The sequence below is a fragment of the Buttiauxella sp. WJP83 genome (assembly GCF_027594725.1).
In the GTDB taxonomy this organism is placed as follows: Bacteria; Pseudomonadota; Gammaproteobacteria; order Enterobacterales; family Enterobacteriaceae; genus Buttiauxella; species Buttiauxella selenatireducens.
Map to the genome: position 1 here is coordinate 2,821,407 of NZ_CP110080.1, position 113,232 is coordinate 2,934,638.

The 113,232-nt window shown below is 50.2% G+C and carries 126 protein-coding genes (2 of these 126 running past the window's edge); 35 read left to right on the top strand and 91 right to left on the bottom strand.

Going from position 1 to position 113,232, the window contains the following annotated elements:
* The 6 genes in view from OH773_RS13080 to OH773_RS13105 are tightly spaced (each overlapping or abutting the next) and all read right to left on the bottom strand, a layout consistent with a single transcriptional unit that may run on beyond the window.
* Positions 1–244 carry the start of a YmfQ family protein gene (locus OH773_RS13080; RefSeq protein WP_270139265.1) on the bottom strand. It extends 338 nt beyond the left edge of the window, so only the first 244 of its 582 coding nucleotides appear in the window; its start codon is at positions 242–244; its stop codon lies off the left edge, out of view.
* Positions 235–1,293 (bottom strand): baseplate J/gp47 family protein, encoded by a 1,059-nt coding sequence (locus tag OH773_RS13085; RefSeq protein WP_270139266.1) that lies wholly within the window; start codon positions 1,291–1,293, stop codon positions 235–237. Before OH773_RS13085 ends, OH773_RS13080 begins: the two co-directional genes overlap by 10 nt.
* Positions 1,280–1,705, bottom strand: a complete 426-nt coding sequence (locus tag OH773_RS13090) for a phage GP46 family protein (RefSeq protein ID WP_270139267.1) — start codon at positions 1,703–1,705, stop codon at positions 1,280–1,282. Before OH773_RS13090 ends, OH773_RS13085 begins: the two co-directional genes overlap by 14 nt.
* Positions 1,705–2,253 (bottom strand): phage baseplate assembly protein V, encoded by a 549-nt coding sequence (locus OH773_RS13095; RefSeq protein ID WP_270139268.1) that lies wholly within the window; start codon positions 2,251–2,253, stop codon positions 1,705–1,707. Before OH773_RS13095 ends, OH773_RS13090 begins: the two co-directional genes overlap by 1 nt.
* Positions 2,253–3,329, bottom strand: coding sequence for a phage baseplate assembly protein (locus OH773_RS13100; RefSeq protein ID WP_270139269.1), 1,077 nt, complete (start codon positions 3,327–3,329; stop codon positions 2,253–2,255). Before OH773_RS13100 ends, OH773_RS13095 begins: the two co-directional genes overlap by 1 nt.
* A complete protein-coding gene (locus OH773_RS13105; RefSeq protein ID WP_270139270.1) occupies positions 3,326–4,636 on the bottom strand; it encodes a DNA circularization protein in 1,311 nt (436 codons plus the stop codon). The genes OH773_RS13100 and OH773_RS13105 overlap by 4 nt, the downstream gene beginning before the upstream one ends.
* Positions 4,637–4,768: 132 nt before the next feature.
* Here OH773_RS13105 and OH773_RS13110 point away from each other — a divergent pair, with 132 nt between their 5' ends.
* On the top strand, positions 4,769–5,221 hold the full coding sequence (locus OH773_RS13110) for an OB-fold protein (protein WP_270139271.1): 453 nt from the start codon (positions 4,769–4,771) through the stop codon (positions 5,219–5,221).
* Between the two features lie 31 nt (positions 5,222–5,252).
* On the opposite strand, the gene OH773_RS13115 is transcribed toward OH773_RS13110, so the two are convergent.
* The 35 genes from OH773_RS13115 to OH773_RS13285 all read right to left on the bottom strand — a co-directional run bounded on the left by OH773_RS13115 (position 5,253) and on the right by OH773_RS13285 (position 29,982).
* Complete coding sequence (locus OH773_RS13115) at positions 5,253–7,028, bottom strand: phage tail tape measure protein (protein WP_270139272.1); 1,776 nt, start codon at positions 7,026–7,028, stop codon at positions 5,253–5,255.
* 141 nt (positions 7,029–7,169) lie between these two features.
* Positions 7,170–7,439, bottom strand: a complete 270-nt coding sequence (locus OH773_RS13120; RefSeq protein WP_270139273.1) for a phage tail assembly protein — start codon at positions 7,437–7,439, stop codon at positions 7,170–7,172.
* Positions 7,439–7,795 (bottom strand): phage tail tube protein, encoded by a 357-nt coding sequence (locus tag OH773_RS13125; RefSeq protein WP_270139274.1) that lies wholly within the window; start codon positions 7,793–7,795, stop codon positions 7,439–7,441. Before OH773_RS13125 ends, OH773_RS13120 begins: the two co-directional genes overlap by 1 nt.
* A complete protein-coding gene (locus tag OH773_RS13130; protein WP_270139275.1) occupies positions 7,795–9,291 on the bottom strand; it encodes a phage tail sheath subtilisin-like domain-containing protein in 1,497 nt (498 codons plus the stop codon). The genes OH773_RS13125 and OH773_RS13130 overlap by 1 nt, the downstream gene beginning before the upstream one ends.
* Positions 9,281–9,445, bottom strand: coding sequence for a DUF2635 domain-containing protein (locus tag OH773_RS13135; protein ID WP_270139276.1), 165 nt, complete (start codon positions 9,443–9,445; stop codon positions 9,281–9,283). Before OH773_RS13135 ends, OH773_RS13130 begins: the two co-directional genes overlap by 11 nt.
* An 8-nt stretch (positions 9,446–9,453) precedes the next feature.
* Positions 9,454–10,014, bottom strand: coding sequence for a phage tail terminator protein (locus tag OH773_RS13140; RefSeq protein WP_270139277.1), 561 nt, complete (start codon positions 10,012–10,014; stop codon positions 9,454–9,456).
* Positions 10,011–10,517 carry a hypothetical protein gene (locus OH773_RS13145; RefSeq protein ID WP_270139278.1) on the bottom strand — a complete coding sequence of 169 codons (507 nt, stop codon included), beginning with the start codon at positions 10,515–10,517 and terminating at the stop codon, positions 10,011–10,013. Before OH773_RS13145 ends, OH773_RS13140 begins: the two co-directional genes overlap by 4 nt.
* Positions 10,492–10,905 carry a phage head closure protein gene (locus OH773_RS13150; RefSeq protein ID WP_270139279.1) on the bottom strand — a complete coding sequence of 138 codons (414 nt, stop codon included), beginning with the start codon at positions 10,903–10,905 and terminating at the stop codon, positions 10,492–10,494. The genes OH773_RS13145 and OH773_RS13150 overlap by 26 nt, the downstream gene beginning before the upstream one ends.
* Positions 10,902–11,225, bottom strand: coding sequence for a head-tail connector protein (locus OH773_RS13155; RefSeq protein ID WP_270139280.1), 324 nt, complete (start codon positions 11,223–11,225; stop codon positions 10,902–10,904). The genes OH773_RS13150 and OH773_RS13155 overlap by 4 nt, the downstream gene beginning before the upstream one ends.
* Positions 11,226–11,258: 33 nt before the next feature.
* The gene (locus tag OH773_RS13160) at positions 11,259–11,570 is read right to left on the bottom strand and encodes a hypothetical protein (RefSeq protein WP_270146040.1); all 312 of its coding nucleotides are present in this window, start codon (positions 11,568–11,570) and stop codon (positions 11,259–11,261) included.
* Between the two features lie 46 nt (positions 11,571–11,616).
* Complete coding sequence (locus OH773_RS13165; protein WP_270139281.1) at positions 11,617–12,828, bottom strand: phage major capsid protein; 1,212 nt, start codon at positions 12,826–12,828, stop codon at positions 11,617–11,619.
* Between the two features lie 17 nt (positions 12,829–12,845).
* The gene (locus OH773_RS13170; protein ID WP_270139282.1) at positions 12,846–13,496 is read right to left on the bottom strand and encodes an HK97 family phage prohead protease; all 651 of its coding nucleotides are present in this window, start codon (positions 13,494–13,496) and stop codon (positions 12,846–12,848) included.
* Entirely contained in the window at positions 13,486–14,712 is a 1,227-nt protein-coding gene (locus OH773_RS13175) for a phage portal protein (RefSeq protein WP_270145862.1), read from the bottom strand. Before OH773_RS13175 ends, OH773_RS13170 begins: the two co-directional genes overlap by 11 nt.
* On the bottom strand, positions 14,712–14,894 hold the full coding sequence (locus OH773_RS13180) for a hypothetical protein (RefSeq protein ID WP_270139283.1): 183 nt from the start codon (positions 14,892–14,894) through the stop codon (positions 14,712–14,714). The genes OH773_RS13175 and OH773_RS13180 overlap by 1 nt, the downstream gene beginning before the upstream one ends.
* A gap of 11 nt (positions 14,895–14,905) precedes the next feature.
* Positions 14,906–16,636, bottom strand: a complete 1,731-nt coding sequence (locus OH773_RS13185) for a terminase large subunit (RefSeq protein ID WP_270139284.1) — start codon at positions 16,634–16,636, stop codon at positions 14,906–14,908.
* Positions 16,633–17,103, bottom strand: a complete 471-nt coding sequence (locus OH773_RS13190; protein WP_270139285.1) for a phage terminase small subunit P27 family — start codon at positions 17,101–17,103, stop codon at positions 16,633–16,635. The genes OH773_RS13185 and OH773_RS13190 overlap by 4 nt, the downstream gene beginning before the upstream one ends.
* Positions 17,104–17,231: 128 nt before the next feature.
* Positions 17,232–17,582, bottom strand: coding sequence for an HNH endonuclease (locus OH773_RS13195; protein WP_270139286.1), 351 nt, complete (start codon positions 17,580–17,582; stop codon positions 17,232–17,234).
* A gap of 69 nt (positions 17,583–17,651) precedes the next feature.
* Complete coding sequence (locus OH773_RS13200; protein ID WP_270139287.1) at positions 17,652–18,131, bottom strand: hypothetical protein; 480 nt, start codon at positions 18,129–18,131, stop codon at positions 17,652–17,654.
* A 120-nt stretch (positions 18,132–18,251) separates the two neighbouring features.
* The gene (locus OH773_RS13205) at positions 18,252–18,992 is read right to left on the bottom strand and encodes a PP2C family protein-serine/threonine phosphatase (protein WP_270139288.1); all 741 of its coding nucleotides are present in this window, start codon (positions 18,990–18,992) and stop codon (positions 18,252–18,254) included.
* Complete coding sequence (locus OH773_RS13210) at positions 18,989–19,756, bottom strand: protein kinase domain-containing protein (RefSeq protein WP_270139289.1); 768 nt, start codon at positions 19,754–19,756, stop codon at positions 18,989–18,991. The genes OH773_RS13205 and OH773_RS13210 overlap by 4 nt, the downstream gene beginning before the upstream one ends.
* Before the next feature lie 112 nt (positions 19,757–19,868).
* Positions 19,869–20,336 carry a lysis protein gene (locus OH773_RS13215; protein ID WP_270139290.1) on the bottom strand — a complete coding sequence of 156 codons (468 nt, stop codon included), beginning with the start codon at positions 20,334–20,336 and terminating at the stop codon, positions 19,869–19,871.
* A complete protein-coding gene (locus OH773_RS13220) occupies positions 20,333–20,947 on the bottom strand; it encodes a glycoside hydrolase family 19 protein (protein WP_270139291.1) in 615 nt (204 codons plus the stop codon). The genes OH773_RS13215 and OH773_RS13220 overlap by 4 nt, the downstream gene beginning before the upstream one ends.
* A 2-nt stretch (positions 20,948–20,949) precedes the next feature.
* The gene (locus OH773_RS13225; RefSeq protein ID WP_270139292.1) at positions 20,950–21,225 is read right to left on the bottom strand and encodes a phage holin family protein; all 276 of its coding nucleotides are present in this window, start codon (positions 21,223–21,225) and stop codon (positions 20,950–20,952) included.
* Positions 21,222–21,617 carry a putative holin gene (locus OH773_RS13230; protein ID WP_270139293.1) on the bottom strand — a complete coding sequence of 132 codons (396 nt, stop codon included), beginning with the start codon at positions 21,615–21,617 and terminating at the stop codon, positions 21,222–21,224. The genes OH773_RS13225 and OH773_RS13230 overlap by 4 nt, the downstream gene beginning before the upstream one ends.
* Positions 21,618–21,696: 79 nt before the next feature.
* Positions 21,697–22,587, bottom strand: coding sequence for an SDH family Clp fold serine proteinase (locus OH773_RS13235; protein ID WP_270139294.1), 891 nt, complete (start codon positions 22,585–22,587; stop codon positions 21,697–21,699).
* Positions 22,588–23,352: 765 nt separating this feature from the next.
* Positions 23,353–24,042: a bacteriophage antitermination protein Q gene (locus tag OH773_RS13240; protein WP_270139295.1), complete on the bottom strand. Its 690-nt coding sequence runs from the start codon at positions 24,040–24,042 to the stop codon at positions 23,353–23,355.
* 12 nt (positions 24,043–24,054) lie between these two features.
* Positions 24,055–25,044: a DUF968 domain-containing protein gene (locus OH773_RS13245; RefSeq protein WP_270139296.1), complete on the bottom strand. Its 990-nt coding sequence runs from the start codon at positions 25,042–25,044 to the stop codon at positions 24,055–24,057.
* A complete protein-coding gene (locus OH773_RS13250; protein ID WP_442865610.1) occupies positions 25,041–25,766 on the bottom strand; it encodes a phage antirepressor KilAC domain-containing protein in 726 nt (241 codons plus the stop codon). The genes OH773_RS13245 and OH773_RS13250 overlap by 4 nt, the downstream gene beginning before the upstream one ends.
* Positions 25,767–25,780: 14 nt before the next feature.
* Positions 25,781–26,182 carry a RusA family crossover junction endodeoxyribonuclease gene (locus OH773_RS13255; protein WP_270139297.1) on the bottom strand — a complete coding sequence of 134 codons (402 nt, stop codon included), beginning with the start codon at positions 26,180–26,182 and terminating at the stop codon, positions 25,781–25,783.
* Positions 26,179–26,520, bottom strand: coding sequence for a LexA family transcriptional regulator (locus tag OH773_RS13260; protein ID WP_270139298.1), 342 nt, complete (start codon positions 26,518–26,520; stop codon positions 26,179–26,181). The genes OH773_RS13255 and OH773_RS13260 overlap by 4 nt, the downstream gene beginning before the upstream one ends.
* Complete coding sequence (locus OH773_RS13265) at positions 26,517–27,734, bottom strand: phage N-6-adenine-methyltransferase (protein ID WP_270139299.1); 1,218 nt, start codon at positions 27,732–27,734, stop codon at positions 26,517–26,519. Before OH773_RS13265 ends, OH773_RS13260 begins: the two co-directional genes overlap by 4 nt.
* Complete coding sequence (locus tag OH773_RS13270; protein ID WP_270139300.1) at positions 27,731–28,840, bottom strand: hypothetical protein; 1,110 nt, start codon at positions 28,838–28,840, stop codon at positions 27,731–27,733. Before OH773_RS13270 ends, OH773_RS13265 begins: the two co-directional genes overlap by 4 nt.
* Positions 28,837–29,004, bottom strand: a complete 168-nt coding sequence (locus OH773_RS13275; protein WP_270139301.1) for a DUF4222 domain-containing protein — start codon at positions 29,002–29,004, stop codon at positions 28,837–28,839. The genes OH773_RS13270 and OH773_RS13275 overlap by 4 nt, the downstream gene beginning before the upstream one ends.
* Before the next feature lie 179 nt (positions 29,005–29,183).
* On the bottom strand, positions 29,184–29,732 hold the full coding sequence (locus tag OH773_RS13280; protein ID WP_270139302.1) for a YmfL family putative regulatory protein: 549 nt from the start codon (positions 29,730–29,732) through the stop codon (positions 29,184–29,186).
* A gap of 19 nt (positions 29,733–29,751) precedes the next feature.
* Positions 29,752–29,982: a Cro/CI family transcriptional regulator gene (locus tag OH773_RS13285; RefSeq protein ID WP_270139303.1), complete on the bottom strand. Its 231-nt coding sequence runs from the start codon at positions 29,980–29,982 to the stop codon at positions 29,752–29,754.
* 103 nt (positions 29,983–30,085) lie between these two features.
* Between OH773_RS13285 and OH773_RS13290 the strand changes: the two genes are divergently transcribed.
* The 7 genes from OH773_RS13290 to OH773_RS13320 all read left to right on the top strand — a co-directional run bounded on the left by OH773_RS13290 (position 30,086) and on the right by OH773_RS13320 (position 35,002).
* On the top strand, positions 30,086–30,799 hold the full coding sequence (locus tag OH773_RS13290; protein WP_270139304.1) for a LexA family protein: 714 nt from the start codon (positions 30,086–30,088) through the stop codon (positions 30,797–30,799).
* A 384-nt stretch (positions 30,800–31,183) separates the two neighbouring features.
* The gene (locus OH773_RS13295) at positions 31,184–31,552 is read left to right on the top strand and encodes a hypothetical protein (protein WP_270139305.1); all 369 of its coding nucleotides are present in this window, start codon (positions 31,184–31,186) and stop codon (positions 31,550–31,552) included.
* A 47-nt stretch (positions 31,553–31,599) separates the two neighbouring features.
* Positions 31,600–32,424 (top strand): YfdQ family protein, encoded by an 825-nt coding sequence (locus tag OH773_RS13300; RefSeq protein WP_270139306.1) that lies wholly within the window; start codon positions 31,600–31,602, stop codon positions 32,422–32,424.
* Between the two features lie 134 nt (positions 32,425–32,558).
* Positions 32,559–33,095 carry an HD family hydrolase gene (locus OH773_RS13305; protein WP_270139307.1) on the top strand — a complete coding sequence of 179 codons (537 nt, stop codon included), beginning with the start codon at positions 32,559–32,561 and terminating at the stop codon, positions 33,093–33,095.
* On the top strand, positions 33,083–33,460 hold the full coding sequence (locus OH773_RS13310; protein ID WP_270139308.1) for a hypothetical protein: 378 nt from the start codon (positions 33,083–33,085) through the stop codon (positions 33,458–33,460). Before OH773_RS13305 ends, OH773_RS13310 begins: the two co-directional genes overlap by 13 nt.
* A gap of 191 nt (positions 33,461–33,651) precedes the next feature.
* Positions 33,652–33,894: an excisionase gene (locus tag OH773_RS13315; protein WP_270139309.1), complete on the top strand. Its 243-nt coding sequence runs from the start codon at positions 33,652–33,654 to the stop codon at positions 33,892–33,894.
* Positions 33,878–35,002 (top strand): site-specific integrase, encoded by a 1,125-nt coding sequence (locus OH773_RS13320; protein ID WP_270139310.1) that lies wholly within the window; start codon positions 33,878–33,880, stop codon positions 35,000–35,002. Before OH773_RS13315 ends, OH773_RS13320 begins: the two co-directional genes overlap by 17 nt.
* A gap of 121 nt (positions 35,003–35,123) precedes the next feature.
* On the opposite strand, the gene icd is transcribed toward OH773_RS13320, so the two are convergent.
* Positions 35,124–36,374 carry an NADP-dependent isocitrate dehydrogenase gene (gene icd / locus OH773_RS13325; RefSeq protein WP_270139311.1) on the bottom strand — a complete coding sequence of 417 codons (1,251 nt, stop codon included), beginning with the start codon at positions 36,372–36,374 and terminating at the stop codon, positions 35,124–35,126.
* 133 nt (positions 36,375–36,507) lie between these two features.
* Here icd and rluE point away from each other — a divergent pair, with 133 nt between their 5' ends.
* Complete coding sequence (gene rluE, locus OH773_RS13330) at positions 36,508–37,140, top strand: 23S rRNA pseudouridine(2457) synthase RluE (protein WP_270139312.1); 633 nt, start codon at positions 36,508–36,510, stop codon at positions 37,138–37,140.
* On the opposite strand, the gene OH773_RS13335 is transcribed toward rluE, so the two are convergent.
* A complete protein-coding gene (locus tag OH773_RS13335; protein WP_270139313.1) occupies positions 37,135–37,632 on the bottom strand; it encodes a methylglyoxal synthase in 498 nt (165 codons plus the stop codon). The two genes, rluE and OH773_RS13335, sit on opposite strands and share 6 nt — an antisense overlap.
* Positions 37,633–37,745: 113 nt before the next feature.
* Between OH773_RS13335 and OH773_RS13340 the strand changes: the two genes are divergently transcribed.
* From OH773_RS13340 to OH773_RS13380, 9 genes are all read left to right on the top strand, one after another.
* Positions 37,746–38,195, top strand: coding sequence for an NUDIX hydrolase (locus OH773_RS13340; RefSeq protein WP_270139314.1), 450 nt, complete (start codon positions 37,746–37,748; stop codon positions 38,193–38,195).
* A gap of 66 nt (positions 38,196–38,261) precedes the next feature.
* On the top strand, positions 38,262–39,371 hold the full coding sequence (gene mnmA / locus OH773_RS13345) for a tRNA 2-thiouridine(34) synthase MnmA (protein WP_270139315.1): 1,110 nt from the start codon (positions 38,262–38,264) through the stop codon (positions 39,369–39,371).
* 24 nt (positions 39,372–39,395) lie between these two features.
* Positions 39,396–40,025, top strand: coding sequence for a high frequency lysogenization protein HflD (hflD, locus tag OH773_RS13350; RefSeq protein ID WP_270139316.1), 630 nt, complete (start codon positions 39,396–39,398; stop codon positions 40,023–40,025).
* 20 nt (positions 40,026–40,045) lie between these two features.
* Positions 40,046–41,416, top strand: coding sequence for an adenylosuccinate lyase (gene purB, locus OH773_RS13355; RefSeq protein ID WP_270139317.1), 1,371 nt, complete (start codon positions 40,046–40,048; stop codon positions 41,414–41,416).
* Positions 41,417–41,544: 128 nt separating this feature from the next.
* The gene (phoP, locus tag OH773_RS13360; RefSeq protein WP_270139318.1) at positions 41,545–42,216 is read left to right on the top strand and encodes a two-component system response regulator PhoP; all 672 of its coding nucleotides are present in this window, start codon (positions 41,545–41,547) and stop codon (positions 42,214–42,216) included.
* A complete protein-coding gene (gene phoQ / locus OH773_RS13365; protein WP_270145867.1) occupies positions 42,216–43,679 on the top strand; it encodes a two-component system sensor histidine kinase PhoQ in 1,464 nt (487 codons plus the stop codon). The genes phoP and phoQ overlap by 1 nt, the downstream gene beginning before the upstream one ends.
* A 59-nt stretch (positions 43,680–43,738) precedes the next feature.
* Positions 43,739–44,860, top strand: coding sequence for a ribosomal protein uL16 3-hydroxylase (locus tag OH773_RS13370; protein ID WP_270139320.1), 1,122 nt, complete (start codon positions 43,739–43,741; stop codon positions 44,858–44,860).
* A gap of 280 nt (positions 44,861–45,140) precedes the next feature.
* Complete coding sequence (locus OH773_RS13375) at positions 45,141–47,120, top strand: alkyl/aryl-sulfatase (RefSeq protein ID WP_270139321.1); 1,980 nt, start codon at positions 45,141–45,143, stop codon at positions 47,118–47,120.
* A 359-nt stretch (positions 47,121–47,479) separates the two neighbouring features.
* Positions 47,480–47,953, top strand: coding sequence for a hypothetical protein (locus OH773_RS13380; protein ID WP_270139322.1), 474 nt, complete (start codon positions 47,480–47,482; stop codon positions 47,951–47,953).
* A gap of 134 nt (positions 47,954–48,087) precedes the next feature.
* On the opposite strand, the gene OH773_RS13385 is transcribed toward OH773_RS13380, so the two are convergent.
* Together OH773_RS13385 and pepT are read right to left on the bottom strand one after the other, a co-directional pair.
* Positions 48,088–48,606, bottom strand: a complete 519-nt coding sequence (locus tag OH773_RS13385; RefSeq protein ID WP_270139323.1) for a MerR family transcriptional regulator — start codon at positions 48,604–48,606, stop codon at positions 48,088–48,090.
* A 249-nt stretch (positions 48,607–48,855) separates the two neighbouring features.
* Positions 48,856–50,082, bottom strand: a complete 1,227-nt coding sequence (pepT, locus tag OH773_RS13390) for a peptidase T (RefSeq protein WP_270139324.1) — start codon at positions 50,080–50,082, stop codon at positions 48,856–48,858.
* A gap of 289 nt (positions 50,083–50,371) precedes the next feature.
* Between pepT and potA the strand changes: the two genes are divergently transcribed.
* The 4 genes from potA to potD are packed head-to-tail and all read left to right on the top strand — an operon-like array spanning position 50,372 to position 54,193.
* On the top strand, positions 50,372–51,508 hold the full coding sequence (potA, locus tag OH773_RS13395; RefSeq protein ID WP_270139325.1) for a spermidine/putrescine ABC transporter ATP-binding protein PotA: 1,137 nt from the start codon (positions 50,372–50,374) through the stop codon (positions 51,506–51,508).
* Positions 51,492–52,349 carry a spermidine/putrescine ABC transporter permease PotB gene (potB, locus tag OH773_RS13400; protein ID WP_183271875.1) on the top strand — a complete coding sequence of 286 codons (858 nt, stop codon included), beginning with the start codon at positions 51,492–51,494 and terminating at the stop codon, positions 52,347–52,349. Before potA ends, potB begins: the two co-directional genes overlap by 17 nt.
* The gene (gene potC / locus OH773_RS13405) at positions 52,346–53,122 is read left to right on the top strand and encodes a spermidine/putrescine ABC transporter permease PotC (protein WP_270139326.1); all 777 of its coding nucleotides are present in this window, start codon (positions 52,346–52,348) and stop codon (positions 53,120–53,122) included. Before potB ends, potC begins: the two co-directional genes overlap by 4 nt.
* Before the next feature lie 24 nt (positions 53,123–53,146).
* The gene (gene potD / locus OH773_RS13410) at positions 53,147–54,193 is read left to right on the top strand and encodes a spermidine/putrescine ABC transporter substrate-binding protein PotD (RefSeq protein WP_270139327.1); all 1,047 of its coding nucleotides are present in this window, start codon (positions 53,147–53,149) and stop codon (positions 54,191–54,193) included.
* 108 nt (positions 54,194–54,301) lie between these two features.
* On the opposite strand, the gene cobB is transcribed toward potD, so the two are convergent.
* The 5 genes from cobB to lolC all read right to left on the bottom strand — a co-directional run bounded on the left by cobB (position 54,302) and on the right by lolC (position 59,251).
* Positions 54,302–55,123, bottom strand: a complete 822-nt coding sequence (cobB, locus tag OH773_RS13415) for a Sir2 family NAD+-dependent deacetylase (RefSeq protein ID WP_183271878.1) — start codon at positions 55,121–55,123, stop codon at positions 54,302–54,304.
* A gap of 3 nt (positions 55,124–55,126) precedes the next feature.
* Positions 55,127–56,038: an N-acetylglucosamine kinase gene (gene nagK, locus OH773_RS13420; protein ID WP_270139328.1), complete on the bottom strand. Its 912-nt coding sequence runs from the start codon at positions 56,036–56,038 to the stop codon at positions 55,127–55,129.
* A 72-nt stretch (positions 56,039–56,110) separates the two neighbouring features.
* Positions 56,111–57,355, bottom strand: coding sequence for a lipoprotein-releasing ABC transporter permease subunit LolE (gene lolE / locus OH773_RS13425; RefSeq protein WP_270139329.1), 1,245 nt, complete (start codon positions 57,353–57,355; stop codon positions 56,111–56,113).
* Positions 57,355–58,059, bottom strand: coding sequence for a lipoprotein-releasing ABC transporter ATP-binding protein LolD (gene lolD, locus OH773_RS13430; protein WP_270139330.1), 705 nt, complete (start codon positions 58,057–58,059; stop codon positions 57,355–57,357). Before lolD ends, lolE begins: the two co-directional genes overlap by 1 nt.
* Positions 58,052–59,251, bottom strand: a complete 1,200-nt coding sequence (lolC, locus tag OH773_RS13435) for a lipoprotein-releasing ABC transporter permease subunit LolC (protein WP_270139331.1) — start codon at positions 59,249–59,251, stop codon at positions 58,052–58,054. Before lolC ends, lolD begins: the two co-directional genes overlap by 8 nt.
* 299 nt (positions 59,252–59,550) lie before the next feature.
* On the opposite strand from lolC, the gene OH773_RS13440 reads away from it, so the two are divergent.
* The 3 genes from OH773_RS13440 to ldtC all read left to right on the top strand — a co-directional run bounded on the left by OH773_RS13440 (position 59,551) and on the right by ldtC (position 65,357).
* On the top strand, positions 59,551–60,624 hold the full coding sequence (locus tag OH773_RS13440) for an acyltransferase family protein (RefSeq protein WP_270139332.1): 1,074 nt from the start codon (positions 59,551–59,553) through the stop codon (positions 60,622–60,624).
* A gap of 151 nt (positions 60,625–60,775) precedes the next feature.
* A complete protein-coding gene (gene mfd, locus OH773_RS13445) occupies positions 60,776–64,222 on the top strand; it encodes a transcription-repair coupling factor (RefSeq protein ID WP_270139333.1) in 3,447 nt (1,148 codons plus the stop codon).
* A 214-nt stretch (positions 64,223–64,436) separates the two neighbouring features.
* Positions 64,437–65,357, top strand: coding sequence for a L,D-transpeptidase LdtC (ldtC, locus tag OH773_RS13450; protein ID WP_270145869.1), 921 nt, complete (start codon positions 64,437–64,439; stop codon positions 65,355–65,357).
* Positions 65,358–65,450: 93 nt separating this feature from the next.
* Here ldtC and bhsA read toward each other — a convergent pair whose 3' ends face one another.
* Positions 65,451–65,708: a multiple stress resistance protein BhsA gene (bhsA, locus tag OH773_RS13455; RefSeq protein ID WP_270139334.1), complete on the bottom strand. Its 258-nt coding sequence runs from the start codon at positions 65,706–65,708 to the stop codon at positions 65,451–65,453.
* A 248-nt stretch (positions 65,709–65,956) separates the two neighbouring features.
* On the opposite strand from bhsA, the gene OH773_RS13460 reads away from it, so the two are divergent.
* Positions 65,957–66,589 carry a TetR/AcrR family transcriptional regulator gene (locus OH773_RS13460; protein WP_183271886.1) on the top strand — a complete coding sequence of 211 codons (633 nt, stop codon included), beginning with the start codon at positions 65,957–65,959 and terminating at the stop codon, positions 66,587–66,589.
* Positions 66,590–66,641: 52 nt separating this feature from the next.
* Here OH773_RS13460 and OH773_RS13465 read toward each other — a convergent pair whose 3' ends face one another.
* Positions 66,642–67,535 carry a siderophore-interacting protein gene (locus OH773_RS13465; RefSeq protein ID WP_270139335.1) on the bottom strand — a complete coding sequence of 298 codons (894 nt, stop codon included), beginning with the start codon at positions 67,533–67,535 and terminating at the stop codon, positions 66,642–66,644.
* 194 nt (positions 67,536–67,729) lie between these two features.
* Here OH773_RS13465 and iutA point away from each other — a divergent pair, with 194 nt between their 5' ends.
* Both iutA and OH773_RS13475 read left to right on the top strand, forming a co-directional pair.
* Complete coding sequence (gene iutA, locus OH773_RS13470) at positions 67,730–69,919, top strand: ferric aerobactin receptor IutA (protein WP_270145871.1); 2,190 nt, start codon at positions 67,730–67,732, stop codon at positions 69,917–69,919.
* Between the two features lie 129 nt (positions 69,920–70,048).
* Entirely contained in the window at positions 70,049–71,077 is a 1,029-nt protein-coding gene (locus tag OH773_RS13475; RefSeq protein WP_270139336.1) for a Gfo/Idh/MocA family oxidoreductase, read from the top strand.
* A gap of 44 nt (positions 71,078–71,121) precedes the next feature.
* On the opposite strand, the gene OH773_RS13480 is transcribed toward OH773_RS13475, so the two are convergent.
* From OH773_RS13480 to yceD, 22 genes are all read right to left on the bottom strand, one after another.
* Complete coding sequence (locus OH773_RS13480; RefSeq protein WP_270139337.1) at positions 71,122–71,658, bottom strand: glycine zipper 2TM domain-containing protein; 537 nt, start codon at positions 71,656–71,658, stop codon at positions 71,122–71,124.
* A 216-nt stretch (positions 71,659–71,874) separates the two neighbouring features.
* On the bottom strand, positions 71,875–73,179 hold the full coding sequence (locus OH773_RS13485; protein ID WP_270139338.1) for an NAD(P)/FAD-dependent oxidoreductase: 1,305 nt from the start codon (positions 73,177–73,179) through the stop codon (positions 71,875–71,877).
* A 223-nt stretch (positions 73,180–73,402) separates the two neighbouring features.
* A complete protein-coding gene (gene ycfP / locus OH773_RS13490; protein ID WP_270139339.1) occupies positions 73,403–73,945 on the bottom strand; it encodes an alpha/beta hydrolase YcfP in 543 nt (180 codons plus the stop codon).
* A 42-nt stretch (positions 73,946–73,987) separates the two neighbouring features.
* On the bottom strand, positions 73,988–75,013 hold the full coding sequence (gene nagZ, locus OH773_RS13495; RefSeq protein WP_270139340.1) for a beta-N-acetylhexosaminidase: 1,026 nt from the start codon (positions 75,011–75,013) through the stop codon (positions 73,988–73,990).
* Between the two features lie 15 nt (positions 75,014–75,028).
* Positions 75,029–75,859 (bottom strand): thiamine kinase, encoded by an 831-nt coding sequence (gene thiK, locus OH773_RS13500; RefSeq protein ID WP_270139341.1) that lies wholly within the window; start codon positions 75,857–75,859, stop codon positions 75,029–75,031.
* On the bottom strand, positions 75,837–76,433 hold the full coding sequence (lpoB, locus tag OH773_RS13505; protein WP_255459290.1) for a penicillin-binding protein activator LpoB: 597 nt from the start codon (positions 76,431–76,433) through the stop codon (positions 75,837–75,839). The genes thiK and lpoB overlap by 23 nt, the downstream gene beginning before the upstream one ends.
* Before the next feature lie 55 nt (positions 76,434–76,488).
* A complete protein-coding gene (locus tag OH773_RS13510; protein ID WP_270139342.1) occupies positions 76,489–76,863 on the bottom strand; it encodes a YcfL family protein in 375 nt (124 codons plus the stop codon).
* A gap of 4 nt (positions 76,864–76,867) precedes the next feature.
* Positions 76,868–77,224, bottom strand: coding sequence for a purine nucleoside phosphoramidase (hinT, locus tag OH773_RS13515; protein ID WP_270139343.1), 357 nt, complete (start codon positions 77,222–77,224; stop codon positions 76,868–76,870).
* A gap of 148 nt (positions 77,225–77,372) precedes the next feature.
* Positions 77,373–78,806, bottom strand: a complete 1,434-nt coding sequence (ptsG, locus tag OH773_RS13520) for a PTS glucose transporter subunit IIBC (protein ID WP_183271897.1) — start codon at positions 78,804–78,806, stop codon at positions 77,373–77,375.
* 301 nt (positions 78,807–79,107) lie between these two features.
* Complete coding sequence (locus OH773_RS13525) at positions 79,108–79,902, bottom strand: metal-dependent hydrolase (protein WP_183271898.1); 795 nt, start codon at positions 79,900–79,902, stop codon at positions 79,108–79,110.
* A 10-nt stretch (positions 79,903–79,912) separates the two neighbouring features.
* The gene (gene holB, locus OH773_RS13530; protein ID WP_270139344.1) at positions 79,913–80,920 is read right to left on the bottom strand and encodes a DNA polymerase III subunit delta'; all 1,008 of its coding nucleotides are present in this window, start codon (positions 80,918–80,920) and stop codon (positions 79,913–79,915) included.
* Positions 80,920–81,558: a dTMP kinase gene (gene tmk / locus OH773_RS13535; protein WP_270139345.1), complete on the bottom strand. Its 639-nt coding sequence runs from the start codon at positions 81,556–81,558 to the stop codon at positions 80,920–80,922. Before tmk ends, holB begins: the two co-directional genes overlap by 1 nt.
* Positions 81,548–82,570, bottom strand: a complete 1,023-nt coding sequence (gene yceG, locus OH773_RS13540; RefSeq protein ID WP_270139346.1) for a cell division protein YceG — start codon at positions 82,568–82,570, stop codon at positions 81,548–81,550. The genes tmk and yceG overlap by 11 nt, the downstream gene beginning before the upstream one ends.
* 10 nt (positions 82,571–82,580) lie before the next feature.
* Positions 82,581–83,381 carry an aminodeoxychorismate lyase gene (gene pabC / locus OH773_RS13545; RefSeq protein ID WP_270139347.1) on the bottom strand — a complete coding sequence of 267 codons (801 nt, stop codon included), beginning with the start codon at positions 83,379–83,381 and terminating at the stop codon, positions 82,581–82,583.
* A gap of 237 nt (positions 83,382–83,618) precedes the next feature.
* A complete protein-coding gene (gene fabF, locus OH773_RS13550) occupies positions 83,619–84,860 on the bottom strand; it encodes a beta-ketoacyl-ACP synthase II (protein WP_183271903.1) in 1,242 nt (413 codons plus the stop codon).
* A gap of 88 nt (positions 84,861–84,948) precedes the next feature.
* The gene (gene acpP / locus OH773_RS13555) at positions 84,949–85,185 is read right to left on the bottom strand and encodes an acyl carrier protein (protein ID WP_034456161.1); all 237 of its coding nucleotides are present in this window, start codon (positions 85,183–85,185) and stop codon (positions 84,949–84,951) included.
* 155 nt (positions 85,186–85,340) lie between these two features.
* Positions 85,341–86,075, bottom strand: a complete 735-nt coding sequence (gene fabG, locus OH773_RS13560) for a 3-oxoacyl-ACP reductase FabG (RefSeq protein WP_034456162.1) — start codon at positions 86,073–86,075, stop codon at positions 85,341–85,343.
* Between the two features lie 14 nt (positions 86,076–86,089).
* Positions 86,090–87,019: an ACP S-malonyltransferase gene (gene fabD, locus OH773_RS13565; protein WP_270139348.1), complete on the bottom strand. Its 930-nt coding sequence runs from the start codon at positions 87,017–87,019 to the stop codon at positions 86,090–86,092.
* Positions 87,020–87,036: 17 nt separating this feature from the next.
* Positions 87,037–87,990 carry a beta-ketoacyl-ACP synthase III gene (locus OH773_RS13570; protein ID WP_270139349.1) on the bottom strand — a complete coding sequence of 318 codons (954 nt, stop codon included), beginning with the start codon at positions 87,988–87,990 and terminating at the stop codon, positions 87,037–87,039.
* A 5-nt stretch (positions 87,991–87,995) separates the two neighbouring features.
* A complete protein-coding gene (gene plsX / locus OH773_RS13575) occupies positions 87,996–89,030 on the bottom strand; it encodes a phosphate acyltransferase PlsX (RefSeq protein WP_270139350.1) in 1,035 nt (344 codons plus the stop codon).
* A gap of 11 nt (positions 89,031–89,041) precedes the next feature.
* Positions 89,042–89,212: a 50S ribosomal protein L32 gene (gene rpmF, locus OH773_RS13580; RefSeq protein ID WP_038473647.1), complete on the bottom strand. Its 171-nt coding sequence runs from the start codon at positions 89,210–89,212 to the stop codon at positions 89,042–89,044.
* A gap of 16 nt (positions 89,213–89,228) precedes the next feature.
* The gene (gene yceD, locus OH773_RS13585) at positions 89,229–89,750 is read right to left on the bottom strand and encodes a 23S rRNA accumulation protein YceD (protein ID WP_270139351.1); all 522 of its coding nucleotides are present in this window, start codon (positions 89,748–89,750) and stop codon (positions 89,229–89,231) included.
* 141 nt (positions 89,751–89,891) lie between these two features.
* Here yceD and OH773_RS13590 point away from each other — a divergent pair, with 141 nt between their 5' ends.
* Positions 89,892–90,476, top strand: coding sequence for a Maf family protein (locus OH773_RS13590; protein ID WP_270139352.1), 585 nt, complete (start codon positions 89,892–89,894; stop codon positions 90,474–90,476).
* A 46-nt stretch (positions 90,477–90,522) separates the two neighbouring features.
* On the opposite strand, the gene rluC is transcribed toward OH773_RS13590, so the two are convergent.
* The gene (gene rluC, locus OH773_RS13595) at positions 90,523–91,476 is read right to left on the bottom strand and encodes a 23S rRNA pseudouridine(955/2504/2580) synthase RluC (RefSeq protein WP_183271993.1); all 954 of its coding nucleotides are present in this window, start codon (positions 91,474–91,476) and stop codon (positions 90,523–90,525) included.
* A 571-nt stretch (positions 91,477–92,047) separates the two neighbouring features.
* Between rluC and rne the strand changes: the two genes are divergently transcribed.
* Positions 92,048–95,338: a ribonuclease E gene (rne, locus tag OH773_RS13600; RefSeq protein ID WP_270139353.1), complete on the top strand. Its 3,291-nt coding sequence runs from the start codon at positions 92,048–92,050 to the stop codon at positions 95,336–95,338.
* A gap of 161 nt (positions 95,339–95,499) precedes the next feature.
* On the opposite strand, the gene flgL is transcribed toward rne, so the two are convergent.
* The 11 genes from flgL to flgB form a co-directional block, all read right to left on the bottom strand.
* Positions 95,500–96,462 carry a flagellar hook-associated protein FlgL gene (gene flgL / locus OH773_RS13605; RefSeq protein ID WP_270139354.1) on the bottom strand — a complete coding sequence of 321 codons (963 nt, stop codon included), beginning with the start codon at positions 96,460–96,462 and terminating at the stop codon, positions 95,500–95,502.
* A 17-nt stretch (positions 96,463–96,479) separates the two neighbouring features.
* Positions 96,480–98,144: a flagellar hook-associated protein FlgK gene (gene flgK / locus OH773_RS13610; RefSeq protein ID WP_270139355.1), complete on the bottom strand. Its 1,665-nt coding sequence runs from the start codon at positions 98,142–98,144 to the stop codon at positions 96,480–96,482.
* Between the two features lie 84 nt (positions 98,145–98,228).
* Complete coding sequence (flgJ, locus tag OH773_RS13615) at positions 98,229–99,170, bottom strand: flagellar assembly peptidoglycan hydrolase FlgJ (protein ID WP_270139356.1); 942 nt, start codon at positions 99,168–99,170, stop codon at positions 98,229–98,231.
* Entirely contained in the window at positions 99,170–100,264 is a 1,095-nt protein-coding gene (locus OH773_RS13620; protein WP_183271914.1) for a flagellar basal body P-ring protein FlgI, read from the bottom strand. Before OH773_RS13620 ends, flgJ begins: the two co-directional genes overlap by 1 nt.
* 12 nt (positions 100,265–100,276) lie before the next feature.
* Positions 100,277–100,972 carry a flagellar basal body L-ring protein FlgH gene (gene flgH, locus OH773_RS13625; protein ID WP_183271994.1) on the bottom strand — a complete coding sequence of 232 codons (696 nt, stop codon included), beginning with the start codon at positions 100,970–100,972 and terminating at the stop codon, positions 100,277–100,279.
* A 63-nt stretch (positions 100,973–101,035) separates the two neighbouring features.
* Entirely contained in the window at positions 101,036–101,818 is a 783-nt protein-coding gene (flgG, locus tag OH773_RS13630; RefSeq protein WP_270139357.1) for a flagellar basal-body rod protein FlgG, read from the bottom strand.
* Between the two features lie 31 nt (positions 101,819–101,849).
* Positions 101,850–102,605, bottom strand: coding sequence for a flagellar basal body rod protein FlgF (locus tag OH773_RS13635; protein ID WP_270139358.1), 756 nt, complete (start codon positions 102,603–102,605; stop codon positions 101,850–101,852).
* Positions 102,606–102,624: 19 nt separating this feature from the next.
* Entirely contained in the window at positions 102,625–103,833 is a 1,209-nt protein-coding gene (gene flgE, locus OH773_RS13640) for a flagellar hook protein FlgE (protein ID WP_270139359.1), read from the bottom strand.
* Positions 103,834–103,860: 27 nt separating this feature from the next.
* Positions 103,861–104,538 carry a flagellar hook assembly protein FlgD gene (gene flgD, locus OH773_RS13645; RefSeq protein ID WP_270139360.1) on the bottom strand — a complete coding sequence of 226 codons (678 nt, stop codon included), beginning with the start codon at positions 104,536–104,538 and terminating at the stop codon, positions 103,861–103,863.
* Positions 104,539–104,549: 11 nt separating this feature from the next.
* Complete coding sequence (gene flgC / locus OH773_RS13650; protein ID WP_183271918.1) at positions 104,550–104,954, bottom strand: flagellar basal body rod protein FlgC; 405 nt, start codon at positions 104,952–104,954, stop codon at positions 104,550–104,552.
* Between the two features lie 3 nt (positions 104,955–104,957).
* Positions 104,958–105,374: a flagellar basal body rod protein FlgB gene (gene flgB, locus OH773_RS13655; protein ID WP_270139361.1), complete on the bottom strand. Its 417-nt coding sequence runs from the start codon at positions 105,372–105,374 to the stop codon at positions 104,958–104,960.
* Between the two features lie 152 nt (positions 105,375–105,526).
* On the opposite strand from flgB, the gene flgA reads away from it, so the two are divergent.
* The 3 genes from flgA to flgN all read left to right on the top strand — a co-directional run bounded on the left by flgA (position 105,527) and on the right by flgN (position 107,128).
* The gene (gene flgA / locus OH773_RS13660; RefSeq protein WP_270139362.1) at positions 105,527–106,186 is read left to right on the top strand and encodes a flagellar basal body P-ring formation chaperone FlgA; all 660 of its coding nucleotides are present in this window, start codon (positions 105,527–105,529) and stop codon (positions 106,184–106,186) included.
* 221 nt (positions 106,187–106,407) lie between these two features.
* Positions 106,408–106,701, top strand: coding sequence for a flagellar biosynthesis anti-sigma factor FlgM (gene flgM, locus OH773_RS13665; protein WP_270139363.1), 294 nt, complete (start codon positions 106,408–106,410; stop codon positions 106,699–106,701).
* 4 nt (positions 106,702–106,705) lie between these two features.
* Positions 106,706–107,128 (top strand): flagella biosynthesis chaperone FlgN, encoded by a 423-nt coding sequence (gene flgN, locus OH773_RS13670; RefSeq protein WP_183271921.1) that lies wholly within the window; start codon positions 106,706–106,708, stop codon positions 107,126–107,128.
* A 129-nt stretch (positions 107,129–107,257) separates the two neighbouring features.
* Here flgN and OH773_RS13675 read toward each other — a convergent pair whose 3' ends face one another.
* The 5 genes from OH773_RS13675 to rimJ all read right to left on the bottom strand — a co-directional run bounded on the left by OH773_RS13675 (position 107,258) and on the right by rimJ (position 111,681).
* On the bottom strand, positions 107,258–107,746 hold the full coding sequence (locus OH773_RS13675) for a cold shock domain-containing protein (protein WP_183271995.1): 489 nt from the start codon (positions 107,744–107,746) through the stop codon (positions 107,258–107,260).
* A gap of 111 nt (positions 107,747–107,857) precedes the next feature.
* Entirely contained in the window at positions 107,858–109,393 is a 1,536-nt protein-coding gene (gene murJ / locus OH773_RS13680) for a murein biosynthesis integral membrane protein MurJ (RefSeq protein WP_183271922.1), read from the bottom strand.
* Between the two features lie 116 nt (positions 109,394–109,509).
* Entirely contained in the window at positions 109,510–110,433 is a 924-nt protein-coding gene (locus tag OH773_RS13685; RefSeq protein WP_270139364.1) for a Gfo/Idh/MocA family protein, read from the bottom strand.
* 3 nt (positions 110,434–110,436) lie between these two features.
* Entirely contained in the window at positions 110,437–111,087 is a 651-nt protein-coding gene (locus OH773_RS13690; protein WP_270139365.1) for a YceH family protein, read from the bottom strand.
* Between the two features lie 9 nt (positions 111,088–111,096).
* Positions 111,097–111,681, bottom strand: coding sequence for a ribosomal protein S5-alanine N-acetyltransferase (gene rimJ, locus OH773_RS13695; RefSeq protein WP_183271996.1), 585 nt, complete (start codon positions 111,679–111,681; stop codon positions 111,097–111,099).
* 241 nt (positions 111,682–111,922) lie between these two features.
* On the opposite strand from rimJ, the gene mdtH reads away from it, so the two are divergent.
* Entirely contained in the window at positions 111,923–113,131 is a 1,209-nt protein-coding gene (gene mdtH, locus OH773_RS13700; protein ID WP_270139366.1) for a multidrug efflux MFS transporter MdtH, read from the top strand.
* A gap of 75 nt (positions 113,132–113,206) precedes the next feature.
* Positions 113,207–113,232, top strand: partial view of a glutaredoxin 2 gene (gene grxB, locus OH773_RS13705; RefSeq protein ID WP_270139367.1) — the start only. 622 nt of this gene lie beyond the right edge of the window; only the first 26 of its 648 coding nucleotides appear in the window; it begins with the start codon at positions 113,207–113,209; the stop codon falls past the right edge of the window.

The following is a 113,232-nucleotide window of genomic DNA, read 5'->3' on the forward strand; positions in this document are numbered from 1 at the left end:
GTCGGATCGTCTGTGTCCCCGTGGGAAGACATTCATCAGGCAGGCCACAGCATGTTTCCCACCGGCTTATCATTTCAGTCGTGGTGCGCGGGTCGATTTCCAGCATCAGATCGTCAGCGTGCTGATGAACTCTGAGCAATGAGGGCGCCACGCCTCTAATCGCCACGTCATCCGTTGACCAGGCAGGCCCGGGGGGAAGTAGTGCGTCCAGCAGGTGGACATAATCCTCTTCATTTACTGCCACGATATTCCCCCCAGTACCGCCAGTTCATTCTTCGCCACCAGAGTATCCGCAGCGGGTGCAATCAGCTTATGGCTGTACTCCCCGGCAGCTATCGATATGGCCTCGTTGATACGAGACAATTCAAGCGTTCCTTCCGGATAACCATCGCGCAGAAGGAGAGAACGAAGCTCAGCCTCAACAGCGGACCGTGTTTCGGCATTGTCAGGATTCAGGTCAATGGTGAAATTAATGGTTTTTGCGGTCGCCTTAAACACATACAGATCCGATCCCGCCACTGGCGCCAGCGGTTCAATGTGCGCCTGTGCTTCTGCTACTGTCGCATCATCCAGGATCGGATTAATCAAATTGCTACTGGCCACCATCACACCGACCGTACCGGTCCCCATCCAGTGCCGGTACGTCCAGGCGCGCGTAATGCCCGGGACCTCTTTCGCCCAGACAACATAATCACCGTCGGCACCGCCCTGTGGTGTCCAGTAGTACCGCTCAATCACTCGGGAGCGCCACTCTTCCAGACCTTCAATATCGAAACCGCCTTTCAGCGTGTCAGCTACACCCGATGACGGAAGACCGTTAACCGGTGTAACCAGGATCAGCGGCACACCGTCATCCGCATTCCCGATAAGACCTTCCACAGAGCACACAACCGGAACCCGCAGGACGCCGCCTGCACTCACTGCATCCGCCGTCGCCGTGTACTGCACAAGATCATCGCGCTGAATGACGCTGCCGGCGGTCACTTTCAGGTTATCGCTGACGCCGTCCCAGCGCATAAAACCTGCTGCGCCTGTGGCCCGTTTTCTCGGACATCGCTTCATTGAGGCATGCCGCATCAGCCACGCTTCGTCACAGAGATCCGGTAACATATTCATGGCCAGATAATCGATATAGCCGTACACGGTATGCAGTGCTGCCGCATACACTTTTGCCCTGACGTCTTCATCCATGCGACGCAACGTGTCGTTCACATCGAGACGTGCAAACAGATCGGTTCTGAGCATGCTGATATTTTCGGCCAGCGTCGGACGCTGGAATTCACTGTCCGCCATGGGTTATCGCACTCCATAAATCATCGAAAGAAATTACTACGGGCCCGTCATACCGCCACAGCGTCAGGCTGTTACCCAGCTCATTGATACCCGTGCGCTGAATCTTTAACTCAATGCGGGATACCACGCCGTCATCGAGCATCCACTGCAGGGCTTCATTGATATAGGTTCTGACGACATTGACGGTCTGGTTAGTCAGTTTGCTGCGTTGCAGCAGCCAGAGGCGGGAGCCGTAGCGGTCATTTTGTACCGCAGGCCAGGTATCTCCCCACCACCCCATGGGTACGTCGGCATTATCATCAGGTTCGGCACGTCGCCAGGTGAAAAGGGAAATGACTACAGCACGCGTGAGCTTATCCAGTGGCGCACTGGCACTCGTATACTGGCCATTCACCGTCAGCCACAGATCCATTACGCCTCCATCGGTTTATCCGCTGTATTGGTGAGATTGCCCTGTCCGTTTTCATGGTGTTTATGCCCGTTATAGGCAATGCGCATGGCTGACATGGTGAGGCCATCTGTATCGCACCGGTCCTTGATCTGGCCCGTGGATTCAATGTCCATTTCAAACCGCGCTTTCGGGGCGTTCCGGAAAGTGATGATTTTGCCGGCGCCGTCCACAACAATCCCGTCGCGCGTCAGAGTGACGGTTTGCCCCTGGTCATCATAAAAAGCCACTTCACCCGTTTTCAGCCCTTTGATCCGGTAGCGGCGATCGGCAACAACAATGGCGACGGCATGAGAGCGGTCAGCGTCCGGGAACAAGACAATGGCTTCAGAGCCCTCGTTTGCCACCGCAGTGAATCCATAGGGCTCAAGATGTTCAATACCCCCTTTCTGGTCACCTGCCAGCAACTCCACATCCACGGTCTGACACTTTGTGGCCGCATTGATACTCTTCACAACGGCACGACCGATAAGGCTAAGCACCTGCCGCTGCAAGCTTTGCAAGGCTCTCATCAGAATGGGTCCTCTTCGGTTGCTTTGGCCTTTTTCCGTTTCTTCGTATCTTCCGGTTCGGGCAAATACGCATCTGCAGGACCTACGCGCAGTTCTGTCAGCGTGCCTTTGCTGTCTTTTGTGAAGTTCACTTCCGAGATAAGCAATTCACGGTTATCGAAACCGCAAACCGGATCCCACACAACAACACGTAAATTGGGTTGCCAGAGCGCACCATTCCCCTGCCGCCAGCCATGCACAACATAGGTGGTTTCATCAGTACGGGCCGCGCGTTGTCGTGCTTCGAACTCGGCACGGGCAATACAGCTTGCCCCTGTGGCCTGCCCTGTTTGCTGGACATACATCGGGCGATAACGGGAAATGGAAGCATCAGCGGTACGGGCGCGTAATGCGGTGGTCGTCGCCGCGCCAAAATCGTCATCGTTCCCGGCACGCTGCCCGGCTACCTGGTAGGTAGAAAACCTGTCGCGAATGCTTTTTTCGGTATCACAGGAAATGATATTTTGCCCGAGCACCAGCGCGGTATGGGCTTTTGTTACGCCAATACCGCCGATTACCAGCCGTCCGCGCGGATCGTCATAAGCCAGCGCCTGCTGCTGGCCCAGCATTTTGTTCAGCAGCTCAATAACGGTTTCACCGTGATCCGGCTGAATACCAGGAATGGTCCCGGACGGTGCGCCTTCGTTCACTACCCTGATCCCGAAAGGTTTGGCTAACGCTGCAGCAACCTGCACCAGTGACTGGCCGTTAAACTGTGTCGGCTCTGCGGTACAATCGATAAGGTCAGCGGTCAGACTGCGACCAGAAATCGCGGTACTGACTGAATTCGCATCGTAGCGAACCGGTGTGGCCTCGACCCAGCCGGTGATCACCAGGTCATCACCAATCAGCACTTCCACTTTTGACCCGTTTTTTATACGCGGTTGCAGCGATACCTGTTCATTATTACCGGGCCACTGCCGGGTGATTTCAACACTGAAGTCACGCGCCAGTCGCTCAATCCCCGCGCCAATTCTTACCGACGTCCAGCCCCCCCACTCCCGACCATTAACCCTCAGTGTGACATTGTCGTTCATCGTGCTGGCACCCTCATCGCTGCCACCGGAACAAACCCCGGATGAGCAACCGCGTTGCGCCGCGTGATATCAGTCTCACGCGCGGCGTTATCAAACCAGGTAGCCGCCAGCACAAGCGCTGGCAACACTTCATCTGGCGTGCGAACCACTGTTTTTTCTGTTTGCTCAAGGCGGCTTTTGATATCGGTATTCAGATCGGCTTTTACACGACGTAGCGCAAGAAATAACCGGTCATCATTCGTGCGGGACATTTCTTTATCAATCGACTGGTTCAGCGTATCCCGGATATCAACCAGATCATCCCATGTCGGCAGGTCGACAGACGGGTTTACGTCCGGCGCATTATTGAGAGCGGGATGAGTCACCGATGGCCAGCCGGTCTGCGTTTGCCCCTGCTGGATATTCGGTGTCTGGCTGGCTGGCGCGGGCAGGCTTGTCACAGCGTTAGCCGCTTCACTAATTGCCGTCGTTCTGATAGCGCTGGCGACGTAGTTGCTTTGCTCTTTTGTTGTTTTAGTTGTTGCGCTGTCTGTTTTCCACACCCCAACCGGCTGTAAATCACTCCCCAGGCTTATTCCCGAAAACGTTTTAATCATCGTGAATAAGTCACCGGCATTACCATATAAACGGTTGCCGCTACGCCACATCTTTTGCAACTGATCAACGAAGCCTTTTCCGGATGAAGGAGGTGGCAGCAGCACAGATATATCCCCCTGCATCAGCCTGGCGGCATCCGATACCACAGAATCAACCACTTTCATGCTGTCCGAGACGTAACCCATCATTCCTGTCGCTGATTTCACAACATCGTTCTGAATAAAATCAGCCACGCCATCGATGCTGAAATTATCAAAGTTATCACTGATACAGTCGTCCAGTGCTGAGCAGGATGAGGTCAGGTTCTGGGCCGTCGCAGCACCCGATGTCGGATAAGACAACTCGCCCGCTTCAACAAATTTCAGGTCAAGACGCACCATGCGCCCTTCACTGTTCGATGTGCTGACACGAATTTCGCCGTCAACACACATTTTCATTTCACCGTACGTCGGATGGATCAGCGTACCCGGACCGGGTTTATTCAGGGCTTCAATCAGGCGGTCGCGCTGCTCAAAACAGTCATCGCCAATCAGGTAAGCTGAAATATTCGGGCGCTGGCTGATTTTCCCGAGATCTTCGGTATAGGGTTTATCGCGGTTGGGGAATTCGTGAGTTTCCACGCGACGACCAACACCCGCGCTTTCATCTTCAACTTTGAATGCGACGCCGCGAAACGACGCATCAACCAGCTTGTCTTTCCACGATGCCATACAAACTCCAGACATAAAAAAACCGCCAGGGCGGATTTTTTAATAGTTAGTACTTAGGATATTGCGATAAATTATCTACTCCTGTTGCTTTAGAGATAATTTCACAGCAAAACTATTTAATTGAGGATGAGAATGAAAAAGTTACTGAAATGGATTTTTTATATTTTTATCGGTTTTATGGCCATTGGATATTTTGCAAGCAAGAACGATTCATCCAATTCAGCTTCAGCGAATACCGAAGCGCAAGAACCAGCATCAGCGCCACAAAAAGAAGTATTTAATACTACTGCCCGCCAACTGTTCAAAGCTTATGAAGAAAATGAGGTGGCTACTGACGAGCAAATGAAAGGTAAATTAGTCGCAGTTAAAGGGGTTGTGCAATCTATCGATAAAGATTTTACCGATTCAATAATTGTTAGTCTTAAGACTGATAATGAATTCATGCCTGCTCGCATGGAAATGAAAGACTCGGAAAAAACAACAGCAATTGCTCTCAAAAAGGGTAAACAGATCACAGTTATTTGCGAAAAAATGTCTCGCGTGATTGGTGCACCATCCGGCCGCAAATGTCTATTTTCACAATAATGTAAGTATGGGAGGGCTACCCTCCCATACCCTACCTCCCCATTCTGGTGTAACCCACATCAGTAGTGACATTAACTCCACTGGATTTAGAGTCTGTAACTTTTGTGCCCGGCGGTGCCCCCTTCAACTCAATAACAACATTTGCCTGAGATGGGGTAGATGAACTCTGCTGGATTTGGTATGGGTTATAACCCCCGCTGGCAACACCTGTTCCATATGCGCCGTAGCCACCAGCCCCCCACTGAGCAGCATTTGCTGCAGCCACAGTGTCGCTGGAGCCATCGATGATCCAGGATATATATGGCTTAATAGTTTCCCACATATCCTTAAACCACTGAACGATCGGTCCCCAGTTATTAATAATCAGCCCCAGCGGAGACCAGCCGAAAGCCGTTTTTGCCCAGTGCAGCCAGTCAGAGAATATCGGCTTAAAAAATGCCCACAGCGCTTCAAAATACGGCCCGACCGTATCCCAGTTAGTGATAATCAGTCCCGCAGCCAGCGCAATAGCCGTCGCAATCATGCCTATCGGACTCAGTGCCATAAGCCGGCTGACAATCGTTATCGCCCCGCCAACGCCCATAAACCCCAGTTTCAGGAGGGTCAACCCGGCAGCAAGTCCTACCGCGCTGCGAATGACCGCCGGATTTTTTTCCGCAAATGTCGCAAATTTTTCCGACATGTCACCAAGCCAGGTGACAATGCCCTTCGTGTCTTTAGCGAATGCTCCACCAATTGCCGCCAGGCCATTTGTCGCGGTGCCGGTCATCGCCTCCCAAAGGTTAGCTAACGTACCCAACTGCGCTTCAACACGTTTGTTCAGGCTGGCCTGCTTATTCATTTTTTGCTGGATCTGGTCGTAGCCATCCTTACCTTTATCGATAAGCGTATTAACGACCTGAAGAGTTTCAGCATCATCACCAAAAATGCTTTTTATAACTTTGGTTCGATCAACATCATTTAATCCCCGCAACTTGGTCAGTTGAGCGATTAATTTATCCAACCCACCAAACGAGCCTTTGCCATTAGTGAAGTCCAGTTTCGCCTTTAGACCAACACCTTGTATCAGTTTATTGGCGCTATTTACCTTCTTAAGATCGAGGCCGCCCTGTATGACTTTGCGCAAGGCATTACCAGCGGCTTCGCCCTGCATTCCCATCTGATCCATCATGACAGCAATCGGAGCCAGACCTTGCGCCGCCTTCAGCCCATCGGCATTAACCATTTTCAACACAGAGCTGGTTTTGGAAAAGAACGAGAGCATGTTCGTATCATCGACACCGAGATAAAACGCTTTCTGGATAGTGTCGAATAATCCCATCATGTCATCAGAAGCAGTTCCTGTTGCATCCTGCATTTTCGCGGCGAATTCTGCGGCTGCTTCAGGTGTTTTCTTGAGCTGAACCGCGAGGTAGGCCGTGGCCTTACCCACACCGCCCAGAATATTCTCCGCTGGTATCCCCTGGCGAACCAGCATCTGCATCATGTTCTGGAAATCAGCGGTCGTACCCGGCAGTTGATTTCCGAGCCCGACAGCCAGTTTATTGATCCCCTCAAAGCTTGAACCAACCTCACCGTTCGCCTGCATCATGGCAACTTTGAGGCCCGTAGCGGCATCTTCCTGCTGAGCATAAGCCCGCAGAGACAATGTCAGCCCGGCAGCAAGGCCGCCAGCCATAGCAATCCCGCCACGGGAAGCCTCTTCTGTCTGGCGTTTAAATCCCCGCAGATTTTTCTGCATCCGTGACAGTGTTGGCGATAATTTATCAACACCGGTGATGAGTGCCTTCAGTTCAAACTCAGCCATTGCCTTGCCTCTCTGACTCTATTCTGTTTGCCTGACTGACCAGCAAAGGAATTTCGCTGATTGGCATCGCCAGTAATTCGAATGGGTTTATGCGCCAATATTTGGCGCAGTCAAAATACCGATCAGTCAGGTAATCAGCCGTCAGGCCTGAAGGAAAAAACCGGCAATTAGCCAGGCTGCGGTGTTCAGGTCACCGGGTGACATCTGGTCAACCGAGCTTTGTGGTACTTTCGCCAGGCGAACAATGTATTTAGAAACCACATGAGCCAGGAGTTTTACGGACTCATCCTGGTTCATCTGGTACGGATAGCCGAGTTCGCGCACATCTTTTCCGGTTGGCTCGTCAAACTCCAGCACCGACAGGGTTTCACCGTGCGCGGTGATAGGCTTTTTCAGTTCAAGTTCCTGCATTACTGGTAATCCCCTTCTTGTCCGTGGAATTCAAGTTCTGCTGTACCTTCTTCGGCGTTATGGTTCGCTTCGCCGTGAAGCCAGGCAGACGACAGCACATAGACCTGACCATTCGCCAGTTCAGCGGTAATAGTCATCTGATCTGATGTGGTAATTTTGTTGACGGGAAAATCCTTCGGTACTTTGAAGCTGCCCTTGATGTACGGTGAACGCCACTTCTCCGTGTAATCAATATCACCAGCCATACCGATAACGTCATCCTTGACGCTCTTGTTCATCGGCACCTCAATGCCACCCGTCAGCGAAAGCTGCTGGCCGTCAATTTTGAAATAACAGGTACCACCAATACGAGCCATTAAACGGACTCCTCTGCATACTGAAGACGGAACTGGTTAACCACCGCAAACACCCGCAACTGGTTAATATAATCAGGAGGGAATAGCGTGTTCAGGCGGTTTGGGTCTCTGGCATCACGCTCAACAATCAAGTGCTGCTTGAACAAGTCGTAGTTTTCTACGATGCCGGAACGTTCTAGCTGTCGATAAGTCGCCAGCAATTCACCTTTGATAACTGACGGAGTGACAACGGCCTGACCAGGCCCGAAACGGGTACCGTCATTTGCCAGCTTATGGCGCCCATATTTACTGGTAATGACGGACTTAAGACGGCGAAGTACGTAGGCGCTGGTGTGCAGCGTTTCACTGTCGAGATAGCTGTTGTCTGCCACGCCCCAGGCGTTCTTTTTGTACGTGGTGACATCACGTTGAATGCGCAGGATCCCGCTTTCCACATAAGCGGTCGCAACACCATGAGTGAGCAAAGACTGCTGTTCGGTCATGGTAAAGCGCTGACCTTTAGGTGCCGGCAGCATGCCTACCAGTTCACCGGTCTGGGTTGGGCGGGCCGGATCGTTGCGGATAAACACGGCCGCACGCGCGGTGCGACTGGCCGCCAGTTCATCTGCTGCGGTTTGCGTAGCCGTTTCGTACCCTGCCAGCGTAATGTGTTGATGATTGAACTGATCGCCTGCTAATACCAGATCTGACAACGTGCCGATTTTCGAGGTATAAACATGCCCATATAGCTGTCGTGCATAACTCCAGCGCCCGCTGGTATCGTTCATTTCACTGGCAAAAGTATTTACTGAGGCGGTGTCACTGTACGGATGTCCGATAAAATCAAACGGTTCATCCGCCATCGCCGCAATTGCACCTGTCAGTACAGGGGAGCCTGTACCCGCAGCCCCAGCGGCAATGACTATCATGATCCCCGCCGGTAGCACTTCACCACCACCAAACCCGTAGTAGTTCAGCGTCACCGGAATATCATTCCCGGTCAGTCCTTTATGTCGGGCAGTAAGCGTCACCACACCTGCAGCAGACGTTGCCGTAAACGGCAGCGTGATATTCGCGTTGATGGCATCCTTGATACTGCTGGCAACAACAGCTACAGCGTCACCATTGACCACTGCTGCCTGTACCCGGGTGCGCCCGATATACAGCGTGACCGTACCACTTGCGGTGGCAGCACCGGTCACCGTCATAGTCACCGTAGCCGCTGCCCCAACCGCTTCCGGTACCGCGATGATATACAGCTCACCGAACGGGTCGGTCACACGGTAGGCATCGACCATACGTGCCAGTTGACTGCCCGGACCGCAAATCTGTTTTGCATAATCTGCCGACGGCATCAGCACCAGGCTGTTTGCTGCAATAGAGGCCCCGGTGTTCGCATGCCCCAGCAGCAAGGATGGCGCACTGTCCTGCGAGGTATTCGCCGCCGAATTATCCATTTCTGCATAGAATAGCGGCACCAGCGTATTGGCGGGGATCGTGTTCATACTAATTGTCATTGGTTTTCACCTTCTTGTTGACGCGCTGAATATCTCCAGCCGCTTCACGCCGCAGCCAGTAATTATTTTCTTCGACATTTCGCCCTTCTGAGGGCAGCAGGTCACCGCGGGCCGGGTCAGGTACTGACCGCCCTTTAACGGGTTTTACAAACATGGGGCCTCTCAGATGGGGAGTTTTATTTCGGTGTGAAGCTCGATAACGTCATCCGGCCCATTGCCGGGATCGATAAAATCAACGTCAATGGCCAGAGTTTTGAATTCATCCAGGGCGTCAAGCTCTGCCTGCTGACGCGTATCGTCTTCGGTTAATTCGTTATCAACCGCAAAATCGAACTGATAAATAAGCTCGTGACGGTTCAGATCGAGCAGTGTGCCGCCATCGTATGTGATGGGATTACCCCGTTCCTCGGGGTTCCAGCCAAGCAAAGCTTTGAAAAGTATCTTACGAACATCGTCAACCACGTCGAAAGCGGCGAACTGGCCACGTTCATCACGCCCGTTACTCACCATGACAATGACGGAAAAACCTTCTTTCAGATCCTGCCAGTAATCGGTCTGACTTTTATTCTCGCCAGGTGAGTCATCGCCGGGCACCACATACGCCGCTGGCAGCAACAACTTCCCAACCTCTGGCAGGTTTTTAAACTGAGCAGCACCAGCCACACGGTTTTCAAAATACGGACAATGCGCGCGAAGCGTGGCAATAATGGGGGTCAGTTTCATGTCCGGCGTTTCTCCGGTTTCAGGGATTTGCGCAGCTCACGGGCAAGGAAGTACCGCGTCCAGCTGCTGTTTTTCTCGAGCGTTTCAACCATAAAGTTGCTGCGAGGGGCCAGCCGCCAGCCGCTCCCACCGGAAGCACCGCGATGGTGGCCACGCTTGCGTTTCGCCCCACCGCGCACACCGTAGAACAGAAATGCCGGATAAAAGTCACCGTTTATCATCCGGTTTCCCTGGCCGTTACGCTGGTTAGGGGCAATACGCGTCATAAAGCCAGGACGGTTTTTACTGGCCCTCGGAACCATAAAACCAATCGAACGGGCCAGGCGTCCGGTCTGGTAACCAGGGTTTTCACCCGGTTCAGATCGACCACGACGCATGACCAACCGACGCGCATCACGCATATGCACCTGACCAATACGAATAAATGCGCGGCGGACGCGTGCACGGTTAAAACGCATTTCATTGGGTTGTTGAAAATCAACGTGAAAAAAGGGTGTCCCCATTGTCACTCCTTGCGCCAGCGGAAGGTAATTCGCCAAGTTCAGTGCATTCAAGCAACAAAAAACGTCGCTTACCGTTCAGATCACGTCTTCGCTTTACCCTGAATACCTGGTTGCCATGCACCACTTCAAAATCAGAGGTGATTTCACGGCGCCAGCGAACTGTGATGTAGTGGGTTATCACATCATCCGTCTGAGCCGTTGCCTGGTAGGTTGTCGCGCTGGTCTGAACTATCTTTGCCCACGCGGGAAAAGAAACCGGATATTCAGGTTCAACACCAAAATCATCCGACGGCTTATCAATACGGTGCCGGATTTCTACCCGCTTATTGAGTTCCCCTGGATCCGGGAGCAGATATGTCGCGCTGGTTTGCGCCTGGCGGAGTTTCATTGCCGGAAGAATCTGTGAGGACCAACCAGCCAGGTATATGTCAGTGGCATTTCACTCATTTCAACCTCACTGACAGTCGAGCGGTTTTCATAAAAGTGAGCAATCAGGAAAAGTAATCCCAGGCGTATATCTTTAGTGAGATGCATGCCATCAGGATCGCTATCCGGAATCGTCTCGTTGAGTGCATAAAGACTGCGTTTGAGATACGTTTCTGTCTTTGCCTCAGCAGCCTCGCCGATCAATGTGAGGTAATCGTCCTCTTCGGTATAATCAACCTCAAGACGCAGCTGCTTCTTGATGTCATCTAAGTCAACAAGCATTGGCATCACCTATAAAAAAACCCGCGTCGCGGGTTATTTTTTCACTTTCTTTGACGGGTTTTCTGGCTGCTCTGGCTGCTCTGGCTGCTCTGGCTGCTCTGGCTGCTCTGGCTGCTCTGGCTGCTCTGGCTGCTCTGGCTGCTCTGGCTGCTCTGGCTGCTCTGGCTGCTCTGGCTGCTCTGGCTGCTGGCCAGTATTTTGTTCAACATCAACCAGGTCAAGAATGCCGATTTGCATAGCAATCTCTACCGCACGATCAGGCAATTCCTCATGCTCACCTTTCGGGATCGTTTCAACCCGACAGCCATCAGGTGACCATTTCAACTCTGTTTTCAGCTTAAACATGGAATATCCTCGAAATAACAGGGGCTCTCCCCCCTGTTGAGTTTAATTAAGCTACAGCGCCAATTTGCAAAAGCTTGATAGCCTGAGAATCGGTAAGCATGCCACCAGTACGCTTGGTAGTATAAAAACCGACATAAGGTTTGTTGGTGTACGGATCGCGGAGAACGCGGGTACCGATGCGATCAACGATGGTATAGCCACGTTTAAAGTTACCAAAAGCGATGGCTTTAGCATCAGCGGCAATATCCGGCATCTGTTCATTTTCCGCGACACCGTAACCCACCAGGGTTGAAGGCTGGTTGAGCTCCAGCCCTGGGCGCCACAGATAATTACCTTCTGAATCCTTAAGGATTCGAATTTTGAACAAACTGTTGTTGTTCATCATAAACTTAGCGCCGTTGCGGTTCGACTTGCGCAGGGTGTACACCAGCTGAATGATTGAATCGGCGGTTACTGCGGCCGCCGAACCAGACAGGATGTGCTGAAGGGTACCGAATGCACGGGTTTTGTCGGCCTCGATGCTGGATGTATAAGCCAGGAAACCTTTTGGTTTCTTGGTGCCGTTACCGGTAGTAAAGGCGACCTCTTCCTGCTCTGAAAACTCAATGGCCAGCTCACTATTGATCCAGTTTTCTGCATTGAAAAATACATCATCAAGCATTTTCTGAGTGGCCTGAGGATTACCGTAGATTTCGCCCATGAAGGGTTCAATCAATTTCAGTTTGGATGCTTCGGTTGCAGGGCGCTGGTCGGTTTCACCCACCCAACCCGATGCAGTCCCACCCACATTAACCAACTTTTTATAATCTGAACCCCCGATGGTAATCACCGTGGCTTCCTGGCGCATCACCACTTCATCTTTCAGCAGGTTAAGAATGTTACGATCCAGCTCCTCCGGCACGGCATAGCCACCGTCTTCATCGGTACCAATCTGCAGCGCCTTGCGCTCCAGATCGCGCAGACCGTCATCGTCACCTTTACGCATAAACTGCATAAAGGCCGTCTTGTGCTCAGTCGCCGCTTTAGACTGCTGTTGTGGGCCGCCAGGACGTTTAACCGAGATCAACTCTGCTTCCAGATCCGACTTCAGGTTTTCCAGTTCGCTCAGCTTGCCGTTCAGGGTTTCAACCTGGCCCGCGAGTGCTGCTTTCTCCTGGGTAATCGCGTCCAGGCGCGAATCGTTGGTCTTTTTGAACTCGTCAAATTTGACCTGAAGAGCCTGCGCGACTTCTTCTACATCTTTCTTTTCAATAGCCATTTGTGTTCACTCCGGAATTAAAATTTCAGGGATTTAAGTGCATCAAGAAATGACGGTTCATCATCAACATCACGCAGAGATAACGCGCCATAGCCCCCGGCCATAAATGCTTTGGCCTGGGTACGGGAGAGCCCAACATCGCGCAGGACTCGCTCAATACTTTTCTGGTTGGGTGTTTCTCCTCTGGCAAAGGCACTTTTTACATCGCTCACTCGCGCTTCGTCATTGGATGGAAACGTGACCGGGCTGACTTCCCACAGGTCTATTTCTTTCAGGAGAAATGCCTCTTTGGTTCGGTCGTATTCCCAGTCTTTCAGGATGTAGCCAATAGAAAGGCCGGTTAAAGAACCGGCCTTCATATGAGCATGTGCGCGTCTCGCCAGCGGATCGTCATCAATAAGCAGGCGACCTTTCACAAAGAGACCCACATCGTCTTCGCGCATTTCGGTGTAAATGCCGATGGGCTCCTGCATCTGATGCTGCCAGAGCATTGAGGGAAGTGCGTTTTTACCCTTCCACGAAGACAATGAAGCGGAGAATGCGCCAGGAACAACGATATCGTCGTAGCTGTCTTTAACGCCAAATACCGATCCGTAGCCCTCAAACTCCCCGGAATCACTCACTGCTTTCAGTTTCAGTGGCACATCCAGTCGCTGTTTAGTCAGCATGATTGTTGCCCTCTTCCTGTTTTGTCTTGCTGCCGTCAGACGGCTTTGTGGTCATATTCATTGGGGTTAAATAAACATCACCGCCCTGGCGAGGGTTCCGATCTTCAAGCTCAAGGCAGTCATTCGGCGAGTACATGCCCCAGTTGATTGCCGTGGCGTAGGCTTCAAAGCGGGATTTCATGTCACCACGCAGCAGCGCGCCAACATTGAATTTGGCGTAGTAGGTTCCCTGCTTCGACTCCCGGACCAGGCCGATATTGATCCGCTGCTCGATGCGCGTGAGGTAAGGGATCAGTGAGTAGTTAATGAAGCCCATGCCCAGTTCTTCGATATTGCTGTACGTCGCCCGATCCGTGTTCTGAACCATGTGCATTGGCACCCGAAACAGACGGCATATTTCCTCAAGCTGAAATTTTCGGGTTTCAAGAAACTGACTATCTTCAGCACTCAATGCCATCGACTTCCAGTCGAGCCCCATTTCGAGGATCATCGGCTTATGCGCGTTCCCTAACCCCTGGTGGCGTTCTTCAAAATCTTTTTTCAGCCGGTCATATGCAAGATCGCTGAGGGTTTGTTCTGTGCGCAACACACCAGAAGTCACCGCACCATTGCTGAACAAACGGGAGCCATGCTCTTCCGTTGCCAGCCCAAGAGAGATTGCTTCTCGCGCATACGAAACAGGGTTTAAACCGACCAGGCCATCCAGCGTGAGGATCCTGACGTGCCAGATGTCATCCTGCCCCAGCACGTCAGTTGAGCCATCCGGGAACGTCACCTGGTAAACGGGCTCCCAGTTGCTATTGAGCTTTGGAATAACACACCCGGGATCAATGGGCAGAAGTTCAACCACCTCCCCCAGTGCTTTTACCTTGTAAGCATAAAAATTCCCCCGCAGGCACAAACAAACGATGAGCAGTTCCCAGAACTCCTGGGGTGTCATGTAACCGTTGGGTTTCATGGAAACCAGTTTATTCAATCGTTCAGCTGTCGCTTTCTCTTTACCTCTGCCTATCGTTTTAAAAATACTGCAGGGGAGCATTCCGATGGATTCAGCAAGGACTCGCACACAGCCGAAGACCGCGGTAAGACGCATCGCGCGCTGGCTGCTGACTCGTTTTCCTGTATATGTGTCGTAAGACAGGCCAATATCCTGCGCCAGCTCTGCCGCGGTAGTCACTGGCTTATCACTTTTGGTAAACATCCCGGCAAAAAACATCATTCACCCCCGGATGAGTTTTGTGCTTCAGGTGACAACTTTCTCGCCACCAGCCATGACCAGATAAGACATAAAACTCCACCAGCGATATAACCCGCAGCGGGGTAAATCATCCATGCCCCAAATGAGAGCAATAGCGCCCCCAACACCCCGACCAGCGGGGCGAGAATCATCAGGATCATAATTGCCTCAGTTAAAGTGAACGGATGCCGTAAGACTCAATGCGGTCAGAAAGGGATTCAGTTTTTTCATAGAGCATGACGCGGCCGATAGCCATAATCAGCGCCACTGCGCCATCAATCTTTGCGTCACTTGTTTCTTTAATCGGTCTGACAACATCATCATTTCCCGGCAGGGTTTTGCCGATCACGTTGCCAATACACCAGGTCATGATGGGATGACCGTCATGATGAAAACGGCCGGATTCAATTGCCGCCTCCAGTTCTTTCATCGGGTCGCTCATGTGGGTGTAATTCTGGACGATGGTTATCGGGTTTAATCCCTCATCTGCCAGTTCGTGTGACAAACCCGTTGCGCCATGTGGGTCAATGGCGCTTTCATCGACAGGATTGGCCTTATTCAGCGCCTTCGTATCCTCAAGAATTTCACGGTAATCAACTTCTGCGCCCTCGGTTGGGGTCAGATGGCCTGTCGTTACCCACTTCTGAAAACGCTCAGCGGTTCGCTGGTCGTTCGTATCCGCGCTATAAACCGTGTCATAGGGCACCCAGAATTTCGGCGCGATGCAGTAGTAGTGCTTTTTGCCGTCAATATCCCGGCTGAAGAGTCTCACCCGGCTGTTCAGGTCAAGTTTGCGCGCAAGGTCAAAGCCCAGTGTGCAGGGTTGCCCTTCGAACTGTTCAAGTGTCAGCAGCGGATTTTCGCAATTGCGCCAGCTGACCATGTTGAAGTAAGCGGCTTTTGCGGATACCCAGATGTTGAGGTGCTTGGTTTTAAACACACCCGCCTGGCGTGCATTGTTAATGGCGCGCTGCTGCTGGCTGAGAAGAAAGTCACTGTAAACAGAGATGCCCATATTCGGATTGGCTTTCGCCAGCACCTTTGGGTCTGTCCAGTCATCACCTTCATCGACGGTGTAGATCACACCAAACAACTCATCATTCGGAACCGAACCGTTCAGCATCTCGATGACTTCGCGGCGCTTGTCATAGCACGGGCCTTCGATGTTGTAGCCCGCGGTCGTAATGGCCCACATTAACGGCTGCTTACGTGCGCCCATACCTGTCAGCATCGTGGTGTAAAGTGCGTCGGTATCATGTTCGTGGTATTCATCGACAATGGCGCAGCTGGGTGACGAACCGTCACCAGGATTACCGATGAGGGGTTCAAAGCGTGCACCGTCTTCCGGTCGGTTCATGTTCGAGGCATTAACTTCTATACCGAATGCTTCCACCAGTGCCGGGGTACGTTTACACATCAGGCGAGCCGGCCGGAAAACCTCCCATGCCTGCTTTTCTGTTGTGGCGCCAGAGTACACTTCCGGACCAAACTCATCGTCACAGGCGAAACAGTACAGCGCCACACCTGCCGAAATAGCAGACTTGCCATTCTTGCGGGGGATCTCCGTATAAACCTCACGGAAACGACGCAATTTGGTTCCCTTCTTTGCCCAGCCAAAAGCACAACACACGATGAATAATTGCCAGGGCTCCAGCGTGATCGGCATTCGCTTATACGCCCATTCCCCTTTGGTGTGAGGCAGCAGCTGAATAAACTTTGCCGCTTTCTCTGCCATGTCTTTATCAAAGCGGTACCGGAATTTCTTCGACTTTTCTCTGGCCAGATCATCGATATGACGCTGGCAGGCATCGATAACAAACTGACAGGCGACAATCTTCCCGCGCACCACATCCCGGGCATACTGATTCGCCGCATTTACATTCGGATAGGATTTACGGGTCATAGATTTTTGAACGGATTGTCTGAGTTACTCTTTTGTGGACCAGTCAGGCGCTGACGACTCCCCGGATCAAGACCCAGCATGCCACCGAACGTTGCCATCTGACGGCCCGCCTCATTTACTACTGTCAGAGCAGGGTTCTTTATGGGACCACCGGTGGCACCAGCAACCACTATCCCACGAACAGTCACTTCCTCCTGGGCCGCACGGAAGTTCGAGTAGGCAATGCAGAACAGCTCAAGATTGTGAAGGTCGGTTGCACACAGCACGCGCTGCGCACACAGTTCTTTTGCTGCCAGTTGCCACATGGTGCTGGCGATTTCATCCAGCCACTCAGGGGGATCAACGCCGGTGATTGGCGTGAAAGCAGGTTCATTTTTATTGAGGGTGCGCTTCCCGGCGTTGCCACCAAGTTTTTTCAGTTCCGTTGGCTTTGGTCGACGCCCGGAACGACCAGAAACTCCGGGCATAGCATCGCTCCAGTTTTAATTTTATTTTTCGCGGGTGTAAAAATACGACGAGGCGGGCAGTCCGGAAGGGCAAGGGCTGCAGGGATGTGACCTCCCCCTCCCCCTTACCTATCAGATGATAATCCCTCTCATCTGAGCCGTTCACGCGCGGTCTTCGCGGCATGGCACGACCAGCACAGGCTCTCAAGGTTGCTGTCAGCATCAGTACCGCCATGGGCCTTGGCAATGATGTGATCCACACATGAAGCCTGCTTCACCACACCCTGCCTGAGATGGTTCTGGCACAAGCACTTATCACGTTTGAGGATCCGTGGCCGTATCACATCCCACTGACGACCATAGCCGCGCTGTTGGCGTGTTTGCCCAGGCCTGTGGGACTTCCAGCCTTCACCTTTATGCTGAGAACAGTAACCATCAGAGTCGGTTGTGGTATTGCAACAACCACGGGAACGGCAAGCTTTGGGTGTACGAGGTGGCATACGCGCTCCAATAAAAAAAGCCACTAGCAAATACTAGTGGCCACGTAATAAATTTGAAGCTGTAATCCCTTAGATCTTTTCAAAGAAACGATTAGTTCGAATTTCCAGGATTTTTTTCACAGCAGCATCTCTATCGATTTCCCCTTGATGTAATGACTCATAAATTTCGGAGAGTAGCAGGTAGATAGCCTCTGCCTTTTTACGTTCTTTTTTACTTGAGATTGTCACCGCATTCTCATAAATAGTTAACAGAGTGTTAGTTAATTTCCAGAATGGATGACTTTCATCATTTGTAGGGATGTCCTCCAAAAGATATGTATGAGGGCCTAAACCTATGGTTTGTTGAAACCTGTTGACAGACAAAATAAAAACTTTCTTATCTTTGAGCGATTCTTGTTTCCTCCAGCTGGAAACAGTAACAAGCGCTACTACTGCCGCAAGAAATGTTGCAAACGTAGAGAACAAAGAAATCCACATCTGCCAATATGCCCACTCTGCGGAGCTTCTTGCCGCAAGCATTGATTCAAAACTGATAAAATCCGCGTCCATTTCCACCTCATTTTTAATGAAGTGATTGTATCTCATCGCATTATCGCAGGCACTCAGTGAATACTTGCATTAATATCCATTGCGATGGCAATAAAAAACCGCCCGAGGGCGGCTTAGTCATTAGCCAGTTATGAGAAACGAAGCTGCAATCAACGTATGATCATCTATCGGTCCGTTTCTTTCAATTCGTCTTAAAAGGCTTGCAGCAAATCTAGGTGATTTCATCAACGTCTCAATAGAGAACCTCGGTCTTTTTTCCCAGAAATGGTGCGCGCCATCAGACATGATGTATATGGTAAGCAAACCATTCTCATCAACAATCTCACTAAGGGGTAATCTAATGCTCTGAAAACGCAGCGCTATGTTTCTTGATATTGCTGCTGTTAGAGTACTTTTTCCGGGTAAGTCAAGCAACTCACGCTTAGTGTAAATACCATCATCAAGAAGTTCTTGGTGTTGGGTATGGTCTTTGGTCACCAAGTGTAGTTTATTGCCTTTTTTTATATAAACTCGAGTGTCACCAACATGTCCAACATAAAGGGCTTGTTCATCGATGTAGCAGTATGACAAGGTTGTTGCTGCATTAACCCAGTCCTGCCGAGACTCCGCCATCGCATCAACTTTATCCTTTACCATGGACAAGGTTTTTTGAATGTCTGTAATTTGTAAAGCACCTACAGTGCGCACTACCGAAGTAGCTACATCTGCAGCCTCTCTTGCACCAAGATATGAACCTACACCATCTGCAACAGCAAAAACGAAGCCATTACCAACTGCAGAAGGTAAGATGTAGGAATCTTGATTACCTTTGTCATGATTTTTTGGACACGAGAAAAAACCACAACTCAGAAGATTTATCATGCTCGCCTCCCTTTGATAACTGATTCGAGATCGACAAGCATTGAACTAACTGAATCATATCTCGCATTAGGCTTATACGCTGTAGCCTTACCAATAATGGCATCAATACCATCAATATGACTTAAATTTAACTTGTTAACTATGGCACCTGCAGCATAGATGTCTGTTTTTGGGCTATAGAGACCACTATTAACTTCTGGAGCTTTATAGCCATCAGTTCCCATACTGACAGCTATATTTGTCAGCACAGCCGATGCTGCATTCGGATCATCGTGCCGCACTAAGCCGAAATCAGACACTTTATAATTCCCATCAGCAAACTTGAGGATGTTCTCTGGCTTTAAATCACGATGTAGATAGCCTTTACTGTGTATGAATTCAACCCCCATCAATGTCATCTTTATAATGTTAAGTTTTTGATCATCATCGAGTACGTTTTTATCGATCTCCTTAAGAAGATCTGTTTCAGCCAAGGGCATTACAAACCAAGGGTATTCTACTTCAAGGTTATGTATAAGTACTGGTACGACGTTGGAATGTCGGCATCTTGACTGGTAGGTAACTTCCCGTTCGAATCTTCTTCTCCAATCATCAGGGCTAAAGATAGAACCAACAATGACTTTGTTAACAGATAGGATTTTACGAGCAAACTCACCACAAAAATGGCCGCTGGTATTGTAAAGTTCGATTTTCTCAACGCGACCAAATGTCCCACTTCCAATCTCTAAAATTGGCTTTACTAGATAACTCCCTCGAGATTCCATTTAAGCTCTCTTATTACCTATATCAATGCCATACAAGTTACTATCAACTAAGAGCACAAGCTATTGGCATAAGATTCAAAGTTGAAAAAAGAGAGCTTATTTTGATTTTGCACTATTTCATACACTGTTGCCTAATGTAGTCCTGCATGCCTGCTATTTGCTGACTACTGGTTTCGATTCGCTCTCTGAGGGCAAAATAATCCCGTTGAGCGGTGTCAGTAAGTCGGGGGCTGGCAACATCATCCAAGCTGGTGGGGCTGGTGGCTGAGGACACACCTTGACAGGTGGCGGCGAGGCGCAGCCGCTTAGTGCCAGCAGCAATATCACGCTGCAACTGTTCAATCGTCGCTTTGGCATCTGCTAGTTCTCCGATGTATTTAGCATCAAGCGCAGCAACATCACGCTGACGTATCTGCATATCACTAATCGTCTGATTAGCCAGGGTGAGACTTTGATCAGTTTTATCAGCCCGATGTTTCTCATCCTGATATTTGGTGTGGTAGTGATTAGCGCTCCACACCAGGCCACCAGCAAGACTAATGACAAATGCTGCAATCAGAAGTTGATAACTCAGCTTCATACCAGGAGCGCCGCCCGCGCTTTGTTGTAGCGAGCTTTGCGATCTTCAATACCGTTCAGGCCACCGTTGATAATGCGCGTTACACGATTAATATCGGCGTAAACCATGCAGCCTTTCGAGGTGTAGAACCACGCCGCCGAACGCGCTGCGTGTCGGTCTTGCTCAAGCAGTTGGGGTGAAGTAATCAGATCGAGCTTCAAACCGGTACCGCAATCACGATAGTTTGTCAGGCCGGTAATCTGAATCAGACCTCGCCCACGAAACCTCCAGCCATCACCCGCATCTTTATTACCCATTCGACCGCCATACACCAGGTTGGCAATTTGGGGCTGATGAGCGACCTGCTTACTGTTCACCCTGCCCAGCAATTCACACTGGTAAGGGCTGAGGCGGCTACCGAACGTTAGCTTCAATCCCTCAACTGAATAATTGAAGCTCTCCACCAGCGTACTGAAACCTGATGATTCATGACCAACCTGCGCTATATACATGGCCTGGTCAACCGGTGACATAATGCCAAACTCTTTCATTGCTGCGTCAATGTGCGGAAACCAGCGCGCAGCTAACCCGGCGCTTATATCAGCCGCCATCTGGAATTGTTGTTGATTCAAAGCTAACTCCTTTTACCGGCGATGTTCCCCCGCGAGTTCAGCATCACCAGCAGGAGTATGAAGTTCACAATGACCTCTGAGCGGTCCACTACGGAGTAATTGCCAATCCAGATGCGGATCGGAATTGAGATGAGAGCAATCATCGCCAGCCAGGCAATGAAGGAATAATGCGGTTTATGTCGGGAGTTGTTGCGCTGATATGACCCAATCACTATCACAACCAGCAGACCAATTATCGCATTGGCCTGAAGCCAGATATTTGCCCAGTCGATTTTCATTTCCCCTCCTCAGCAGCTGCTCGCTTCTCCAGCCGTGATTTGTACATGAGGACAAAAGTGATAATGACCGCAGCAGCCACCAGCGCACCGATAGACTCAGGTACTGGGATGACTTCGGTACCAGGAGCAATCTTTCCCAGTGTGGTATTCAATGTGGCGTTGAGTATGGCAGTCATGTACTTCGCACCAATAAGGCCAGCAAGGAATGAAGCCAGACCGTAAAGCAGCTTTTCCCACCAGTGCAAGCTTCGAGAAGTTAGGACATAAAGTGTGGCACCAGCGAAGGCACCAAGTATCACCCCGGCATCAGTGTTAGCCCATAATCCGGCAAACGTGACAGTAGTCACCGCAGCATGTGCTGTTGCAGTGCCGGAGATAGGTTCTGCTGACATTTAGTCACCTATTTTTCTTTGCATCTCTAAAACGGGGTAAAAAAAAGGTCCACCGAAGTGGACCTCATTATATTTCAGGCTAGGCTTGTCCTGGTGGGACATGCCAAACTCTGCGTCCGTCCTCATGGTTTTCTATAATTTTTGCAGCCGTGCTACCACCAAAAGTGTGCATATAACTATGGTGGATGGTTAACACTATATCTTGCAAAGCCTGATCATTTTCCATAGGGGTTATTTTTAAACCAATTTGGCTAGCTTTATCGCTATGAATGTGACGGGCATGAGCGAACGTGGAACTATGGTTGTTAAGATGAGAACAGATATAATCTGCTTTCTGCTTTGCATCCTTTTCACCATCAAACATTCCAGTAACTAACCATTCAGTGACGATTGTTGATGCCCACTGAATCGCTTTTTCACATTCACCAATAAATGTCGGGTTCAATTTAGACATTGTGAATTGCCAAAAATTTGCAGATGCAGGATTCTTTAGAATGTCCTGCATAGCCTTCTGCGATTCTTCTATAACACCGTGCGCAGGAACACCACCAACTTGAGGATCGAATGGGCCAATGTTTGACTGCTTGCCCATCACAATTTCTTTTGCTGTGCATGCGAGCATCGTTCCAGCAGACATTGAAATCATAGGTACGAAAACCCTGATATCACTGCCAAACTTTGCACGTAAGTAATATCCAATTGATTCTAAAGCAGCTATGTCACCACCTGGGGTGTGCAATAGCAGATCAAGACCTTTGGTTGTATCAAGCCCATGAATTGCCGTCATGAATCCATTTTTATCATCATCAGTCATGCTTATTAAGTGGCTAACTGATGGGGAGCTTTTTTGGAGAAAACCAGAATAATATGCAATTACATTTCGTCCGGTCATTTCTGACATTTCTTTAATGTATTTGCTTCTAACAGTGTCCAGAGGGCTTTTTTGGGCGAGTACTGCCATCTCGCCCATGACCTTATTCCAATTAGGCATAATTAGTATGAATAAAGCTGATATTCCTGGTTAACTACCTGATTAACATTGAGTTTATCAACAGAAGATCCTGTAGAGTATAAAACTCCTGTTTGCTCCAATTGCATTGAGTTAGAGCTCATGACCCTGCGACCAAAGTCATTGACAGTTTCATGTGGTTTGAACTCAGATTGTGCAATTCCAAAATTTTCGTACAGCTCGGTTATAGTCATAGCTTCGGCCCCACTAATCACTATATATAGCGACAGAAACCCCGTCGACCCACTACATATAGAAACATCCGTTATACAGATGCGAAAAGAGCCCCTCTCGGAGCTCGCTAAAAATTCATTTAAACTGATTTACGCCTTAAATATAGATGGTTAACCACAAATTTATCAACAATAAATTGAAGAAAATTTGCGCTTACACAAATATTTTTTTACTGCATTTAGTAGGGCAATCCAGCAAGTTTTGCGGACATGATAAGCAGAGTCTACATGCTCATTCAGATGAGAATTACCACAAATTTTCCTTGCACATTACCAACAGAAAAAATTCGCTGCATTGAGATCATCTACTTAGATATAGTTCTGTTTTGCTCTTGAATGAATGTGCATCAATAAAGTAAAAACCCGCACTCTGCGGGTTCATTAGTCATTCGTGTAGTCCGGCTTAAGTGTCTTCGTTGATGGGGTTAATTTTATCTACTGCCACCAAATGCACTGATGGCACAATATCAAATTAGGCTTAAATATCGCCCATTCAGTTCGGTTTTGCAAGACTTATACGTAAATTCGTCGCCTTTTGTTGTGATCGTGTTTTCGCTGTCGCACAAAGTGCGTTGCTATCCAGACGTATAAAAAGAGCCTTCATGGCTCTCCAGTGCTCTGAGTATGTTTCAGACCAGGTTGATTTGCTTATTCCGACCAATGCAGCAAGATCAGCATGCTGATACCCTGCTCCGCCCTTTAACTCACTCCTTGAATCCTGCGCTGCCAGCCACACAAACGCCTGCAATCGCTTCAATGTCTTCCCTGCAATCTTCCTTGTGCCGAGCCACTCTTTGAATTCTACCCATGCCCATTCTGTAATCGCCACCTGGTGAGCAAATGACAGATCACCGGCATAACACCATGACAGCCAGGCATGCTCGTGTTTGTTGAGCGTAGCCAGTGCACGGCGCCATGATGCAGTGCGGAATTCAACTGGCTGAACCAGGGCAATAGATGAACCTTTCGCCCTGGATTGCTGGCCAGGTACCGGATCGACCGTCAGTGTGATTATCTTCCCGGTCACTTCGTCCATTACTTTACGGCGCTTGCGCTTATACCGTCCCGTATCAAACTGCGCATTATCAGCAAACGCGACTAATTGACCTTTCGTTGCTCCACTAAAATCGGCCGTGGCCACCATAAGTTCTTCTCGGATGTACTGAAGTTGTTGCTGGTTCATCACTTGGCTCCCTTACGCCAGCACGCCAAGCGCGCAAGCCCGGTCAAGAATTCGAATAATCATTGCCGGTTGCGAGCCATGCTTTTGCTCAAACTTAACCGGGTCGTTATGTAGTTCTGTATGGCAGATACGGCAAAGTGGGATGGAAAGAAGGTCATGAGCTTTCGTACCCATCCCACCTTGTCCCCAGCCAATTAGGTGATGCGGATCGTCAGCTGGTGAGCCGCAGCCTTCACATGGCTGTATTTTCACCCACTTTATGAAATTTGGGTTTTCCCAGCGAATACGCTTTGGACGACGTATTAATGTTGCAGGGCTTTCCGGATCCACCTTCAGCTTGAGAACTGGTTTCACTTTCTCCTGGACAATGCTGGTGGCCGATAACTCATGAACGATTCTGCTCTCGCGGCTAACTGAAAGGATGACATCCTGTGGCATATCAAGGGCGCGTCGGGCCATACCTTCTGGTAGTGTCTCGACAAGCTCCATCGTTGTTGCCCACCAGCACAGCTCGGGTAACGTCAGGATATGGCTATCGTTAAATCTGAGGGCGATACGGGCGGTATCAATTATCCAGGCCACAACGTTAGCTTTCGCCATGTTGGATAATTGCTCTGTATGGTGATCCCGAAGTTTGTTATCGCAGTGCCAGCACAGACGAATGGAGCCAGAATGAAACCGCGTCGTCACCAGCTCGTTATGGTGATAATCGGAGTGTGGCCACTGGCAATCGATGGGTTGTCGCATTAGCCAGGCTTCCAGGCCATTAAATCCACCAGCAGCCTGAATCACCTTTTCATTAGCGAAGAATGGCGCCAGAGCCGGATCATCACCCAGTGATTGCCTGGCGGGCGGCAATGCCCCCGAAGTCCACTCAATCATATGTTCAGGGGCGTAATCGATAATAACGCGGCCGGAGAACAGAGGGAGTAATTCCTGCCCCACTCTGAAAACCGCCAGGCCTAACTCACGAACGACAACCGGTCTAAGTAGAGCCCTCATGCCAGACCACCCTGCTGCTGATATTCAGCCCACAATCCGGCAACCCACTTAACACCCTTTGGAGTGAAGCGCGCCTGGCTGAAAGCATGGTTAGAGGTGATTGAGGTACCTGTTTTAACTTCAAATCGACCGGCGCTGGTGTGCTGGTGATGTGGCGTCAGCACCCCGCCAAGGCGATACATAATGTTTTTATCCAGCAGGAACAAACGAAACTCTGGCTCTTTGGCATTGAGCAACTTTGCAACCTGCCGGAATGACATTGAGCCTCTCGCACTACAGTAGCGATCTACAAACTCAACTTTAGGCGCAGCAGCTAATAATGCTTCTGTCAGCTTTTGCTTCTGTTCTTCCAGATCCGCAGCCAGACGCAGCGCTTCCGAAAACGTTTGTGGCACCGGCGAACTTAATCCCTGCTCCAGCTCCTGCCAGCGGTCGACTAATCTTGCGGTAAACTCCGGAGACAGCTGGGCCACCACAACATAACTGTCACGCTTACCCACCAGGTATACCTGCACTGCCTGATTGAGATGATTTTTAACCTCCGCCATTGGCGGAAGTTGAATCACACCGCGTTCTGCGAGACGTTCAATCGAACGTTTCACATCATCGTGCCGAGACTCCACCAGCTCAGCAATGTCTCGACTGGACATAGCCAGTGCCTGAGTGGCGTTCATTACATGATGGTTTTGACGAGAAGCAATTTCACTGACTGTACTGTTCATGCGCTCTCCACTTTTCATTGACCGGCGGCTGCACCCGTTACGGTCTTATTGATAAATTCTCGAATCGTTATTTCTGCACTTCCTTTCGGTACTATCGGTCCCCATCTGACGTCCATATGCTTAATCTGGCTGTCATCCACCCAAACATTGGAATGTGTCAGCGCGTCAAACAACGCTTTCAGATAGTTATCCAGATCGCGACGAGCACGATTGGGGGGGAACAGCACCACGCTAACGGATAACTCAACACTGATGGGTTTAGGGATCCTGCGCAGTTGTTCAATTACCGCATCACAAGCATTGCTTCTGAATACTCGCCCATCTGCGCTGATTAAGTGACGACCTGCCAATGGTCCTTTATTGGGGGCTCGCCAGTACGAGTTCACGCTCGGTGGGAATGGCAGAGTCAGCTTCATACCTTTTCACCCTCTGGCTGATAACGACTCAGAAGAAACAGCGCCCTCTCCGCACAGCCCACATTGCAGGCAAGCAGATCACGAATAACCTCTAACGCTTCATCACGCTGTTGAGCTGGTGAATCCAATCCGATGATCTGGATCCCGCGGGCTTTATACTTAGTGATACTGATTGCCCCTTTTCGCTCCAGTGCCTTCAGATGCTCGGCAGCGGCGTTCGGTGAGCTCAGGTTCATCAGGTCAGCAATCTCCTGGCATGTTGGTGGATAACCGTTACGACTTTGATAATCCACCAGCACCCCAAGTACTTCTTGTTGACGACTAGTCAGCCCGATCATGCGGCATCCTCCCGTTGATCTCTGCATACCCTGAGGTGGGCACGTATATGGCGAATGTTGCTCAAAGACTTAAGATCAATGGAGTCCAGAGCGTGCAGAAACGCCTCCAACTCGAGCCCGTTTTCATACTCACCTTCTTCAGCAAATACGCATTCAAGACGTTCGAGAATTTCAGTCGACACACCGCTCTCAATTTGTTGATGCACCACCCACTCTTTGAGCCCCTTGCCTACTTGATGCTCTTTTATGATGCGTTGAGCGCGAGCGATCGTGGATTTGCTCACCGTGACAAATTCAGGTTTATCAATAGAATCCGATGCCCAGGTATGTGCGTATTTGGACTGATTGAAGGTGTATTCAGCCTCATTGCCAAACGCAGCACAAACACAAGCCCAGACCTCAACACCGCTTTGTTCAAGTATGTCTTTCTGGGTTAACGGGAGGGTTTCATCTCCAGGAGATAATTCACTGGCCGCTGTTTCAGTTTGTGCCTGATTATCGACAGGCCCGACTTCGTCAGGTGTAGAAATAATTTCTGGAATATTTTGTTGCTGCATTTGGGGTAGCAGGCGCATAGCCTCTCGACGGATCTGCGCGATAAACGCATCACCTTGTGCTTCGAGATCTTTACGGCTGATATAACTCATCGCCGGACCGCGCCAGTTCTTATCGAATACCGCGACAGCACCAGCAAAGAATGCACCAGATGGAACCTGTTTATCATCAGCAGGGATAAACCACTCCGGCAAATCAAAACCAATGCGACCACGAATAAACGCAATATGATCGGCATCTTCCGGCCACCAGACTTCACTCGTCGCAGCCTTAATCAGAAACACATAGCGACCGCCTTTTTCACGCATTGCGCTGACATGCTCCATGATGTAACGCATGCCGGTGATGTACTGATCATCGAACTTAGCCGCCCGGCTGTAGGGTGGGTTAGCAAATGCCGCGCCGTTTAGTTCTTTCAGACGTTCTGACCAGTCCTGAGTTAACGCATTGTCTTCTGCGGTATAAAAAGCGTTGCACTTCGCATTCTCGCCATCGCTAAACAGATCGAGGACCAGTGGACCAAACATCGCATTGATACCCCAGAAAATGTTGTCCGGTGTACGCCACTGATCGCCAATTTCGTTAAGCTTATGCGCGCTTTTACTGCGCTGTTCTGACAATGCCTGGCAATATGGGTGTTGAGTCACGGTTAAATTCATGATGCCACCTTCATCAAATCTTCTTCACTCGCCTGCGCCACTGCCTGCAACCAGATGGATTTCCATGAAACACGCGCCATCACTTCGTTCATCCGCCCCAAACCCGCTTTACCCGCTGCGGATTTCGCCAGCTCTTCAATACGACCATTAGGTTTTTTGCCCTGGGCAACCAGACGGACAAACGCGGCATCACGCTCGGTATTGTCCACTCGGGCAACTTTCGGCAAATCATTGGCGCGGAACTCTTTCACGGACAGGTAGCATTTTTCGGTAATCAGGTAATCGAAGTGCTTCTTGCGCCATGTCTTGCCAGCGGTATTGTCAGGGCGGTCCTCCAGCATCCAGCGGCAATGTTTAGCGATGTAGCGCAGGTATGCCCCCCACTTTTCAATCGTCAGGTCGTAGTCTTTCCAGAGCTTACGCAGTGACTTACGACGGCTGTCGGTCATTTTGATAACCGCAGGCATTTCAGGCAGCGTGGTGTGGAATGCTTCAAGAACGGCGTTGTAGTCAATTTTCAGAGAATCAACCTGCTGTGGGTCTGCCGCTTGCGGTTGACCAATAGGTTTTATGATCTGTGAGTTTGGATCTGTGTTTAGATCTGTATAGAGAATAGGAACGGCACCTTCGCCGTTCCCATCAAACGGCACTTCCGCCGTTTCGGAGTGGCGAATGTGCTGTTCCGGTTCGGCACTTTCGCCGTTCCCATTCGGCGGACACGCATTTTCTTTCACCGGGAAAATAAGCTCGATAAGTTTGTTACCGTCCAGGCGATAGTGCTTAACCTTGTCGCCATTGTTTAAGCGACGGTTTGCAGTATCCAGAACACCAACCAGGTACTTACTTTCAAGCTTGGTTACGATACGGCGTATCTGGTCCCTGCCCAGCGCCACTTCCTCGCCCAACTCCTCATGCGTTTTGTAGAACCAACCGTCGTCACGACCGCCACAACCAGACCAGAAAACCAGTTGATTCAACACAGCAGCGAGCTGATACGCCTGCTGATCTTCACCAAAGAATTGAAGGTATGGGCGCGGAATAATAATTACGTTCTTCTGGCCCGACATGGCCTGAACAACATCGAATATCCGGCTACTGGTAGTCATTCTTCAACCCTTGTGAATTTGTCGCGGAATTGCTCAACAGGCTGCATACACTCGTGCTCATAGCCTTCACGTCTGAATATGACTTGCTGCTTTTCCCTGTCGTAGCCGGTAACCCTGACGATGTTTCCCCGCCAGTCACGGTACTTACGGTCAAGCTTTTGCATCGCTCAGCCTCATGACGAATCTTCGTGTCTTCTACCAACCACGCAACGAACTGGTAGTTGATGGGCACCCACTCACCCTGTAAATTTGCTTCATACAGGAACGGGGTTGCATCACTACCAGCCATTGAACGGCAGCGGATTTGCGGTGTTCCCATGTTTCTGGTTAAACTGTTCATGCGTTAAAGTTCTCCACTGAATCGACACGCCACGGCGCCCGGAGCTGCACACTCGCGGGCGTCATCCTTTCTCGACGCAACAAACATATCTACGGCCCCATCAGAAACCCCGTACAACGCCATAAACCCCATAAATCCATGAATCTGATGGCGCAGACTGCTATGGAACATCTGCGATAAAGTTTTCTTTTCCCTGCTATCAATCACCCCATCTTCCAGCGCAGCAAACTTTGCCTGGTCCAGCTTTCCCTTCTCTGCGTTCGACTGCATCTCATGTTGAAACAGGTCTACGTTGTCGAGAGATTCTGGTTTTGGGATATCCACCAGCCACTTCCCTCGGCGAGCTGCAAAATATTCAGCCAGCAGAGACGTTCCGGATAAATCCTCCATCATCTCAAGCTCGCTAATGGTGAAGAACCGACTACCAACCTTCTGATACAGGTGGTTATGAAACTGATCGATGGACATATCCAGCGCTGCCGCAATCCCTAACCGTCCGGATGGGTATGCTTTACACATGGCGCTTATTGCTGATTTGATGTTGTCTACCATCTCGTTTTTCCTTTGGTAGTTATCGTTGTTGTGAAACGTCTGTATCTTTCTTGGTATCAGAACGCTTGCTTGAACTAGGGAATGGCCGAATTTCTTCTGCCTCAATTTCCCCATCCTCATGAATTAAAACGTTTACCTTTCGACCCTGTTTTATCGCCTTGCTAATCGCGCTCTGATACATGCCCAATTCAGCCGCTGTTTTTGATTGGCCATTAGCAAGGACGTAATCAGATAAAGGAATTTTCTGCATATCTTTACCCTCGTTTTCGGTAACGAAAGTATCACCTCTAGTGATAAACATGTCAACACTAACGGTGATTGGTGATTATTCCCTGCGGTGATAAATTAGCAATATGAAAAAGAAGCCTCTCACACCAGAACAATTGGCGGATGCCTCAAGGCTGAAAGCCATATTTGATTCAAAAAAGAAACAACTTGGCTTATCCCAAGAGTTGCTCGCTGAGCAAATGGGGATGGGGCAAAGCGGTGTTGCACAACTTCTTAATGGTGCGAATGCTATCAATACTACTCATGCTGCACAGTTCGCTAAAATTCTTGGGGTTAAAGTAGATGATTTCAGCCCATCTTTAGCAGCTGAGATCTCCTCAATGTATGCAGCAATATCGTTGGGTAGTTGCACTTCAAGGCGTTTTGAATACCCTCTTCTCACTGAAGTTCAAGCTGGTTCTTTCTCCACTGTCAGCACCTTCACTGAACGTGACGCTAAAATGTGGGTTGCCACCACAACGAAAGCGAGCAGCAATGCATTTTGGTTAGAAGTCGCAGGGCATTCAATGACCGCGCCACCTGGAAGCAAACCGAGCTTTCCGGAAGGTATGCTCATATTGGTAGATCCTGAGGAAGATGTTGAACCAGGGGATTTCTGCGTAGCCGGCATTTTTAATGATTCTGAAGTTACTTTTAAACGCTTCGTTCGTGAAGATGGGAAGCCCTGGCTTGAGCCATTGAACCCAAACCCTCGATATCAAAGCATTGAGTGTAATGAAAACTGCCGGATAATTGGCAAAGTAGTTAAGGCCCAATGGCCTGAAGAAATATTCAATTAAAAGAGGCCCATTAGGGCCTTTTTCTTTTCATTTCCCGCAAAAACAAATCCCTTCATAACTCAGCCACTTATCACTATTAGTTATATTTTTATCACCACAGGTGTTGACTGAGTAATCACTATTGGTGATACTGAACTCATCGAAAGCGACTCTGCTTCGGTAAAAATACTAAATGCCTTACATCCCTGTTCTGGCGGCCCGTTTGTTTCCCGTTGATGTCGCGGTAACCGCCAGCTTTTTTCACACTACAGGCGAGAGCACTGGCGCATGACGGGCCCATAACCCAATCCATGCGTTTGAGGGCGGCGGCTAACTCAGTGCTCTCACCTGTGATGTGGATAACTTACCCGCGGCGGGTGCAGCCGCTTAAATGAGGAATTACCTATGAGCAGTGAACGAGCTACTAATGTGCCGGACTTTATCGGCGAACTGGATGGCGGGGTCTTCGAAAATAAGATTTCGATGGCACTCAGTGAAGTTGCTTTCGGTGTTCTTAACAACGGTCAGAAGGGGAAAGTTACGCTGACCCTCGAATTGGATCGCATGAGTAACTCCGTTGACGAAAAGCGAGTGATGATCAAACACAAACTGGCTTACGTCCGACCTACTCCCCGCGGGAAGTCATCTGAAGAAGACACCACCGAAACGCCAATGTACGTGAACCGCGGCGGCAAGTTAACCATCTTGCAGGAAGATCAGGGCCAGCTATTAACCCTGGCCGGTGAACCTGACGGCAAGCTTCGCGCACAGTAATAACCATTAATTTACCCGACGATAAGTTTAATAAGGAATTTCACAATATGTCTCAAACCGTAGATGCTACAGCAATCAATAAAATTCGTGATCTTGTTCAGGGGCAAGAAGTTAATTCTGTGTTGTCTCGTCAACCTTGCGAAGCAGTTGCCATTCCACATGACCTTAGCATTCAGAACCTTGAAAATCTTAACCTTGGGCGTTACCGCTTCCGTGGTGCGTTGAAAACAACTAGCATCGAAGACTTCACCCGATATTCAACCGGTTTTGCAGTTGCCGGTACGCGTTGCTTTATTGATGCTGACAATATGAAGGCAGTGACCGTTTTGAACCTCGGCACACTCAGCGAGCCAGGTCACGCTGATAACACAGCAACCGTTCAATTAAAGAAAACTGCACCTTATGCCGCCCTCCTGGAAATTAATGGTGAAAGAAAAAACCAGAAAGAATTGGCTGAATGGGTTGAAGACTACGCTGATTTCTTGATGGGTTTTGATGCTAATGGTGATGTCATTCCTGCCAAAAAAGCAGCTGCTGCATTGCGCAAAATTACCATTGAATCGAACCAGTCTGCCGATTTCGAAGATAACGATTTCAGCGGCAAGCGCTCATTGATGGAATCGGTTGAAGCAAAGACCAAAGACATCATGCCGGTTGCTTTTGAATTTAACTGCGTGCCGTTTGAAGGTCTGCAAGATCGTCCGTTCAAACTACGCCTGAGCATCATCACTGCCGACCGTCCAGTTTTGGTTCTACGCGTTGCCCAGTTGGAAGCTGCGCAAGAAGCTATGGCCACTGAGTTCCGCGATCTGCTGGTAGAGAAGTTTAAAGATAGCCAGGTGGAAACCTTTATCGGCGTGTTCAACGCCTGATTATTCAGCCTTAAGTACCCTCTCGGGGGTACTTAGTGAAGCGTAATCTTTTTTATTTTTGCCTTCGGGCAAGGGATTCGTGCAACCAAAATTCAGCGCCGGTGCAGTGGCGCTCTTATTTAGTGGAGAACTTAATGTCTTATATTCAGACCCTAAACGGGAAGCATATTAACTTCCTGAATATCAACCCAGACGACATCGTAATTGAAGATATCGCCACAGCACTCTCGAACTGCTGTCGCTTCGCTGGTCACTTGCCTGAGTTCTACAGCGTTGCTCAGCATAGTGTGCTCACCAGTTTGATAGTGTCGCCAGAGTTTGCTTTGGAAGCGCTACTTCACGACGCGCAGGAAGCTTATGTCTGCGATATCCCCTCACCTCTGAAGCGACTGCTTCCGGACTACCGACAAATTGAAAGCTATGTGGAGTCAGTGATCCGTAAGAAGTTCGGCTTGCCAGAGATCATGAGTGAGCCCGTTAAGTACGCAGACCTCATCATGCTGGCTACAGAACGCCAGGAACTCGATATTCACGACGGTTCAGAGTGGCCTGTTCTTGCCGGTATTCCGACTACAGATTTGTTCACCATAAACCCTCTTCGCCCGGGTCAAGCCTATGGTCTGTTCATGAAACGCTTCACCGAATTATCGGAGGCAACATGCAACGCTTAATCGATATGTCCACCAGCGAACTTGTCACAATGGCGCACAATGAGGTGTCCAGTATTACTGAAATCGGTATCCATTCAGAACTGGTGAAAGAACTCACTACCCGTCTTGGTGCTAATACAGCAGCTGTTACCCAGGCACTGAAAGAGCGTGATGAAGCCCGGATTGAATTATCCAGCGCTGCGCTGACTATTAGCCAGATAACTGAAGTTCTGGGGACCAGCGACACGCTGAGTATTTCCGAGCAGGTCACAGCGTTAAACCAGAAAGTGGTCAACCTAGCAGCTGAGAATGCGGCACTTATCCGAGCTTCTTCATTGAACACCTGCAGCGCAGTAATGCTGAAAGGTATCATAAATGAACCATAAATAGCGTATCTCACAGAAATAAGCTCACATATGAGCAATTACAATCATAAAGGGTTATTTGTGAGCCTATTTATTAAATTAATTTAAATAAAGACCATAAATAACCCATTTGAATTAGATTTCACTATCCACCAGCAGTATTTATCTTTGAAACAGTAAGCCCGTGTGCAGCGGGATAAAGTGGAGGACTTATGGCGAGAACATTAACGTTAGATGCATGGGCTCTTGATGAGTTTACCGCGCCTATACCCAGCAAACCTACCCTGCTGAAGTATGCGAAAAGCGGCATGATATCTCCCCCACCCTTCAAAGCTGGGCGCTGCTGGCGTGTTGAAGCTACAGCGCGTTTTGTCGGAATGATTGACAAGCCAGTGATAAAGAAGGATGACAATCCACGTTTAATGAGGATTCTCGAAGATGGCGCGCCCACGTAAATACAACGTGAACATACCCGGCCTGTCTTGTTACACCGACGCCAGAACCAAAAAAGTGTACTGGCGTTATAAGCATCCCGTAACCGGCAAATTTCACGGCTTAGGCGATAACGAGGAAGAAGCTCGAGGAATTGCTGTCGAGGCGAACACTCGCCTGGCCGAACAAAAAATGAAACAACTGTTCTCTATCAGAGAAAAGATCAGCACCAAGCTCGGCATGTCGATCACCGTAACCAGCTGGCTGGATAGCTACATGAAGTATCAGAACGAAAGGCTTAGCTCTGGTGAAATTAAGCTCAATACCTTCAAGCAAAAATCAGCGCCCGTAGAAGTATTCCGCAAAGAATGTGGCGCCATGGAATTACAGTCGGTTGGAGCAAGAGATATCGCGGCCATTATTGAACAGTATAAAGAGCGCGGACAGAGACGTATGGCGCAGGTCGTTCGCATGGTTCTGGTCGATGTCTACAAAGAAGCTCAGCATGCTGGTGAAGTAGAGCCAGGTTATAACCCCGCCATGGCCACAAGAAAACCAATCAATAAAGTTCAGCGAGAACGTTTTAGCATTGATGAGTGGCGGGTTATTTTCGATGCGGCCGAGAGCAGTCAAAATTATGTTCAGAACTCCATGCTCCTCGCAGTCGTAACCGGACAGCGTCTGGGGGATATTTCGCGTATGAAATTCTCCGATGTCTGGGACGATTATTTGCATGTTGAGCAGGAGAAAACTGGAATGAAACTGGCGATCCCCCTCTCACTCCGTTGCAATGAACTGGATATAACCTTACGTGAAGTGATAGCCAGATGCCGAGATATGATTATCAGTCCTCATATTTTGCACATTCACCACACGACAGGGAAAGCTAAGCGTGGCGGGCCGGTTTCCAGTGCATCGATAACAACTTCTTTTTCTCGTGTCAGGGATCGTTGTGGCCTGGAATGGAAAGAAGGAACGCCCCCGACATTCCATGAACAACGCTCTTTATCTGAGCGACTTTATAGGGCGCAAGGAATCGATACACAAAAATTACTGGGTCATAAAAATCAGGAAATGACCGACCGATATAACGACGATCGAGGAAAAGACTGGGTCGTTTTAGCGATTTAATTTGTATGAATTTCGCTCTGTTTTGCAGAAGAGTTTTGCTGGGGTTTTGCAGAAGAATTTTTGTGAGGGCATAAAAAACGGGAGCACCAGGCTCCCGCTTTGAAATCAGCAAAATCGCTAATTACATATGTTCGATCATCGCGTCGCCAAACTCTGAACATTTCAGCAGCTTAGCGCCATCCATCAGGCGTTCGAAATCGTAAGTGACGGTTTTAGCGTTAATCGCGCCTTCCATACCTTTAACGATAAGGTCAGCCGCTTCGAACCATTCCATATGACGCAGCATCATTTCTGCGGACAGGATGATAGAACCTGGGTTCACTTTATCCTGGCCTGCATATTTCGGTGCTGTACCGTGGGTAGCTTCGAACAGTGCGCATTCGTCACCGATGTTAGCACCTGGTGCGATACCGATACCGCCAACCTGAGCTGCCAGGGCGTCAGAAATGTAGTCACCATTCAGGTTCATACAAGCAATGACATCATATTCAGCTGGGCGCAGCAGGATCTGTTGCAGGAATGCATCAGCGATCACGTCTTTCACCACGATCTCTTTGCCGGTGTTAGGGTTTTTCAGTTTCACCCAAGGGCCGCCATCGATAAGCTCACCGCCGAACTCTTCACGCGCTAACTGGTAGCCCCAGTCTTTGAAAGCACCTTCGGTGAATTTCATGATGTTGCCTTTGTGAACCAGCGTTACGGAATCACGATCGTTGGTGATGGCGTATTCGATGGCTGCACGAACCAGGCGTTTGGTGCCTTCTTCAGAGCAAGGCTTGATGCCGATACCGCAATGTTCTGGGAAACGAATTTTCGTTACGCCCATTTCATCACGCAGGAATTTGATGACTTTTTCAGCTTCTGCGCTGTCAGCCTTCCACTCGATACCCGCATAAATATCTTCTGAGTTTTCACGGAAGATGACCATGTTGGTCAATTCTGGGTGTTTAACCGGGCTAGGAGTACCCTGGTAGTAACGCACTGGGCGCAGGCAAACATACAGATCAAGTTGCTGACGCAGAGCAACGTTCAGGGAACGAATACCGCCGCCAACTGGAGTCGTCAGTGGGCCTTTGATAGCAACGCGGTAGTCACGAATCAGTTCCAGAGTTTCTTCTGGCAGCCAGACATCCTGGCCATAAAGTTGGGTAGATTTTTCGCCGGTATAGATTTCCATCCAGGAAATTTTCCGCTCGCCTTTGTAGGCTTTCTGCACGGCGGCATCAACCACTTTGATCATCGCAGGCGTCACGTCCACACCGATACCATCACCTTCAATGAAAGGAATGATTGGGTTGTGAGGAACGTTCAGTTTGCCATTTTGCAGGGTGATCTTTTTACCTTCCGCCGGAACAACTACTTTGCTTTCCATTAACCTCTCCTTCGAGCGCTTCTTTTTGTTAATGACTTGTAATGTGCGTGTCAATACTACTTGAATATCAGGCCCGCGCCAATCACTGGTGATTTCCGTTATAATGCGTTAATCCCTAACGTCTGAAAACACTATGAATAAAACTTCTTTTAGAAATCACCCAGTTGAACGATTCAGCACGCGACGTCCTGCCAAAAAAAAGCAGGATGTTGGACCGAAGCGGCTCGTTATCTTCAATAAACCCTACGATGTGCTACCGCAATTCACTGATGAAGCGGGTCGCAGCACGCTGAAAGATTACATACCGTTACAAGGAATTTACGCCGCGGGTCGACTTGATCGCGATAGTGAAGGCTTGTTGGTGCTAACCAACGATGGTGCGCTACAGGCAAAACTGACGCAACCAGGCAAACGCACCGGTAAAGTCTATTTCGTGCAGGTTGAAGGTTCGCCAACGGAAGAAGCGCTGGAATCTTTGCGTAAGGGCGTCACACTCAACGACGGCCCCACCCTGCCCGCTGGCGCTGAGTTGGTTGAAGAACCTGAGTGGTTATGGACACGCACCCCGCCCATTCGTGAGCGCAAAGCTATCCCAACGAGTTGGCTGAAAATAACATTATATGAAGGGCGAAACCGACAAGTGCGACGTATGACGGCGCATGTGGGTTATCCAACACTGCGCCTGATAAGGTTTGCTATGGGTAATCTGGAGCTTGCCGATTTGGCACCGGGTGAATGGCGGGAGATTCCGCTGGAATCGCTATAAAAGCTGCTGCGTATTGACACCGTGTTGTGTGACGTGAGAGACCCGGCTGCTGAGGAACGCATCGCCATCCGGGACCGTAATTTCCAGTGCTTGTTCGAACAAAGATGAATGAATCAGGAAGTTTGCACTACACGCATTACTGGCAATGGGGATGTTCCAAGCTGTTGCCAGCCGCATTAATGCTTTGACGTCAGAGTGATGGGGTACGGCGCTGAGCGGGTCCCAGAAGAAAATAAGCACATCAATCTGGCCCGAGGCAATCAAATAACCAAGCTGTTGATCGCCCCCAATTGAGCCGCTCATTAACGCCAGAACGGACAAGCGTGTGTGAGTCTGCAACAAGTTCCCCGTGGTACCGGTTGCATAAATAATATGGTTGCTGAGCGCCATTTGATTATCAACGGCCCAGTTGAGAAGGTCAGGTTTGCAAGGATCGTGTGCCACTAAAGCGATACGTTTGCTCTGTGGCATAATGCGCGTGGTAAGTTGCATCGAAGTACCCTCGTGAAAGTGCCAAACATCACGAGTATATGTCACCCTAAAAAATGTGATCCAGATCACTTTAATATGATCGTGCTAACGATGCTTAAGGCAGGAGATTTACGATGTTTAAACCGCACGTTACCGTTGCTTGCGTGGTCCAGGCACAAGGGAAATTTCTGGTCGTAGAAGAAACCATTAACGGAAAAGCGTTGTGGAATCAGCCCGCCGGGCATCTTGAAGCCGACGAAACGCTGATTGAAGCCGCACGCCGTGAGCTGTATGAAGAAACCGGGATCCGTGCCGAGCCGCAGACGTTTATCCGCATGCACCAGTGGATAGCGCCGGATAAAACACCATTCTTGCGTTTCTTGTTCTCTATCGATCTTGAAGAACAACTCCCCACCACACCGCATGACAGCGACATCGATCGTTGCTTATGGCTGGATCCGCAACAAATTGTTAACGCAGGAAATTTGCGCTCGCCTTTAGTTGCCGAAAGCATCCGCTGCTATCAACGCGCTGAACGTTATCCGCTCAGCATGCTGGGTGCATTCAATTGGCCGTTTAGTTAGGGGTGCCAGCCCCGGTGATGCGTGATAGAATACGCCGCCTTTAAGTTCAATGTCGTGAGTTACTCCATGTCTGATAACAGCCAGAAAAAAGTGATCGTCGGGATGTCCGGCGGTGTCGATTCCTCCGTTTCCGCCTACTTGTTGCAACAACAAGGTTACAAGGTGGAAGGCCTGTTCATGAAGAACTGGGAAGAGGACGATGGCGAGGAGTACTGCACCGCAGCCGCTGATTTAGCGGATGCACAAGCCGTTTGCGACAAACTCGGCATTGAGCTGCATACCGTAAACTTTGCCGCAGAATACTGGGATAACGTGTTTGAACACTTCCTGGAAGAGTACAAAGCCGGGCGCACGCCAAACCCGGATATTCTGTGCAATAAAGAAATCAAATTTAAAGCCTTCCTCGAATTTGCCGCCGAAGATTTAGGTGCCGATTACATCGCCACTGGTCACTACGTGCGTCGCGATGATGTGGACGGTAAAAGTCGCCTTCTCCGTGGGTTAGACAGCAACAAAGATCAAAGCTACTTCCTCTACACGCTTGGACACGAGCAAATCGCGCAAAGCCTGTTCCCGGTCGGTGAGCTGGAAAAACCTGAAGTGCGCCGTATTGCGGAAGAATTAGATCTGATTACCGCGAAGAAAAAAGACTCCACCGGAATCTGTTTTATTGGTGAGCGTAAATTCCGTGAATTCCTTGGCCGTTACCTGCCTGCGCAACCGGGTAAAATCGTCACAGTTGATGGCGAAACCATCGGCGAGCACCAAGGCTTGATGTATCACACGCTGGGTCAGCGTAAAGGTCTGGGCATCGGCGGTACCAAAGAAGGTAGCGAAGATCCATGGTATGTGGTCGATAAAGACGTTGAGAATAATATTCTGGTGGTCGCGCAAGGTCATGAGCACCCGCGTTTGATGTCGGTTGGTCTGATTGCACAGCAGTTGCATTGGGTTGACCGCGAAACATTGACCGAACCACTGAAATGCACCGTAAAAACTCGCTATCGCCAGACCGATCTACCTTGCGTGATCACGCCGCTGGATGCCGATCGCATTGAAGTCCGTTTTGAAGAACCTGTTGCCGCCGTCACCCCTGGTCAGTCTGCTGTGTTCTACCTGGGAGAAGTTTGCCTCGGTGGTGGTGTTATTGAGCAGCGTCTGCCGCTCGTCAACTAATTGTAAACAAGGACGAAACCCTTAGTGGCCAAAAATTACTATGACATCACTATCGCACTGGCAGGGATCTGCCAGTCTGCCCGTCTGGTTCAGCAACTGGCTCACCAGGGGCATTGCGATAGCGATGCGCTTCATGTTTCGTTGAACAGCGTTATCGACCAAAACCCAGGCTCCACGCTGGACGTTTTTGGTGGCAACGAAGCCAACCTGAAACTTGGCCTCGAAACCTTGCTCGGCGTGTTGAATGCCAGTAATCGACAGGGTCTGAATGCCGAACTGACGCGCTACACGTTGAGCCTGATGGTGCTGGAACGTAAACTTCACGGCAGCAAAGGGGCAATGGATAAGCTCGGTTCAAGTATTTCTGGCTTACAACGTCAACTTGAACATTTTGATCTCGAGTCCGATACGCTCCTGAGCGCGATGGCGGGGATTTATGTTGATGTCATCAGCCCGCTTGGCCCACGTATTCAGGTCACCGGTTCCCCTGCTGTGCTGCAAAGCCCGCAGGTGCAAAGCAAAGTCCGCGCCTCGTTGCTGGCCGGTATTCGCGCCGCCGTGCTGTGGCACCAGGTGGGCGGTGGACGCTTGCAGTTAATGTTTTCTCGTAATCGCCTGTGTGCTCAGGCAAAACAAATTCTTGCTCATTGTTAACCTCTCTGGAGTTGTAACTTATGGAATTATCCTCACTGACCGCCGTTTCCCCCGTTGATGGACGTTACGGTGACAAAGTCAGCGCTCTGCGCGCTATTTTCAGCGAATTTGGTCTGCTGAAATTTCGCGTACAAGTCGAAGTACGTTGGCTTCAAAAATTGGCCACGCACACAGCGATCAAGGAAGTTCCTGCTTTTGACGCAGACGCAAACGGTTACCTTGATAAAATTGTTGCCCAATTCAGTGAAGAAGATGCAGCACGCATCAAGACCATTGAACGCACCACCAATCACGACGTAAAAGCCGTTGAGTATTTTCTGAAAGAAAAAGTGGCCGCCATCCCTGCCCTGCACGCGGTATCTGAATTCATTCACTTCGCCTGTACTTCAGAAGACATCAACAACCTGTCCCACGCCTTGATGCTGGAAACCGCCCGCAAAGATGTGGTGCTGCCGTACTGGCGTAAAGTGATTGACGCTGTGAAAGATCTGTCGGTTCAGTATCGCGACATTCCTCTGCTTTCCCGTACCCACGGCCAGCCTGCGACCCCATCGACGATGGGTAAAGAGATGGCTAACGTGGCTTACCGTATGGAACGCCAGTTCCGTCAGCTAGAGAAAGTGGACATTCTGGGCAAAATCAACGGCGCAGTCGGCAACTATAACGCCCACATTGCGGCTTACCCGGAAGTTGACTGGCACCAGTTCAGCGAGGAGTTCGTGACCTCTCTGGGCATCCAGTGGAACCCGTACACCACGCAAATCGAACCACACGATTACATCGCTGAATTGTTTGATTGCATCGCACGTTTCAACACCATTCTGATCGACTTCGATCGTGACGTTTGGGGTTACATCGCGCTGAACCACTTCAAGCAGAAGACCATCGCGGGCGAAATCGGCTCTTCTACCATGCCGCATAAAGTGAACCCAATCGACTTCGAAAACTCCGAAGGCAACCTGGGTCTGTCTAACGCGATGCTGCAACACCTGGCGAGTAAACTGCCTGTTTCCCGCTGGCAGCGTGACCTGACTGACTCCACCGTGCTGCGTAACCTCGGTGTTGGCATCGGCTATGCGCTGATTGCCTACCAGTCCACCCTGAAAGGGGTGAGCAAGCTGGAAGTGAACCGTGACCGTCTGCTGGCTGAACTGGATCTCAACTGGGAAGTGCTGGCTGAGCCGATTCAGACCGTGATGCGTCGTTACGGTATTGAAAAGCCATACGAGAAGCTGAAAGAACTGACGCGCGGTAAACGTGTCGATGCTGAAGGCATGAAACAGTTTATCGACAGCCTCGAACTGCCAGAAGAAGAGAAAGTTCGCCTGAAACAGATGACCCCGGCTAACTATATTGGCCGCGCCATCACAATGGTTGATGAATTGAAATAACGCCTCCAACGCCACCCTCTGCGGTGGCGTTTTTACATTCCCCCCTGTTTACTCACGGTTTATGCCCTCTGGTCGATAATTAGCGTTAAACTATTAATGCCATTAATACTATGCACTGAGGAAATACGATGCGTGTTCTGGTTGTGGAAGATAATGCTCTGTTACGTCACCACCTCAAGGTTCAGTTGCGTGAGTCTGGTCATCAGGTTGATGCTGCTGAAGATGCCAAAGAAGCAGACTATTTTCTGAGTGAACATACCCCCGATATTGCCATTGTCGATTTAGGTTTACCCGACGAAGACGGTTTAAGTCTGATTCGCCGCTGGCGCAGTCACGATGTGACCCTCCCGATTTTGGTTCTCACCGCACGTGAAGGTTGGCAGGATAAAGTCGAAGTGTTGGGCGCGGGTGCCGATGATTACGTCACCAAGCCCTTCCATCTGGAAGAAGTCATTGCCCGCATGCAAGTCCTTATGCGCCGTAACAGCGGCCTGGCTTCCCAAGTTATTTCTCTCCCGCCATTCCAGGTGGATTTATCGCGTCGTGAATTGCTTATCAACGACAATCTGATCAAGCTGACCGCTTTCGAATACACCATTATGGAAACGCTGATCCGCAACAATGGCAAAGTGGTGAGCAAAGATTCATTAATGCTTCAGCTTTATCCGGATGCTGAATTACGCGAAAGCCACACCATCGACGTTTTAATGGGGCGCTTGCGTAAAAAGATTCTGGCTGAATATTCGCACGACGCTATCACCACTGTCCGTGGCCAGGGCTATCGTTTCGATCTGCGCTAATCATGAAATTCATTCGGCATTTTTTACCGTTGTCCTTACGGGTCCGCTTCTTACTCGCGACGGCCGTCGTCGTCATGGTGCTGTCACTGGCCTATGGCGTTGTTGCTCTGGTGGGTTACAGCATCAGTTTCGATAAAACTTCTTTCCGTTTGCTGCGCGGGGAGAGCAACCTGTTTTATACCCTTGCGACCTACGAAAATGGTCACATTAACGTTGTCCTGCCAGAAAACCTGAATCTGAAAACCCCAACCATGGCCCTCATCTATGATGAACAGGGTAAGCTGTTGTGGACACAACGTGACGTGCCGCACGTGGTGCAGCAGATTAAAAAAGAGTGGCTTACCAGCAATGGTTTTCACGAGCTGGAAGCGAATTTTGATACCAGCCACGCCTTGCTCGCCAACGACGAAAAGCTACAAACCAAGCTTAAAGATTTTTATGACGGCGATTATAGCTATGATGTCAGTCATTCCGTTGCCGTAAATAAGTATCCGGCGGCGGGGAAAATGCCTGCCTTAACTATTGTGGTTGTCGACACGATCCCTATCGAATTAAAGCGTTCGTATACGGTCTGGAGCATGTTTACCTGTGTGTTCCTCGCCAATTTATTGCTCGTCGTACCGTTACTTTGGTTCGCTGCGCGCTGGAGTTTGCGCCCAATCGAAGATCTGGCAAAAGAGGTGCGCGAGCTTGAAAAGCACAACCGTGACAGTCTCAATCCCGAAACGACACGCGAGCTAACGAGCCTTGTGCGAAATCTTAATCGCCTTCTGCGTACCGAACGTGACCGTCATGACAAATACCGCACCACATTGACCGATTTAACACACAGTCTGAAAACGCCGCTTGCGGTCATGCAAACCACACTGCGTTCGTTGCGTACAGAAAAACAAAATATCGAAGAAGCGGAGCCGGTGATGCTTGAGCAAATCAGCCGTATTTCGCAGCAAATTGGTTACTACTTGCATCGCGCCAGTATGCGTGGCGACAGCCCGTTACTCAGCCGGGAACTTCATCCCGTGGCCCCGTTACTCGACAGCCTCTGCTCGGCACTCAATAAGGTGTATCAGCGTAAAGGCGTTACCATCACGCTGGATATTTCGCCGGAAATTACCTTCATGGGTGAGAAGAATGATTTCATGGAAGTGATGGGGAACGTGCTGGATAACGCCTGCAAATATTGCCTTGAATTTGTTGAGATCTCCGGTCGCCAACTGGATGACACGCTGCATTTATTCGTTGATGACGACGGTCCGGGCATCCCTGAAAGCAAGCGCAGCCTGGTGTTTGACCGTGGACAACGCGCTGATACTCTGCGGCCAGGTCAGGGCGTGGGTTTATCCGTCGCCCGTGAAATCGTGGAACAGTACGACGGTCAGATCCAAACCTCGAGCTGCGAACTGGGCGGCGCACGTATGGAAGTGATTTTTGGCCGTCAGCGCCCAGACAGAGAAGAAGATTAAGAATACTCCCCCACATCCGTTATAATCCGGGCAGGCCCATTCACCTGCCGGATAATAATATGGACTATCAACTCGATCTAAACTGGCCCGATTTTATTGAGAACTACTGGCAAAAACGCCCAGTGGTGTTAAAACGCGGCTTCAAAAACTTCATCGATCCCATTTCTCCAGATGAACTGGCTGGTCTTGCTATGGAAAACGAGGTGGACAGCCGCCTGGTCAGCCATCACAACGGTAAATGGCAGGTCAGCCACGGCCCCTTCCAGAGCTATGACCATCTGGGCGAAAATAACTGGTCTTTACTGGTTCAGGCCGTCAACCACTGGCATGAACAAAGTGCGCGATTAATGCGCCCGTTCCGTGCTCTGCCGGACTGGCGAATCGACGATCTGATGATCTCATTCTCGGTGCCTGGTGGCGGCGTTGGCCCGCATTTCGATCAGTACGATGTGTTTATCATTCAGGGTGTTGGCCGCCGTCGCTGGCGTGTCGGGGAGAAAGTGGCCCTGAAACAACACTGCCCGCATCCTGATTTGCTGCAAGTTGAACCGTTCGACGCCATTATCGACGAAGAGCTCGAGCCTGGCGATATAGTTTATATTCCGCCTGGTTTCCCGCACGAAGGCTACTCGCTGGAAAACTCGATGAACTACTCCGTCGGTTTCCGCGCACCAAGTGGTCGTGAGTTAATCAGCGGTTTTGCTGATTACGTGCTGCAACGCGAATTGGGTAGCCAACGTTATACCGACCCTGATGTGCCTGCACGCCAGCATCCTGCGGATGTTTTGCCACAGGAAATGGACAGCCTGCGTAACATGATGCTGGAACTGATCAATCAGCCGGAGCATTTCAAAACCTGGTTTGGTGAGTTTGTTTCCCAGTCACGTCATGAACTGGACGTCGCCCCGCCTGAGCCGCCATACCAGCCTGATGAGATTTACGACGCCCTGAAGCAAGGTGACGCGATTACGCGTCTGGGTGGGCTGCGCGTGCTGCGTATTGCCGATGAGATTTACGTAAACGGCGAGAAAATTGACAGCCCGCACCGTCCAGCGCTTGAAGCACTGGCGAGCAATATCAGCCTGAAAGCAGAAATGTTTGGTGACGCGTTAGAAGACCCATCATTCCTCGCAATGCTGGCAGCACTCGTTAACAGCGGGTACTGGTATTTCGAGGATTAATTCCCCTCTCCCGTCTTCTCAGCCAGAATTTACTGGCTGGAAAGGCGGGAAACTCTCCCCAAATTCCTCGAGTTGCACCAAAGCAGTTTCAGCATCTCAAACCAGCAAAAATTAAATTTTAAATATTTTGTATTCAAAAATGGCGAAATGTAACTCCTTGGTTATATTTAAAAAACGTTTTGTCTTATGACAATTATTATCATTTGCATAAACGAATTATATCTCGAGGTAACTACTCGATAATGCTGAGTAGTTAGAGAGTTTCACATGAGGAATACAAATGAGACTTAAGTTAATCGTCAAAAGTCTTGCGCTGGCGGGGCTACTCTCCTCCACTGCACTCACACCGCTATTTGCGCAGGAAGCAGCAAAACCCGCTACCGCTTCAACTAAGCAAGCTAACGATGCGCTCTATAATCAACTTCCTTTCTCTGATAACACCGACTTTACGAACGCCCACAAAGGCTTTATCGCCGCTTTACCTCAGGAAGTCATCAAAGGTGAGCAAGGGAATGTCGTCTGGGATCCGCAACAATACGCGTTTATAAAAGAAGGGGAAAAAGCCCCTGACACCGTGAACCCAAGCCTGTGGCGTCAGTCTCAGCTCATCAATATCAGCGGTCTTTTCGAAGTCACAGACGGCGTTTACCAGATCCGTAACCTTGATTTATCCAATATGACCATCATTGAGGGTAAAGAAGGGATTACCGTCGTCGATCCGCTGGTTTCAGCTGAAACGGCAAAAGTTGGCATGGACTTATATTATAAAAACCGTGGCAACAAACCTGTCGTCGCCATCATTTATACCCACAGCCACGTTGACCATTACGGCGGCGTACGTGGTGTTGTCGATGAAGCCGATGTGAAATCCGGTAAGGTAAAAGTTTATGCACCTGCTGGCTTCATGGAAGCAGCGGTTGCTGAAAACATTATGGCCGGGAATGTCATGAGCCGCCGTGCCAGCTATATGTATGGCAACCTGCTGAAACCCGAAGCGACAGGACAGGTTGGTGCTGGTTTAGGCACCACGACGTCTGCGGGTACCGTTACGCTGATTGCGCCAACGAATATCATCGAAAAAGATGGTCAAAAGGAAGTCATTGATGGCCTGACTTATGACTTCATGCTGGCACCAGGATCTGAAGCCCCGTCTGAGATGCTGTGGTATATCGAAGAGAAAAAACTCATCGAAGCCGCAGAGGACGTGACCCATACCCTGCACAATACCTATTCGTTACGCGGTGCAAAAATTCGTGAACCGCTGCCATGGTCGAAATACATCAACGAAGCTATCGTTCGCTGGGGTGACAAAGCCGAAATTATTATGGCCCAGCACCACTGGCCAACCTGGGGTAACGATAATGTGGTTGGCCTGCTGAAGAGCCAGCGTGACCTGTATCGTTATATCAACGACCAGACCCTGCGTATGGCAAACGAAGGCCTGACCCGCGATGAAATTGCGGCGAACTTCAAGCTGCCGGACAGTCTGGCGAAAACCTGGGCAAACCGTGGTTACTACGGTTCTGTCAGCCACGACGTGAAAGCGACCTATGTGCTGTACCTCGGCTGGTACGATGGCAACCCGGCAACCCTTGACGAGCTGCCACCAGAAGAAGCGGCGAAGAAATTTGTTGAGTACATGGGCGGCGCCGACGCTATTCTTCAGAAAGCGAAAACCGACTTTGATCAGGGTAATTACCGTTGGGTGGCTCAGGTTGTCAGTAAAGTCGTCTTCGCCGATCCGAATAACCAGAATGCACGTAACCTTGAAGCGGATGCACTTGAACAGTTGGGTTATCAGGCGGAGTCTGGCCCATGGCGTAACTTCTACCTGACCGGTGCTCAGGAGTTGCGTAATGGCGTGGTGAAAGGGCCAACGCCGAATACGGCAAGCCCGGATACCGTTCGTGCTATGACGCCTGAAATGTTCTTCGACTATCTTGCTGTTCACATCAACGGTGAAAAAGCGGGTAATGCCAAAGCGGTGTTTAATATCGATTTGGGTAGCGATGGCGGCAAGTACAAGCTGGAGCTGGAAAACGGTGTTCTGAACCACACCCCTAATGCCGAAGCGAAAGACGCCGACGCCACTATTGCGCTGAACCGTGACACGCTGAATAAGATCATCCTGAAAGAAGAAACCCTGAAACAGGCTGAAGATAAAGGTGATGTAAAAGTAACCGGTAACGGTGCGAAGATGGACGAAATGTTGGGCTATATGGACAAGTTCGAGTTCTGGTTCAATATTGTGACACCATAAATAATACCCCCTGAGGCTTAAACACCTCAGGGGATTTACCTTAGATAATCATCAGCGTCTTACACTTCTATTTGCCCTTCATTTTCATTCATAATAAAAGCCCAAACTAAATACCACTTTTATTTAATAGGAAGAGTCTGGTTTATTGAAATAAAATCGATGTTAATCGATAAATCCCTTATAAATTAAATAATTAATACATGCTTTCAGCACATGATAAATAACAGCAAAATTTTTTATTATATAAATAATGGTGTGATAAAAATTCACGAAGCATTTATGATCCTGGAAAAGTTGCAGCAACAACTTCAAATACCATCTCTGCTCCCTCTCACTTTGGGAGTCTACCAGGACTAAGTATGAAACTGATTAATCTCATTGGCATTTTTACTCTGACTTGCAGTATGTCATCCTTTGCTGAAACAGCCAATTTTGAACAACGCCATGATGTTCGTGAGTCGGTTCGAGAAGGTAAACACGATGTTCGCGAAGGTAGCCGTGAATATCGCGTAGATAATAATACGGGTATTGGCGATAACTCCAGTGTTGATGAACGCCATGAAATTCGTGAAAAAGGTCGAGAAACTCATCATGATATACGTGAAGCAAGTCGTGAGAATCGTATAGATAATGCCCCGAACTGGAATGGTGGCAACGGTGAGCGTATAAAAAATATCGATGGAAACCACGATAGTCGTCAAGATAATCGCAACAAAGACCAGATTAAACGGAATCAGGACCGTAACAAAGACCAAGCTAAACGAAATCAGGACCGCAACAAAGATCAGGCTAAACGAAATCAGAACCGTAACAAAGATCAGAGTAAGCATTAATAAAGTCTGAACTGTGACTAAAGATGACTCAATTAAAGGTGGTCGCCTGAGCGATCACCTTTAATACGCTGGCTTCCGTGGTGTAAATGGCCGAACCGCTCCTGGCAATAAGCATGTAAGAAATGATTAGGGATTTACAAACTTCGGATTCGGACGATCTCTTCTTGTGAAATTTTTAATGATTCCAGAAATTTCTGATGTTCTTCCGGTTCCATCTCCTCAAATTTCTGGTGCCATCTGATCATATCTTCTTTTGTTAATCCAGCCGCCATCATAATTTCAACCCACTTAGATTTATCCACGTTTTTCTCCTTTGATATAATTGATTCTTTAAACAACTCAATAATGGCAAGTTGCTGTCTTCTCAAGTTATTTATTTCCATTTCTAATATCTCAAAATGCCTTTCTAAGATTTTAGACTGTGATTTACCTGATGAATCTAAAATAGTGCATATATCAGAAATAGGCAGTTGATAAGAACGATATGAAACAATGAGTTTTAGCCTTTCTTCCTCATCAACTCCATACCATCTGTAACCATTGTCTGCGACAAACTTTGGTTTCAATAAACCAACCTTTTCATAATAAAGGATAGAGCTTCTGGACAAATTATATTTCTTTGCAAGCTGCGATATCGTAAGCATATTTATCATCATCAACTCATCGAATTCTTACGATAAACCCGTTACTTATAGTCAGGTCAACACCCGTTAACACCGGAATTCAATCCCTCCAGAGATCCGCCTGAAAAACGTAAGCTATCACGAACGACTCCCCATTGATTAATATAACCATGGTGTTAACAATGTCAGCCTATGGTTGCCAGTATGACGACAAAGGGGCTACCCGCCCCTTTTCTTTTTTGATCGGCTTAAACAGGTACCGACCAACACCCTGGTTACTCAGCTCTGCTTTGCCGTTAACTCAGCAATACGCACAATCACCGCCACCGCTTTTTCCATTCCTTCCAGTGTCACAAACTCGTGTTTGCCGTGATAGTTATAGCCACCGGTGAACAGATTCGGGCAAGGCAAACCTTTGAATGACAGCTGCGCGCCGTCGGTGCCACCACGAATCGGCTTCAGGATAGGTTCGATGTCGCAATCACGCATCGCCTGTTGTGCCACTTCCACAATGTACGGATGTTCGGCGACTTTCTCGCGCATATTGTAGTAGCTGTCGTCGATAACCAGCTCGATGTAACAATCCGGGTGCAGGCCCTTGCCGACCTTCTTGGCGATATCCATCATTTTGCGCTTACGGGCTTCAAACTTTTCACGGTCAAAATCACGGATGATGTAGTGCATTTCTGCCTTATCAACCGAACCTTTGATGCCATGCAAATGATAGAAGCCTTCGTAACCTTCGGTACATTCAGGGCTTTCGTCAGCGGGAACTTCTGCGTGAATGCGGGCTGCAAGTGATAGCGCGTTGACCATAACCCCTTTGGCAGAACCTGGATGCACGTTGTTACCCACGATTTTGATCGTGACCGAGGCTGCGTTAAAGTTCTCGCACTCCAACTCTCCCACACCACCGCCATCAACGGTGTACGCCCAACGTGCATCGAATGCTTCGACATCAAAATACTTCGCGCCTTTACCCACTTCTTCATCAGGGGTGAAAGCCACACGAATATCCCCATGCGGGATTTTTTTCTCTTTTAGCTCCGCCAATGCGGTCATGATTTCAGCCACACCAGCCTTATCATCAGCGCCAAGCAGCGTTTTGCCATCGGTGGTGATAAGCGTATGCCCGAGCAACTGATGCAGTACCGGGAACATCACCGGTGAGAGCACTTCATCGCCAATTCCCAGCGCGATATCACCACCACGATAGTTTTCTACAATTTGCGGATTGACATTTTTACCCGTGAAATCAGGCGCTGTATCCACATGGGAGATAAAACCAATTGGCGGGACTTTTTTATCGACATTAGACGGGAGTGTTCCCATGACGGTGCCATGTTCGCCCAGCGTAACATTCACCAAACCCATCTCTTCCATTTGCTCTTTCAGCAGGCGCAACAATTTCCACTGCCCTTCCGTACTGGGAACTTGTCTCACGCCAGGTTTGGACTGAGTATCCAAAGAGACATAATGTAAGAAACGTTCAAGTAATTTATCCATGTCGCTACCCTCAATTTTTGTGACTTCATTATCAGTAAGCCACAAATGCAAATATTGCGTCAGGTCACTTTTAGCCTGCCTGAGATGAAAATAGTCACGAATCTAATGCAATGCGAGTGGATTTGGTGTTTGCTGCTTGGATCCTCATCACGTTCAACCCCGCAAAAAGGTATCAAGGATTGGCGATTTCAATGCTTTGCCGTAGAATGCGTGCCCTTACTTAAACGTGCAAAACCGCAAGGTGGTTAATCACAAACCCCGCATCAGCTCGCAATTTGATGCGTCATTTATGGGACAGAGTAAAAAATTGAATACACAGCTTCGTTCGCTCTCACCGCTGGTAGAACTGGCGGGTGTAGGTAAGCGCTTTGATGGCAAAAACGTAATTTCTGATTTATCTCTCACCATCAATAATGGTGAATTTCTGACGCTCCTTGGCCCTTCCGGCTGCGGCAAAACAACGGTGCTGCGCATCATTGCCGGTCTGGAAAGCGCGGATTCTGGCACGATTTCACTCGATGGCCAGGATATCACGCAGGTTCCGGCCGAACACCGCCACGTTAATACCGTCTTCCAGAGCTACGCTCTGTTTCCTCATATGACCGTTTTTGAAAACGTCGCCTTCGGTTTAAGAATGCAAAAAACGCCGGATGCCGAGATTGCTCCGCGTGTGACCGAAGCGTTGAAAATGGTGCAGCTAGAGGCATTCGCGCAACGCAAACCCCACCAGCTTTCTGGCGGACAGCAACAGCGTGTTGCGATTGCACGGGCGGTAGTCAATAAACCCCGCCTGTTACTGCTTGATGAGTCGCTTTCCGCGCTCGATTACAAATTGCGCAAGCAGATGCAGAACGAATTAAAAGCGCTCCAGCGTAAGCTCGGCATTACCTTTGTTTTTGTCACGCACGATCAGGAAGAAGCGTTAACCATGTCCGACAGGATTGTGGTGATGCGCGATGGTCGCATTGAGCAAGACGGCACGCCGCGCGAAATTTACGAAGAACCCAAAAACCTGTTCGTGGCGAGTTTTATCGGTGAGATCAATATTTTTGATGCGACCGTCATCGAACGTGTCGATGAACAGCGTGTGCTGGCCAATGTCGAAGGCCGCGAATGCCATATTTATGTGACGATGCCTGTCACCGCCGGGCAACGGCTGAAAGTCTTGTTGCGCCCGGAAGATTTGCGCGTCGAAGAGATAGGCGATACTCACGTTGCCGACGGCCTGATTGGCTACGTGCGGGAACGTAACTATAAAGGCATGACGCTTGAGTCAAACGTCGAACTGGAAAATGGCAAAATGGTGATGGTCAGTGAATTCTTTAACGAGGATGATCCTGATTTTGACCACTCGCTTAACCAAAAAATGGCGGTTACCTGGGTTGAAAGCTGGGAGGTAGTGTTGGCAGATGAAGAGCTCGCGTAAATTCCAGAATCTGGTGATTACCACCATCGTAGGTTGGTTGGTGTTGTTCGTGTTCCTGCCAAATCTGATGATCATCGGGACGAGCTTCCTGACGCGTGATGACGCCAATTTCGTCAGCATGGTATTCACGCTGGAAAACTACACCCGGCTCGCCGACCCTCTGTATGCGCAGGTACTTCTACACTCGCTAAATATGGCGTTGATTGCCACCCTCGCCTGCCTGGTGTTGGGCTACCCGTTTGCCTGGTTCCTGGCTCGATTACCGGAGCGTGTGCGCCCTTTGTTGCTATTTTTGCTGATTGTCCCCTTCTGGACCAACTCATTAATTCGTATCTATGGGTTGAAGATTTTCCTCAGCACCAAAGGGTATATGAATGAGTTTTTACTGTGGCTTGGGGTCATTGATACGCCGATTCGTCTGATGTACACCCCAAGTGCAGTGATCATCGGCCTGGTGTATATCCTGCTGCCATTTATGGTCATGCCACTGTATTCGAGCATCGAGAAGCTTGATAAGCCTCTGCTGGAAGCGGCGCGTGATTTGGGTGCCAGCAAATTTCAGACGTTTATCCGCATTATCATTCCGCTCACCATGCCGGGAATTATTGCGGGCTGTTTGCTGGTGATGTTGCCTGCAATGGGGTTGTTTTACGTCTCCGACTTGATGGGAGGGGCGAAAAACCTGTTGATTGGTAACGTCATTAAGAGCCAGTTCCTGAATATTCGCGACTGGCCGTTTGGTGCCGCGACCAGCATTACGCTCACGTTGGTGATGGGTCTGATGCTGCTGGTTTACTGGCGTGCTGCCCGTTTGTTGAACAAGAAGGTGGAATTAGAATGATGGGTCGCCTGTTCCGTGGCGGTTTTATGACTGCCATCTACGCGTATCTGTACATTCCGATTATCATTTTGATCGTTAATTCGTTTAACAGTTCGCGTTTCGGTATTAACTGGCAAGGCTTTACGGGCAAGTGGTATAGCCTGCTGATGAACAACGACAGCCTGCTGCAAGCAGCACAACATTCATTAACCATGGCAGTGGTTTCCGCCACTGCGGCGACGCTGATTGGCTCGTTAACGGCGGTGGCGTTGTATCGCTACCGTTTCCGTGGCAAACCGTTTGTCAGTGGCATGTTATTTGTGGTGATGATGTCGCCCGATATCGTGATGGCGATTTCACTGCTGGTGCTGTTTATGCTGCTGGGTGTGTCACTTGGCTTCTGGTCGCTGCTGTTCTCACATATCACTTTCTGCCTGCCATTTGTCGTCGTCACGGTCTATTCACGACTGAAAGGGTTTGATGTGCGAATGCTTGAGGCGGCGAAAGATTTAGGTGCCAGCGAACTGACCATTCTTCGCAAGATCCTCCTGCCACTTGCCATGCCTGCGGTTGCCGCGGGCTGGCTGTTGAGTTTTACCCTGTCGATGGATGATGTGGTGGTTTCATCGTTCGTGACAGGGCCAAGTTATGAAATTTTGCCATTGAAGATTTACTCAATGGTGAAGGTCGGTGTTTCGCCAGAGGTGAACGCACTTGCCACCATTTTGTTAGTGCTCTCGCTGGTCCTGGTCGTTGCCAGTCAGCTTATTCTTCGTGATAAAACCAAGAGCTAGGCTCTAAATTCAGGGGACGTTAAAATGACTAAATGGCCACGCCACCTGCTCGCTGCGGGCGCTCTGGCACTGGGTATGGGCGCTGCACATGCCGATGACAGTAAGACACTCTACTTCTATAACTGGACAGAGTACGTGCCGCCAGGCCTGCTTGAGCAGTTCACCAAAGAAACGGGGATCAAAGTGATTTATTCGACCTACGAGTCGAATGAAACCATGTATGCCAAGCTGAAAACCTACAAAGAAGGTGCGTACGATCTGGTTGTGCCTTCAACCTACTTTGTGGCGAAAATGCGCAAAGAAGGGATGATCCAGAAGATCGACAAGAGCAAACTGAGTAACTTCAAAAATCTCGATCCTGAGATGCTCAACAAGCCGTTCGATCCCAATAATGACTATTCCATTCCGTATATCTGGGGTGCGACAGCCATCGGCGTCAACAGCGACTCGATTGATCCGAAAACCGTCAACAGTTGGGCTGATTTGTGGAAACCAGAGTACAAGCAAAGCCTGCTGCTGACCGATGACGCGCGCGAAGTGTTCCAGGTCGCGTTACTGAAACTGGGTTATTCCGGGAATACCACCGATCCCAAACAGATTGAAGCGGCGTACCACGAACTGCAAAAGCTGATGCCAAATGTCGCCGCATTCAACTCGGATAACCCTGCCAACCCGTATATGGAAGGCGAAGTGAATCTCGGTATGGTGTGGAATGGATCAGCCTATGTTGCGCGCCAGGCGGGCACTCCGCTGGAAATTGTCTGGCCGAAAGAAGGCGGGATTTTCTGGATGGATAACCTGTCTATTCCTGCAAACGCCAAAAACGTAGACGGTGCGCTGAAGCTGATTAACTTCCTGCTGCGTCCCGATGTGGCAAAACAGGTAGCCGAGACTATTGGTTATCCGACGCCAAATCTCGAAGCGCGCAAGTTGCTACCAAAAGAAGTGTCTGGCGATAAATCGCTTTACCCGGATGAGGCAGTGCTTAAAAACGGGGAGTGGCAGAACGATGTGGGTGATGCCAGTGCGATTTATGAGTCTTATTATCAGAAGTTGAAGGCTGGGCGGTAGTTCGGTTTTTAGCTTTTTCCCCCTCACCCCGGCCCTCTCCCAAAGGAGAGGGAGAAAACCGTCAAATTCCCTCTCCTGGGGGAGAGGGCTAGGGTGAGGGCAGTTGTTTCAAAGCCCTTTCAATAACCTGTCCACGTACTCCGGCACCACCTCACTGGCTAAACCGTAAAACTTCTCTTCAAACTCGCTACCCACCTGGCTCGGTTCAAGATTCAGCTCAACGGTATGTGCGCCTTGCAATCGGGCTTCGTGGACAAAACCTGCAGCGGGATAAACATGGCCAGAGGTGCCGATGGCGATAAAGTAATCTGCCGTCGCAATCGCCTGATAAATCTCATCCATACCGAGCGGCATTTCACCAAACCACACCACGTGCGGGCGCAACGGTGCAGAAAGTTGGCAGCAGTGGCAACGATCATCAGAGGTGATATCCCCTTTCCACTCCAGCACTTGCCCACTGCGTGCACAGCGCACTTTCAGCAGTTCACCGTGCATATGGATAATATTTTTATTACCCGCGCGCTCGTGGAGATTATCAATATTTTGCGTCACCAAAAGGAAGTGATCGCCCAACTCTTCCTCAAGCCTTGCTAACGCCCGATGAGCCGCATTGGGCTGGATTTCTGCCTGCTGGAGTTGCTGACGGCGAGCATTATAAAAGGCCTGCACCAGTTCTGGGTCGCGGGCAAATCCTTCTGGCGTTGCCACATCTTCAACTCGATGCTCTTCCCACAAACCATCAGTCGCGCGGAAAGTCCGAATACCTGACTCGGCGGAAATCCCTGCCCCGGTCAGGACCACAACTCTGGGTTTTTCCATCGCTTCAGGTCCAGGACTGTCGCGGAAAAAAGCGCGCTGGCGCAGACGCTGTCTCAACAAGCGTTTGTTTTTTCTGAACCGGCTTAACCGATGTTGACGACGGGTTAACATAATTTACTCCGTGAGATGGAGGAACGCCGCGCCACGCATACCGCCAGCATCCCCATGTCGCGCAGGTTCAATGCGCGGTACACGGGCAACCGGCAGCAAATGTCGAGGCAATCGCCCGGACAGCTGTTCCGTAATTGCAGTAAAGTTGGATAATCCACCACCGATCACCAGTAAGTCGGGATCGACAATAGTCAGAATATTGCCCAGACACACCGCCAGTAGATCAAGATACCGTTCAACGTGTTCGCGGGCTTGTTCATCCCCCTGCTCCCACAAGGCGATGATTTCCGGAGCTTCACGTTTCTGATGATAGAAGTGTTCGTAAAGCCATGCAAACCCGCGACCTGAAAGATAATTCTCAATACAGCCGTGCTGTCCGCAGCCGCAGCGCGTCAGGGGGAAATCACGCCCGACCACCTCCAGCGCATCGACTGGCAGGCGAATATGACCAAATTCACCGGTGATATAACTGCGACCGGTAATCGGCTTACCGTTAATGACAATCCCGCCGCCCACGCCCGTTCCGAGTATCAATCCCATGACAAGCGGATACTGACGGAACTCATCGTCCCAGGCTTCGGAGAGGGCAAAACAGTTGGCATCGTTATCGAGACGCACGTCGCGTTCAAGGAGAGCAGAGAGGTCGGCACGCAGCGGTTTGCCACTGGCGGCAGGAACATTGGCGGCATAGAGCGTGCCATCGTCGGTTTCCGGCATCCCGGGGATGCCGATACCCACAGAACCTTTAACGCCAAAACGGGTATCCGCTTCGGTCACCAGGGCGGCGACTGCGTTTAAAAATTCGTCGTAACTTTCGCGCGGCGTGGGAACGCGGGTTTCCCACTGCAATTTAAGCTGTTCATCAAAGACACCGAGTGCAATTTTGGTGCCGCCAATATCAAATCCATAATACATAATGCATTCCTCTTTCTGATTTGGCGGCACATTGATTTAACAACACAAAGCGCCACTCAAATCATGACGTAATTACTGGCCACTTAGCACCCTCGCCGGATCAATTCGGCTTGCGCGACGCGCAGGGTACCAGCTTGCCAGCAGACTCAGTAAAAGTGCTGTCACCAGCACATAAAATACGTCCAGCCAATGAAGTTCGGATGGCAGGAAATCAATAAAGTAAATATCTCCGGACAGGAATTGGTGACCGATAAGTTTTTCAATGACGCGGATGATATTGGTCAGTTGCCAGGAGGCCAGCACCCCGATAATCACACCGCTCACGCTACCCAACAGACCGGCTAACAGCCCATACCAGATGAAAACCGCGCGAATCAGGCCATCTTTTGCACCAAGGGTTCGCAGTACAGCGATATCGCTGCTCTTATCTTTCACCGCCATCACCAGCGTGGAAACGATGTTGAAACAGGCGACACCAATCACCAGCACCATCGCCAGATACATAATGGCGCGAATCATCTGGATATCGCGGTACATATAGCCGTAGGTACCAATCCAGCTTTTGATGTAAACGTAAGCGTTAGTGACTTCACCGGCATCTCGCACCAACTGGTTGGCGTTAAACACATCATTCACTTTGATAGCAATGCCGGTGACGCTATCACCCATGTCCAGATAGCTCTGCGCATCCGCCATTGGCACCATCGCGAAGCTGTGATCGAGCTGCCCGCTGAGTGCGAGAATACCCTCAACTTGCAGGCGTACGCGCTTCGGTTGCAGCAATTTGTGATCGGCATTGCTGTTGGGAATCATGATAGAGATCCAGTCGCCCTGCTTCACTTTCAGGGCATCAGCAACCCCTTTACCAATGATGATTTGCTGCTGACCGGCCTTAAAGTTAGCCCACGCGTTATTTTGCACATACTGTGGTAACGCGCTAAGACGAACCTCCTGTGCAGGATCGACCCCTTTTACCTGAATAGCGCGCAGATTTGGTCCACTTTCCACCAGACCGGTGAAGTTGATGTACGGCGCAGCCGCCGCAATCCCCTTCACTTTTTCAACACGTTGTAAAACACCGCTCCAGTCATGGAACGGCTGATTTACCGGCTCGATTTCACCATGTGGTACTACCGCTAAAATACGGTTATTCAGCTCACGCTCGAAACCGTTCATTGCGCTCAGCCCCACGATCAGCACCGCTACACCTAATGCGATACCTAAAGTGGAGATGATTGAAATCAGTGACACCATACCGCTGCGACGACGCCCGCGGCTAAAACGCAAACCAATAAGCAGTGACAGTGGCGAAGCCATTAATGGGCTCCCATCAGAGTCAGCTCATTGGTCAGGCGACCATCACGCATTTCTAATTGGCGAGACATGCGACGCGCCAATTGCAGATCGTGAGTCACCACGAGGAATGCGGTTCCCTGGCGCACGTTCAGCTCACCAAGCAGTTCGAAAATACTGTCTGCATTACGTGCATCCAGGTTACCGGTCGGTTCATCGGCCAGCACCAGGCGCGGATTATTGACCAGAGCACGTGCTATCGCCACACGCTGGCGTTCACCACCGGAAAGCTCTGAAGGACGGTGATTACTGCGGTGATCAAGACCGACAGCTTTCAGCATTTCCAACGCACGTTCTCTGGTTTCATCCGTATTGTTTTTGCCGATTAACAGCGGCATCGCGACGTTTTCCATCGCGGTAAAATCAGGCAGCAGATGATGGAACTGATAGATAAAGCCCAGCTCACGGTTACGCAGTTCCGCTTTAGCTGACGACGACATTGAGCTCATCGCCTTGCCGTTGAAAATCACATCGCCAGAAGTTGGCGTATCAAGCCCACCTAACAGGTGCAACAGGGTACTTTTGCCGGAACCAGAGCTGCCGACAATCGCCATTAGCTCGCCGGTATCGATGCTGAAGCTGACATCATGCAATACGTCGGTTTGCACTTTGCCTTCCTGATAGCGTTTGCACAGCTTGTCACACTGCAACAGGATTGAATTACTCATAACGTAAAGCCTCAGCGGGATGTGTCGCGGCAGCACGCCACGATGGATAAAGCGTGGATAACAGCGCAACCGCCATAGCAACGACGGCAATCACGATAACTTGTAGCGGATCAATGGCAACCGGCAGAGTGGCGCCATCCAACATCGCGCCAATAATCGGCATCAAATTGTTTAACTGGCTGGCAAGTAGCGCGCCCAGTAACGCGCCCAGCAGTGCCCCAATAACCCCGGCACTTGCCCCTTGCACCATAAACACCGCCATGATTTGGCGACGGGTGAGCCCTTGAGTCTGGAGAATGGCGACTTCGCCTTGTTTTTCCATGACCAGCAGGCCAAGAGACGTAATGATGTTAAATGCGGCAACCGCTACAATCAGGCTCAATAGCAGCCCCATCATATTTTTTTCCATGCGCACGGCCTGGAAAAGCTCCCCTTTACGTTCGCGCCAGTCTTTCCACTCGGTACCCTGCGGCAGTGTCTGTTGACTCAGCACATCCACTTTTAGCGGTTCTGCCAGCCACAAACGCCAGCCGGTGATATTGCCCGCCGGATAGCGCATCAGTCGCGACGCATCCTGCTGGTTTACCAACATTTGATAACCGTCGACTTCGCTATTGGCCGCAAAAGTACCAATGACGGTAAACAGACGCTGGCTAGGCAAACGCCCCATCGGCGTAAACTGGCTGGCGGATGGCACCATCACACGGATGCTATCACCCCGTTTAATGCCCAGTTGCCCGGCCAACTGCTCACCCAGAATAATGTTGTACTTCCCGGCGACCAGGTCAGTTTGCTTAACGTTGACCAAAAACGGCGAAAGCGGATCTTTTTCGTCCGGCTGCACACCCAGCATCACACCAACCGCCACGCTGCGCGCGCTTTGCAGCACCACATCACCGGTGGTAATTGGCGCAATTCGCGTCACACCTTCGAGTTTGAGATCTTTTGCAGGAAGCGTTTCTGGATTAATGGAGCCCCCAGGCGCACTGATTATCGCTTGTGGCATCAGTCCAAGAATGTTGTTTTGTAGCTCACGTTCAAATCCGTTCATGACGGAAAGCACGGTAACCAGCGCCATTACGCCAAGCGTAATGCCGATAGTCGACAGCCAGGAAACGAAGCGACCGAAACGGTCAGCTGCTCGCCCACGCATGTAGCGCAGGCCTATAAATAACGCGACAGGTTGATACATGTATTCCGTCTTGTTGCAGTTGCGGATGCAAAGTTGGCGAGAAGTATATAAGTGATACCGTATCAAGTAAATGAAACATAACGTTTTTTTGATATTTCAGAACATGTGAAATTCAATTAAATCAAGCTCATAACATCTTGTTTTCGAAGTCAAAGCTCTCACGAATTTGTTAATTACTGACCCTGCGGAATTTCTGAAAGGCTCCAGATTCTTACAAAAACAGACAAATCGGGTAAAAAAACGGGTGCCAATCTTCCACCCTGAAGGCAATTCAGACCAACAGAAGACATTGCCACAGTATGAAAAACAAACAGCTATGGATTAATCACATTAAGGGACTGTGCATCTGCCTTGTGGTTATCTATCACTCGGTGATCACTTTTTACCCGCACCTGGTGCAATCCCAAAGCGGATTGCCTGAGTACATTGCCAAAAGCTGGATTTACCTGAATCTTTATCTGGCCCCTTTTCGTATGCCGGTCTTTTTCTTTATTTCTGGATATTTGATAACCCGCTATATCGACGTGGTGAAATGGCGGGACTGCATTGATAAACGTCTGTGGAATATCTTTTATGTATTGTTGTTATGGGGCGTGTTGCAGTGGTTTGGCATTACGTTGATCAATGCGTGGCTGGCACCTGAACTGGTGCGAAACCCAACCTCCAACGCAGCCTACTCAGAAAACCTCTTACAATTTGCCACCAGCATGGCAAAAGCCAGCACCAGCCTTTGGTATCTCTACGCACTGGTGCTCTATTTTCTGGTTTTCAAAAGCCTGCGCCAGTACAAAGTTCCGGTCATCGTGATGTTACTGGCGCTGAATGTAGCGATTAGCTTTATGCCGTTGCCATGGTGGGGTATGAACAGCGTGGTGCGTAACATGTGTTATTACGGGCTGGGCGCGTGGTTTGGGCCACAATTGATGAACGCGATGAAAGCATTTTCCCCTCGCCAACGACCATTATTCTGCGTAGCCGCTGCTTTGGTTTCTACCGCGCTGTATCTGGTGAACGTCCCGCTGGTGATTTCAGTGCTCTCTATTTTCGTCATTATGAAGCTATTTTATCTGCTTGATAACCGGCGAGAAAGCCGCTCCGACGCCTTCCTGAATATTGTCGGCAGCAACACCATTGCGATTTACACGACCCACCGCATTGTGATTGAAGCATTAAGCTTATTCACACTTGCACAAATCAATGCCGGACACCTCTCCGATAACCTGCTGCTCGCCATTTTGCTGGTTTATCCGTTTTTCAGCCTGGCGATATGTACCTTGCTGGGCCTGGGCTTCAGAAAATTATCGCGGATTCTGTGTGGTGATCTGTTCTTCTCACCGCCGAAAAAAATGGTGACCGCAACGGATGCGGGATAAGTGACGGTTGGCGAATGGGTCAAATCTCTGGCTGCTTTGCGATTGGGTTGCTAATACAAAACGATCGCGGATAATAAAAGGCAACTTCTTGCCGCGTCGGGGTTATTTACCCGCAAAATTCGATGTAACCTGAGAGATTCTGACACCTTCTATGCCTGAAAATTATCGCTATTCCTTACCTGTTAAAGCTGGCGATCAGCGTCAGCTTGGAGAACTCACCGGTTCTGCTTGTGCAACCGAAGTGGCCGAAATCATAGAGCGCCATAATGGGCCGGTGGTGTTGATTGCTCCCGATATGCAGAATGCACTGCGTTTGCATGACGAGATTACTCAGTTTACGGAAAGCCTGGTGGTGAATCTTGCCGACTGGGAAACCCTGCCCTACGACAGTTTCTCGCCGCATCAGGAAATTATCTCTTCGCGTTTATCGACATTGTATCAGTTGCCAACCATGCAGCGCGGCGTGTTGATCCTGCCGGTGAATACCCTGATGCAACGCGTCTGCCCGCACAGTTTCTTGCACGGCCATGCGTTGGTGATGAAAAAAGGCCAGCGCCTATCACGCGATAATCTACGTAGCCAGTTAGAACAGGCTGGTTATCGCAGTGTCGATCAGGTGATGGAACACGGTGAATTTGCTACCCGTGGCGCATTGCTGGATTTATACCCGATGGGGAGCGATCAGCCCTACCGCATCGATTTCTTCGATGACGAAATCGACAGCCTGCGCGTGTTTGATGTTGATACGCAACGCACGCTCGAAGAAGTTGACGCGATTAACTTGCTGCCTGCGCACGAGTTCCCGACCGACAAAACCGCCATTGAACTGTTCCGTAGCCAGTGGCGCGACAAGTTTGATGTGAAACGCGAGCCGGAACATATCTATCAGCAAGTGAGTAAAAACACGCTCCCTGCCGGGATTGAATATTGGCAACCGCTGTTCTTCAGCGAGCCTTTGCCGCCGCTGTTTAGTTATTTCCCAAAAAACACCTTGCTGGTGAATACTGGCGACATCGAAAACAGTGCCGAGCGTTTCTGGCAGGATACCGTGGCCCGATTCGAAAATCGCGGCGTCGATCCGATGCGGCCATTATTGCCACCAGAAAGCCTGTGGCTGCGTGTGGACGAACTGTTCAGCGAGTTAAAATCCTGGCCGCGTATCCAGCTCAAAACCGAATCATTAGCCGACAAAGCTGCGTTTACCAACCTGGGCTATCGCGCATTGCCTGACCTTTCCGTTCAGGCGCAGCAGAAAGCGCCGCTCGATAACCTGCGTAAATTCCTTGAGTCCTTCGCGGGACCCGTGGTGTTTTCCGTCGAAAGTGAAGGACGCCGTGAAGCACTAGGCGAATTGTTATCCCGCATCAAAGTGGCACCAAAGCGTATTTATCGCCTTGATGAGGCCAAAGATAATGGCCGCTATTTGATGCAGGGTTCCAGTGAGCATGGTTTCATCGACACCCTGCGTAACCGCGCGTTGATTTGTGAAAGCGATCTGCTGGGTGAGCGCGTCAGCCGCCGCCGTCAGGATAGTCGTCGCACCATTAACCCAGATACCTTGATTCGCAACCTCGCCGAGCTGCATATCGGCCAACCGGTTGTGCATCTTGAACATGGTGTTGGCCGTTACGCCGGATTAACCACCCTTGAAGCCGGTGGTATCACGGCTGAATACCTGATGCTGACCTATCACGGTGACGCCAAACTCTACGTACCGGTTTCTTCACTGCATTTGATCAGCCGTTACGCGGGCGGAGCCGAAGAAAATGCGCCGCTGCATAAACTGGGCAGCGATGCATGGTCACGCGCGCGCCAGAAAGCCGCCGAGAAAGTGCGTGATGTGGCTGCGGAATTACTGGATATTTATGCCCAGCGTGCCGCAAAACAAGGCTTTGCCTTTAAGCATGACCGCGAACAATATCAACTGTTCTGCGATGCCTTCCCGTTTGAAACCACGCCGGACCAGGCCCAGGCGATTAATGCGGTGTTGAGCGACATGTGCCAACCGCTGGCCATGGACCGTCTTGTCTGCGGCGATGTGGGCTTTGGTAAAACCGAAGTAGCGATGCGCGCCGCATTCCTCGCGGTGGAAAACCACAAACAAGTTGCTGTGTTAGTGCCGACCACCCTGCTCGCTCAACAGCATCTGGATAACTTCCGCGACCGTTTCGCCAACTGGCCAGTGCGCATCGAAATGCTGTCGCGTTTTCGTACCGCCAAAGAGCAAGCGCAAATCCTGCAAGATGCGAGTGAAGGGAAAGTCGATATTCTTATCGGCACCCATAAGCTTCTGCAAAATGATGTGAAGATGAAAGACCTGGGGCTCCTGATTGTCGATGAAGAGCATCGCTTTGGTGTGCGTCATAAAGAGCGAATTAAAGCGATGCGTGCAGACGTCGATATCCTGACGCTGACTGCAACACCGATCCCACGCACGCTTAATATGGCGATGAGCGGGATGCGCGATTTGTCGATTATCGCGACGCCTCCGGCACGCCGTCTGGCGGTGAAAACTTTCGTTCGCCAGTACGATGAACTGGTTGTCCGCGAAGCAATTCTGCGTGAAGTCCTGCGCGGCGGGCAGGTTTACTATCTTTATAACGATGTGGAAAATATCCAAAAAGCAGCAGACCGCCTCGCGGTATTAGTGCCCGAAGCGCGCATCACCATTGGTCATGGCCAAATGCGTGAACGTGAGCTGGAACGCGTGATGAACGACTTTCACCACCAGCGTTTCAACGTGCTGGTCTGTACCACGATTATCGAAACCGGTATCGATATTCCGACCGCGAATACCATTATCATCGAACGCGCAGACCATTTCGGCCTTGCGCAGTTGCACCAGCTACGTGGCCGCGTTGGGCGCTCGCATCACCAGGCCTATGCCTGGTTGTTGACGCCACATCCAAAAGCGATGACCACCGACGCGCAAAAACGCCTCGAGGCTATCGCTTCTCTCGAAGATTTGGGTGCCGGTTTTGCCCTGGCGACACATGACCTGGAAATTCGTGGTGCGGGTGAGTTGCTCGGCGAAGGCCAAAGCGGCTCGATGGAAACCATCGGTTTCTCGCTGTATATGGAGTTGCTGGAAAACGCGGTCGATGCGCTTAAAGAAGGCCGTGAACCGTCACTTGAAGATTTGACCAGCAGCCAGACCGAGGTTGAACTGCGCATGCCTGCCCTGTTGCCGGATGATTTCATCCCGGACGTCAATACGCGCCTGTCGTTCTACAAACGCATCGCCAGTGCAAAAACGGGACATGAACTCGACGAGTTAAAAGTAGAGTTGATTGACCGCTTTGGTTTGCTGCCTGACCCTGCTCGCAACCTGCTGGATATTGCCGCGTTGCGCCAGCAAGCACAGAAATTAGGTGTACGTAAAATCGAAGGTAACGAAAAAGGTGGCGTGATTGAATTTGCCGAGAAGAACAATGTTAATCCAGTATGGTTGATTGGCTTACTGCAAAAACAGCCTCAGCATTACCGTCTGGATGGGCCAACTCGTCTGAAATTTATTGAAGATCTCGCTGACCGCAAAACCCGCATGGAATGGGTGCGTAACTTTATGCGTCAGCTTGCACAGAACGCAGCGGCTTAATCTGCTCAAAGTGCCTTAGAAATGTCTAAGGCACTTATTTTGTAACATTTACACATTCTTTCAATCCGCCAGGATTTCCCTACACGCTCTCCCGCCATAATCATCGATTAACTTTTTTATAACATACACATTTTTCATAGGGTTTATCGTGATTACCTCTCTGAGCGTTTCATCATCCCGCAAAGCTCGCGTCATTCGCTGGCTCGCGTCGATCATGCTGGTTAGCGCAACACTGGCCTCGTTTCAGGCTGTCGCCAACTCTTATCCATTGCCACCAGAAGGAAGCCGTCTGATCGGCAAGAATATTTTCCATGTCGTGGAAAATAATGGGGGTTCGCTTGAGGCGATTGCGAAAAAATACAATGTGGGTTTCCTGGCTTTGCTTCAGGCAAATCCGGGCGTAGATCCGTATGTTCCTCGTGCAGGAAGCGTGCTGACGATCCCACGTCAAATGCTGCTGCCCGACGCCCCACGTCAGGGGCTGGTACTTAATCTCGCCGAGCTCCGCGTTTACTATTATCCGGCCGGGAAAAACAGCGTCACCGTCTACCCTATTGGGATTGGTCAACTCGGTGGCGACACCGTCACGCCAACCATGGTGACGACCATTTCAGATAAACGGGCCAACCCAACCTGGACACCCACCGCGAATATCCGCGCACGTTACCTGGCCAACGGCATCAAACTCCCGACAGTGGTGCCTGCCGGGCCGGATAACCCAATGGGTCACCATGCGATTCGCCTCGCCGCCTATGGTGGTGTCTATCTGTTACACGGCACCAACGCAGACTTTGGTATCGGTATGCGTGTCAGTTCTGGTTGCATTCGTCTGCGTGATGACGACATCAAAGCTTTGTATAAAGAGATGCCGGTCGGAACGCCAGTGCGCATTATTAACACCGCGATCAAGACCTCCGTTGAACCGGACGGTACTCGTTTAGTTGAAGTGCATCAGCCGCTGTCAAAAGATATTAATGACGACCCTCAGGTGCTGCCAATTGTGCTTAACGAGCAGATGAAACAGTTCCAGTCCGCCCCTGAAACTGACGCAACGGTAATGGAGCAAGCCATGCAGCATCGTTCAGGTATGCCAGTAGAAGTGAATGCTCATCCTGAAGCGAGCAATACGATTTAAGTCGATTCAAGAATAGAAAAAAGGCCCTGTTATTTTTTTACAGGGCCTTTTTTATTGAACGAGTTTATAAGGCAACGCTCAGAGGGTAATAACTTATTTATAAATAACCGCAGTACCATGCAACGTGTTTGGACCGGTTACTGAAGTGATGCGGTATGAACTTGCACCCATTTGTTCTGCTTTTTCAGCCAGTTGTGCTTCAAGTGAACCCAGGTTAGTCCCCGCGGTTGCCGTCACAGTACCGATTTTCTGTTGACCTGCTGGAGTGGCCTGGACTTCTACAGCGGCAAAGCTTGCAAAAGAAATTGAGCTTAATACAACGGCAGCAACGAGAGTTTTTACGTTTTTCATGTTATTTACCTTGAGCAGATGATTTGTAAGGTCGTCAAGTCATTTACTTAACGATCGATAACTAAATCATAAACGTGATCTGCATCACACGTCAAATTAATTTAATAACGTTCATTAATTATTTTATAAAAACCCTATTTATCATTTAGATAGGAACCGTTTATTTTTATCCGAAAAGCCGCTAGCTACTGGGTGTTTTTATTTTTATAATGATCGTTCATTAAACAGACAAAGGTTAAACGGCATACATGTCATCTGATACAAGTTGCATTAAAAAAAGCCGTGGCCGTCCGAAGGTGTTTGACAGGGAAGCAGCACTCGACAAGGCCATGGCTTTGTTCTGGCAACACGGCTACGAAGCCACCTCTATGGCGCATTTGGTAGAAGCAACGGGTGCGAAAGCCCCGACGCTGTACGCCGAGTTCACGAATAAAGAGGGACTCTTTCGGGCGGTGCTGGATCGTTATATCGCGCGCTTTACGCAAATGCGTGAGGCATGTTTATTCTGCGAAGATCGGACGCTTGAAGAAGCGCTGGAAGATTATTTATCGCTGATTGCAAAGTTATTTACGGAGAAAGACACGCCAACAGGTTGTTTTATCATCTGTACTTCATCAGTGCTGGCGGCATCTTCGGAAGATATTGCCGCCGTGATAAAAACACGCCAGTCGATGCAGGAAGAAACGTTGGTGCGTTTTCTGAGTAAGCGCCAGGAGAAAGGTGAAATCCCCTCCAGCAGTTGCGTGCGTAAGCTGGCTAAATATTTGTGCTGCATCATTCAGGGGATGTCAGTCAGCGCGCGTGAAAATGCCAGCTATGATGAGCTTTTACAGATAGTTAGCACCACGATGCGGCTAATGCCTGAACTGAAGAAAATCTAAATTACACTGAGGCGGATAAGTCAAACTCATCCGCCTTTTCAGAGTTCCGCTTTTACTTTTGTCGCCCTTTACTCCAGTAAGCCATAAAGTTGATAGCATCGTGGTTAACGCCACATTCACCTATCAAATAACGACGCAGCATTTTCACGACCGTCGATTCCCCTGCAATCCAACCATAAAACGCAGTGCTGCCAGTAGTGGCTTTGTCCCACAGCAATTCGCCTTCCGCTTCTTCGTTGATCGCTTCAACAACTCCTGCCGTTTTAGGTACTTGCACCTTAGCTCGGACCGCTTTTAGCAAACACTCTCCGTGGCTGGCTTTAGAAGGATTACGAGGCAACCAGTGAATACTGGCGAAGCTAAATTCGCTTAAATCAACACAATCATCCTGCTCTGGCACTTCAAAAAATGCCTGGATTTGTGGCGGATTTTGCTGCATTGCCAGCAGTTCAAGAATACCTCGCGCCGCTGGCAGTGCGGTTTCATCGGCAATAATTAACGCCTGACGCAAGCCCGCAGGCGGCGTCCACTCATAACCGCCGCTGTCCTGTGGGTAATCCGCATTTGGGGCAACAATTTGGATTTTATCCCCAGGCATTGACGCAATAGCCCATGCGGATGCCGGCCCTTCCGTGCCGTGGCTGACAAACTCAACCGTCACTTCCTGGCGCTCGCGGTCAACGTGGCGCAAGGTATAAGTGCGCACAATCGGCCGCTTCTCTTTGGGCAATTCTTGCAGTAACTGATACCACTGCGCCTGTTCTGGTAAGGCCGGGAGTGAACCATCTTCTGACGGGAATAACATTTTGATCCGCTGGTCCGGCGAATCACATTTCATTTTGGCGACGTCTGGTCCGCCGAAAACCAGGCTCAGCAGTGACGGTGATATTTGCGATTTATGCACTAGCTGCACATTAAACAATCGATAGCCTTGCACCCCAGACATTTCGACTCCTTTGCCGTTCACGGCGTACGCTCAAAAAAGTAAACCACAGAAATAATGTGATTATTCATAAGATTAATTTGAGAAATACTATCAATTGATATTGATAATGAGAACCGTTATCGGCAAAATTCTGCTCGTTCATATTTCAAAACATTTTTAAATGTTAATTATTTCCCATCCAAGGAATGATGATGATGCATAAAAACGCGCGCTGGGTGCTTAACCCGTTGCTCCTGGCGATGATGGCTCCGGCTTTCGCGCAGCAAACATCCGAAGAAGATATTTTGGTTTCTGCAAACCGTATGCACCGCACGGTGGCAGAAATGGCACAGACCACCTGGGTTATCGAAGGCGCTGATCTTGAACAGCAAATCCAGGGTGGCAAGGAGCTGAAAGATGCCCTTGCACAGCTTATTCCGGGCCTTGATGTCGGCAGCCAAAGTCGCACCAATTACGGCATGAATATGCGTGGTCGCTCGATCGTCGTCTTAGTGGATGGTGTACGCCTGAACTCATCCCGAACCGATAGCCGCCAGCTAGATTCTATTGACCCGTTTAATATCGAGCATATTGAAGTCATCTCCGGCGCGACGTCCCTGTATGGCGGTGGGAGTACGGGTGGTCTGATTAACATCGTGACCAAAAAAGGTCAGCCTGAAACCCAGATGGAATTTGAAACGGGTCTTAAATCAGGTTTTAACAGCAGCAAAGATCACGATGAGCGCATTGCTGGTGCAATTTCTGGTGGTAACGACCATGCTTCCGGGCGTCTTTCGGTGGCTTATCAACAGTTTGGCGGTTGGTATGACGGCAATGGCGACCAGACCCTGCTCGATAATACACAGACAGGTTTACAGTATTCCGACCGTCTGGATGTTATGGGAACGGGTACGTTAAATATTGATGAAACCCAGCAGCTTCAGTTGGTTACGCAGTATTACAAAAGCCAGGGCGATGAGGATTACGGCCTGAATTTGGGGCAGAATTTTTCTGCGGTAACGGGTGATGGCAAAGCGTATGTCAGTGATGAGCTTAACTCAGACCGCATTCCTGGCACCGAGCGCCATCTGATTAGCCTGCAATATTCCAACAGCGATTTCCTCGGTCAGGAGTTGGTTGGGCAGATTTATTATCGCGATGAATCCCTGACGTTCTACCCGTTCCCTACCCTGACGCGTAATAAGGTCACCAGTTTCTCCGCGTCTCAGCAGGATACCGATCAGTACGGTGCGAAACTGGCATTGACCAGCCAACCGCTCGACGGCTGGCAGATAACCTATGGTGTGGACGCCGATCACGAGAGCTTTACGTCGAACCAGATGTTCTTTGATTTGGCGAAAGCAAATGCCTCGGGTGGCCTGAATAACCAAAGTATTTATACCACCGGCCGCTACCCGGCTTACACCATCACCAACTTTGCCCCATTCTTGCAAACCAGCTATGACATCAACGACTTGTTCACTCTCAGCGGCGGCGTACGCTACCAGTGGACTGAGAATAAAGTTGATGACTTTATTGGGTTTACTCAGCAGCAAGGCATTGCGAACGGTATCGCAAATTCTGCCGATGCCATCCCTGGCGGCAGCACCGATTATGACAATGCGTTGTTCAATGCTGGCGTGTTGATGCACATCACCGAGCGCCAACAAACGTGGTTCAACTTCTCGCAAGGTGTTGAGCTACCTGACCCTGGCAAGTATTACGGCAACGGCACTTACCGTCTGGTTAATGGCCATTACCAACTTCTTAATAGCGTTAACGTTGGGCAATCTAAACTTCAGGGGATCAAGGTCGATTCTTACGAGTTAGGCTGGCGTTATACCGGTGATAGCCTGCGCAGCCAGATTGCGGCGTACTACTCGTTGTCTGATAAGTCTATCGCCATCAATCGTGCAGATATGGCCATCAATATTCAGGATGATAAGCGTCGTATTTACGGGGTTGAAGGTGCGGTGGATTACTTCATTCCAGATTCAAACTGGAGCACCGGCGTAAACTTCAACGTGCTGAAATCTGAAACCAAAGTTGATGGGAAATGGCAGAAATGGGATGTGATTTACGCAAGCCCGTCGAAAGCCACCGCATACGTTGGCTGGGCACCCGATCCGTGGAGCCTGCGAGTTCAAAGCCAGCAGACGTTTGATTTGACCGATGCGAGCGATAATAAGATTAATGGCTACAACACCATCGACTTTATGGGTAGCTATGCATTGCCGGTGGGCAAACTCAGCTTCAGCATCGAAAACTTGCTGGATAAAGATTACACCACCGTGTGGGGGCAGCGCGCGCCGTTACTGTATAGCCCAACTTACGGCAGCCCATCGCTGTATGAGTATAAAGGTCGTGGACGCACTTACGGTGTGAACTACTCACTGCTGTTCTAAGGTCATTCCAACAGGCGGACTAAAAAACCGCCTGCTTTTTACACTCAGGGATAAATCCGTGCTCGACCAAATCACAATAGTCATTTAAAACAGTGGGACTCTAATTATTCACACGGTTAATAATTTACTATGTTGGCAGGCATTATAGGTTTAGGTTCGGTCATCGAAACCGCGTATCTCCCGGCGTTACGCCGCATCTCCCCTCCTGCTCTCGAACTTTATGGTTACGACGCCGATGCCACTCGACAACCAGACGGTATCAGCCGCTGTGATTCTCTGGATGCGTTGCTGGCATTGCCACTTGATGTTGTGCTGATCACCACCTCCTCGCTCCATCATTTACCGGTACTTGAGCGGGTACTGCAAAGCGAGGTCCCGGCGATTGTGATTGAAAAGCCCGTTGCTGCCACGCTTGCACAACTCGAGAAGCTCGAATCGTTGCTTAAAGAGCCACATGTTGCCGCTCGAGTTCTGGCGTTAGATCACTGGATGGTTCGCACCCAGGCCAGCGATTACATTGACAACATCAATGAAATAAGCCGGATTGAAGGTTTTTTATGTGAACCAAGCGGATTTAACGCAGCGGGAGAGCCTATCGCGCTGAATTTTGCCACCGGTGAAGCGGATACCCGCCTGTTGCGTCATCCTGATGGCGTGATTGTCGACATTGGGACTCATGTTCTCGCGATGGTGCGCGAAACTGTTCACCAGGTTGGTGGGGATGACAAACTCAACATTGAGCTCAACTACGCCCGTGACCGCCTGGGAAATGCAATAGCAGCAGGTGATTTGACGACGGCAGAAGGTGAAGCCCTGCTCACCGGCACAATAAGCGATATCCCGTTCACCCTGCACCTCAACAAATATGCCGGACCCGCAGGCGGGCAAAAAGGGATGCGCATTTATCTTCATAATGGGCAAATCATCAATATCGATCGCGAAGGTGCGAATGAAGTGGTTGAGCTAATGACTGACGTCAGCTCTGAGCGCAAACTGATTGCCGGGCCGCTTTACGATCGCTGTTTGAATGATGTGGTATTTGGTGAGCGCCGAGTGTTTCTGCGCACGCCCGACGAGATCCCGGCATACACGCAACGGCGATTAACCGAAGTGACTGCACTACTGGAATTACAACAGCAGCTACGCGGTAAGCACTAAAATCAAAAAGCCCATCGTTATAGATGGGCTTTTGGGGGTATCCATTAGATTTTATTCAAAACTAACTGGCCGTTATTATCCAGTGGGATCTGCTTACCTGGGTCTTTATCCATGCGGATTTTACCCTGCTGATCGCCAATACGGTACGTGACATCATAACCGAGCATTTTCTCTGATTTGTCATAAACCGTTTTGCATTTCTGTTCTGTCGTGGTGTAAGTGTCACGGTCCTGCATATTGCCCTGAACCTGGTTACCTGCGTAACCGCCACCCAGTGCCCCCACTACCGTGGCAACATCTTTACCACGTCCACCGCCAAACTGATGGCCAATCACACCACCGGCAACCGCACCCAGCGCTGAACCGATAATTCGGTTCTCATCCTGTACTGGACGACGATGAGTTACCGTGACGTTCTGGCACTCCTTACGCGGTGTTTTTACTGTTTCCTTGATAGGTGTCGCTGACACCACCTGTGCATACGTCGGACCACGGTCAAAAACGTTCATGCTGGCAACCGCCGCCACACCCAGTGCTGCGGCCACACCGATACCTATACCCGCTAACATTGATTTATTCACAGGACATCCTCCTGACTTTGCTATTGCTAACAATTTTGCAACCACAAGGGGGGTTAGGCAAATCAGACAACGGATGAAAAGTGCGGATTCGTACGGAGAAAACAGGTGTTTGAGAGAATTCCTAAGCGTGAGAAACACATTTATGAAATTTTATGCTGCGCTGGCTTAACAAAAAACCCGGCCAGAGCCGGGTTTGTCTTTCATGCTGAAAACTGATTAGTGCAGTTTTAAACGTGGACGAATCACACGGTTAATACTGCCCACCAGCATCATCAGGCCGGTTTTAAAGTAACCGTGAAGTGCAACCTGGTGCATACGGTACAGCGAGATATAAACAAAACGCGCCATACGTCCTTCAACCATCATCGAGCCGCGCATCAGGTTACCCATCAGGCTACCCACGGTGGAGAATTTAGACAGCGAGACCAGTGAACCGTGATCTTTATAGATATAGGCTTTCAGCGGCTTATCTTTCATCTGCGCGAGGATGTTGTCCAGCACCAGCGAAGCCATCTGGTGTGCAGCTTGCGCACGTGGCGGCACAAAACCACCTTCAGGACGAGCACATGAAGCGCAGTCACCAATCGCGTAAATATCAGGATCGCGCGTGGTTTGCAGCGTTGGCTCGGTCACCAGTTGATTGATACGGTTAGTTTCAAGCCCACCAATATCTTTCATAAAATCTGGCGCTTTAATCCCCGCCGCCCAAACCATCAGGTCTGCAGCAATATACTCGCCGTCTTTAGTATTCAGGCCACCCGCATCAGCAGAAGTCACCATCGTTTGGGTAAGAACACGCACGCCCAATTTCGTTAACTCGCTGTGTGCCGCAGCAGAAATACGCGGTGGCAGTGCAGGTAAAATACGTTCGCCCGCTTCAACCAACGTGACGTTCAACGCTTCGTTAGTCAGACCTTTGTAGCCGTAGCTGTGCAGTTGTTTCACTGCGTTGTGCAACTCAGCAGACAGCTCAACACCCGTTGCCCCGCCACCTACGATCGCGATGTTAACTTTGCCGCTGGCACCCAGGTTTGCAGAATACTTAAGGAACAGATTCAGCATTTCGGAATGGAATCGACGCGCCTGATGCGGGTTATCCAGGAAGATACAATTGTCTTTAACGCCTGGAGTATTGAAGTCGTTGGAAGTACTGCCCAGCGCCATCACCAGCGTGTCATAAGGAATTTTACGTTCAGGGACCAGCAGTTCGCCTTTATCGTCACGCAGTTCTGCAAGTGTCAGGGTTTTGTTTTCACGGTTAATATCGACCACTGAACCGAGCTGGAACTGGAAGTGATGATTACGTGCGTGCGCAAGATAGCTCAGCGCATCCACACCCTCATCCAGCGAACCCGTTGCCACTTCGTGCAACAACGGTTTCCATAAATGGCTATGGTTACGGTCAATGAGCGTAATTTTTGCTTTTTTACCACGGCCCAGTTTTTTACCTAACTGAGTAGCCAGTTCAAGTCCGCCAGCACCACCACCGACAATGACAATTTTTCTTAATGGTGTAGTCAAAGTGACCCCCTTAAAATATTAACCAATTGTTAATTAAAGGTTATTTAAATAGCATTTAATTAACAACAAGTTAGCCAAACAAACTCAGTAATATGACCAAAGAATAACATGGATGGTGTATTGGTCATACCAAAATTGATGTGCATCAAATTCTTATGCCGAAAAGATAAACAAAAAGGGCCAGCACATGGCTGACCCTTTGGTTTTGTAACGCTTTAAGACCCTAACCTAGCGTCTTAAACGCCTTAATTCTCTGCAAATGAGGGGAGATATTTTTGAACTTGTGGGTCTGTTCCTGATCCCAAACAATCTCATAGTAGTGATGCAGCAATTCGGCAGCTCGAGCATTATCCAACGACTCATCATTTCGAGACAAAATCGCCAGGCAACGATCGCGATTTTTCTCGCGGAAATTTTGCACACACTTGGTCGTAATATCGGTGTATTCCTCAGGGCGATCGATTTTCCCTTCCATGTTCTCTTGCGGGAACAAGTTCGGGTTAAAGATAACCTGGCGAATATCACACAAGAAACCGATACGCTCAGCCCAAAAGCCCCCAAGCCCAACACCGCAAATCAGCGGTCGTTCATCGGCACTCAGTTGCAGCATCTTATCGACTTCTTTGAGGAGATGCTGCATATCGTGTTTCGGATGCAGCGTGCTGTAACTGATAAGCCGTACGTCCGGATCGATAAACTGGAGTTGCAGCACCTTTTCATGGTTACCGGGACTATTAGAGTCGAAACCGTGTAAATAGATAATCATTGCATCCTCACCACACGAATTCAGGCCGTTTGGCCCGAGGAATTAAAGACCCGCCTTGTGGGCTTGCCACTGCTCATGCAGCGCCTCAAGTTGCTGGTTTGCTGCCTTCCAGCGCGCTGATGACATCAGCTCCTGACGAGTAAATGAACCTTTATGATACAAACCTGTAACACGCTCTGCTTTGACCGGAGACAGGTTATCTAACACGCTGATTGCTCCATTACGATTATTGCAGACCAGGATCATATCGCAACCTGCATCCAGCGATGCCTGCCCGCGTTCGGCATAGCTCCCCATAATCGCCGCACCTTCCATTGATAAATCATCAGAGAAGATAACGCCATTAAAGCCGAGCTCCCCGCGCAATACTGTTTTCAGCCAGTGCGGAGAACCGCTTGCTGGAAGTGGGTCGACATCGGAATAGATAACATGCGCGGGCATAATCGCATCGAGTTTATTCTCGGTGATTAAACGGCGGAAAATCTGCATGTCGTGTTCACGAATTAACGCTTCTTCGCGCGGGTCACAAGGCGTTTCTTTATGTGAATCCGCGGTTACCGCACCGTGACCCGGGAAGTGTTTACCCGTGGTTTTCATACCCGCCACGTGCATGCCATCAATAAAACAGGTGGCCATCGCCAGCGCTTTATGCGGATCTTCGTGGTAAGAACGCTCACCAATGGCGGCACTGATATGGCCAATATCCAGCACGGGGGCAAAGCTGATGTCGATATCCATGGCAATCATTTCGCTTGCCATCAACCAGCCCGCTTCACGGGCCAGTTCGCCACCGAGTTCCAGGCCGTGTATCGCGGCAAAAGATTGTGCTGCCGGTAAATGGGTAAACCCATCACGAAAACGTTGAACGCGCCCACCTTCCTGGTCAACGGCAACCACCAGACGATGGCGAGAAGCCGCGCGGATTTGGCGCACCAGTTCACGTAACTGCTCAGGATCGTGATAGTTGCGGGTAAACAGAATCAGCCCACCGACCAGTGGGTGCTTGAGAATTTCACGATCGATGGCATCCAGCTCAAAGCCTGCCACATCCAACATTACCGGACCCACATCTACCTCTCTTAATTAATCATTCCCTTGCAGACGGCACCACGCTTCGTCAGCAAGGGTTAAAAATGTTCTGACTTGAGTTTGTTGCCAACGACATTCATACCATGATGCCATCAGCAGGATAACCCACGGCCGCCAGCGTCTGACCTGCCGGTTTAATTCATCTACCTGAATATGGCTCATTTGCGCGTAAGTGCGAATTAAAGACTCGCTATCAACATTATTGCCCGTAACGATGGCCGCAAGCTCCAGCGCCACATCCCCATCACCGGCATACTCCCAGTCGATGAGTTGGATACTTTGCGCCTGATGCACCAGATTACCGGCATGAATGTCCATGTGCAGCGCAGCAAGACGCAGCGGTTTAGGCTCGCCCTGTTTTTTCATCTTTTTAAGCAACCGCAGCCAGGCCAAACTCCTTCGCTCCCGGGCAGCCATTTGCCAATAGCGCTCAAGTAACGGCAACAGATTGATTCGCCAGCCGAAACAGGGTTGATGGTGCAAATGATACAACAAGGAAGTCAGCGTTTGCAGTGAGGGCAGCTCCGATTTTACTTCGCCGTTCAACCATTCGACGATTAACCACCCTTCAGCATGGCAAACAGGACGTGAGCCGATCCCCCGAGAAATTCGCTTTAATGCGCGATATTGCCGAGCCAGAGAGACACCGGGCATCGACGTTTCAAGCTGTTGACGCGCCACATACTCCCGCGTTTCAATTGAAAAATAGACACTCCCACCACTCAATCCCTCCAGCGGGGAAAAGCAACCGGCGGCCTGAGCCGCCGGAAGATACTTTTCAATGACTCGTTGCAGTGATGAATTAATGGGTTTGTTGTACTGCACCGCTTCCTGACCAAATAATTTCGCCCGTCTGAACCAGCATCAACTGCATTTTCAGCGTCGGTGCATTTACGTTGCCACTGGCATTGCTGTACAGCACATATTGCGCGCCTACATTACGGGCGATGCCAATCGCTTTGCTACGAGAGCCGAGACTATCTTGTGGAGATAATCCCAATTGCTGTTTTGCCAGTGACAGCTGTTGGGCTGAAACAAGGGTGAATTTGCTGTTGTTCGCCAATGCACCGCGCAACGCTTCTGTCGCTTGACTGGTTTGCAGCGAGCCATTGGTGTGATTGTTCACGCTATCTACCAGCAGAACACCACCAGCAGTCACGCCATCGGCCTGCAACATTTTGCCGACCATCGGCTGCATAGCACTACCCCAATCGTAACTACGCACTTTTGGCGTGGCAGGAATGGTCGGTTGTGGCTGTTCAATTGGGCCAGGTTGAGTCGGCACTGTCGGCACCGTTGGAACAGTCGGTGGCGGCTCAACTGGCTGTTGCGGAACAGGCTTCACTTCCTCCACAGGTGCCGGAGCTTCACCACGGTTAATACACCCAGACAAAATCATCGCCGCTGCGACAATGACCAGGTAACGATGGATTCCCTTAATCAAAATTCACCCCTTATAAAGAGAGATAAAGACGAACTTTACGTGCGTCTGGAAAACTGGATATTGATGACACCGAAACACTAGATTTTGCAGGTATCGTAATTGTGCGAGGTTGCTCGAGAGGATGAATCTCCAGCCCTTTTACGTCATACCAGTAAAAACGATAGCTGATGATGACCGGTTTAGACTGTTCATTATACAGTTGGCTGCGCGAAACAGTGGCACCTTTATCAGTTGAAATATCTGGTTTTTCAGCACTGATCCCCGCTGCAAGCACCGACGCTTCCATCACCAACGTTTGCCCATCGCTAACGGGAATGGCTGGTTTTGAACTGCATCCCACCATAAAAATGATGGCCAGTAGCATGAACAGCGAGCGAGTTTTCATCAACTTATCCTTTATGCGCCAGCATCGGCCCTAGTACACGGCCACCCAGCAGGTGCATGTGGATATGGTAAACTTCCTGCCCACCATGGCGATTGCAGTTCATAATCAGACGGTAGCCGTCTTCTGCAATTCCTTCTTGTTCAGCAATTTTTGCAGCTACAGTCACCATGCGACCCAGCGCTAGCTCATGCTCAACGGTAACGTCATTTACCGTTGGGATCAGGATATTAGGAATAATAAGGATATGGGTTGGAGCCTGTGGCGATATGTCACGGAATGCAGTGACTAACTCATCTTGATAAACGATATCAGCCGGAATCTCGCGGCGAATGATTTTACTGAAAATTGTTTCTTCGGCCATGACGTTACCTTTTTCATGAGTGGCGTGCTTTATGCGGCATAGCGTAAGAGTATGAGCGAGTTACGCCTGCTCTTTCAACCTTAACCTGCGAATTATAGACGTAAAAAAGGGAGGCCAATGGCCTCCCTTAGTTCTCCCCAACGACTTCTTAGCTGTTACGGATCCATTCATCCATTTCAGTTTTCAGGTTATCGGATTTAGTACCGAAGATTGCCTGAACACCTGAACCAGCTACTACTACACCTGCCGCACCCAGTTTCTTCAGGCCAGCCTGGTCGACTTTAGAGATGTCGGCCACGCTAACACGCAGACGGGTAATACATGCGTCCAGGTTAGTGATGTTTTCTTTACCGCCGAAAGCGGCAACCAGTGCTGGTGCCATTTCGCTTGTTGAGGTAGTAGAAGCTTCAGCAGTTGCGTCTTCACGACCAGGGGTTTTCAGGTCCAGAGCTTTAATCAGCACGCGGAACACGGTGTAGTAAATCGCCGCGTAGCACAGGCCAACAATTGGGAACAGCCACAGTTTGCTGCTGTTACCGCTCAGCACGATGAAGTCAATCAGACCGTGTGAGAAGGAAGTCCCGTCACGCATACCCAGAAGGATACAGATTGGGAATGCCAGACCTGCCAACACCGCGTGGATGATGTACAGGATTGGAGCAACGAACATGAAGGAGAACTCGATTGGCTCGGTAATACCGGTCAGGAACGAGGTCAGTGCAGCGGAGATCATGATACCGCCGACTTTTGCACGGTTCTCAGGTTTAGCTGAGTGCCAGATTGCGATAGCCGCAGCAGGCAGACCGTACATTTTGAACAGGAAGCCACCAGACAGTTTGCCCGCAGTTGGGTCACCTGCCATGTAACGTGGGATATCACCGTGGAATACCTGACCTGCTGCGTTGGTGTATTCACCAATCTGCATCTGGAATGGAACGTTCCAGATGTGGTGCAGACCAAATGGTACCAGGCAACGTTCTACGAAACCGTAGATACCGAATGCCACAACCGGGTTCTGGTAAGCAGCCCACTGAGAGAAGGTCTGAATAGCCGTACCGATTGGAGGCCAGATGAAGGACAGCACAACGCCCATGAAGATCGCAGCCAGACCAGAAATGATCGGTACGAAACGTTTACCGGCGAAGAAGCCCAGGTATTCTGGCAGCTTGATGCGGTAGAAACGGTTAAACATGTAGGCTGCAATTGCACCAGAGATGATACCGCCCAGAACACCGGTATCCGCCAGGTGTTTTGCCGCGATCTCTTCAGCAGGTAAATGCAGAACCAATGGTGCAACGACCGCCATGGTCTTAACCATGATGCCGTATGCAACTACAGAGGCTAATGCAGAAACGCCATCGTTATTTGTGAAGCCTAATGCAACACCGATAGCAAAAATCAGCGGCATGTTGGCGAATACTGAACCGCCCGCTTCCGCCATAACATGAGAAACCACTGCTGGCAGCCAGCTGAAGTTAGCAGAACCGACGCCCAGCAGGATACCTGCGATAGGCAGTACGGATACTGGCAGCATCAGCGATTTACCCACCTTTTGCAGGTTTGCAAATGCATTCTTAAACATAATTGAGAGTGCTCCTGAGTATTTGTGCTTTTTTTACGCGTTATGCGCATCGGACTGGGGGGAGATCCGGTCCATATACAGGCATCTGAAGTGCCTTTTGATTTATTACGCAGAGTAAAATAAATCAGCGAAAGTTTGTTTGACGGCTATCACGTTTCTCTAATAGCCCTGTGAAAAACTTTCATAAGTTTACAAAACGCGTTTCTAAACGTTACAAAAATGGCCTGCACCGCCCTTTTTGTGGCGGTGCACTTTACCCGCTTCGTTTATTAATTACGAGCTTTAAAATAACTTCGATTTATCAGGCGGATTGCAAGCGTGAGGCGGGAATATGGAACAAAGTGGCGAAGTTTTTTGTCGTCACAACGGCCAATTCCTCAAGAGAAACACCTTTCAGCACCGCCATATATTCCGCCACATCGCGCGTCATTGCCGGTTGGTTTTCCTTACCACGGTGTGGCACTGGCGCAAGGTAAGGTGAATCTGTCTCCACCAATATGCGGTCCAGTGGCACATAACGCGCCGCTTCCCTGAGTTGTTCAGCATTGCGGAAGGTCACAATGCCGGAGAAAGAGATGTAAAAACCCATATCGAGCAATTTCCCAGCAGTTTCTCTGTCTTCTGTAAAACAGTGTAGTACCCCACCGCAGTCTGTCACTTTCTCTTCATGCAGAATCGACAGCGTGTCGGCGCGGGCATCTCGGGTATGAACAATCACCGGCTTGTTAAGTTCGCGACCGATCTGGATGTGATGACGGAACGACTCCTGCTGGCGAGGTTTGGTTTCAGGGGTATAGAAATAATCCAGACCCGTTTCACCTAACGCCACAACGCCGGGATCGGCAGCCAGGCGGCGAAGTTCCTCGACATCATATTCTTCGTCCTGATTCAGTGGATGAACACCACACGAATAAGCGACATTCTGCCGCTCGCCTACCAGTTGGCGCATATTGCGATAACCGTCGAGCGTCGTAGCAACCGCAAGGCAGAACTTCACATCGCGTGCCGCGGCTTTTTCCAGTACGTCATCAACGCTTTTATGCAGGGATTGATAATCGAGGCCATCAAGATGGCAATGTGAGTCAACCAGGAACATACAGATACTCTTAAAGATGGAAGGAAGGAAGGACCGCACCGGGTTGCATTAAACGCTCCCAGGTGAGTAATTGTTCAGTCAGGAGTAATTCTCGATTCACGCCCACAACGCTTAGCAATGCTTCACGGCAGGCAAACCAATTGTGCACAATGGTCTGGAGTATCGCCGGTGTCGCGCTATTGGCAAGATTTGCGACTAATGCTTGTTGATCGTCGTTGGTCAGCCAGGGCGTTGCGCCTTGTTGCCATTTTAGTGCATCAACTAATACAGAGCATAACCAGTGGATGCGAACGGAAGCATCATCACTGTTGAGCGCAGGCAACAACCCCAGCATATTCTTTGCCGCACAAGCTTCATTAAGTTTTTCGCACAACGTCTGGCGATGTTTCCACTGTTCAGGTTGAAGCAACGCCAAAGCGCCTGCAGGGGCACCAGAACTCAAACGCAGCGCAGCGCGTAATTGCTCGCGGTCCAGTGTGATTTCTCGTGCAAGCCAAGCCAGCGCAAAGGTTTCGTCTGGGGGCGTTAGATACCAGTACAGACAACGACTGCGTAACGTGGCGGGTAAACGCGCCGGTTCACGGCATCCGAGGAAGAACCAGGTATTTGCGGGAGGTTCTTCGAGGGTTTTCAGCAACGCATTCGCTGCGGCTTCAGTGAGAAGCCCTGCATCTTCCAGCCAAACGACTTTTGCCCCACCCTGTTGGGCGTGACTGTACAGCTTTTCAGTTATCTCACGAATAGCATCGATGCCAAGACTGGATTTACCCTTTTCAGGTGCGACCACGTAGCTGTCAGGGTGTGTTCCAGCCTGCATCAACTGACAACTGCGGCATTGACCACAGCTTTTGGTGCCTTGTGGTTGCTGGCACATCAACCAGCGTGTGAGTGCGTAGATTAATGCGTCATCACCCATGCCGGATAATGAATGAAGCAGCAAAGCATGGTGACCGCGCCCAGCCTGATACTGGCTGAGAATTTGCTCAAAGGGCGCGCGTAACCATGGATACCATTTCATTACGCTAACCCCTTAGCCCACTCAAGCACAGCGTTCCTCACATCCCGCGAAACATCATCCAGCGTCTGTGTGGCATCAATGGTATGAATGCGGCTGTCGCTTGCAGCGAGTTCCAGATAACGAGCGCGAGTGCGATTAAAGAAGTCGATAGACTCTTGTTCAATTCTGTCGAGCTCACCACGGGCACGGGCACGGGTGAGGCCAACTTCCGGCGTGACATCAAGATAAATCGTCAGGTCAGGATAAAAATCACCCAGCACGGTATTACGCAGCGCCATGAGTAATTTTTGATCAATACAACGACCGCCTCCCTGGTAAGCTTGAGTCGAAAGGTCATGCCTGTCGCCAATCACCCAGGCGCCACGCGCCAGTGCCGGCTTGATAACCGTTTCAACGAGCTGCACGCGGGCTGCATAAAACATCAGCACTTCGGCTTTATCAGTAACGATTTCATCGCCGATGCCTTTGTTGTTTAGCGTCAACTCACGCAATCTTTCCGCAAGTGGAGTACCACCGGGTTCACGAGTGAAAACCAACTCGGTAATTCCCAGCTCTTTTAAGGTCGCAACCACCACGTTATGCGCGTTAGTTTTCCCTGCTCCTTCGAGCCCTTCGATGACGATAAATTTACTGACCATTCTTGTCCTTCAGTGCTTTGATATACACCTGCACAGCCTGATTGTGGCCTGCAAGGTTGGTATTAAATGTATGGCCGCCCTTTCCATCTGCGACAAAATAGAGATACGGCGTTTTTGCTGGGTGAGCAGCGGCTTGTAATGAGGCGTCACCAGGAATAGCAATGGGACCTGGCGGCATGCCGCTAATGACATAGGTATTATAGGCCGTCGGCGTTTCCAGATCTTTTCGCGACAGCTTACCATTATAGCTCTCACCCATACCGTAAATTACCGTTGGGTCAGTTTGTAAACGCATCCCAATGCGTAAACGGTTAATAAATACAGACGCAACCTGGTCACGCTCTTGCGCCACGGCCGTTTCTTTCTCGATTATCGAGGCCATGGTGACTAAATCGTTTTGCGTTTTGTATGGCAGTCCGTCTTTTTTACTATCCCAAGCCGCCTGTACCGCTTTCACCATTCGCTGATGTGCACGTTTTAACAATGCAACGTCTGTGGTATTCGCGGTGTATAGCCAGGTGTCAGGGAAGAACCAGCCTTCAACCCAATCAGGATGCTCAAGCTTTAAAGCTTCGGCAACGGTGGCGTAGCTGTCGTCCTTGAGCGTGTGCTGAATAAACGGGGCTTCACGTAACTGTTTTAGCCAATCGCTCAGACGAGTCCCTTCAACAAAGCGAATGGGGAATTGAGCTTCTTTACCACTGGCTAACAGTTTGAGCATATCCCGAACCGTCATTTGCGGGGTAAAACGGTATGTCCCCGCTTTAAAATTAGCAAGATCAGGCTCAACCTTTAGCAGCCACTGGAATACACGTGGGCGATTGAGCAGTTTTTCTTCATACAACTGTTTACCCAGCGCCAGGCGACCCGTACCAGGCTTGAGCGTAAATATGGTTTCTTGCTGAATAGCCAAATGGCTATTGGCGAGTTGACGGACTTTATATAAGCCAACGCCTGCCGCTACACCCAGCACTACTAACAACAGCAGAAAGAAACGTAGCATCTTTTTCATTGGTAATTGATTACTCACAAAGTGGTGCTAAAAATTGATAAAGCTCTCGAGAATTAAATCGCCAGGATTCAGCCTGGTTCACAGGAATAATGGGCATCAACGCATTGCAAATCAGCACTTCGTCAGCCGCACCCAGGCTGTCCAGCCTTTCTCGTACCTCTGTTACCTGCCACGATGAATCAGCCAGACAGGCGATAATATGCTGACGCATGGTGCCATTCACACCAGATTTATCTACATAAGGCGTAAAAACCTGCGAACCTTTACGCCAGAATAAATTAGCGGCACAGCATTCCGTAAGCCACCCATCGCTGTCAAGAACCAGGGCTTCCTGCGCAGGCGTCTGTTCAAGATGCGTACGAATAAGCACTTGTTCGAGTCGATTCAGGTGTTTAATTCCAGCAAGGTGTGGATTGGTGCCAAGTTGGATCGGGCTTAATGCAAGGCTAATGCCTTGTTCGCGCCATTGAGAATAAAAACCAGGATACGCAGACAGGGTTAACAGGCGCGTCGGCTGCACGCAATTCGCTGCACTATAACCGCGTCCACCACGCCCACGTGTGATCATCACTTTCAACACGGCTTGCTGCTCAGCCGCCGCCAGTTGCTGCATTTCACTTTCCAACAATGACCAATCGACAAAAGGGATCAGGAGTTTTTCACAGGCTTGCTGCAAACGCGCAATGTGTTGCTCTAAAAAGCGAATATTACCGTTGCACACTCGTGCCGTGGTGAAGCAACCATCACCAAACTGCACAGCGCGATCGCTGGCCGGTAGTTTGTCTGTTAACTCGCCATTGATTAAATACATAGTGACTCCACAAAGCTTTGAGAGTTAAGAGTGCCAGTGCGGAAGAGATGCTGCAAGGGAGGGGAATTGAGATGTATATACCCCAAATAATTCGAGTTGTATCACGGCGGCAAGTGAAAGAGTCCCGATGAGCTTACTAAAGTAAGTGATTCGGGCGAGAGAGCGCAGCCAACAATGAGACAACTTGAAGTATGACGGGTATAAAGGGCCCGCACGCGAGCCCTTTATAGAGACGGTTTAGATCTTCTTGAAGATCAGAGAACCGTTTGTACCACCAAATCCGAAGGAGTTACACAGCGTGTATTCCATACCTTTCACCTGGCGGGCTTCATGCGGAACAAAGTCCAGATCGCAGCCTTCGTCAGGGTTATCAAGGTTAATGGTTGGTGGAATCGCCTGATCGCGCAGAGCAAGGATGGAGTAAATTGACTCTACTGCCCCTGCAGCGCCTAACAGGTGACCGGTCATAGACTTGGTTGAGCTTACCAGAACGCGGTATGCATCTTCACCGAAAATAGTCTTAACCGCTTGCGTTTCAGCTTTATCACCAGCAGGAGTGGAAGTGCCATGCGCGTTCACATAACCGACCATCGCTGGTGTAATACCTGCATCACGCAGTGCGTTTTCCATTGCCAGTGCAGCACCTGCACCGTTTTCTGGCGGTGAAGTCATGTGGTAAGCATCGCTGCTCATACCAAAACCAACAACTTCTGCGTAGATTTTCGCGCCACGTTTTTTAGCATGCTCGTACTCTTCGAGTACCATCATGCCCGCACCATCACCCAGTACAAAACCATCACGGTCTTTATCCCATGGGCGGCTTGCCGCTTGCGGGTTTTCATTACGGGTTGAAAGCGCACGCGCAGCACCAAAGCCACCCACGCCCAGCGGAGTACTGGCTTTCTCTGCACCACCAGCAAGCATTGCGTCTGCATCACCATAGGCGATCATACGCGCAGCCTGGCCGATGTTATGCACACCAGAAGTACACGCTGTTGCAATGGAAATGCTTGGGCCGCGAAGACCAAACATAATGGTCAGGTGACCTGCCACCATATTCACAATAGTAGACGGAACAAAGAATGGGCTGATCTTACGTGGACCACCGTTAACTAACGAGGAGTGGTTCTCTTCGATAAGACCCAGACCACCGATACCCGAGCCAATTGCAGCACCGATACGGATTGCATTCTCTTCTGTTACTTCCAGACCAGAATCCAGCATGGCCTGGTGGCCAGCAACAATTCCATATTGAATGAAGGCATCCATTTTGCGCTGTTCTTTGCGCGAAATGATGTCGTCACAGTTAAAATCCTTTACTAAGCCAGCAAATTTCGTTGCATAGGCGGTAGTATCGAAATGGTCGATTAGGCTGATGCCACTCTGACCGGCAAGGAGAGCTTTCCAGGTAGACTCTACGGTATTGCCGACAGGAGACAACATGCCCAGTCCGGTCACAACTACACGACGCTTAGACACGTTTGTCCTCCAGGGAGGGAAAAAAATAAAACTTGTGGGACAATTAGATAAAACTCAGGCGGTCGAATGACCGCCTGGAGATGTTCACTTACGCCTGGTGACCGTTGATGTAATCAATGGCAGCCTGAACGGTGGTGATTTTCTCAGCTTCTTCGTCCGGAATCTCAGTATCAAACTCTTCTTCCAGAGCCATTACCAGCTCAACGGTGTCAAGAGAATCAGCACCCAGGTCCTCTACGAAGGAAGCGGAGTTGATAACTTCTTCCTGCTTAACGCCCAGTTGTTCGCCGATAATTTTCTTAACGCGTTCTTCGATAGTGCTCATACTCTTAAATTTCCTATCAAAACTCGCTTTCGCGATGGTTTTCGTAGTGTATAAAATGTTGAAAAAGATGCAACTAAATCCCGGCAGGTCATACCACGATTTTACGCTATTTTGCGGGCATTCGCCCAAATAACGCAAATAGTTTTATATCGTGGTTAAACCATATACATTCCGCCATTGACGTGCAGGGTCTCACCAGAGATGTAACCCGCCTCGTCAGAGGCTAAAAATGCAACAGCACTGGCGATTTCTTTTGCGTCGCCTAAACGACCCGCTGGAACTTCCGCCAGTATACCCGCACGCTGTTCATCAGAAAGCGCACGCGTCATGTCCGTTTCAATAAAGCCCGGAGCAACAACGTTTACAGTAATACCACGTGACGCAACTTCACGCGCCAGTGATTTACTGAAGCCAATCAGACCCGCTTTCGCCGCAGCGTAGTTTGCCTGACCAGCATTTCCCATGGTACCAACCACGGAACCAATAGTGATAATACGACCATGACGCTTTTTCATCATAGCGCGCATTACCGCTTTTGACAGACGGAAAACTGATGACAGATTGGTTTCGATGATATCGTTCCATTCGTCATCTTTCATGCGCATTAACAGATTATCACGAGTGATACCGGCATTATTGACCAGAATGTCAACTTCGCCAAATTCTGCGCGAATATTTCCTAAAACAGCCTCAATTGACGCTGGATCGGTCACATTCAGCATGTAACCTTTGCCGTTATCGCCCAGATAATCACTGATCGCCTGCGCGCCGCTTTCGCTGGTTGCAGTACCGATAACTTTCGCACCACGGGCCACCAGGGTCTCCGCGATCGCGCGGCCAATACCGCGACTTGCACCGGTTACCAGCGCAATTTTTCCTTCAAAACTCATGGGTTTCCCTCGTCTTACTGCTCTAACGCCGCTGACAGCGCTACCGGTTCGTTAATGGCCGATGCAGTCAGTGTGTCAACAATACGTTTTGTCAGACCAGTCAATACCTTACCTGGCCCTACTTCCAGCAACTGGGTCACACCCTGCGCTGCCATAAACTCAACTGATTTAGTCCACTGTACCGGGCTGTAAAGCTGGCGTACCAAAGCGCTGCGGATAGCTTCTGGTGAAGTCTCACACTTCACATCGACATTATTCACAACCGGTACAGATGGCGCGTTGAAAGTAATATTTTCCAGCGCAACCGCCAGTTTGTCTGCCGCAGGTTTCATCAGCGCACAGTGAGACGGCACACTAACCGGTAACGGCAGAGCACGTTTTGCGCCGGCGGCTTTACAAGCCGCACCTGCACGCTCTACGGCATCTTTGTTGCCCGCAATCACAACCTGGCCTGGTGAGTTAAAGTTCACCGGAGATACCACTTCGCCCTGAGCCGCTTCTTCGCAGGCTTTAGCGATAGATGCATCATCAAGACCGATGATGGCATACATTGCGCCAGTACCCGCAGGAACCGCTTCCTGCATCAATTTGCCGCGTAATTCGACCAAACGCACAGCGTCTGCGAAATCTATTACGCCCGCACAAACCAGAGCAGAGTACTCACCAAGGCTATGTCCGGCCATCATTGCAGGGGTTTTGCCACCCTGCTGCTGCCAAACGCGCCACAATGCAACAGAAGCTGTCAGCAACGCAGGCTGCGTTTGCCAGGTTTTGTTCAATTCTTCGGCCGGACCTTGTTGGGTCAGAGTCCACAAATCATAGCCCAGTGCATCAGAAGCTTCGCGGAAGGTTGCTTCAACAACCGGGTTTGCGGCTGCGATTTCAGCCAGCATACCAACAGCTTGCGAACCTTGCCCAGGGAAAACAAAAGCAAATTGAGTCATGGTTAAATCCCTAATAATCAAAAACGAACCAGTGCTGAACCCCAGGTAAAGCCGCCGCCGAAGGCTTCGAGCAATACCAGTTGGCCACGTTGAATTCGACCATCCCGAACCGCTTCGTCAAACGCTGCCGGTACAGAGGCCGCAGAGGTGTTACCGTGCCTATCAAGGGTCACAACGACATTATCCAATGACATACCAAGTTTCTTGGCTGTCGCACTAATAATGCGTAAGTTAGCCTGATGCGGTACCAACCAATCAAGATCCGAACGATCCAGATTGTTCGCCTCAAGGGTTTCATCAACAATGTGTGCAAGTTCCGTCACAGCCACTTTGAACACTTCGTTACCCGCCATGGTCAGGTAAGAAGGATTCTCAGGATTAAAACGGTCTTTATTTGGCAGTGCCAGCAATGAGCCGTAGCTACCATCAGCATGAAGATGCGTAGAAATAATGCCTGGCTCTTCACTTTTACTGAGAAGCACCGCACCTGCACCATCACCAAAAATAATTATTGTGCCGCGATCCGTCGGATCGCAAGTGCGGGCCAACACATCCGCACCAATAACCAGCGCGTAATCCACAGCACCGTTTTTCACGTACTGATCGGCAATGCTTAATGCGTAGGTAAAACCTGCGCAGGCCGCTGCGACATCAAATGCCGGGCAGCCTTTAATTCCTAACATGCTCTGAATCTGGCAAGCAGCGCTTGGGAAAGCATGAGTCGAAGAAGTTGTTGCTACAATAATTAGCCCAATTTCAGATTTATCGACACCTGCCATTTCCAGGGCGCGCGTTGCCGCAGCAAAACCCATCGTTGCAACGGTTTCATCCGGCCCAGCAACTCGACGCTCACGAATACCTGTACGGGTGACAATCCACTCGTCAGAAGTATCCACCATTTTTTCCAGGTCGGCGTTGGTACGCACGTGTTCGGGCAGATAGCTGCCCGTACCAATAATCTTCGTATGCATGTACGTCAGTCACTCTTGGGTAATACAGATTCCAGGCGGGCAGCAATCCTCGTTGGGACTTGCCGCGCCACCGCCTGCACTGCCTGTTCAATAGCGACAACAAACGCTCGCTGATTGGCCGCTCCGTGACTCTTAATCACTGTGCCGCGCAATCCTAACAGACAGGCGCCATTATACTGGTCGGGGTTGAGGTGACTGAATCGCCTGGTCAGGCTTTTTTGTAACCAATGTTTCAATATAATTAGCCACCACGACCTTTTTTTCCCTTCGCCCTGTGATTTCAAAAGCGAAAGAAACATTCTTGCAACACCTTCCATCGTCTTGAGAGTGACATTACCGACAAAGCCATCACACACCAGCACGTCGGTTTTTCCCGTCAACAACTCGTTTGCTTCAAGATAACCAATATAGTTGATAGAAGGCATTGTTTTTAATAAAGCTGAGGCATCACGAATACTATCAAGACCTTTCGTCTCCTCTTCGCCAATGTTCAGCAGGGCAACTCTTGGGGAGTTGATGCCGAGAACTTCTTCAGCCATCACAGAACCCATTATCGCGAATTGCACCAACATATTGCTGTCACAATCAACGTTGGCGCCGAGATCCAGCACCACCGTTTTGCCCTTTTGCTGATGAGGTAAAACCGTCATCAACGCAGGACGCTCAATGCCTTCAATCGGCTTGAGCAATAATTTAGCCAGGCCCATCAGTGCACCGGTATTTCCTGCACTGACACACGCCTGGGCTCGCCCTTCTTTCACTAACTCAAGCGCCACTCGCATTGAGGATCCGCGACTATTTCGGATCGCTTGCGAAGGTCTTGCATCACTGGCAATAACCGATTCCGCAGGAACAATCTGCGCACGTGAACGTTTTTCAAAATCAGCTTTGGCAAGTAATGGCGTGATGGCGTCGGGGTCGCCGACTAATAGAAGGTTTAGCTGAGAGTTAGAGTCCAGTGCCTGCAAAGCTGCAGGCACTGTCACGGAAGGACCGAAGTCCCCACCCATGGCATCTAACGCAAGGGTTAGACGTGTCAAGGAATCGCCAATTACTTAACGATAACCTTGCGGCCGCGGTAGAAACCGTCGGCTGTGATGTGGTGACGCAGATGAGTTTCGCCAGAAACTTTGTCCACGGACAGGGTAGCTGTGGTCAGCGCGTCATGGGAACGACGCATGCCACGTTTGGAACGGGTTGGTTTATTCTGTTGTACGGCCATGGACCTTACTCCTCAATTACTTACGCTTTAAACTGGCTAATACGGCAAATGGGTTTGGTTTCTCCGCCTCGGAAGGCAGTTTGCCAAATACCATGTCCGCCTCGGACACTTCACAGTGTTCAGAATCATGCACCGGAACCACTGGCAAGGAGAGGATAATTTCATCTTCAACCAACGCCAGAAGATCGATTTCACCAAATTCGTTGACCTGAACTGGTTCATATCCTTCCGGGAGTGCTTCAGCCTGCTCGTCTTTGACGATCGGGCTAAAACAATACTGTGTGTAGACCTGATGGGCAAACGGCTTTCCGCAACGCTGACATGCAAGTGTTAACGAAACCTTCGCATCACCGGTAAGAACCGCGAGGCGTTGGTTGTCGATGGCAAATGACATATCGCATTCCACATCACTGTCTACACTGACTACGAATTCGGCGACGCGCTCAACCTGAATAGAGGTGTAAACACCCTGGTAATCAAGGCGTTTCTGAGCCGTACGAACCGGATCGAGAGTCAGGGGTAATTTTACTTTTTGCATAGGGCGCGCATATTAACTTTGTAACGTCATAGAGTCAAAGAAAAAGGCCTGGAAACAGCGCCTTTGCCATTTATTCGCACACATTGCGGTTGCACAGTTTAAAATGCCTTTATCCGAATCGCTATCATTAATGAAAAAAATATGACGCAAATTGTTCTCGCCTCAACCTCACCCTACCGTCGGGAGCTGCTTGAAAAGCTCGGTATGCCCTTTATCACCGCGGCTCCACAGGTTGATGAAACGCCAACGGCTGGGGAAAGCGCCCGCCACTTAGTGATGCGCCTGGCGCAAGCCAAAGCACAAGCATTGAGCACTGAATATCCTAATCATTTAATTATTGGTTCAGATCAGGTCTGCGTATTAGAGGGAAAAATCGTCGGAAAGCCGCATACCGAAGAAAAAGCGGTGGAACAATTGCTGATGGCTCGCAACACTATTGTTACCTTTTATACAGGGTTGGCTCTTTTTAATTCAGCTTCCGGGAATTTACAGGTGATTTGCGAACCTTTCGATGTCCATTTCCGCCATCTGAGTGAGCAAGAAATCCGCAATTATGTGCGTAAAGAGCAACCTTTGCAGTGTGCAGGAAGTTTTAAAAGTGAAGGATTGGGAATCGCATTATTCGACAGGCTTTCCGGGAAGGACCCGAATACCCTGGTGGGGCTGCCGTTGATGAGCTTGTGCGAGATGCTCAACAACGAGGGATGCAATCCGCTGCTCATGTAATTTATGTAGGGTGGAGACACGCAGAGGCGTCATCCACCCTTAACAATTAACGAGCGTTGCGTAACACCGCAAGACAGCGTTTCAATTGTTCATCCAGTGGGGCTTCGACACGCATAATTTCACCGGTATTTGGATGGGTGAAGCGTAAAGCCGCTGCATGCAAGAACAAACGATTCAGGCCAGTACCCGCAAGTTGCTTATCAAATTCGCGGTCACCGTAGCGATCATCAAAGGCGATAGGATGCCCTGCATGTAGCGTATGGACACGAATCTGGTGAGTTCGACCCGTTATCGGGCTGCAACGCACTAATGTGGCAAACGCGTAACGCTCTTCCACTTTAAAACGCGTTTCAGACGGTTTACCTTCGCTGTTGACTCTCACGATACGCTCACCGCTTTGCAGAATATTTTTAAGCAAAGGTGCCTGTACGGCTTTGACATGCGACTGCCACTGGCCACGCACCAGCGCCAAATAATCTTTTTGCATTCCCTTTTCACGCAACTGCTCATGCAGAGAGCGCAGAGCTGAACGCTTCTTCGCGACCAGTAAGATACCGGATGTATCACGGTCCAGACGATGTACCAGTTCAAGGAAACGCGCTTCAGGACGTAGGGCTCGTAAGCCTTCAATCACGCCAAAGCTCAAGCCACTGCCACCGTGTACCGCAGTACCTGAAGGCTTGTTCAGCACCAGGATATGGTCATCTTCATAGAGAATCGCATCGGTCAGCGCAGCCACTTTTTGCAGATGCGGGGAAACCGCTTCTTCTTCGCGTTCAGCAACACGAACCGGTGGAATACGAATTTCATCGCCATCCTGGATTTTGTATTCAGGCTTAATGCGTTTTTTATTCACGCGCACTTCGCCTTTTCGCAAAATGCGATAAATCATACTTTTTGGCACACCCTTTAAGCGGGAGAGCAAGAAGTTGTCGATACGCTGCCCAGCCTCATCAGAGGAAATGGCAACGATTTGTACAGAAGGAGTCGGAGTTTTCATGGTCGGCGATTCTAAATAGCGTGCGCGCATAGCGCCACTCATTTTTATGTGCTTAACTGAGAATCTGCCTGGTTTAGAACCGTCTAGCTCCCCTTTTTCTGCTTTCTGCTACGCATAGCGAAAAAGTGAGTTAAAAAACTGTAAGAAACGAGGCATCAAAGGCAAAAGTCATCTTGCTATAATAAGGTTAGCAATGGAATAATGTTGCGGTTTTCCGTGTTGATACTTGTTTGAACAAGGAATTTTGCGGAATTACCAGTTTTGCCTGAACGTCCATCCACGCAGCAATGGCGTAAGACGTATTGTGCTTTCAGGCAGTTAGCGGGCTGCGGGTTGCAGCCTGACCGGTAAAATGGAATCAACTCTTAAGAAATATTCTAAGGTTATTCCCACGATAATTGCGCTGTATTTCCGTATGAAATACAGGCTACCGACACTTTGCGCCTCTCAGCAAGCGACAACCGTGAGGTTGGCGACTGTGCGATCAGTCACGAGGCCATCGGTTCACTCCCGGTCAGCGTCACCATGCCCGTAGCTTTGTCACTAATGTAAGAATAATGAGTAAGTTACGATGAAAAGAATGCTAATAAACGCGACTCAGCAAGAAGAGTTGCGTGTCGCCCTTGTAGATGGGCAGCGTCTGTACGACCTGGATATTGAAAGTCCGGGACACGAACAGAAAAAAGCCAACATCTATAAAGGCAAAATCACCCGTATTGAACCAAGTCTGGAAGCGGCATTTGTAGATTACGGCGCGGAACGTCATGGTTTCCTTCCTCTTAAAGAAATTGCCCGCGAATACTTCCCGTCTAATTATTCATCACATGGTCGTCCGAACATCAAAGACGTTCTGCGTGAAGGTCAGGAAGTCATTGTCCAGATCGATAAAGAAGAACGTGGTAATAAAGGCGCAGCCTTGACCACCTTTATTAGTCTGGCGGGAAGTTATTTAGTACTGATGCCAAACAACCCACGTGCAGGTGGTATTTCCCGCCGCATCGAAGGTGATGATCGTACTGAACTGAAAGAAGCCCTTTCTTCTCTGGAACTGCCTGATGGTATGGGTCTGATTGTACGTACCGCTGGCGTGGGTAAATCCGCTGAAGCACTGCAATGGGATTTAAGCTTCCGCCTGAAGCACTGGGAAGCCATTCAAAAAGCGGCAGAAAATCGCCCGGCACCATTCCTTATCCATCAGGAAAGCAACGTTATCGTGCGCGCTTTCCGTGATTACCTGCGTCAGGACATCGGTGAGATTCTTATCGATAACCCGAAAGTGCTTGAGCTGGCTCGCCAGCATATCGGTGCTCTGGGTCGTCCTGATTTCAGCAGCAAAATTAAGCTCTACACCGGTGAAATCCCGCTGTTCAGCCACTATCAAATTGAGTCGCAGATTGAATCCGCTTTCCAGCGTGAAGTCCGTCTGCCATCCGGTGGCTCGATTGTTATCGACTCCACCGAAGCCTTGACCGCAATCGACATCAACTCCGCGCGCGCAACTCGCGGTGGCGATATCGAAGAAACGGCATTTAATACCAACCTCGAAGCCGCTGATGAAATTGCACGCCAACTGCGTTTGCGTGACCTCGGTGGTCTGATTGTTATCGACTTCATCGACATGACGCCTGTTCGCCACCAGCGTGCAGTAGAAAACCGTCTGCGTGAAGCCGTGCGCCAGGACAGAGCTCGCATCCAGATTAGCCATATCTCACGTTTTGGCCTGCTGGAAATGTCTCGTCAGCGTCTCTCCCCTTCTCTGGGCGAGTCCAGCCACCATGTCTGCCCGCGTTGTAGCGGTACAGGTACGGTGCGTGACAACGAATCCATGGCACTCTCTATTCTGCGTCTGATTGAAGAAGAAGCGCTGAAAGAGAACACGCAAGAAGTTCACGCCATTGTTCCTGTGCCAATTGCTTCTTACTTGCTGAACGAAAAACGTGATGCAGTCAGTGCGATTGAAACCCGTCAAGGCGGCGTGAAAGCCATCATCGTTCCTAACGATCAGATGGAAACGCCACACTATTCGGTACTGCGCGTACGTAAAGGCGAAGAAAGCAAAACGCTGAGTTACATGCTGCCGAAGCGGTATGAAGAAGAGATGGCTGTGCCATCTGAAGAAGAGTACGCCGAGCGTAAACGTCCAGAACAACCTGCGCTGGCCACTTTCGTGATGCCTGATGTACCACCGGCACCACCAGAGTCAGCACCTGCTGCAACGCCAGCTCCAGCGGCTAAACCTGCTGTCGCGAAAGCGGCAACCGCTGCACAACCTGGTCTGCTGAGCCGCTTCTTTGGCGCCCTGAAAAACCTGTTTGCTGGTGAAAGCACGCCAGAAAGCAAAGACGTTCAGGAAGCGAAACCTGCTGAGACTGAAAGCCAACGTCAAGGCCAGGATCGTCGCAATAACCGTCGTCAGAATAACCGCCGTGACCGTAACGACCGTTCAGATCGCAACAACCGCGATCGTGATAATCGTGGCGAGCGTGATAACCGCAGCGAAAATCGTGATAACCGTGAGCCGCGCGATAACCGCGATCGTGACGAGAACCGCCGTAATCGCCGTCAGGGCCAACAGCAAAATACTGAAGTGCGTGAAACACGTCAGAACGTTGCTGAGGAAATTGAAAAACCAAAAGCGCGTGATGAGCAGCAACCGCGCCGCGAACGCAACCGTCGTCGTAGCGATGATAAGCGCCAGGCACAGCAAGAAGTTAAAGTTCTGCAGCGCGATGAAACCGTAGCAGTAGAAGTTGATGCTGAGCAGGAAGAACGCGTCCAGGTCATGCCGCGTCGTAAGCAACGTCAATTGAACCAGAAAATTCGTTTCGAATCTGCGTTAGATTCAAACGTTGAAACTGTAGTCACGCCAGACGTCGCTGAAGTTAGCGCAGCACCTGTTGCACGTACCGACCTGGCAACTATCCCACTGCCTGCTGTTATCGAGAAACCAGCTGTTGAGCAGGATGACAACAACGATTCCCGTAACGACTCCAATGGAATGCCACGTCGTTCTCGCCGCTCCCCACGTCACTTGCGTGTGAGTGGTCAACGTCGCCGTCGTTATCGTGATGAGCGTTACCCAACGCAATCACCAATGCCGATGACTGTTGCATGTGCTTCTCCTGAGCTTGCTTCAGGCAAAGCTTGGATCAGCTATCCAGTTGCCCGCGCACAGGAAGAATCACAGTACAACCACGTTGAACAAGCACCTGCAGCGACTATTGAGCAACCGTCTGCGCACGTTAACGTTGAGCAGCCAGTGGTTCATGTTGTCGCCGCGCAAGCTGCGGTTGAGACTGTAAATGTCGAAACGGCACACGTTGAAACAACGCACCCAGAAGTGATTGCAACGCCAGTAAACGAGCAGCCACATCTGATTGCCGCGATTGACGACGTTGTTGCTGAACAAGTCATCGATGAAGTTGAACCTGCACAAGATGACGTTGCGACTCATCAACAACAGGCTGCTGAACTTGTTCAAGAAGCTCCTGTTGTTGCTGAAACTGTCGTTGAAGAATCTGCCCCTGCTGCTCCGGTTGAAGTGGTTGCACAGGAAGCTGTTGTTGAAGAAACCAAGGTTGAGGAAACCAAGGTTGAGACAACTGTTGTGGAAGAGCCTGTCATTGCAGCAGTGCCAGAAGTGAAAGCGGTTCAGCCAGAAGTTGCGGCTGTTACTCACGTCACTAAACATGCAACAGCGCCAATGACAAAAGCTCCAGCGCCGGAATATACCCCGGAAGCACCACGTCAGAGCGATTGGGTTCGCCCAACGTATGAGTTCAGTGGCCGCGGTTCTGCCGGTGGTAACAGTGCAACTCACCAGGCAACAGCACCTGCTACGCGCCCGCAAAGCGCTGAGTAATCGCTAAGCGTTACGTAAAAGCCGATCCGGAAACGGGTCGGCTTTTTTATTGCCTGCCATTCAGAACCTGAACTCAGGATAAAAAAAAGCCCACTTCGGGGTGCTGAAGTGGGCACATAAAGCGTACCCAGTTTCATGGCACGCCCAAAAAAGGTTAACGACTACTTATTCAGTTGGAACAGGGACATCCCTTGCATATCGCTGAAAGCTTTGTAAGACGCCTGAAGTGCCGCCTGCTGCATCACATAGGAAGAGATTGCAGAGTTCCAGTCTACATCCACCAAATCACTCATTTGCTGCGCCTGGCCTAATGCACGGTCACCGCCTAACTCATCAAGCTTATCCAGTTCACTCAGTTGCGTGCCTAACTCTGCGCGCACAGTTAACACGTTATTGAGTGAGTTTTTCAGACCACGGTTAGTTTTATCAATGGCGGCAGTGAGATCCGCTTTACCCGCATCGTCCAGACCTTCAGCCGGTTTTCTCAGGGTTTCAATCGCGGAATCAAGCATGTTGAACAGATTGCTTTCAGAATCAGTGCCATCAGGTTCAGGCACCGCATTGCTGGTCAGTGAATTGAAAACCTGTGTCCCCGTATGGCCAATCGTCATGATGCGTGATGAGTCAACAGACTGAGTTACAGCACTGTCCCCACCCTTATAAGTAATGCTATTTGCCCCACCGCTGAACGGAGCAGATTCGGTTTTGTATCCAGCAAAAATAAAGCGTCCGTTGCCGTCAGTACTGTTGGCAAGATTCAGAATTTGATTGCGGATACCTTCCAGATCGGTAGCCAGTGAAGCTCGGTCATCATCGCTTAACGTGCCGTTTCCGGCGTAAACGATTTTCTCCTGCGCTGACTGAATCGCCGTCGTCACCTGCCCCAACACGTTTTCTTCCAGTGACACTTTTTGCGTCGCAAAGGTCCGCGCCAGCGCGTACTGGCTGTTTTGCGCCTGAGCCTGAGACAACACCACGGCTTGCGAAGCGGCGATCGGATCATCGGATGGTTTGATGACACGCTTACCGGTCGACATCTGCTCGCCGTAGCGCAGCCACTCACTTTGTGCGTTAGTGACGCCACGCATATTCTGCTGGTACATCATCGCGGTACTGATACGCATACAGCCTGATTCCTTAATTAACGGATGGACAGTAACGCATCAAACAACGTTGATGCCGTCTGAAGCACCTGAGCATTTGCCAGGTAATACTGTTGAAAACGCTGCAAGTTACCGTACTCTTCGTCGAGGTTGACGCCAGAAATAGACTGCTGCTGGTTACTTAGCTGCGTGACGACATTATTTTGCGTGGTAGTGGTGACTTTCAGCGTGTTGGTTTTATTCCCCACGTCACTGACCAGGCTTGCATAGGCGTCGTTAAACGATTTGTTGCCGCCGACGACTTTGCTGTTTTGCAAATCCAGCAGTGCCTGAGCATTACGGTTGTCGCTTTCACCATTGTCCGCAGCACCCGCTAATGCCAGCTTGCTTTCATCGCTGATAGCTACGTTCATATTCACCACGGCGTTAGATACCGGTCTAATGGTGAAGGAGTCATTTTTCTCAGGTGCAGGTGCCCCTTTAACAGAAACACTCAAACCATCAAATTCCAGGCCGGTCACGTTGCCGTTGCCATCATCTGTCGTTTTCGCCGTGATTTTCGCGTTATCGGATAAGCGCGTCACCTGCCAGTTGGTGCCATCAAAGACAACGTTGTAGTCGCTTGCCTGGACCTTAGTACTGTCGCTCACCGTTGCGGTGAGTTCGGTTTTGGTCGGGTTTTTGGCGTTACTTAACACTGACGGGCTGCCAATGTTAAAGAACTTGTCACCTTGGTCGCCATTCGCATCAAAACCGAGGCCGTGCTGTTTGTTAATCGCATCAGAAAATGTCAGTGCCAACTGCCCCAGGCGATTTCGCGCACTGTCCAAATCCTGTGAGCGGAACGTCAACATCCCACCCAGCGAACCGCTGTTCAGTTGGCTTTCTGGGATTTCAGTGGTGCCAGAAACGGGATCGACATACGCAACAGTGATGCGAGAAGGATCAGCGCTCGACGAAACAGCCGCCAGTTTGTTGGCTTTGTCGCCTTGCACCAGCGTTAAGCCGTTGGCGATAGAAACGTTATAGGTGCCACCATCCTGAACGCTCACTTCGACGCCAACAATCTGGTTTAGTTGGCTCACCAACTGGTCGCGTTGATCAAGCAGGTCGTTTGGTGCAGCACCCGCCCCCACACCGGTCAGACGTGAAATTTGGTTATTCAGATTGGCGATCTGGCTGGCGTAATTATTGATTTGCTCCACGCTGCTTTGGATTGCGGTATTCACCTGCTTATCCTGATCGCGTAGATACTGATCGGTTACTTTAAACTGGTTTACCAGGCCGTTGGCATTACCCAGTAATGCCTGGCGTGCCGCAGGATCTTCCGCGTTACTCGTCAGCGTTTGTAGACCGGTAAAGAAACTTTGCAGCGTAGTGGCCAGGGTATTAGTGCTACCAGAGAGCATGTTGTCTATCTTAGACATCTGCTGATATTGGGTATTCAGGCCACTGCTTTGCGTTTGCGCCGCACGCAGCTGGTTAGTGATGAACGCATCATATTCACGTTGCACACCGCTGACTTGCACGCCGTTCCCAATCCAGCCCCCTGCGCCCATCGTACTTAGCGACTGAGACAACACAGTAGTCTGGCGGGTATAGCCTGTGACGTTGTAGTTAGAAATGTTGTTACTGACAGTATTCAGTGCCGCCTGGGCAGCACCCAGGCCACTCATGGCACTGTTAATCAGGCTACTGGACATGAATTTTCCTTAGCGCGTTAATCATGATTCCTGTCAGTAGGTATCGGCAGCTCCCGGCAGGACTTGAGGCTTTAATGCGGTGGTTTAGAACAAATTTGATAAGTCGTTGCTATACGCTTTTGCCACTTTCTCACCCATCGCTTTCATCTGTTGAATCATGCCGGTCAGTTTGCGGGCATAGTTTGGATCGGTGGCATAACCTGCATTCTGCAGCGCTTGAGCGCCTTGCTCTGCGGTATTGGCATTGGTGACGGCGGCGTAACGCGGGTTTCGTGTCAGCAAACCGACATAATCAGAAAGTGCTTCAAGATAAGAGCTGTAAACACGGAATTTGGCTTTCACCTTTTTCGCTTCGCCATTCTCGTATTCCGTGGTGGTGATTTCAGTGACCGGACCTTTCCAACTGCTGCTGGCTTTCACACCAAACAGGTTAAAGCTGGGCTCACCTTTTTCTGTCAGGATCTGCCGTTGTCCCCAGCCTGATTCCAGCGCGGCTTGCGCCAGAATCAGGTGATGGGGAATGCCACTTTGTTCACTGGCGAGTCGGGCTGGCAGTGAGAGTTGCGCCAGGAAGTCTTTGCTATCACCCGTGAGTGGCTCTTCGTTTGAGGGAGCTTTAGGAATAGCCTGTCGCACCATTTGCGTTAAGGTCTGGTTCTGGAAACTGGTCACGGTTTGCAGATCAAACTTCATCGGCACTTTACCCGCCTCTTCAGATGGGTCGGCATTACCGCCCATTTGCTCGACCATCATATCGGCCAGCCCAAGCCCTTTGGCACTGAGCTGTTGCGCGATTTGCTGGTCATAGATGCTGGTGTACATACGAGTCTGTTCACTGCTAAACAACCCGTCCTTTGGCAACGCTTCACGCATGCTTTTAAGCATCATTTGCACGAACATCCCTTCCACCTGGCGGGCAACCGATTTCATGTTGCCCTTAGGATCTTGCCCGGTTTTCGCTTTTAGCTCGTTAAGAGAATTAGCATCCCACGCAGCATTAGCCAGTGATTGGGTATCGTTAAGCATCAGATGATTTCCACTTTTGCGCGCAAACATCCTGCCGTTTGCATAGATTGCAAAATCGACATCAATTCAATTGGCGATGCACCCAGTGTATTCAGCGCACGAACCACATTATTTAGATTGGCGCTGGCATTAACGCGTTGCAACGCGCCACCATTTTGACGCAGATCGATTTGCGTTTGCGGTGTCACCACGGTTTGACCGCCGCCAAATGGCGTATCTGGCTGGCTCACCTGCGCCTGGCGATTGACCGTGACGGATAAGTTACCCTGCGCCACAGCACAAGTATTCAGCGTCACTTCCTGATTCATCACCACCGAACCCGTACGCGAGTTGATAATCACTTTCGCGTCTTGCGCGGGCAAATTCACTTCCAGGTTCTGAATATCTGCCAGTAAACGAACTTGCGAACTGTTGCCGGTCGGAACACGAATTTGGATGGTACGCGCATCTATCGCCGAGGCACTGCCAAAGCCGCGTGAACGGTTAATGGTGTCAGTAATTTGCTGAGCCAGCGTGAAATCATCTTCGTTCAGTTGCAGGCTGAGAATATTGCCAGAGCCAAACGTACCCGGTAGTTCACGTTCAATCACCGCACCGTTGGTGATACGACCACCATTCAGTTGGTTGACCTGAACGCTGCTTCCGCCGGCCGAAGCGCCCGCCCCACCAACCAGAATATTGCCTTGTGCCAGCGCGTAAACCTGGTTGTCGACCCCTTTCATCGGAGTCATCAGCAAGGTACCGCCGCGCAAACTTTTGGCGTTACCCATAGAAGAAACCACCACATCGATGTTTTGCCCTGAACGCGCAAATGCCGGGTATTTCGCCGTCACCATGACCGCAGCCACGTTTTTAAGCTGCATGTTGGTGCCCGCAGGAACCGTTATCCCCAACTGCGAAAGCATGTTGTTCAGGGTTTGAGTGGTAAACGGCGTTTGTGTCGTCTGATCACCCGTACCATCAAGGCCGACCACCAGACCATATCCAATCAGGGAGTTTTCACGCACGCCCTGAACCGTTGTCAGGTCGCGGATACGGTCGGCCTGCGCAAGTGTCGCCACCAGCATCAGTAATCCGAATAAATATTTGGTCATGAGGTTCCTCGCTTACATCGGCGATAAATTAAGGAAGAAGCGTTGCAACCAACCCATGTTTTGCGCTTCGTTGATATAGCCGTTACCGACATACTCGATGCGCGCATCCGCCACTTGTGTGGACGGTACGGTGTTGGAGCCACTGATCGTGCGAGGATTCACCACACCGGAGAAACGAATAAATTCGGTGCCCTGATTGATGGCTATCTGTTTTTCACCCACGACGTGCAAGTTGCCGTTTGCCAGCACCTGATCGACCGTCACGGTTAACGTTCCGCTAAAGGTGTTACTGGCATTTGCCCCACCTTTACCGTTGAAACTGTTCCCGCCTTCAACATCGACATCCGCACGGTTATTACCGAACAGCCCTTCGAGATAGCGCGGAGTCACATTAAAGCCAAAGTTTGTTTTGCCATCGCGGCTGGCATTGGCCGACGAACTCTTACTGGCACTGACATTTTCCTGGAGCACAATGGTCAAGGTGTCACCGACGTTACGTGGGCGGCGGTCTTCGAACAGCGGTTGATACCCATAGTTCACCGGTTGCGCCGTCTGGAAAATAGAACCATTAACGACCGGTGCAGGGCCTGGGACTGGCTGAGCCGTAGTCGCCCCTTCCACCAGCGGTTTTGTTGGTATCAGTGCGCAGCCACTTGTGGTCAGCACCAGAAACATCACGATAGGACGAAGAACCATTGGGTTTTGCATTGCTTTCATCTTCAGGTCATTCAGATAACGACAGCCGGTGCGAAACTCGCACCGGCAAACGCCTTACAACTGCGTCAGCTTTTGCAGCATCTGATCAGTAGTAGAAACGGCTTTACTGTTGATTTCGTAAGCGCGCTGAACCTGGATCATATTCACCAGTTCTTCAGCAACGTTCACGTTAGAGGTTTCAACGTACCCCTGATACAGCAGACCCGCGCCGTTAAGCCCTGGGGTGCTTTCATTAGGCGTACCGGACGACTGGGTTTCCGCATACAAGTTTTCACCCAAGCTTTCCAGACCCGTATCATTCATAAAAGTGGTCAAGTTAAGTTGCCCCACCTGAACGGGTTGCGCCTGGCCTTGCTGGGTCACGCTCACAATGCCATCGCGCCCAATAGTAATGGACAGCGCATTCGCAGGGATGGTGATCGCAGGTTGGACCTGGAAACCGCCCGCAGTGACTAACTGACCGTTCTGGTCCACCTGGAATGAACCATCGCGGGTATACGCGCTGGTTCCATCTGGCAGTTGTACCTGGAAGAAACCCTGGCCTTTAATGGCCACATCTTTGCTGTTGTTGGTCTGGGACAGGTTACCCTGACTGTGCAGGCGCTCGGTTGCCACCGGACGCACGCCCGTACCAATCTGCAAGCCTGACGGCAGTGTGGTCTGTTCAGAAGATTGCGCACCAGGCTGACGAATTGTCTGGTACAGCAAGTCTTCAAACACCGCCCGTTGACGCTTAAAACCATTGGTGGAGACGTTTGCCAGGTTGTTGGCAATCACATCCATGTTGGTTTGCTGGGCATCAAGACCGGTTTTAGCGATCCATAAAGAACTGATCATTTTGAATTCCTGTTAGTGTCACGGCTTAGCATCAGGTCATTGACAGCAGCTGATTGGCCCGCTGTTCGTTTTCATCAACACTTGAAATAATTTTCATCTGCATCTCAAAACGACGGGCGTTAGCAATCATGTCGGTCATTGCTTCCACAGGTTTCACGTTGCTGCCTTCCAGAACGCCCGGCATCAATGAGATGCTGGCATCAGCCTGTAACGTTGCGCCTCGCGTCGCCATAGCCATTTGGCTCGGACGGAAAAAACCATCATCGCCGCGCACCACTTCCTGGCCAGTGGCTTTCACCAGTTTTAAACGGCCAATCGGTGCCACGGTATTGGGCTGGTCGCCTGCGTTTAATGCAGAAATAGTGCCGTCTGCCGCGATAGTCAGCTGCGCGCCCTGGGGCACGGCAATTGGGCCGCCCTCGCCCATCACCGGTTGCCCGCCGATGGTCAATTGCCCGGCAGGACTGACCTGCATATTGCCGTTGCGGGTATAAGCTTCTGTACCATCAGCACTTTGTACCGCCAGCCAGCCATCTTGTTGCAGGGCAACATCCAGTGGGCGCTGGGTGTAATCCAACTGCCCTTGCGACATATCCACGCCCGGCGTTGAAGCCGTGACCAGGGTGCGAGTCGGCAAAGAAAGCCCTTCCACCGGAACGGATCGCAATGCAGTCAACTGCGCGCGAAAGCCTGGTGTTGAAGCGTTTGCCAGGTTGCTGGCCGTCACCGCTTGTTGATTCAGCGTCTGACTAGCCGCGCCCATGGCGGTATAAATTGCGTGATCCATTAAGCTATCCCGTCAGTGCTTAGCGCAGGTTAACCAGAGTGTTGAGGATCTGATCCTGGGTTTTGATGGTCTGCGCATTCGACTGGTAGTTACGCTGCGCGACAATCATGTTGACCAGTTCTTTACTCAGATCGACGTTCGAAGACTCCAGTGCGCCGTTGGTCAGGCTACCGAAGTTACCTGTGCCTGCGGTGCCCAACAGTGCAACGCCGGACGAACTGGTTGCCGACCAAACGTTATTACCCTCAGAAGACAGCCCTTCTGGGTTAGCAAAGTTAGACAGAACAATCTGGCCTAACAGCTGGGTTTGCTCGTTGGAGTAGTTGCCGACAAGCGTGCCGTCATCGTTGATCTGATAGCTGACCAGGTCGCCTGGCTTATAACCATTCTGATTAGCAGCCACGATGTTGTTTGAGCCGGTGTTTTGCTGCATAGAGTTCAGGAAGCTGAGGCTGAATGTTGCCGGAGTTGCACCATTAATCGCCCCGGTTGTCAGGGTATTCGTGGTGCCACCGGTCAAGATGCCATTGCTGTTGAACACCATAGGATCGCCTTTAACCACGGGGCTGTTCGCCACACTGCTGTCCTGGGTGTAGACATCCCAGGTATTTTCCGTCGTCGATTTAACAAAGAAGACGTTCATATCATGGGCGTTACCCTGGCTGTCATAGACAGTGATAGAACCTTTCTTGTTATAGGTATCTGAATCAGCAGCGTTAAAGGGAGTTTTGGCTGGTGTTTTATCGGTGGAGTTCAGGTTGATCTGCATCGATGCGGTGGTGGTGGTTTTTGCCGCCATCAGGGTGTTTGGCACCGCAAGACCCGTTGGGTTTGCCCCTTCCTGAATGGTTGGCGGTGTACCGGTTGCCGGATAGCCCGTTAACTGCATACCCTGCATGTTCACCAGATTACGGTTTTCATCTAACTTGAACTGGCCGTTACGGCTGTAGTACACCGAACCGTTGGTATCCACCAGACGGAAGAAACCATTCTGACTAATGGCCACATCCAGACCACGTCCCGTGTTCGTCGTGGTGCCGTCGTTAAAATCTTGAGTGATACCCGCCACTTTAACGCCCAGGCCCACTTTAGAACCGGCGAACATATCAGCGAAAGAAACGCTACCTGCTTTGAAACCGTAGGTGGCGGAGTTGGCGATGTTGTTACCAATTACGTCCAGGTTGGTGGCCGCAGCATTCAGGCCGCTGACCGCTTGTGAAAAGCCCATGTTTTACTCCTGCAAAGGGTTGGAGGCTTAGATAATCTGCCTGATGTCATCGAGAGTGGAGGTGCCGTAAGTACCGAGATCGAGCAAGGTCTTGCCATTACTGAGTGTTACGCCGTTGACCATGGCAAAATTAAGCGGCTGAGCCACCAACTGCGTACTGCCATTACTGGCACTGATAGCAACGTTGTAGGCCCCATCCGGTGCGGTGGTGCCGTCCGTCATGCTGCCATCCCAGGTAAAGGTATGAACACCGGCTGAGACCGCACCAATGTCGAGAGTACGCACCACTTTGCCGGTGTTATCCGTGATCGTGGCGGTGACTTTATCGGCCGCCTGCTGTAGCTCAACACCAAAAGGCGTCGTCGCTTCACTCCCTGCCAGAATTTTCGTACCGGGAATCATCACGCCATGACCAATCAAGGCGCTGGCCTGTACAGACTGGTTATTGGTCAACTGACCTGATACTGAGCCGAGCGTGGTATTGAGTTTTTCAATACCGCTGACGGTGCTGATTTGTGCCAGCTGTGTCGTCAGTTCGTTATTTTGCAGAGGGTTGGTTGGATCCTGGTTTTTCAGCTGCGCGACCAGCAGTGTCAAAAAACTGCTTTGCAGGTCAGCCGCATTGCTACCTGTCAGATTACTGTTACCCGATAATGCATTAACACCACTGGAGGTGGTGTCATTCATATTAACGGCGATGCCCATCAGTCACTCCTTTACTGACCCAGAGTCAGGGTTTTCAACATCATGCTTTTCACGGTGTTGAGTACTTCCACGTTGGCCTGGTAGCTGCGTGATGCCGACATGCTGTTAACCATCTCGCCCACCACATCCACATTCGGCATGCGTACATAACCTTTGGCGTCTGCCAGCGGGTTTCCCGGCTGGAACACCAGTTTGTCCGGTGCCTGGCTCTCTTCAACACCCATCACTTTTACGCCACCCGTTTCAGCGCCTGGGGCTGCATCAACCTGGAAAACAACCTGCTTAGCGCGATAAGGCTGGCCGTCCGGGCCCGTTGCACTATCGGCGTTAGCCAGGTTACTCGCCGCCACGTTCATACGCTTGGATTGCGCCGTCATCGCGGAGCCGGCAATATCAAAAATATTCAGTAATGCCATCTGTTAGCCACCCTGTTGTAGCACCGACATCATGCCCTTGATTTGGCCACCAAGAACCGTAAGGTCGGACTGGTATTTCAGGCTGTTATCGGCAAATTGTGTACGTTCACGGTCCATGTCGACGGTATTACCATCCATCGACGGCTGATCAGGAACGCGGTAGAGAAGATCAAGCGAAGGTGCTGTGTGTGTTGCCGCAGGGATATGGCGCGCGGACGTGAGCGCAAGCGCAACACCGCTGCCTTCGGCACGACCCCGTTCCATCACTTTTTTCATTTCACTGGCAAAATCAATATCGCGAGCCTGATAGCCCGGTGTATCCGCATTCGCGATATTTGCAGCCAGTATTTCCTGACGCTGGGCGCGCAAATTTATCGCTTCTTGCTGAAATCGCAGCGCGGCATCCAGTTTGTCGAGCATGTTCCCTCCGCATAATTAGGATTTGTCCGACAGCTTAAAGCGCCTTACGCGTGCGTTATCGTTGGAATAGACACAAAATGCGTCGCTATTTATCGCCTTGATCATTTCGGTGTGCGGTTAAAATCACTGCAATCTGAGCAAGGAGAAACGTCATGACTGGTCTGAAAACCTGGAGCGCAGTAGCACTTTTGCTGGCAAGCCCAGCGGCATTAGCCAGCATTTTGGATGCGCCTTTGAGCCAGTTTTTCCAGCAACGCCTGGCGGGAATGAGCGATGATGTAACAGTGATTGTGAAAACGCCCGATGCGCAATTACCGCCCTGCCCACTTCCTGATTTTTCTATGCCGGGGAACAGCCGCCTGTGGGGAAACGTGAGCGTGATGGCGCAATGCGGTAACGATAAGCGATACATTCAGGCAGAAGTCCAGGCTTCGGGAAACTACGTCGTGGCCGCACAGGCATTACCGCGTGGCAGCGTGATCACCGAAAGTCAGCTTCAGCTTAAACATGGACGGCTTGATCAGCTCCCACCGCGCGCAATACTGGATTTACGCCAGGTCAGCAGCGCGGTAACGCTGCGCGACATCGCACCGAATCAACCCATTTTGATGTCGATGGTGCGCCAGTCATGGCGAGTCAAAGCCGGGCAGCAGGTTCAAGTTGTGGCGGCCGGTGAAGGATTTAGTGTGAATAGCGAAGGTAAAGCACTGAACAACGCCGCCGTTTCGCAGAATGCCCGAGTACGAATGAGTTCGGGTCAAATTGTGAGCGGGGTCGTCGATGCTGATGGGAATATTCTGATTAGCTTATAATATTCCATTAGGGCTCAAGAGGGCGCTACCCAAAATAATTCGAGTTGCATCGCGGCGACAAGTGAGCGCATCCCGATGAGCTTACATAAGTAAGTGATTCGGGTAAGTGAACGCAGCCAACAAAGAAGCAACTTGAAGTATGACGGGTATAAAGGTTTTGCGGCGCCTGCCGATAGTGTATTAACAGATGATAGAAATTGCCCCTCGATGAGGAAAGAATAATGAGCATTGATCGCACGTCTCCTTTGAAACCGGTAAGTACCGTACAACCGCGCGAAACGCCAGACGCTCCAATTCAAAAGAGCCAACTGGTGAAAAGCGCTACCCTCAAAAGCACCAATGTGACACTCAGTGATGCACAGGCTAAGTTAATTCAGCCGGGCAGCGGTGATATCAATATGGAACGCGTTGAAGCGCTTAAAACTGCTATCCGTAACGGTGAGCTGAAAATGGATACCGGTAAAATCGCCGATGCGTTAATCCAGGAAGCTCAAAGCTATTTATCGAGTAAATAATTGCATGAGTCGTCTGTTAGAAGTGATGGATCAAATGACTGTGGTTCTCAACTCTCTTAAAGAGGTGATGGACGCCGAACAGCAACAATTATCCGCAGGCCATGTGAATGGCAGTGCATTGCAACGTATTACTGAAGATAAAAGCTCACTGCTTGCGACGCTTGATTATCTTGAGCAGCAGCGTCGTGCCGCACAGAATGTCGAAACGATCGGCAGCACGGATATCAGCCAACGTTGGCAGACGATCACACAAAAAACGCAGCACTTACGCGACATTAACCAGCATAACGGTTGGTTGTTAGAAGATCAGTTAGCGCGTAATGAACAGGCGCTGGCGATACTTAAACCGCATCAGGAACCGAATCTCTACGGTGCCGATGGACAAGCGACGACTGTCAGTCGTGGTGGCAAGAAAATAACGATTTAACTCCCTGCCAAAATTCGAGTGAGGGACTGCCATGCAGGCGAGTCCTCACTGTACTTATATGAATGCCGCCCTGTCTTCCTGAAGCTATTTCCTTCCGCCGTACAGCCTGACTGAGCTCTACAAAACAGCTTATTTCAGACCTTTGAGGATCTTCATGGTCGCTTCAACATCAATTTCATCTTCGGAGAAGATTAATGTTGAGCCCTGGAAAGTCGTCACGGCCAGTTTCTTCAGCGTACGCATTTCACCCGGCTTTGGCTCCGCTTTAGGGCGAATGCTGTTCATCAGTGCGCCGACCGACAGCACTGCATTTTCTTTATCAATCTTGGTTTCGGCTGGCACTTCTTCGCTGTAGACCAGGAAAGATTTAATCGCCGTGATTTTGATGCGCTCGCCTGCAATAAAGATGTACTTGCTGTCGGGTTCAACTTTCACCGCGAAAGCAGACAAGCCTTTATTGTTCGTGGTTGGCTCGAAAGTCACTGAGGCATCTTTTTTAATCAGCTCAGGGTTGGCGACCTTAATCACATGAAAATAACGATTGTCACCGTTTTCATCTTTGATAAAACCGAAACCTTTATCTTCAAACCAGGTTGTGATTACTCCGTGCATCGCTATACCGCCTAATTAATCGTTCAATATGTCAAATTTTGCAGCGCGCATTTTAATGCAGAATGCCCGTGCCGACTATGTCTTTGGTCCAAGTCGGCACGATAATTTGCCATCACACTAGATTGTGCGGCGGGCAAAATCCTTCACTCTGAATCCCAGCACCATTAAGGTTGCGAAATAAGCCGCAATCCCGGCGACGACTACCGCCATCAGACGCAGTAAACGATAAGCCATGGAACCTAAGTCCCAGGCGGGCATCACGTGCATCATACCGACCAGTACGGCTGCCATCACAATCACACCGGCAAACAGACGCCACAGAAACGCGCCCCACCCCGGTTGTGGCTGGAATATTTTGCGTTTACGTAGTTGCCAGTATAGCAGGCTGGCATTCAGACACGCCCCCAGACCAATCGACAATGACAGCCCGGCGTGCTTAAGCGGGCCGATAAACGCAAGGTTCATTACCTGAGTCATAATCAGCGTGACGATAGCGATTTTGACCGGTGTTTTGATGTCCTGACGCGAATAGAAGCCCGGTGCCAGCACTTTCACGACAATCAGCCCCATCAAACCGACGGAATACGCCACCAGCGCACGTTGCGTCATCAATGCATCAAAGGCCGTGAATTTACCGTACTGGAACAGCGATACGGTCAGCGGTTTGGCCAGAATCCCCAACGCCACTGCACTGGGTAAAGCCAGCAAGAAACATAAACGCAAACCCCAATCCATCAGGCGCGAGTATTCGTCATGGTTGCCACTGGCAAAGCTTTTCGCCAGCGAAGGCAGGAGAATTGTGCCCAACGCAACGCCCAATACACCGGATGGAAACTCCATTAAACGGTCAGCGTAATACATCCATGAAACCGAGCCGGAGGCGAGAAACGAGGCAAAAATGGTGTTGATGATTAAGGAAATCTGACTGACGGAAACCCCGAGGATCGCAGGCCCCATCTGCTTGATGACACGCATCGCGCCTGCATCTTTAAGGTTTACGCGCGGCAGAACCAGCATGCCAATCTTTTTAAGATGAGGTAACTGATAGGCCAGTTGCAGCACGCCACCCACCGTCACCGCCCAGGCCAGTGCCAGAATCGGCGGGTTAAAGTACGGAGCGGCAAACAGTGCGAAGCCGATCATACTGAGGTTCAGGAACGTCGGCGCAAAAGCCGGGACCGAGAAACGGTTCCAGGTATTAAGAATGGCCCCACACAGCGAGGCCAGTGAGATCAGGAAAATATAGGGGAAGGTTATCCGCAGCAAGCTGGAGGTCAGATTGAATTTGTCTGCGGTATCCGCAAAACCGGGGGCAGTCACCAGGATAACCCACGGAGCTGCAATCATCCCGATGACAGTAACCACCGCCAGTGCGAGCGTCAGCAGCCCGGAGACATAAGAGACAAATACGCGCGTAGCATCTTCGCCCTGCTTACTTTTGTACTCGGCAAGAATGGGCACAAACGCCTGCGAGAAGGCACCTTCGGCAAAAATACGACGCAATAAGTTAGGCAGTTTGAAGGCTACAAAAAAGGCATCCGTCGCCATCCCTGCCCCAAAAACCCTTGCCACAATGGCGTCACGTGCAAATCCCAGCACGCGAGAAAACATCGTCATCGAGCTGACTGCTGCCAGCGATTTTAATAAATTCATTATTATGTGGTTCCACAAACATCAACGCCTGCTGGGCAGGCGTTGTAATGGGCATTTCGTTCAGGCGCTTATAGTACCGATACACAGCCGAAATACTACTATCAGATGTTACTGGGTTATTCGCTCATCGCTTCACGCCATAGTTTTTCAACCACGCGCTGCGCCATGAGCGCTTGCTCGCCTGAGGTTTCAGGAACCGTCTGATTTGCCACGCAATCGAGGAAATGACGCGCACAGCCCACAAAACCGCGCTGTTCAAGGGTGGTTTGCCAGCCAGGAATGGGGCGATTCACCAACTCGTTTCCGCACTCCTCGCGCCACTCACGCATATCCGTCACATCGAATAATCCACCGTCGGTGACCGCTTGCACCCACTCACGCTGGCTCCCTGCACGACGATGCATGCTGGTGGTGATTTGCAGATTACCACGGGCAAAATGATGCTCAGCAAACAGCATTTGCCCCTGGTCGTTAGTTTGTAACGATCCGCTTTGCAGTTGCGCTTCCCCGCCTCCCAGCCACAGCGCGGTATCAACGACATGCAGATAATCATCAAGCAACGTGAAGCGCAGATCGTTTGGCCCGACGCTGTCAGCACGGTGTTTGTCCATGCGCAGCGATGCGCCATTGGCCAATTTGGTTTTCAAATCCTGATACAGCGGAGAAAAGCGGCGGTTAAAACCGACCATCAGCGTGCGCTTTTGCTTCTGCGCCATTTCCACTAAACGCTCGGCGTCTGCAAGGTTTTCTGCCAGTGGCTTATCAACACAAACGTTAACACCCGCCTGCAATAATTCGCTGACGACCGCGTAATGGCTGCTCGTCGCACTGTGTACGAATACCGCATCACATTGCGCTGCTAGTGCAGAAATAGAAGGAACGTAGGGGATACGGTAACTATCACAGACCTTCTGCGCTTTGGTTTGAGTTGGGGAAAAAGCTCCCTGAAGCGTCCAGTCCGTGGCCGCGGTTAATACCGGTAGCCACGCTTTTTGGGCTATGCCACCCAAACCAACAACGCCGACGCGAAGTTTAGTCATTCATTAATCCCCAAGATGGGCGAGCAGTGAATCGAGACGTTGTTTGAGCTCGGCAACTTCGTTTTCAAGCTGTTCAACACGGGCCGTTAAATCATCACCCGGTGCCGCAACACTCTCGGAACTGATGGTCTGTGATGCATCAACTTCGCCGCTAAAGAGGTGCATATAGCGGCTTTCACGCTTGCCTGGCTCACGCGGTAAACGTACGACGAATGGGCCATCTTCCCGGTTGGCTAGATTTTCGAGCGTCGCTTCAACCTGCGCCATATCGCTGAATTCGAACATTCTTCCGGCGCGAGAGCGTAATTCACCTGGCGTCTGGGCGCCACGTAATAGCAGTATTGTCACCACCGCCACTTCAGCGGCTGAAAGTTTCAGGTCGCCAAACTCGGAATTACAGAATCGCTGTTCATACTTTGTCACGCGATTGCCAAACCCGCTGACGGTGCGCAAATAGTGGCGCTTGACCAGCGTATCCAGCGTTTCTTGCACATCATGCTCTTTCAGATCCATGACCGGTTCACGGTTGGTTTTTTGATTACACGCCGTCACGACGCCGTTGACCGACATGGGATATTGTTCAGGCGTAGTCACCTGCTTTTCCATCAGGCTGCCCACAACTCGCGCTTCAACCGCAGTTAACTGATATTTCATTTCACGTCCTTAACGGCCAGGGGTCCATTCTTTGGTGGTGAGTGCGGTCAGAACATGATCCCGCCACACACCATCAATCAGTAAATACTCTTTGGCATAGCCTTCTTTTTCAAAACCGAGGCGTGCCAGTAAATCACCGCTGCGCTGGTTATGCGGCATATAGTTCGCCATGATGCGATGAATATGCTGGCTGCGCTGCATATACCGAATCGCGGTGGTCAGCGCTTCAAACATCAAACCCTGGCCCTGCCATTTTTCACCCAGGGAGTACCCCAGATAGCAGGCATGGAATGAGCCGCGCACAACATTTGAGAAATTGGCGACTCCGCGAATCTCTTTTTCTTCAGGGTCAAGCAGCGCAAAGTAATAGGCGCTGCCCTGCTTGTGCATTTCGCTGATCATGCCCAGCCGTGCTTGCCAGCCCGAAGGATAACAATGGCTGTCATCACGAATCGGCTCCCATGGTTTCAGGAACTGACGGTTTTCGGCGTAATAATCTGCCAGGCGCCAGGCATCTCGTTCATACACCAGACGCACCACCAGGCGGTCGGTTGATAAGCGTACTTTCGGCACGTTACTGCGGTAGCCAAACATGTTCACCCCTACTCCTCACATCCCATATTTTCTTCGGCAACATAATTACTATACCTGCGGCTGGCTGCGGAAGGAAAACAACAACATGCAGATTTTACATCTGCTCAATCTTTTTCGATTAAAGAGTTCAATCGAAGCCTTAGATTGATTAAAAAATATTGTCATATGTCCGGGTGTCAAAAACCCACATAGCAGTAGAGAATAGAAGTTCATCACACTTTTAATATTCCCAGGAGGGGAGATGTCACGGGTAGCGCAGGCCAGGAGCCTGGGTAAATACTTCTTATTGCTCGATAACATGTTAGTTGTATTAGGCTTCTTCGTGGTTTTCCCTCTAATTTCCATTCGCTTTGTCGACCAAATGGGTTGGGCTGCGCTAATGGTCGGTATTGCGCTCGGCCTGCGACAGCTGACACAACAGGGTTTGGGGATTTTTGGCGGTGCCATTGCTGACCGGTTCGGCGCAAAACCGATGATTGTCACCGGCATGCTGTTGCGTGCGGTCGGGTTTGCCACGATGGGTATCGCCCATGAACCCTGGTTACTGTGGGTTTCGTGTTTTATCTCCGGTGTCGGTGGTACGTTATTCGACCCGCCTCGTGCCGCTCTGGTCGTTAAACTGGTTCGCCCGCATCAACGAGGGCGCTTCTTCTCAATTTTGATGATGCAAGACAGCGCGGGTGCGGTAATTGGTGCGCTGCTCGGCAGCTGGTTGCTGCAATATGATTTCCGTCTGGTTTGTGGTGCCGGTGCGGTGATGTTTGTTATTTGCGCAATCGTCAATGCCTGGTTGCTGCCTGCGTATAAACTTTCCACCATTCGCACCCCCATGCTTGAAGGAATGGGACGCGTACTGCGTGACAGACGATTTGTCACGTATGTGCTGACGCTCGCCGGTTATTACATGCTTGCAGTGCAGGTCATGTTAATGCTGCCGATTATGGTCAACGAAATTGCCGGAACGCCTGCCGCCGTGAAGTGGATGTATGCCATTGAAGCCGCGCTGTCGTTGACGCTGCTCTACCCGATTGCCCGCTGGAGTGAAAAACGCTTCCGCCTTGAGCAGCGCCTGATGGCTGGGTTATTCCTGATGACACTGGCGATGTTGCCGATTGGCCTAACGAATAACCTCCAGCAGTTGTTCACGCTGATTTGCGTGTTTTACATCGGCTCAATCATTGCTGAACCTGCCCGTGAAACACTGGGCGCATCGCTCGCAGATTCCCGTGCTCGCGGGAGTTATATGGGATTCAGCCGTTTGGGTTTGGCCATTGGTGGCGCTTTAGGTTATGCCGGGGGCGGTTGGCTGTATGACGCCGGAAAAACGATCAACCAGCCGGAACTCCCGTGGATGATGCTCGGAATTATTGGCGTGATTACCTTGATTGCACTGTGGTGGCAATTTAGCGCTAAACCGGTCGAACCGTCTATGCTTGAGCCAGGTAACTAGTTTGCGGCCCTCATTTTTCTCTACCATACTGAAAAGTTGACGGATTTAGTCCGTAAATCAAAATGGAGGAATAACGTGAAGCTTTATATCTACGATCACTG

Bases quoted from the DNA above. Each gene is read 5' to 3' on its own strand.
- holB (WP_270139344.1), bottom strand. From the start codon at position 80,920: ATGAAATGGTATCCATGGTTACGCGCGCCCTTTGAGCAAATTCTCAGC.
- icd (WP_270139311.1), bottom strand. From the start codon at position 36,374: ATGGAAAGCAAAGTAGTTGTTCCGGCGGAAGGTAAAAAGATCACCCTG.
- rluC (WP_183271993.1), bottom strand. From the start codon at position 91,476: ATGAAAACTCCGACTCCTTCTGTACAAATCGTTGCCATTTCCTCTGAT.
- rpmF (WP_038473647.1), bottom strand. From the start codon at position 89,212: ATGGCCGTACAACAGAATAAACCAACCCGTTCCAAACGTGGCATGCGT.
- OH773_RS13465 (WP_270139335.1), bottom strand. From the start codon at position 67,535: ATGTCTGGGGTGCAAGGCTATCGATTGTTTAATGTGCAGCTAGTGCAT.
- OH773_RS13155 (WP_270139280.1), bottom strand. From the start codon at position 11,225: ATGCTTGTTGACTTAGATGACATCAAGAAGCAGCTGCGTCTTGAGGTT.
- OH773_RS13175 (WP_270145862.1), bottom strand. From the start codon at position 14,712: ATGTTTTTTGCCGGGATGTTTACCAAAAGTGATAAGCCAGTGACTACC.
- mdtH (WP_270139366.1), top strand. From the start codon at position 111,923: ATGTCACGGGTAGCGCAGGCCAGGAGCCTGGGTAAATACTTCTTATTG.
- OH773_RS13105 (WP_270139270.1), bottom strand. From the start codon at position 4,636: ATGGCATCGTGGAAAGACAAGCTGGTTGATGCGTCGTTTCGCGGCGTC.
- potB (WP_183271875.1), top strand. From the start codon at position 51,492: ATGAAGAGCTCGCGTAAATTCCAGAATCTGGTGATTACCACCATCGTA.
- OH773_RS13095 (WP_270139268.1), bottom strand. From the start codon at position 2,253: ATGAGAGCCTTGCAAAGCTTGCAGCGGCAGGTGCTTAGCCTTATCGGT.
- OH773_RS13320 (WP_270139310.1), top strand. From the start codon at position 33,878: ATGGCGCGCCCACGTAAATACAACGTGAACATACCCGGCCTGTCTTGT.
- lpoB (WP_255459290.1), bottom strand. From the start codon at position 76,433: ATGATTTTGTCTGGGTGTATTAACCGTGGTGAAGCTCCGGCACCTGTG.
- OH773_RS13475 (WP_270139336.1), top strand. From the start codon at position 70,049: ATGTTGGCAGGCATTATAGGTTTAGGTTCGGTCATCGAAACCGCGTAT.
- pabC (WP_270139347.1), bottom strand. From the start codon at position 83,381: ATGTATTTAATCAATGGCGAGTTAACAGACAAACTACCGGCCAGCGAT.
- flgG (WP_270139357.1), bottom strand. From the start codon at position 101,818: ATGATCAGTTCTTTATGGATCGCTAAAACCGGTCTTGATGCCCAGCAA.
- potC (WP_270139326.1), top strand. From the start codon at position 52,346: ATGATGGGTCGCCTGTTCCGTGGCGGTTTTATGACTGCCATCTACGCG.
- flgC (WP_183271918.1), bottom strand. From the start codon at position 104,954: ATGGCATTACTGAATATTTTTGATATTGCCGGCTCCGCGATGACGGCG.
- OH773_RS13620 (WP_183271914.1), bottom strand. From the start codon at position 100,264: ATGACCAAATATTTATTCGGATTACTGATGCTGGTGGCGACACTTGCG.
- fabD (WP_270139348.1), bottom strand. From the start codon at position 87,019: ATGACTCAATTTGCTTTTGTTTTCCCTGGGCAAGGTTCGCAAGCTGTT.
- mfd (WP_270139333.1), top strand. From the start codon at position 60,776: ATGCCTGAAAATTATCGCTATTCCTTACCTGTTAAAGCTGGCGATCAG.
- murJ (WP_183271922.1), bottom strand. From the start codon at position 109,393: ATGAATTTATTAAAATCGCTGGCAGCAGTCAGCTCGATGACGATGTTT.
- OH773_RS13460 (WP_183271886.1), top strand. From the start codon at position 65,957: ATGTCATCTGATACAAGTTGCATTAAAAAAAGCCGTGGCCGTCCGAAG.
- OH773_RS13380 (WP_270139322.1), top strand. From the start codon at position 47,480: ATGAAACTGATTAATCTCATTGGCATTTTTACTCTGACTTGCAGTATG.
- flgK (WP_270139355.1), bottom strand. From the start codon at position 98,144: ATGTCCAGTAGCCTGATTAACAGTGCCATGAGTGGCCTGGGTGCTGCC.
- flgD (WP_270139360.1), bottom strand. From the start codon at position 104,538: ATGGGCATCGCCGTTAATATGAATGACACCACCTCCAGTGGTGTTAAT.
- OH773_RS13270 (WP_270139300.1), bottom strand. From the start codon at position 28,840: ATGACTACCAGTAGCCGGATATTCGATGTTGTTCAGGCCATGTCGGGC.
- yceD (WP_270139351.1), bottom strand. From the start codon at position 89,750: ATGCAAAAAGTAAAATTACCCCTGACTCTCGATCCGGTTCGTACGGCT.
- lolC (WP_270139331.1), bottom strand. From the start codon at position 59,251: ATGTATCAACCTGTCGCGTTATTTATAGGCCTGCGCTACATGCGTGGG.
- OH773_RS13090 (WP_270139267.1), bottom strand. From the start codon at position 1,705: ATGGATCTGTGGCTGACGGTGAATGGCCAGTATACGAGTGCCAGTGCG.
- mnmA (WP_270139315.1), top strand. From the start codon at position 38,262: ATGTCTGATAACAGCCAGAAAAAAGTGATCGTCGGGATGTCCGGCGGT.
- flgN (WP_183271921.1), top strand. From the start codon at position 106,706: ATGAGTCGTCTGTTAGAAGTGATGGATCAAATGACTGTGGTTCTCAAC.
- lolE (WP_270139329.1), bottom strand. From the start codon at position 57,355: ATGGCTTCGCCACTGTCACTGCTTATTGGTTTGCGTTTTAGCCGCGGG.
- OH773_RS13335 (WP_270139313.1), bottom strand. From the start codon at position 37,632: ATGCAACTTACCACGCGCATTATGCCACAGAGCAAACGTATCGCTTTA.
- OH773_RS13440 (WP_270139332.1), top strand. From the start codon at position 59,551: ATGAAAAACAAACAGCTATGGATTAATCACATTAAGGGACTGTGCATC.
- OH773_RS13290 (WP_270139304.1), top strand. From the start codon at position 30,086: ATGAAAAAGAAGCCTCTCACACCAGAACAATTGGCGGATGCCTCAAGG.
- iutA (WP_270145871.1), top strand. From the start codon at position 67,730: ATGCATAAAAACGCGCGCTGGGTGCTTAACCCGTTGCTCCTGGCGATG.
- OH773_RS13230 (WP_270139293.1), bottom strand. From the start codon at position 21,617: ATGTCAGCAGAACCTATCTCCGGCACTGCAACAGCACATGCTGCGGTG.
- flgA (WP_270139362.1), top strand. From the start codon at position 105,527: ATGACTGGTCTGAAAACCTGGAGCGCAGTAGCACTTTTGCTGGCAAGC.
- yceG (WP_270139346.1), bottom strand. From the start codon at position 82,570: ATGAAAAAGATGCTACGTTTCTTTCTGCTGTTGTTAGTAGTGCTGGGT.
- OH773_RS13150 (WP_270139279.1), bottom strand. From the start codon at position 10,905: ATGAAACTCCGCCAGGCGCAAACCAGCGCGACATATCTGCTCCCGGAT.
- flgB (WP_270139361.1), bottom strand. From the start codon at position 105,374: ATGCTCGACAAACTGGATGCCGCGCTGCGATTTCAGCAAGAAGCGATA.
- OH773_RS13225 (WP_270139292.1), bottom strand. From the start codon at position 21,225: ATGAAAATCGACTGGGCAAATATCTGGCTTCAGGCCAATGCGATAATT.
- tmk (WP_270139345.1), bottom strand. From the start codon at position 81,558: ATGGTCAGTAAATTTATCGTCATCGAAGGGCTCGAAGGAGCAGGGAAA.
- OH773_RS13210 (WP_270139289.1), bottom strand. From the start codon at position 19,756: ATGGAATCTCGAGGGAGTTATCTAGTAAAGCCAATTTTAGAGATTGGA.
- potA (WP_270139325.1), top strand. From the start codon at position 50,372: ATGGGACAGAGTAAAAAATTGAATACACAGCTTCGTTCGCTCTCACCG.
- flgJ (WP_270139356.1), bottom strand. From the start codon at position 99,170: ATGCTTAACGATACCCAATCACTGGCTAATGCTGCGTGGGATGCTAAT.
- OH773_RS13285 (WP_270139303.1), bottom strand. From the start codon at position 29,982: ATGCAGAAAATTCCTTTATCTGATTACGTCCTTGCTAATGGCCAATCA.
- OH773_RS13385 (WP_270139323.1), bottom strand. From the start codon at position 48,606: ATGATAAATATGCTTACGATATCGCAGCTTGCAAAGAAATATAATTTG.
- ldtC (WP_270145869.1), top strand. From the start codon at position 64,437: ATGCTGGTTAGCGCAACACTGGCCTCGTTTCAGGCTGTCGCCAACTCT.
- phoP (WP_270139318.1), top strand. From the start codon at position 41,545: ATGCGTGTTCTGGTTGTGGAAGATAATGCTCTGTTACGTCACCACCTC.
- lolD (WP_270139330.1), bottom strand. From the start codon at position 58,059: ATGAGTAATTCAATCCTGTTGCAGTGTGACAAGCTGTGCAAACGCTAT.
- OH773_RS13255 (WP_270139297.1), bottom strand. From the start codon at position 26,182: ATGAAGCTGACTCTGCCATTCCCACCGAGCGTGAACTCGTACTGGCGA.
- flgH (WP_183271994.1), bottom strand. From the start codon at position 100,972: ATGCAAAACCCAATGGTTCTTCGTCCTATCGTGATGTTTCTGGTGCTG.
- OH773_RS13245 (WP_270139296.1), bottom strand. From the start codon at position 25,044: ATGAGGGCTCTACTTAGACCGGTTGTCGTTCGTGAGTTAGGCCTGGCG.
- OH773_RS13085 (WP_270139266.1), bottom strand. From the start codon at position 1,293: ATGGCGGACAGTGAATTCCAGCGTCCGACGCTGGCCGAAAATATCAGC.
- OH773_RS13190 (WP_270139285.1), bottom strand. From the start codon at position 17,103: ATGCCCGGAGTTTCTGGTCGTTCCGGGCGTCGACCAAAGCCAACGGAA.
- flgL (WP_270139354.1), bottom strand. From the start codon at position 96,462: ATGCGTATCAGTACCGCGATGATGTACCAGCAGAATATGCGTGGCGTC.
- OH773_RS13215 (WP_270139290.1), bottom strand. From the start codon at position 20,336: ATGAAGCTGAGTTATCAACTTCTGATTGCAGCATTTGTCATTAGTCTT.
- hinT (WP_270139343.1), bottom strand. From the start codon at position 77,224: ATGGCCGAAGAAACAATTTTCAGTAAAATCATTCGCCGCGAGATTCCG.
- nagK (WP_270139328.1), bottom strand. From the start codon at position 56,038: ATGTATTATGGATTTGATATTGGCGGCACCAAAATTGCACTCGGTGTC.
- OH773_RS13315 (WP_270139309.1), top strand. From the start codon at position 33,652: ATGGCGAGAACATTAACGTTAGATGCATGGGCTCTTGATGAGTTTACC.
- OH773_RS13265 (WP_270139299.1), bottom strand. From the start codon at position 27,734: ATGAATTTAACCGTGACTCAACACCCATATTGCCAGGCATTGTCAGAA.
- OH773_RS13280 (WP_270139302.1), bottom strand. From the start codon at position 29,732: ATGGTAGACAACATCAAATCAGCAATAAGCGCCATGTGTAAAGCATAC.
- OH773_RS13370 (WP_270139320.1), top strand. From the start codon at position 43,739: ATGGACTATCAACTCGATCTAAACTGGCCCGATTTTATTGAGAACTAC.
- pepT (WP_270139324.1), bottom strand. From the start codon at position 50,082: ATGGATAAATTACTTGAACGTTTCTTACATTATGTCTCTTTGGATACT.
- OH773_RS13260 (WP_270139298.1), bottom strand. From the start codon at position 26,520: ATGATCGGGCTGACTAGTCGTCAACAAGAAGTACTTGGGGTGCTGGTG.
- OH773_RS13180 (WP_270139283.1), bottom strand. From the start codon at position 14,894: ATGATCCTGATGATTCTCGCCCCGCTGGTCGGGGTGTTGGGGGCGCTA.
- OH773_RS13690 (WP_270139365.1), bottom strand. From the start codon at position 111,087: ATGAAATATCAGTTAACTGCGGTTGAAGCGCGAGTTGTGGGCAGCCTG.
- OH773_RS13300 (WP_270139306.1), top strand. From the start codon at position 31,600: ATGTCTCAAACCGTAGATGCTACAGCAATCAATAAAATTCGTGATCTT.
- OH773_RS13205 (WP_270139288.1), bottom strand. From the start codon at position 18,992: ATGATAAATCTTCTGAGTTGTGGTTTTTTCTCGTGTCCAAAAAATCAT.
- OH773_RS13125 (WP_270139274.1), bottom strand. From the start codon at position 7,795: ATGGCTCGTATTGGTGGTACCTGTTATTTCAAAATTGACGGCCAGCAG.
- OH773_RS13635 (WP_270139358.1), bottom strand. From the start codon at position 102,605: ATGGATCACGCAATTTATACCGCCATGGGCGCGGCTAGTCAGACGCTG.
- OH773_RS13145 (WP_270139278.1), bottom strand. From the start codon at position 10,517: ATGGGGACACCCTTTTTTCACGTTGATTTTCAACAACCCAATGAAATG.
- rimJ (WP_183271996.1), bottom strand. From the start codon at position 111,681: ATGTTTGGCTACCGCAGTAACGTGCCGAAAGTACGCTTATCAACCGAC.
- OH773_RS13510 (WP_270139342.1), bottom strand. From the start codon at position 76,863: ATGAAAACTCGCTCGCTGTTCATGCTACTGGCCATCATTTTTATGGTG.
- OH773_RS13115 (WP_270139272.1), bottom strand. From the start codon at position 7,028: ATGGCTGAGTTTGAACTGAAGGCACTCATCACCGGTGTTGATAAATTA.
- OH773_RS13340 (WP_270139314.1), top strand. From the start codon at position 37,746: ATGTTTAAACCGCACGTTACCGTTGCTTGCGTGGTCCAGGCACAAGGG.
- ptsG (WP_183271897.1), bottom strand. From the start codon at position 78,806: ATGTTTAAGAATGCATTTGCAAACCTGCAAAAGGTGGGTAAATCGCTG.
- OH773_RS13570 (WP_270139349.1), bottom strand. From the start codon at position 87,990: ATGCATACGAAGATTATTGGTACGGGCAGCTATCTGCCCGAACACGTG.
- bhsA (WP_270139334.1), bottom strand. From the start codon at position 65,708: ATGAAAAACGTAAAAACTCTCGTTGCTGCCGTTGTATTAAGCTCAATT.
- ycfP (WP_270139339.1), bottom strand. From the start codon at position 73,945: ATGATTATCTATTTACACGGTTTCGACTCTAATAGTCCCGGTAACCAT.
- rluE (WP_270139312.1), top strand. From the start codon at position 36,508: ATGAATAAAACTTCTTTTAGAAATCACCCAGTTGAACGATTCAGCACG.
- cobB (WP_183271878.1), bottom strand. From the start codon at position 55,123: ATGTTAACCCGTCGTCAACATCGGTTAAGCCGGTTCAGAAAAAACAAA.
- flgM (WP_270139363.1), top strand. From the start codon at position 106,408: ATGAGCATTGATCGCACGTCTCCTTTGAAACCGGTAAGTACCGTACAA.
- flgE (WP_270139359.1), bottom strand. From the start codon at position 103,833: ATGGGCTTTTCACAAGCGGTCAGCGGCCTGAATGCTGCGGCCACCAAC.
- OH773_RS13165 (WP_270139281.1), bottom strand. From the start codon at position 12,828: ATGGCTATTGAAAAGAAAGATGTAGAAGAAGTCGCGCAGGCTCTTCAG.
- OH773_RS13140 (WP_270139277.1), bottom strand. From the start codon at position 10,014: ATGAAACTGACCCCCATTATTGCCACGCTTCGCGCGCATTGTCCGTAT.
- OH773_RS13100 (WP_270139269.1), bottom strand. From the start codon at position 3,329: ATGAACGACAATGTCACACTGAGGGTTAATGGTCGGGAGTGGGGGGGC.
- OH773_RS13310 (WP_270139308.1), top strand. From the start codon at position 33,083: ATGCAACGCTTAATCGATATGTCCACCAGCGAACTTGTCACAATGGCG.
- OH773_RS13120 (WP_270139273.1), bottom strand. From the start codon at position 7,439: ATGCAGGAACTTGAACTGAAAAAGCCTATCACCGCGCACGGTGAAACC.
- OH773_RS13590 (WP_270139352.1), top strand. From the start codon at position 89,892: ATGACGCAAATTGTTCTCGCCTCAACCTCACCCTACCGTCGGGAGCTG.
- OH773_RS13130 (WP_270139275.1), bottom strand. From the start codon at position 9,291: ATGACAATTAGTATGAACACGATCCCCGCCAATACGCTGGTGCCGCTA.
- OH773_RS13185 (WP_270139284.1), bottom strand. From the start codon at position 16,636: ATGACCCGTAAATCCTATCCGAATGTAAATGCGGCGAATCAGTATGCC.
- OH773_RS13305 (WP_270139307.1), top strand. From the start codon at position 32,559: ATGTCTTATATTCAGACCCTAAACGGGAAGCATATTAACTTCCTGAAT.
- OH773_RS13235 (WP_270139294.1), bottom strand. From the start codon at position 22,587: ATGGGCGAGATGGCAGTACTCGCCCAAAAAAGCCCTCTGGACACTGTT.
- OH773_RS13170 (WP_270139282.1), bottom strand. From the start codon at position 13,496: ATGCTGACTAAACAGCGACTGGATGTGCCACTGAAACTGAAAGCAGTG.
- potD (WP_270139327.1), top strand. From the start codon at position 53,147: ATGACTAAATGGCCACGCCACCTGCTCGCTGCGGGCGCTCTGGCACTG.
- fabG (WP_034456162.1), bottom strand. From the start codon at position 86,075: ATGAGTTTTGAAGGAAAAATTGCGCTGGTAACCGGTGCAAGTCGCGGT.
- OH773_RS13375 (WP_270139321.1), top strand. From the start codon at position 45,141: ATGAGACTTAAGTTAATCGTCAAAAGTCTTGCGCTGGCGGGGCTACTC.
- OH773_RS13160 (WP_270146040.1), bottom strand. From the start codon at position 11,570: ATGTTTAAGCTGAAAACAGAGTTGAAATGGTCACCTGATGGCTGTCGG.
- OH773_RS13240 (WP_270139295.1), bottom strand. From the start codon at position 24,042: ATGAACCAGCAACAACTTCAGTACATCCGAGAAGAACTTATGGTGGCC.
- OH773_RS13685 (WP_270139364.1), bottom strand. From the start codon at position 110,433: ATGACTAAACTTCGCGTCGGCGTTGTTGGTTTGGGTGGCATAGCCCAA.
- OH773_RS13200 (WP_270139287.1), bottom strand. From the start codon at position 18,131: ATGGACGCGGATTTTATCAGTTTTGAATCAATGCTTGCGGCAAGAAGC.
- OH773_RS13275 (WP_270139301.1), bottom strand. From the start codon at position 29,004: ATGCAAAAGCTTGACCGTAAGTACCGTGACTGGCGGGGAAACATCGTC.
- OH773_RS13110 (WP_270139271.1), top strand. From the start codon at position 4,769: ATGAAAAAGTTACTGAAATGGATTTTTTATATTTTTATCGGTTTTATG.
- acpP (WP_034456161.1), bottom strand. From the start codon at position 85,185: ATGAGCACTATCGAAGAACGCGTTAAGAAAATTATCGGCGAACAACTG.
- OH773_RS13295 (WP_270139305.1), top strand. From the start codon at position 31,184: ATGAGCAGTGAACGAGCTACTAATGTGCCGGACTTTATCGGCGAACTG.
- OH773_RS13135 (WP_270139276.1), bottom strand. From the start codon at position 9,445: ATGTTTGTAAAACCCGTTAAAGGGCGGTCAGTACCTGACCCGGCCCGC.
- purB (WP_270139317.1), top strand. From the start codon at position 40,046: ATGGAATTATCCTCACTGACCGCCGTTTCCCCCGTTGATGGACGTTAC.
- OH773_RS13525 (WP_183271898.1), bottom strand. From the start codon at position 79,902: ATGTTCCTGGTTGACTCACATTGCCATCTTGATGGCCTCGATTATCAA.
- OH773_RS13250 (WP_442865610.1), bottom strand. From the start codon at position 25,766: ATGAACAGTACAGTCAGTGAAATTGCTTCTCGTCAAAACCATCATGTA.
- OH773_RS13195 (WP_270139286.1), bottom strand. From the start codon at position 17,582: ATGCCACCTCGTACACCCAAAGCTTGCCGTTCCCGTGGTTGTTGCAAT.
- rne (WP_270139353.1), top strand. From the start codon at position 92,048: ATGAAAAGAATGCTAATAAACGCGACTCAGCAAGAAGAGTTGCGTGTC.